Origin of the sequence: Marinomonas aquiplantarum, from assembly GCF_003314975.1 — a bacterium.
Lineage (GTDB): Bacteria > Pseudomonadota > Gammaproteobacteria > Pseudomonadales > Marinomonadaceae > Marinomonas > Marinomonas aquiplantarum.
The window spans coordinates 115,344-217,457 of sequence record NZ_QNRF01000006.1; the positions used below are offsets into that span (position 1 = coordinate 115,344).

The following is a 102,114-nucleotide window of genomic DNA, read 5'->3' on the forward strand; positions in this document are numbered from 1 at the left end:
TGGGGTACTTTTCCTAATGTCTTCAGCACCCAGTGCGTCCGCCAGTTATATTATGGTGAGAGCGATGAACGGTAATTCCACTCTTGCTGCGAACATCATTGTTATCACCACACTGGCTTCCTTGATTACCACCAGCATTGGCGTTACCTTGTTACGCAGTTTGGCACTTATCTAACGCGACGGACTGCAACCTAAGTAAGATGGGTGCTGGTAAAAATCACCGCCACAGTAAATAGAGCCTTTTCTTGATCGCATTATTTCAAAAGCACAGACTGTCGTTTGTCAGCCTAGGGCTGGCTAGCATGGCATTGCTGTTTTTCATCGTAAACAAGTTAGCCTATCAGGTTCTCATTATCGAAAAGCATAACGAAGGCCAAGATAGACTACTGGACTACGTCATTGAATTACGTAATGAGCTTAAAAACTATCAGATTCTCCCTTATGCCCTAGCGGATAATCCAACCCTGTTAGCTTTTATGCAAGACCCAAATGAACAAGCGATAAAGCAACAAATGCAGCGACAGCTTGAAGACTTAACACACGTCTCTAAAACCCAAGACTGGTTTATCCTATCCGCCAAAGGGGAGGAAATGCTGTCCAGTGAACAATCTCTTAACTTTGAGCTAGAAGACTATTTTAACCTTGCTGACCTAAGTGACACTCTTAAAGAATATCAGGGAGAATACCTGCTTATTTCGGGTTACAGCCCCACTGCGTTTCAGTCTGCGCATTTGGCCCTGTCACCGGTTTACAGTCAAACCGGCAAACTGTCCGGAGCCATTGCCGTCAAAATCAATGTCAATGATTTGATTGAACGCTGGAATCTACTGGATGACCTGGTGTTCATGACAGATCAAAACGATCTGGTGTTTGTCGCCAATAAACTTAACCGCGTCATCACCAGCGACTGGCTTAATAGCCCCAAAGCCATTCAATTTCTTGATCACACTAACGCCAAAACCTATCGCCTAAACGATCAGCACTACTTATTACAAGACGTGTTACTGGACGATTTAAAATGGCAAATTCATTATCTTTCGAGCTTAAACAACATACAAAAAACAGCGCATAACATGGCTTGGGTGAGCTTAGGCTTTTTCACTTTACTCTTTGTATTCTGGCTGTATCGACGAGAAAGATCACTGAAAATTGCGTCTAAGTTAGAAAACCAACATCTCATTGCCAACAGTGTCTTACAACAACGGGTGCTTATCGAAAACACCCACGTCGGCTTACTACTGCTCACCAACCAAGGTCACATTTCCTTTGTTAACCCAATGGGTAAACGTTACTTTGGTGAACACCACCCACTTATCTCACACAATCTAATGACTCTTTTACCAGAGCGCGCTGAGAACCAAACCGCGCGGCGCTTTCTAAGCGCGCTGAGTAGCGGCGACATTCATAACAACGAAGACCTGCTCGAACAAGAAGTGATTCTTCAAAAGCATGATGGCACTACTTTTCCGGCGCTGCTGTCTGTTTCTCCTTTGCAATGGGATCACTCATTAGGTTATCTGGTCACCCTACTCAATATCAGCAAACGTAAAAGAGCCGAACTCAGTTTGCTTGAAGCCAATGCCAGACTCGAAGATAGGGTGCTGGAACGAACTCAAGCCCTACAAGTCGCGCAAAAAGAACTTCTTAGAACGGAAAAATTGGCAGCGATCGGCCAAATGTCTACCGCCATTGCTCATGAGCTTAATCAACCCTTAACAGGCATTCGTACCCTCACCTACACCGCTGAATTGCTGTTAAAACGACAAGACTCCGAACAAGCGCTCAAGGTCATCTCGGACCTAGAGTCATTGGTGGTGAGAATGCAAAAGCTCACTAGCGAGTTAAAGGTCTTTGCTTATCGTCGACCAGAACAACTAGCACCGACCTCCATTCGCCAGTGCTTTCAAAAAGCACTCCACCATCTAGGCGAAGAAGCGCACGGCCTCACCCATCAGTTACACAGCCATGAAAATGACTTAGTCTTAGCTGAGCCAAGCCGTCTTGAACAGATTTTCACTAATTTAATCAGCAACAGTCTTCAAGCCTGTGCCGAGGTCAACATCACGCCCGCCATCGACATTTCATTAAGTTCCGATGACGGCTACATAGAGATGCAGTTTAAAGACAATGGCCCTGGTATTGAGAAAGACAAACTAGCACACATATTCGAACCTTTTTTCACCACCAAACCCATTGGCAAGGGCTTAGGCTTGGGGATGGCAATCAGCGCCAACCTAGCTAAAGACATGAATGGTAAGTTGCAAGCAAGTTATAATGATGCGGCAGAATTGGTTTTCCGATTACGTTTATTAAAGGCATAAAATGCAAAACGACATTTCTTCAATTGAAATATGGTTGCTCGATGACGACGAGATAGTACGCTCCACAACAGCTCAGTGGCTAAGACTCTCTGATTATGAGGTCAGAGAGTTCCACCAAGCGCAAACTTTGCTTGATCAATTTCAAGCTGATCAAGCTTGTATTGTGGTCAGCGACATTCGTATGTCACCAATGGATGGCCTGACGTTAATGAATCAATGTCTTGCACAAGATCCTTCATTACCCTTTATTTTAATCACTGGGCACGGAGATATTGATACGGCCGTCAATGCTCTGCGCGATGGGGCTTTTGACTTCCTCGAAAAACCATTCGACCCGAATCGCTTAATCCAGACCGTTGAAAAAGCCAAACAAGCTCGAAAAACACAGTTACAGATGGCTAATCAAAGCCAATACCTCGGTGATTTGCATGGCTTAGAAGAGTCTATTATTGGCCAAGACGAACAGATTGTGCGGGTACGACATCAAATTCAAACCTTTGCTAACATTGATGCCCATGTGATTGTCTATGGTAAAACCGGGTGCGGTAAAGAATTGGTCGCGAAAGCATTACACGATGCCAGCCCTCGCCGAGAAAAACCTTTTGTCGCCATTAACTGCGCCGCAATACCAGCCGATTTATTTGAAAGTGAACTCTTCGGTCATGAAGCGGGGGCTTTCACCAGTGCCCACAAACAACGCATTGGCAAACTGGAATTAGCCAGTGGCGGCACGCTCTTTCTTGATGAAATTGAAAGCATGCCCCTTGCGATGCAAATTAAACTGCTGCGCGTATTACAAGAGAACCAAGTCGAACGCATTGGCAGTAACCACACCATCAGCATTAACCTTCGAGTCGTAGCAGCAGCGAAACAAGATTTACAAAACACTGCCGACTTTCGACAAGACTTATTCTTTCGCTTAAATGTGTCGCAAATACACTTACCCGAACTCAGACATAGGGGCTCAGATATTCCCTTACTCTTCGAACATTTTTGCCGAGAGGCCATTGAACAAAGAGGCGGCGAATTTAGGCCTCTCAGCCCAATTGACCTGGAGACTTTGACACTTTATGGCTGGCCTGGAAACGTTCGAGAGTTGAGAAACGTTGCCCTACGCTATGCCCTTGAAGCCAATACCAGTATTGCTAAAATTTTGGCGGGTTACCAAGCACAAGAACAGATCGACACACAAACCCCATTACCCTTGAGCGTCAAAGTACAAGAATATGAGCGCAGTTTGATCGAAGCCAGCCTGAATCAACAAGAAGGCAATATCCAACAAGTATTAGAACAGCTGCAACTACCAAGACGAACCTTAAACCAAAAGATGCAAAAATACGGTCTTAACAGGGCAGATTATTTAAAATAACCTTCGCTTTTTAGGCTTTTTGGGCCAGTCATGGAGGAAAGATATCAGCCCCTGAAAATTTATATAAAATATTTAATGAGAATCACTTGCATTCATTTAAAAAAACCTCTTTAATGATAACCATTATCAAGTTAGAGGCGCAAAGAGATGCAAGTTCACATGCAAGATATTTACGACAACCAAGGACAGGTAAAAGAACCTGTTGCTGATGTCTTATCTGGGCATAAGCATCTATTGTCTTTGCTACCGAATTTAACCTTGTTGAATCACCACATACAGGCTCAACAAGACGTAACCTTGGAAGAAGAAGCTCAGGCTGGGTTGTACTTTTCATTTCTTGGAACGCAGGCCATTCGTACCGTTGAAGACATTCAATCCGTACAAATACGTTACCAAGCAAGCCCAATTAGCGGTCATTTCGAGATGGCAAAAGGCCAGCAGCAAAGTCTACTGCAAATTCGCATTAGCCCAAATTTATTGGCTTCTGTATTGGGTGAAACGGAAGATCAAATCATTCAGCATTTTTCTTCTATGCAAAAAGCCTTATCAGATAATGGCATGACGATCAGCCTTCCTATGACCACTAAAACAAAACAGATCATTGCACCTGTGTTGGCTCATAACGGTCACTCCATTAGCCTTGCGGGTCATATTTATTCGGTTATTTTCACCTTAATTGAGCAGTTACAAATGCTCAGTCATCTTTCTCGCTGTGAAGATTGTCAGAGTAAATTGTTCCATGCTCAAAACCTGATTGAAGCACCAGAACACGACAAGATTACGGTTCAAAAACTGGCAACGTTAACCGGTTTAAACACTGAAGCTTTGATGATTGGTTTCTATTTGGTTGTCGGGCAATCAATTGAAAGCTATTGCACTCAAAGCAAGATAAAATACGCTGCAGCGAGATTAAGACAAGATCCAACAGCGAAATCTCACATCGTGGCAGAAAGTGGCTTTTCTGAAGATCAATTTGAAGCGGCTTTTATTAAACATTTTGGCGTCAGTAGTCATCATTACGGCCAAATCCATTAAGAAATAGGAATAGATTACAAAATGGCTCAAGCATCAATAGCCCTGATTTACGGTACTGATACCAATAACACCGAAGAAGTCGGACACAAGATTGCAAAACAATGGGAAGAACTGGGTGAACAGGTTGATATCTTCAACATCAAAGACATTGAAGTCAGCCAGTTACAAGAATACGCCACTTTAATACTTGGCATCCCAACATGGGATTTTGGCGGTATCCAATCTGACTGGGAAGACATTGAAGATCAGCTTACTGAACTTTCTCTTGAGAACACTACCGTTGCCTTATACGGCTTAGGTGACCAATTTGGTTACGGAGATTATTTTGTGGATGCGATGGGCTGGTTGTATGAAAAACTATTGCCAACCAAAGCCACTTTCATTGGCCAATGGTCAACGGAAGGTTACGAGTTTGAAGCATCGCGAGCTTGTGTTGAAAATAAGGAAAGTTTCATTGGTCTCGCCATTGACGAAGACCAACAATTTGAACTCACTGACGAACGCATTGAGCAGTGGGTTATCCAGCTTTACGCTGAAAGAGCTGTGGAGGCCGCATAATAACCAACTGACTGGCCATTGATATTAAGTAAACGACTCAATTTGGATTCCCACACATTCGCTGCCCCGAATGCCCAAATTTTACTTAGTAGCAATGAGGTTATTATACGACTTGCTCTTCGTTGCGTAAAGAACGTGGCTACCTCTCCTTTCTCTCCTGCTTGGAGGTAGCCACGTATTTATTTCTCGGCTTGAATGACCGTAATAATATGTATACTTAAGCCTAACCTTAGTCTACATACATAAATAAATCAGACATCCCGTCAAATACACTCGCTCTCACCTTCTCCGATCAGCTCGTTCAAGCTTTTGGTTATCTTAATTCAATAATTTCGTTATCATGTTGAACACTTCTGATTTTAAGACCTCTATTATGAATCTGCAGCTAACCGACATCATCATCGTTCTTATATTCGCCAGCATGGTCTATGCTTGGTGGCGTAACATCGCCATTCGAGAACAAGCAACACTAGCGGTTAAACAACATTGCGAGTCCTATCACTTACAATTGCTAGACCAAAGCGTTGCCGGTATAAAATGGTGGCCTTGCTGGCATCAGGGTAATTTGATGATTAAGCGAGTGTATAAATTTGAATTCAGCTCATCCGGTATCGCCAGGTACACTGGTACCATTACCTTCATTGGCAAACAGCAAACTAAAATTTGGCTTAGCCCACACGATATTTAAGTAAACTTAAGCTATCGACAAAGCATAGTTTTTTTCTGCTAACCTCTTAATTCTCAAGGTAAAGCCATTGAAAATGGCTCACAGCGATTAAAATGCAATTTTCTTGCTTAAAAAGCGCTTAATATGATTGCATTCATGGTAAATCAAGCAATAATATACTTTAGTAACTTTTGTTTACATTTTCCTAATAGTGATCTGACCGAATCATGAGGTACAAAAACAAGCAAAAGTGAAGAAATGATCTAAACGATTATTTCATCAATAAATAATAATAAATGCAGGATTTCATATGTTGGCAAATCTAAGTTTTCGCACCAAGTTACTCTCTCTCTTGATAGCAGCAGTTCTTGGCTTTGTGGTAGTTACCGCCGTCGCATTGCAGGGATTAAATGTTCAAGAGACATCCTCATCACAATTTGACCGACTCACCACAGTCGATAAAGATCTCTCCTCCCTCACCATTACTTTAATGGAAGAATACGAATCACTTTCCAGCATTGATGATTCAAGCTTTGATGCGTTTATCGCAACACTTGATACAAATTACGAAAATTTCACCGTAATTCTGAACAAAGATCTTGAACTGCTTCAAGATGAAGGTGCCAAAGAAAACCTTACTCAAATTGCCGCCTCTTTGGATCTTTACAACACAGCGTTAAAACAGCTGGTCATTCAGAAACAAAAAGTAGGGTTTAATGGTACTTCTGGTTTAAAAGGTTCCATCTCCAGCTTAGGCGAGACAGTGACGGAAGAAATTTCATTCCTAAGCTTGGTTAAGCAAGAATTCCTACCTGTACGTGAAGCAGAAAAAAACTACATATTCGAACCAAATGCAGAAAACAAACAAGTTTTCATGGAACGATATGAGAAGTTCTTTAAACGTGTTACCAACTTTGGTCTTGAAGAACGCTTTGGCGAAGTCATCAATCAATACTTCACTGCCGTCGAAAATTTTGATACCGAAAACCAAACACTTAGCCAAATGCAAAATGCTTTCGGCACCGCTAAAAAGAACTTCAGCGAAACCCGTTTAGCAGCCGCTAATTATATGCAACAAGCGGTTACAGAAGCTCGTCAGCAAGCCTCAGCAAGCTCCCAGCAAGCCAGTATTAGCGTCATCATTGTAAGTATTGCTGTCGCGATTATTGCTGCATTAATGATGGCCAGCATTGGTAGCAACGTGAAAAAAACCCTAAACCAAATCATCTCAGATTTGGGCAAGGTGAAAAGCGGCGACTTAACAGCACGCTTAACAGTGAATAACAAACGTAATGATGAGTTTGATTCGTTGTGTAGCTCAGTGAATGAAATGACCACAGGTTTAGGGACCGTTATTGGCGATGTTGTCACGACGACTCGAGACGTCAGTGGCATGGTCACAGAACTGAACACCTCAGTGACAAGCATTGCTCAAAGCAACCGTTCTGTGAGCGAGCAGACCAACTCTCTTGCGGCTGCGACAGAAGAAATCTCAACGACGATTTCGAGCATTTCCCACACCACAGAGGATCTGAGCTCACAATCTCAAAATACGTATGAGTCAGCTAAATTAGGCGCTGAAACCATCAATGGCGCGATTTCTAATCTATCAACGACGATCCAAGTTGTGAACAAGACCAGCGAGCAGCTAAACGAACTTGGTCAATTGTCAAAAGACATTGATAATGTAATTGCGATGATCAACGACTTGGCTAACCAAACAAACTTGCTTGCCTTGAACGCTGCCATTGAAGCGGCTCGTGCGGGTGAAGCCGGCCGAGGTTTCTCGGTTGTTGCTGATGAAGTACGCTCATTGGCAGAGAAAACCGTCGATGCCACAGCCAAAATCACAGACATTGTTAGCACTATTCAGTCGTCTACTCAAAATGCCATTGAAACCATGAAGAATGGTCAAGAGAACCTGCATGCCATCGAAGACTTCAGTGAAAAAGCGGAACTGGCTATTCGTGAAATCGAGCAAAATGCGCAAACCAGCTCTTCTTCTTCTGTTGAAATGGCACGTTCTATCCAAGAGGTGGCTAAAACAGCCATTCATATGAGCGAAGAAATGGATAAGATTGCACAACAACTGCAACGTGATAATAACTTCATCAACAGCATTGAAGGCAACACCAGAGACATCCATAACCAGGTTTCTAGCCTAGACAGTAAGACAAGTGTTTTTACCACGAAATAATGCTGAGCTAACCTAACGCTCTCTATAGCAACAAAAAAACCGGCCAGTGGCCGGTTTTTTTATGTGCGCTTTAAGAGCAACAAGTAGAAGGCATTATCCTCTACTAATCCCCCTTATTAGAATACCTCTCTGATTACAGAGCAGCGAATTCTTTCTCCCAGCGCTTAGTTTCTTTCTTAGATGGTCCACCAAGTGCATTCACTGCTGTACGCATACGAGCTCGAGAAATGTCTGAACCCAAAATAGCCATGGCATCAAAAACCGATACCGACGCTGTCGTACCTGAAATAGCGACAAATAAAGGCGCAAAGAAATCTTTTGGCTTGATGTCCATAGCTTGCGCCAAAGACTTCATTTCGTTAAAGATGTTGTCTTTTTCCCACTTGTTTAGCGCTTCCAAGCGCCATAAAGCAAATTGCATGGCTTTACGCAGGTTTTCTTCTTCCATCTTGATGCTAGCAAAGTCTTCTTTGGTCAATGGCAGTAAACCTTTCAAGAAGAAGCCAGCCACATCGGCCACGTCCGAGAAAGTTTCTACTCGTGGCATCACCAAAGGTAAGATTTTCATCAAGTATTCAGGATTCAACGCCCATTCTACATACTTCTGCGCGAAGCTTTCTGGGGTTAGGTCTTCGCGAATCCACATGCCGTTCAACCAGCTTAGCTTTTCAACATCAAATACCGGACCGCCAAGGGAAACACGCTGAATGTCGAAATGCTCAATCATGTCATCCAACGAGAACTTTTCACGCTCATCCGGCATAGACCAACCCATACGACCTAGGTAGTTGATCACGGCTTCTGCCATGTAACCCATGCGTTGGTAGTACAAAATACTGGTCGGATTTTTACGCTTAGACAGCTTGGACTTATCAGGGTTACGCAACAACGGCATGTGGCATAAGGTTGGCATGTCCCAACCGAAGTATTGATACAGCAAAATGTGTTTAGGTGCTGAATTGATCCATTCCTCACCACGAATCACGTGAGTAATCTGCATCAAATGATCGTCTACAACATTCGCTAGGTGGTACGTTGGCATACCATCGGCTTTTAACAACACTTGCATGTCGACTTGAGCCCAGTCAATTTCAATGGTGCCGCGCAACATGTCTTGTACCACACACACGCCTTCTTCTGGTACTTTCATACGAATGACGTATGGCACACCAGCATCTAGCTTGGCTTGTACTTCTTCCTCAGACAGCAGCAATGCTCGACCATCGTACTTTTGCGGCAAGCCTTGTTCTTTTTGCTCAGCGCGCATTTGATCCAGCTCTTCCGGTGTTTCAAAAGCATAAAACGCATGGCCTTTTTCGACTAACTCACGTGCATATTGACCATAAATATCACCGCGCTCACTTTGACGATAAGGGCCGTATTCACCCCCAACGTCTGGACCTTCAGCCCAATCTAATCCCAACCAACGCAAAGCGTCGAGAATCATTTTTTCTGATTCAGGCGTACTACGAGTCTGGTCGGTGTCTTCAATACGCAAAATAAACTTACCGCCCATTTTGCGTGCAAACGCCATATTAAATAATGCAATATAAGCCGTACCAACATGAGGATCACCCGTTGGTGACGGGGCAATACGTGTTCTTACCTCAGACATAATGTTCTCAATTATCCGCTTTCTACAAAGATGGGCCTATTATAAGCATCTCGACTAGGATGAGTAAGGGGCTGCCGTCATCTTTTCCTCACTTGGCTGGATATTTCTCTTTGTGAAGCGGAAACGAACTGACCCAATGCTTCCAGCGTGCTCAAAATCGTCCCTACCGAATCAAACATGCACAAAAATCAAGCACACTTGTCTGCCTTCCCCACTCTTCCTGTTCGGCTGATCTCATTCGCTCAAAGTTCACAAATTGAGGCAAATTGACGCCTATTCATAAGATATTAGGGAGCAAATACGCATTCAAATTGCCCTAGCAATGCCTCTTTATGTTCCACGTAAGTATCGTATTGCGCACTAAATGAATTCACTTTCAGCCTTACTGGTCTGTTTATTGCTTTGATAAACACTCTATCATGACAATGAAGGACCAACATGCTACTGAAACCAGGAACCATACTCATAACGGCTCTCCCCTATTACGCACGTCTTATCATCATGTTTCTACTTGGTGCGCTTGCTATCTCAGCCCTGTATTGGTCATTTTTACAACCTCAAGCTCAGACAGTGATTTTAGTTAGCACCAGTCTGTTGGTGTACTTTGCCATGTCTGCCAGCCACTTAACTCAGCAGAGAATCAAAGAGCTTAACCGACATCTGCAAACACTCGACTCCAGCCACACCTTAGAACTGTCCCACAACGATAAAGAATTTAACCACCTTGCCAGCCAGATTAATAACCTACTGCGTCACCTTAATCGCAAACAACATTTACTCACCAGCTGCTCACAAGAAACCCAATACACCGCAAATGAATTACAAACCTCTTCTAACATGGTCGCTCAAGGGGCCGCTGAAGAGCATCAAGCGCTGGATACCTTAGTAAAAGAAAGTGCGGCGATGAGTATCGCCATTGATGATATTTTGGCTCGTATACAAACCACCTTAGACATGGCACACCAAACACACCATCATTCACAAAATGGACAGGTAGCACTGGCGAATCTCGGTCAACAAATCACCAGCATGCAAGCCACTGTGTCAGAAAACCAAGCACAAATGCAGGAACTCATTCAAACCACAGAGAAAATCAAAGGCTTCGTTGCCACCATAGAACAAATCACATCGAACATTAATTTATTGTCCCTTAATGCTGCCATTGAATCTGCTCGAGCTGGTGAAGCCGGTCGGGGCTTTGCCGTTGTCGCAAACGAAGTAAGAGAGCTGGCGTCCAACACCGAACTGGCAGCTCAAGATATTGGCTTAATGGTGAACTCCATTGCCACTCAAGTGCATGCTTCAGAACAAACCAGTTTAAAGTTAATTGACTTCGCTGACTTAGCTTCAAAAGGCTCCGGGGAAGCACACTCTGCTCTCTCTGCCATCTATGACGCCGCTCAATCAACCCAACGAGAAGTCAAACAATCAATGCAAGGCATTAGTGAATTCCAACAAACCAACAATAAGATGTCAGGTCGACTAAAAAGCATTAGCAGCGTTAGCGAACAACACAGCAAGGCCAGTCAAGACGCAAAGGACATGGTCAAATATCTGGAATGGCTTTCATCTCGCTTGGATCAAAAGGAAACCTTGTCATGAATGTAATCATCCTGCTCGGTATCACCAGCTTTACCATTATCACTCTGGCACTTATCAGACACCTTTACAGTGAAATTCATGCCAAAAAACACACAATAGAAGGCATCCAAGGTGTCCAATATTTTGTTGAACTCATCAAACTGACACAACAACATAGAGGAATGCACAGCGGCTTGTTAAATGGCAACCTAGATTTCAAAGACAAATTGACTCAGGTAGAAAAAGACATTCAAACTCAATACGATGCGATACTGTCTTTTGAAAAAAAACATGCCTATCCAGCACAACTCAGTATTCAATATGCTCATAAACAGTGGTTAAAGCTGCTACAAAACAACGCGATCCAAAGCAGTCAAAGCTTCCAGCTGCACACGGGCTTAATCAATCGCCAACTGGACGCTTTATGGGATCTCGCAGATGAGTTTGCCCTCACCACAAGCCGCCAGAAAACGGTGCGCCAGACGGCACAGCAACTGGTTAAAACGCTACCAGAGTTAGCCGAAGCTCTAGGCCAAATTCGCGCCCTAAGTGTACAAGTGGCTAGTAAGCAGGACTTGAGTTCAGATAAAAAGCTACAGCTTATTTTTACCTTAGAAAAAATCACTGAGCATCATGCGAAATTAAGTCAATTATTGCCGGCGAACAGCAATCAAGTTCTGCAACAATTCATTGGTGAAATAAAACGCAGTGTGGAACAAGATACACTGAGTCAGCGTGATCCAGATGGCCTATTTCAAGACGCGAGCCAGATCATCAACCAGTTGTTTGACGTGGTGAATAATCGTCTGACCGAACTTAAGCAAGCGTTTCGTTAAGCTTCACTTTTTGGTTGGTACTTGAGTTTCGATAAAGAAAAGCCCAATGACACATCTGTCTTTAACGACACTAAAGAGCGCGACAGCAAGCACTGTTCATAGCCACCAGCGAGGAGCTTTTGAATACGTTCAGGAAAATGCGACAGATTGGCATAAATGTCTTCAATGGTCGGGGCATCCGCAATGATGCTTAACGCCGTTTTCGGGCCAATGCCTTTTACCCCTGGAATACGATTAGTGGTGTCGCCTACTAAAGCCCAATAATCCATCAATTGCTCTGCCTGAACACCATATTTACCAGGCACCCAAGCTTTGTTGTAACCCAGCTTGGCAAAATAGTCATACTGGAGTATGCATTCATCACCTAATAATTGAGTAAATCCTTTATCGGTCGAGACAATATAAGACGTCACCTTGTGTTGGGACGCCTTAACCGCCAAAGTAGCAATCAAATCGTCCGCTTCCCAACCTTCCATACGAAGACAGGGAAAACGATTAAAACGAAACACCCTGGCAAAATCGTCTAACGACTCCAATAACGCATCGTCCATGGGAACGCGGCCCAATTTGTATTCAGGATAGACCTGATGGCGCCAAGTTTTACCGTTTGAATCAAACACCACGACCGCATAATCAGGCTCAAATTGTTGCGCTAATTTACTCAACGCATCAATCGCAATACTCTGTGTGCGTTCAACCCGACGAACAGCATCTTGCTCGGCTTCCAATGCCGCATAAAGTCGTCGAATCAAATTCAAACCGTCAATAATCAGTAATGTTTTATCCACACAAATGACCTATATTTCCAACTATATTTCGTTGCCATTAGGTTAACATGAGGAAGCAGATGGCACGATCATAAGATGTTAAAAACACGAGAAGGATTCTGAGTTATGCATAAATCACACGCTCAAACAATGACAGTTTTAGTACTAAGCGCTTTGTGTCAGCCCGTGCTGGCGACCCCAATTAAAGCGGTTATTGGCTTACAAAACAGCCAGATTGTCGAAGACAACAACACACTGACTTTACCCCCAGTCACGGGCAGTGTATTACCATTAGCCACCGACTTCAGACCAATTGAATACCTTGGCAATGATTCTGAACGACAATGGCTTAACCAAATTGACAGCAAAATTCGCGTCGAACATAAACACAGAGACCTCAACTACACCGGCTTACTCACTCAGGTCAATCAAGCTCAGCATACCTTTACTCTCAGCCTTAATAATCGCCCCGTCACCTTGCCAATGGGTGACTTTTATCTGATTCCACTCGAATCCCATAATGAACCAAAACAAAATACAAACAAACTGTCCATCAGCTACCAGACAGATTTGCTGTCCTGGACACCACAACTGAATCTCATTTTTAGTGACAACAAGGTAACCTTGACTCAGCAAGCCTTAATGACGAATCAGTCCAACCAAGCATTGGTGTTAGACTCTAGCTTGCTGCATTACTCTCACCAACAGCCCAGTCCACAGTTCAAAACCGAACGAGCCACTATGATGCTCGATTCAGCGGCACCACAAGTTAGCTATCAAGACAATGAAGTGGTATTCCCCTTAGCCGACCAGGTCGAATTGGCTTCTTATTCCAGCACCTTGTATGCTCTACCCAGTGATACCTTGAAGATACAAGAGCAACGTCACATAGCCACACAGTTCACTCATAGCGGACAGCTTGGCCGTATACCTCTGAACTTCCATAACCAACTCACTTTTACCTTAAAGCAAGACAGCATGCCGGGACGTTACAACACCTTCTGGCAGCAAGGTCCGCTATTAATTCCGGCCAACCAAGTCAGCCTAAATCAGATGCGAGCAGGTCAAACGCAAGAAGTGATCACCAATAAAAGCCAAGCCATCAGTGGGCACCTAACCTTAGTTAACGCCTCATCTAAACAATTGCCTAGTCGCCAAGTTTGGCAGCTGACAGTAAAAAATCATGATACAAAAATGGCGGAGTTTGCTTTGCAGCAGAACACCAATGGCATTGTCGATATTATTAAAGCCAATCACGTCACTAAAACCGCTGCCAATGGCTTACTGATCGCCGACAAACTGGCGCCGCAACAAGAAAAAGTCATCACTTATACAATTGAGGTGAAAAAATAAAATTTTATAAAGACAAGGAAGTCAGTGGCTTGCAATAAGTTTCCACATTAGAAGCCTATTCAAAACATTTCGTTATGATATGGTCAGTAGTCATAATAGATATAGCGAAAATGGCACTGCCACAAGACCAGAAGTTACGCTAGTATTATAACTAAATTTCATACTATGAGCCTACAGAAATCTATGAAAAAGCATATTATCTCATCTTTGATAACGGCTGCTGTTTTGAGCAGTACAGCGGTTCAAGCCGAAAGCATTTACGAAGTCTATAAACTGGCGAAACAAAATGATCCTGGCTTACGTGCTGCTGCCGCAACTTACCAAGCACAAAAAGAAGGTGTCACGGTAACTAAGGGTAATCTCTACCCACAAATTAGTTTCAGTGGTAGCTTGGGTTATACCGACGTAGACAGCCCTTCAGTTGAATACGACAACAATTCAAACTCCTTGGCCCTAGAACTGAATTACCCTATCTATTCTCCAGCCCTTGGCTACGCGGTTGATGCGGTCGAAATCAGCTCTGTCAGTGCGGGTGTCAGTTACGAAAACTCTGAAGAAGACTTGGCGCTGACCACACTGACTGAATACTTCAATTTATTGATTGCTCAGTCAACCTTACAAACCACTGAAGCCTTGGTAAAAAGTACTGCCAGCCAATTGGATCGTGCTAAGAAACAATACGAAGTGGGCTTAGCGTCCATTACAGATCTACAAGATGCTCAAGCCGAATACGATGCTGTTCGAGTGACCGAATTAAGTGCACGTTCAAGTGTGGCCTACGCGCAAAAAGCCTTGTACCAAAGAACAGGCCGTGTCATCAACAGCATTCCAACCCTATCGGCTGACTACCCTATTCGCCTTGACCCAAGCATGACGGTTGATGCTTTGATCGCAAAAGCACAAAAAGACAACAAAGAGCTGAAAATCTTAGACCTAGCCGTAGAAAGTGCGGAAAACAATATCAGCATTCAAAAAGCCAATGGCCGCACACCAACGGTTGCCATTACGGGTTCACTTTCTCGCACCGACAATGACTACAGCATAACATCCAGTTCTTTAGCCAGTGGCGCAACGAATACCACGGCGCTTTCCTTAGGTGTTAGCATTCCGCTGTACAGTGGTGGCGCGATTAACGCTTCTGTTCGCCAGGCCTCCGCTGAAGCGGAGTCAGCAATCGAACAAAAAGCCAGTTCATTACAATCTATCGAGTTAAATATTCGTAGCTTGTACCTTGACCTGCAAACGGCAGTGGCACAAATTGAAGCACAACAGCAGCTAATTCGCTCACGTAACAGTGCTTTAGAAGCCACCAAAGCCGGCTATGATGTGGGGACTCGTAACCTAGTTGAATTACTAGACGCGCAATCAAATTTATACGATGCGCAAAATACTTATGAGCAATACCGTTATAACTTCGTTCTAAAGCAACTTAGCTTGTTAGAAGCAACCGGTGACTTAACGGAAGATAAGATCAAACAACTTGATAAATGGTTGGTTGCTCAAAACTAACACTCTGTATTTGGCTCAAAAAAAAACCACCGCATAACAATGCGGTGGTTTTTTTTATGTTTACTGCCTGACACAAGGCTAATGACTCCTTCCGTCAGCTGTTTACAACAGGCATACTGAGTACGGTTTCCCTTAACGAGTCATCAATTTATCTCGTTTAGTAAAGCGCGCCAGCACCTTATACAAACCGAATGCATCATGACTACCAGCCAACTCACGAATCGAGTGCATACCAAAGGTTGGCAAACCTATGTCTATCGTTGGCACACCAATTTCTCCTGAGGTAATAGGTCCGATGGTACTGCCACACCCCATGTCACTGCGCACGACAAAGGTTTGTACATCGTAATTTTCTTGTGCTGCAACATCACGATAAATACTCGCTGTTTCACTGTTGGTCGCATAACGTTGATTCGCATTGACCTTAATTACCGCGCCTTTGTTAATCGCTGGCGCATGGTTGTTATCGTGACGATTGGCATAGTTCGGGTGCAAGGCATGAGCGTTATCCGCCGACACCAACATAGAACGCTGGATCGCTTGTACGAATTGCTCTGGGTTAGGCGATAAACGTCGTAATACATCGTCCAAGAACGGCCCATTGGCACCACACGCCGACAAACTGCCTATCTCTTCGTGATCGGTACAAATCAGCAAACTAGGACGCTCATTGCTGGAGCTTAACAAAGCTTGCAAGCCTACGTAACAGCTCAACAAGTTATCTAGCCTAGCGGAGCAAATGTACTCTTTATGCAAACCAACCAAGGCCGCTGGCTGAGTATCATAAAGGCTCAATTCAAAATCCAACACCTGTGCCACCGACAAATCAGGATGCTGTAGCCCGAGCTGAGCAATCAACAACTGATGAAGATCGAATTCGTTATCCGCACCACACAAAATAGGTAAAATTTCCTCTTGCGGGTTAACCGAAAAGCCTTCATTTACTTTGCGATTTAAATGAATCGCCAAATTCGGCACCACTGCAATCGGGTCTTTGAAATCCACCAGACGACTGACAATATCGCCAGCGTCAGTTTTAGCGGTGACACGACCGGCAATCGACAGATCACGATCCAGCCAAGTATGCAGCAGCACACCACCGTATACTTCAACGCCCAACTGATGGTAGCCAAAGCGATCCACATGCGCATTCGGCTTCAATTTCAAACATGGGCTATCCGTATGCGCCCCAATCATACGCCAACCAGTTTGACTCACGTCCAACACTGGCATCGTAAACGCAATCAAGGAAGACTCATTACGAGTAACAAAATACTTCCCACCTTCTTCAATAACCCAATTATCTTCTTCAATTAGCTCAACATAACCTTCTGCAAGCAGAGCCGAACGCATGCTGTCTGTCGCATGGAAAGGCGTGGGTGACGCTTGAAGAAAGGACAACAATGAATCATTAAATTGTGAATATTCCATATTTTTCCATAAGCAAAATGCTTTAAAAGTGACTTTTTAACACTTAGGCTAGCCTTAACGCCCTGTGTCTAATATGATTTTACCAATGATGTACAAAATAGACAGAGAGATACGACACCGGATGAACCTAAAACGCTTACTACTTTGCCTACTTACAGGCTATTCTTTTGCCGTCACCCCCGTATCCGCCTATCAGGAGTTACAACCTCCTCATGAGTACGATCAAGTTTCTAAAGAGTTAGTAGAAATGCTAGAAGGCATTCACTACAACAGACCTCAGATTGACGACACCATTTCGACAAAAGCATTCGACTATTATATCGATGCCATGGATCCAACCAAGAGTTTCTTTTTACAAAGTGATATTGATGCGCTAGAAAAGTATCGTTATGAATTCGATGACGCCCTTCGTAATGGTGATACCCAAGTGGCCTACACCATTTACAACCTCTACTTAAAGCGTTTCGAAGACCGTGTTAAAAGTCTCCAAGCCGACCTGCCAGACATGGTTAAATCCTTTGATTACACTATTGATGAGAGCCTAAACGCCGACCCAGACAATCAACATTGGGCCACCTCACAGGCTGAACTGGACGATTACTGGCGTAAGCGTTTGAAAAACCGTGCTTTGATTCTGAAAATGAATGGCGAAGACGAAGACAAAATTGTCTCCGTCCTAGAACGTCGTTATAAAAACCAACTAAAGCAAGTGGATCAAACCAACGCAGTTGATGTATTCCAAATTTTTGCCAATGCTGTAACCGCGGCATTAGACCCACACACGAGCTATTTCGCACCACGAGCTTCGGAAACCTTCAACATCAACATGAGCTTGTCACTAGAAGGCATTGGTGCTGTCTTACAGATGGACGATGATTACACCAAAGTAGTACGCCTAGTACCTGGTGGCCCAGCCGCCACACAAAGCGAACTAGCGCCGAACGATAGAATCATTGCCGTTGGTCAAGAAGATGGCCCTATGATTGACGTGGTCGGCATGCGTCTTGACGATGTCGTGGATATGATTCGTGGTGAACGCGACACTACTGTGCGACTGGAAATCACCCCAAGTAAAGGGGACACACAAACCAGTAAAGTCATCGACATCGTACGCAAGAAAGTCAAACTGGAAGATCAGTCTGCCAAAAAAGAAATCGTCGAAGTCGAACGCGGTGGTGAAACCTATAAAGTCGGTGTCATTTCGCTCCCCACTTTCTACTCGGATTTTGCCGCTATTCAAGCTGGCGAGAAAGACTACAAAAGCTCCACCCGAGACACCAAAAAGCTGATTGAAGAACTGCAAAAAGAAGACATTTCCGCACTGATTTTAGATCTGCGCAACAATGGTGGTGGTTCGTTACAAGAAGCCAACGCCTTGGCTGGGCTTTTCATCCCTTCTGGCCCAACCGTACAGATTCGCGACCAAAGCGGTCGTGTTACCCCATTAGGTGATTCGGACCCAAGCATCACCTACAGTGGGCCGATGGCAGTATTGGTTAACCGTATGAGTGCTTCCGCCTCCGAGATCGTCGCAGGCGCATTACAAGACTATGGTCGAGCGCTTATTCTGGGCGACCAGACCTTTGGCAAAGGCACAGTGCAAGTACTGCAAGAACTAGACAAGGGCCAGCTAAAAATCACCCAAGCTAAGTTTTACCGTGTGTCAGGGGAAAGTACGCAACACAAGGGCGTTATGCCAGACATTGCCTTCCCTTCTTTGATCGACAAAGAGTCTGTTGGTGAGAGCGCATTGGACAACCCTCTACCCTGGGACAAAATCCATGAAACACGCTACCCTGTTTATTGGAACATGCCTGCTTACTTGCCGATTTTGACCCCGCGTCATGAAGCAAGAATGGCAAAAGATCCCAACTTCATCGCCCTTAATGATCAAATTGACCATTTCAAGCAACAGGTGGAAAAATACAAAACCATCTCGCTTAATGAAAATACCCGTATTCATCAGCGCGAAGAAAACGAGCAACGTGACTTGGATCGTGAGAACACCCGTCTTAAAGCATTAGGGTTAGAGCCAGTGGCGTCTGTTGATGACATTGAAGCCAGTGAAGAAGACACTTACGCAAAAGAAGCGTCTGAGATTCTGCTTGATTTCATTGCCACCAATCAGATGGCACAAAAACAAGCCGAAAAACAAACGGCACAAAACTAAATTTAACGGGCACTGACCATAAGCATGTTGGTCAGCGCCCTTTCAAGATCCACTCGACATAACCGAAAACAACATGGCTAAAGCGTCCACCGACCGTAATACTATCGACCTGTTTGGCAAAGCCCCAGGCCGACCAAGAACCAGCACCTTAAACCGCAAAGACCAGCTAAAGCTGAATAAACGCGCACAACGTCAAAAAGAAAAGAAGTTGGGCTTAAAGCGATTAGAGCTTGTCATCGAACAAGAAGCCATCAACACACTCGATCAACTGTGTGAAATGAGCGGATTAAAACGCTCTGAATGGCTGCTCCAACAAATTCAAGACGGCGCCAAACAGCTAAAAAAACGTCCTCTAAAAAGCCCAACATAAACACCCCATAGAAAACCCGCCATTCATATTAGAGTTTTGCTATACTGTCCGGCCCATTTTATTCAATTGGCAACGACGCAGCGTTATATGGCAAAACTCTATTTTTATTATTCAGCGATGAATGCAGGAAAATCCACCGTACTGCTTCAATCTGCCCATAATTATCAAGAAAGAGGCATGCAGGTTTTATTATTAACCGCCTCCATTGACGACAGATTTGAAACCGGCAAGATCGCTTCACGCATTGGGATTTCCGCTCAAGCCAGTTTGTTTGATAATAAAACAAACATCACTGAACTGATTAAAAACGAAAGCGCCAAACAGCGTCTAAGTTGTATTCTAATTGATGAGGCTCAGTTTTTAACCAAACAACAAGTTTATGCTTTGTCCGAAGTGGTCGATAAAATGGGCATTCCGGTTTTAGCCTTCGGTATTCGCACTGATTTTCAAGGCGAGTTATTCCCAGGCAGCCAAGCTTTGTTAGCATGGTCTGATAAACTGATTGAATTAAAAACCGTGTGTCATTGTGGCAGCAAAGCCACTATGGTAATACGGGTTAATGAGCAAGGAATTCCTGTGAAAGAAGGGGCTCAGGTAGAAATTGGCGGCAATGATCGTTACTTATCTGTGTGCCGAAAACACTTTAAAGAAGCTGTGAGAGATTAACTATGTGGTTTAAAAATGCCCAAATATTCCAATTAAGTGACACGGAGTCACTGGATACCAATGAGCTAATTAAAAAAATACCAGAATTTCCGTTACAAGAATGCGGTTCGCAGGAAGAATTCTCTTTCGGCTGGTTACCACTGATTCGTAACAGTGAGCAATGGAGTCTAGCCAGTGATCGCTGCTTACTGTTCCGTGCAGGCAAAGAAGAAAAAGTTTTGCCATCGGCCGTGGTTCGTGAAGAACTGGAAGCCAAAGTTGCGGAAATCGAGTTAATCGAAGGTCGTAAAGTGGGTCGCAAAGAAAAAGCCGACATGAAAGACGAATTAGTCTTCACCCTGCGTCCAAAAGCCTTTTCAAAACGCTCTGACATTTGGGCTTATATCGATCTTAAAGCCAAGATCGTGGTGCTCAACAGCACCAATGCCAGCATGACAGAATTGCTTTTCAAGCACCTACAAACCACCTTAGGCAGCTTCCCAATGACACCGCTACAAGCGCAAGTGTCGCCTGCCAGCCTAATGACCGATTGGCTGACCAAAAACGAAGTACCAGCCAGCCTTGAAACCGGCGAAGAATGTGAAATCCAAGACAGCTCTGAAGACAAAGCCAGCATCCGCTTTAAAGCCTTAGAGCCACTTTCCGAAGACGTGACTCGTCACCTTGAACAAGGCATGTCAGTGAAAAATTTGGCATTACGCTGGACCGACAAAATGAGCTTTGTGCTACACGATGATCTGACTCTACGTAAGATCAAATTTGACGATGCCTTGAAAGAAGCTGCCTTTAACGATTCTCAAGGTGGTGGTTTGTCTGACATGGACGCTAATTTTTCCCTAATGTCACTGACCATGCGCGAGTTTTTCGAGTCGTTCTGTTTATGGTTCGAGATCAAGTAACCTCTGGCCTCCCTAGGCTTTTCCACAGATATCGTGGATAAGCTTGGGGAGAAAGCTCGCCAAGCCAGATAAGCTGGTATCGCACCTTAAATAGCACAATAACAACACAACCCATTGCCGCCTTAAAAACCATTTTTTCAAACCCTAGAGTGGATAAATGTCAAAACTCCTGCAAGAACAAAAGATAGCCAAAAAAGTGACTCTGGTTGGCGCGGTTTGGGATGCCTTATTGGGCTTAGCCAAAATCATTGCTGGCCACTTTTCCCAATCACAAGCCCTACTCGCAGACGGCATTCACTCTCTCTCCGACCTAGTCACCGATGTGTTTGTCTACGTTACCTCTGCCAACGCACGCCGTGGACCGGATGAAAACCACCCTTACGGCCACCTAAGGTTTGAAACACTGACCACAGTGTTGCTTGGCTTTGTCCTCATGTTAGTCGCCGTTGGCATTGCCTTAGACGCGATTACGAACGACAGCCATAATGCACAATTCACCTGGTACGGCTTGGCTGCTATCTTGTTGACCATTGTTGTGAAAGAGGCCATCTTCCATTACACCAAACACGCAGGCGAGCAGATTCAAAGTAAAATGCTGGTCGCTAATGCATGGCACAGTCGCAGTGATGCGCTCTCCTCTGTCGCGGTATTAGCTGGCTTGGTGGGAATATATTTAGGCTTGCCTTGGGCCGACATGGCCGCGTCCATTTTTGTCGCCTTATTAATCGGCAAAATGGCCATTGGCATGATCTGGGAAAACCTCGCTGAATTGGTCGACACCGCACCTGATCCTAAGTTGATGACACAAATCAAAGAGACGGCAAATGGTTTAAAAAATGTCATGGCACCGCACGATATGCGCGCTCGTTCTATGGCGGGAAAGATTTACCTCGATATGCACATCCATGTGCCCAGCCACGCTACAGTGAGTGAAGGCCATTATCTTGGTGATCTTGTCGCTTACACCATCAAACAAGCTCATCCTCAGGTAGCGGATGTAATGGTGCATGTGGACACGGACGATACCATCCAAACCGACAGTTTCCGTAAAGAAACCACAGGCAAACCGCCTCATTTAAAGTTGCCCTCAAGACAACAAATTCTCGCGGATTTTGGTTACTTATTAAGAGAGCACAAAGCTTACTTGGACATCGACAATACTCGTTTGCATTACCTAAACAAACAGCTCGATATTGAAATCATCGCTCTGGCCGACAAACTCACCTCACAAGAGCAAGCCGCGACCAGCCAGCAAATTTTATTTATCCTTAGCAACACCAGCTACATTCAACACGCCAGTGTGCATTGGATTTATTCGTCCAAGAAGGCGTAATCTAGTCCTCGTTGCGTGCCTCATCATCGGAACTTTCTAAGGCCTGATTGAGGTGCGCTTCCGGCAAGACTTTTGTGGTTTTCGCCCCCATCACCTTCAGTTTTTCCGCTCTGGCCAACAAATTCCCCCGACCTGTGCTTAATTTTTTCAATGCAGCATCATGACTGCGATTCACCGCATCCAATTTATTACCAATATCATCCATATCCTGAACAAAGCCAGAGAACTTGTCGTACATGGCACCCGCTTGGCGGGCAATCTCAATGGCATTTTGGCTTTGTTTTTCATTACGCCAAATGTTTTGCACCGTGCGCAAAGTCGCCAGCAAGTTAGACGGACCCACAATAATGATATTGTGTTCAAAGGCTTCACTAAATAAACCGTTATCCGCCTGCAATGCCAAACCAAACGCCGCTTCGATAGGGATGAACAAGAGCACAAAATCCAGCGATGACACACCGGGCAAATCTTGGTACGACTTGGCACTCAGCTCTTTCATATGACGACGTACCGCGTCCAAATGCTGTTTCAAGGCGCGTTGACGATCATCCTCTGTCTCGGCTTCCATGTAAGCCAGATAACTGACCAGCACCATTTTGGAATCCACCACGATTTGTTTATTATCAGGCAAATGAATCACCACATCAGGCTGTAACCGACGACCGTCTTCCGTCTGATAAGACGCCTGAACCTGATATTCTCGGCCTTTTTCCAACCCAGAGCGCTCCAAAATACGCTCTAAGATGACCTCACCCCAACCGCCTTGTAATTTATTCTGACCTTTCAAAGCATGGGTCAGATTCACCGCATCATCACTGATTTTCTGGTTGAGTTGTTGCAGGTTTTTAATTTCTTTCGCGAGAGAAAAACGCTCACGAGCTTCGGCTTCATAGCTTTTTTCCACTCGTTCCTGAAATTTCTGAATCTGAGTGCCCAGTGGCGTCAACAAAGAGCCCAACTGACGTTCGTTCTCTTTCGCTAATTTCATGCCTTGCTGACTCATAATATCTTGCGCCAGCTGCTTAAACTCCACCTCATTCTGCTTCTTCTGCTCCCGATAAAACGCCTCTTTTTCTTGCCATACTTGCTGCGCTGCCGCAAATTGTTGCTCCAAGGTAATGGACTCTTTTTCCAAATAATGCAATTGATCCTTGGATTGGCCTAAAAGTCGTTGTAATTCTTCATTTTGTTGCTGAATTTTTGCATGTGACTGCTGCCACTGACGGCGCATAGCCTGTACAATAAGCGCCGCAATAATGGACGCCAACAAGGTGCCTGTGAAAAAGCCTGAAAAAGCCCAAACGGATTGCCAAAGCCAATCTGTCATAAAAAAATAAACCTACTAATCAAAATAAAGACATTTGCACCATGTCATGGAGACGGCGAAGAGACTAGACTATCATTCATTGATGGGTCTTACCTTAATACCGTTTTTTATAGCGAAAACAACAAGCAAGCAAGTTTACATGGATTATTATCTCAGCCCAACACACAGACAACGCTTTGAATTGGAAATCAAAAACAGCCAATTTATCACCACTGTGTGTCGTACCCGAGGTCGCGATGCGGCGAAGCAATTTATTGCCGAGATTCGTAACGAGTTTCCGGATGCCAATCACAACTGTTGGGCTTTTGTTGCCGGTGCACCGAATAACGTTCACCTATGGGACCAAAGTGACGATGGTGAGCCAAAAGGTACGGCTGGAAAACCCATGTTAAACGTCTTGCAACACTCTGATTTTGGCGAAATTACCTTAGTGGTGACACGCTATTTTGGGGGCATCAAATTGGGTGCCGGTGGATTGGTCAGAGCATACAGCCAAGCGGTTCAAGAAGCCTTGACCCAAACCGAATATGAAAATATCTACCCACGTCGCCCTGTTCAGCTAAAAATCGCCTACCCTTTACTAGGCAAGGTCGAGTACTGGCTAGAACAAAGCGACATCGAAGTCACCGATAAAACATACAGTGACAGCATCATTCTCGATCTTGCTGTCATTGAACGAACTTGGCCAGAGCAACAAGCCGCCCTGACGGACCTCTGCCAAGGTAGCTTAACTTTAATAGAACCGGACAACGTATAACCATGTACCAAACTGGACAAAGATGGAGTAGCCGCAACGAGCCTGATCTCGGCGTTGGCATGATAGTCGAAAAACAAGCCAAATCTTTTACTCTGCACTTTCCTGATGCAGAAACAGACCGTCAATACTCACACGATCAAACCAGTCTTGTGCGACGCACACTGACAATTGGTGATCAACTTCACTTCCAAGATGACACCTTCACCGTGTTAGAAGTCGAAGAGATCGATGGCTTGATCGAATACCGCATTAGTGATCAAGATGACTGGTTAGAAGAGTCCATTATTCAATTCCCGCGTAATGATAAAAACGAAATTGACTCACTGCTCGCCTTATCCCCGGCGCGCCGTATGTGGTTTGACCTGCGTCGTCACACCTTAGAACATCAAGCGGCGAACGCGGCGTCTCCGGTACGCGGTTTAATGGGCCTAAAAGCCGAACTGTTACCGCACCAAATCTATCTTGCTCACGACATTGCCAATCGTCCAAAAGCGCGTGCTTTGCTGTGCGACGAAGTCGGCATGGGGAAAACCTTAGAAGCAGGCTTGATCCTACATCAACGCCTATTAAATGGTTTGTGCAAGCGCGCCTTAATTTTGACGCCAACCAATTTACAACACCAATGGTTAGTCGAAATGCTGCGTCGCTTCCACCAACCATTTTCCTTGATCAATGAGTCTGTCTACGAAGACTTCATGGAAGGTGATGACAACCCGTTTGAACAACAGCCGTTTGTCATTGCACCGATTGATTGGGCGAGCCAACACCCGAAAGCCGCACAACACATGCTCGATGCCGAATGGGACATGGTCATTGTCGATGAAGCTCATCACCTTGCTTGGCACCCTGAAACTCCGAGCATTGGCTATCAAGTCGTGTCGCGCTTAGCCGCCAATTCGGAATCCTTACTGCTGCTCAGCGCCACCCCAGAACAAACCGGTGAGCGCGAGCACTTCTCTCGTTTACAACTCATAGACCCAGATCATTACCACGACTTTGATCGCTACTTGGCGCAACAACAGGAATTCAAACAAGCGGCAGAATTAGCCGAAAGTTTGTTGCCTTATAGCCAAGAAAATCATGGCCTTACTGCCAAAGATTGGACGCAAGCATTTCATGCCTACTTAGACGAAGTGCAGAGCAAAGACTGGTTTATCCAACTGCAACAAAGCCAAGGCGACGCTCAGGTTGCCGCAGCACAAGATGCCATTAACTGGCTGATTGACCGCCATGGTACGGGCCGCGAAATGTTCCGTAACACCCGTGCTGCCGTGGGTGGGTTCCCAGATCGTTACCTGCATTCCTACCCATTGGAAAACAATGAGTTCTTTGCTTCCGCTTCCCATCACGTGCAACCAGAGCACGAAGTGGCTGATGGTCATTGGGAAAAAGACCCTCGTTGGATTTGGCTAAAAGAATTCCTTGAGTGCCAGGCGGACAAAGTCTTAGTCATCTGTCATAGCGCCGACATGGCACAATGGTTAAACGATCAACTGACCTTTGCTGGTTTCCAAAGTGCTGACTTCCACGAACAAATGCCACTGATCCATCGTGACCGTGCAGCGGCTTACTTCGCAGACGAAGACGGCGCGCAAATTCTCGTTTGTTCAGAAATTGGCAGTGAAGGTCGTAACTTCCAGTTCAGCCATCATTTGGTCATGTACGATCTGCCTGAGCACCCTGACCTACTGGAACAGCGCATTGGTCGTCTGGACCGTTTAGGGCAATTAAACGACGTTCAAATCCACGTGCCTTACCTAAAAGACAGCGTTCAAGAACGCTTGTTTAACTGGTATCACCACGCCCTCAATGCTTTCTGTCGTACCACGGGTTCCGGCGACAAGGTCGAAGAAGCCTTCCGCGACAGCTTGCACGCTTACTTACACGGACAAGACGACGACAGCGACTTGCTACAAGAAGCACGCGTTTATCACGAAGCCTTGCTCAAGCAAATGGACGAAGGCCGTAACCGCTTGTTGGAAATGAGTTCTTGCCGCCCAGAGCAAGCACGTCAGTTGATTGACCAAATCAACCACCAAGCCAGCAAAGGCTTGCATCACTACATTGAGCAAGTGACTCATGCCTTTAACATTTACGCAGATTGCCAAAATGACGATGCTGACACGGCCGCTTGGTTTATCCGCCCTTCTACCGACATGATGCTCGAAGCCCTACCTGGCATTGAAGAAGAAGGTAAAATGCTGATGTTGGATCGCCGCCAAGCCAGCCAACGAGAAAACGTTGCCTTTGCCACATGGGAACACCCGCTGATCACCATGTTAATGGACGAAGTCCAAGGCTTCGACTCAGGCAAACTGACGTCCGCAATCTTACCGATCGCCGCTCTTCCAGAAGGCACAGTGCTGATTGAAAGTATGTTCGTGATTGAAGCCACCGCGCACCCTCGCCTTAAACTGGCGCAGTCATTACCCATGACGCCAATGTGGCAATTGTCGGATTCCAACGGCAAATTCCTACACCAGCAGTTTACCGCGGATAAATGGGCAGAAAAATTGAAAGGCGTACCGAACCGTGTCGCCGAACAATGGGTTGCGGCATTACGTAAAGACTTGATCGAAGTACTACAAGCGCACCAGCTGAATGCCCAAGACCAAGCGCGTCCGATTGTGCACACTGCTAAAACCGCTTATCAGCATCGCTGTGAAAACGAAATCGACCGTCTGCGCGAACTCAAAGCCTACAACAGCTTGATTCGTGACGAAGACATCGAAGCGTTAGAGCGCAACATGCAAGAAGGCTTAGTACGAATTGATGAACACCAGATTCGCCTCGACGCGATTCGCATCATCTTAACCACTAAACCGGAATAACTCAGTGATCGAAAGCCAACCCCTGTTGGAGATACTGTACGAAGATGACTGGTTCGCCGTCATCAACAAACCTGCGAACTGCTTGTCTGTGCCCGGTCGTGGCCCAGACAAGCAGGACTCTATTTTGTATCGTGCCGAACAAGAATTTGGCGAAGCCTTTGCCATTCACCGACTGGACGAAGCCACTTCCGGCTTAATCTTAGTCGCCAAAACCCACGAATGCCAAAAGCGTATGTACGCACATTTTCGTGAACGAGAAGTGAAAAAAGAATACCGCGCCCTGCTGCGCGGCCACCTTCAAGGACAAAGCGGCGAAGTACGTAAACCATTGCGCTGTGATTGGCCCAACCGTCCCAGACAAATCGTCTGCACCGACGAATGGAGCAAAGACTCCATCACCTTTTGGCACATCCTCGATTATCAAGACAACACCACACGAGTTCGCTTAACCCCTCACACCGGCCGCTCACACCAACTGCGCGTCCACATGCAAAGCCTGGGACACAGCATCATAGGCGACGAATTCTACGACCCTGACTACTCCAGCGCGGATAAAAGATTATTACTGCACGCCTATCGACTGGAATTTCGCCATCCTTTTACGGGAGCGTGGGTAGCGTTTGTCGCGCCAATGCCGTTTTAGGGGATTCCCTAGCCCTTTTTGGGTTTTGTTTTGCCCGATATTTCGTGGGTTTCCTCTGAATGACTTTGGTTGGGGAGCATTTTTCCGCCCTGCTAGGCGGGTAACTTTTGCCAAACGATGCAAAACTCTCTTTCAATAGGAACGCAAAAAATCTTTTGAGTGCTTTCGCACATTCCATTACTGCATTAAAAAGCGTGTCGAGAGTTTTCACCAGTGGCTCGTTACCTCTTTTTACGTTTAAAAGCGTTTCACATCTGATGAAATCTAATGTCCCTTCCCCTTTTCAAGGGGAAGGCTAGGATGGGGTTAGCCAAGCAACCTCAGATAAATTCAGAGTAAACAGCAAAAAATTAGGTCTGATCCTGCCAAACCAAATCTAATGTCCCTTCCCCTTATGTCTTCAAGGGGAAGGCTAGGATGGGGTTAGCCCAGCAACCTCAGATAAATTCAGAGTAAACAGCGAAATAAAATTAGGTCTGATCCTGCCAAACCAAATCTCATGTTCCTTCCCCTTATGTTTTCAAGGGGAAGGCTAGGATGGGGTTAGTCCAGCAACCTCAGATAAATTGAGAACAAACAGCATAAAAAAGTAGGTCTGATCAACGAAACACCATCAAACATACCTTGTAAAAAGTCACCAAAAATCTGCCTCCCCATACAGTTTATTTTTAATCTCGCCAAGATATTGCTCGTTTTGTCTCATTCAATAGTCAAGAAAATGCGCGTTTGTACTGGCAAGAAGTGAAAAAGCGTTTTAGTATCAATAGGTAAGAATATCCATGTGCGAAATAACAGGCCGTGGAAAAATGGAATAACGCGCATGCTCGTTTTTCCAGTTATGGATTTTGTGAATAGCTTTATAAAAATACTAATTTTCAGTCACTTATAAAGGTATTGGAGAAGTTTTTGAATTGTCTAAATGCGCATGCGCACTATTAAAAATGTTATGTGCTTAAAAGGAGTTTTGCATGTCTGATGAACTTATAAAATGCTTCGAAGAATCCGAAAGGTTAAACAAACAACTTATATCTTTATCCAGTCAAATAGTAAAAGCTGGTGATGTATATCATATGGATATACTTACTATGGCTGTAGTTAATCGTGCTTTAGAATTATCCGAAGGCTTTAAAGATCTAATATTGTCCCAAAAGTTGTTATGTGCGGCGCCATTATTAAGACTCCAAATTGATAATCTACTACGTTATTCAGCGGCATGGTTAGTAGAAAGCCCAAGTGAATTTGTTAGCGAAGTAATGAAAGGAACACCGGTAAAAAAACTGAAAGATGCGTCAGGTAAAAAGATGGCTGACTTTTATTTAGTTGAAAAGTTAACTGAAGATATTCCTTGGGTTAAGTCTGTTTATGATAAAACTTGCGGGTATATTCATTTCTCAGAAAGTCATTTCCATAAAGTTATGTTATCGGCAGAAGATAACAGAGAATTTTCAATGGGTATAGGTTCACATGCGAAAGTAGTCCCTGAATCTAATTATATCGAAGCAGCTGAGGCATTTAATTCAGCAACCCAAGAAATCTCAAAGTATGTATATGGATGGTTAAAAACCAAAGATGGTAGTGTGGATTTGTCAGCACATAACAAGTCGTTAAAGCAGGACAAATAACAGTTTGCTTCTGCTCCTGCGTCGCTTATTTTAGCCAACATATTATTTGCCTCTTAACGAGGCGTTAAGAGTCAGAGTATTACTAAGGAGCATTGAGTGAAATTAGAAAATGTAAAATGGAATGAGCTGTCTTTTGGACATGTGATCAGGCTAGTTCGGGAAATTGCAGTAATTGTCGTTTTTTCCTACTTAGCAATACGTATTTTTAGCGGAGACCTTAGCTTGGATTTTACTAAGCTAACAGCTTCCGAACTTGTTTCTATCCTACTGGCGTTCTTTTCTATAGCGTTGTCTGCTTCATTTTTCTTTGCTGCAACAAGCGCTAGCAATCAATTTTACGACAATATAAGTAAGTTCAATAAGGATACTTCTGAACTTCTGGGGCGACTGGACGAACAAATTAAACATGTTAATTCAAGTCAGAAAGAGTTAGGTAATAGAATTGATAAACAATATCTGATACAGAACGGGGCTGATTCTGATGAACAAAGTGACGAAAATGAAGAGAAGATTAATGAAATCCAAGCTAAGTGGCAGGAGTCATTAAATAAAATATTAGACTCCGCAACAATAGAGCCAGGCGAAAAACAAAAGCTAGAGTCTGAACTTCGAGAAAAAGATAACGAGCTAAATGTTTTGCGTGAAGATCAGGCCAAAATCAAGGCAAAGAAAATATTTTCAATTAAACGATATCTCAAGAAGAAGATAGATGCTTTCGGGCTAGAAGAGGCATCAGCACTAAGTCCTGATGAGCTTTTGCTTATTATTACCCAAAAGAGTATTCCGCCATTTAGGCGAGATCTAGAGAAATATGGTTTCACTGACGTTGAACGTCCTGAGTCACGTCATGAAATCACAAAGGAAGGAAAAGAGTTAGTGTCTACCGTGGTTTCGTCAATGCTGGAAGATGACTCTTAACAAGTCAAAGCACGCGGACTTGGTAAAGCTGTCACTTTTTTTGTTACAAAAAATCCGCCAACTTCACCAAGCCGGTGTTTGCGGCGTTATGTACTTTTACGGAAAATCAGAAAGTTATGGATGAAAATACTGAAATTTGGCGTCAGTATTACGAAAAGGCACTCTCTCGCCCACGTTCAAAACGCACTGAATTTGCAGTGCAACTAAATGAATCAAACCTCAAAGTAGCTACTGACTGTGGCTGTGGAACAGGCTGTGATGTTGAATACCTAGAGCAACAGGGCTTTCAAGTTTATGGCTTCGATATTAATCCTGATTCACTTGCTATATGCAGAGACAGATTTGGGTCAAAGTCATTAGTGGATATTGCAGAGTCTTCGTTTGAGACGTTCGACTATCCAAAATCTGGTGTAATTATAGCAAATTCCAGTTTATTCTTTGCTGACCCAAAGCAATTTGAATCGACTTGGAGCAACATTAGATCTTCAATTGTAACCGGCGGGGTGTTTGCTGGTGACTTCATGGGGTTCAAAGACAGTTGGTCTCACAACTATCGTAGTCCTACAACACCGCTATCGGAATCAGAAGTAAAGGCTTTATTCTCAGATTTTGAAATAATCAGCTTCTTTGAACGTGATGAAAAAGCGAAAACTTCATTGGGTAGAATGAAGCATTGGCATACATATTCTGTGGTCGCGGTGAAACGTACATAACAAAGCGCTAAGGCTATTCAGTACTGTCCGTAGTGTCCGCCAATAGCAAAGATATAGACATACTGATCATCGTACTTATAAATTAATCGGTCTTTCTGGCTAAGACGCCGTGACCAAAGCCCAGATAAATTATGCTTCAGTGGTTCTGGCTTACCTGCTCCCTCAGCGGGGTTATCCCTTAACATTTCCTTTAATTGTCGGCACAAAACTTTATGTAGTTTCTTGTCCTTTTCTCGCAAGATTTCATACTCTTGCCAAGTGCCACCCTCAAAGACCAGTGATCTCACCCATCTCCTCCTTGTTCGGCTTGTATCCTTTATTTTCACCGTGGGTATTCAAAGAGTCAGCAATCTGCTTCATTAGGTTAGTATTTTGCAAAATGTATAATGTTTCTTGCTCTCGTTCCCAGTCCTCTGCGCTCATCACTATGAAGTCTTCACCAGAACGTCTAGTCACTTTTAATGGTTCGTGGTTTCCAACTATCTGTTCTACAAAGCTTTTCAAGTTATCTCTAAATTTATTAACACTTACACTGTTCATATCTATCACCACTTAAATGTACGGCATTTCAGTACATAATAGAATGGAAGCCTTAACAAGGCAATCACAGAGAAACAAGGAAAATGCTATAGCATAGAATTCCAAAAAATTATTAGGATCAGAGTAAGATTAAATACTATTCTACTCTGACCCTTTTAATTCCTATTAACGAAATTTCTGTCTTTGATTTTTTATCAAAACTTACCTTTTTATCAGTACTTACTTAAGGTAAGTATATTGTTTATTATGATACTTTGTTTTGAAACATGAACGATTAGAAGTGGAGCAAAGTATGAAAATTGCCATATTAGGTGCGACAGGGTTTGTTGGACGAGCAGTTTTACAGCAAGCAATTGATGAAGGCTATGAGGTCAACACCTTAGTAAGGAATCCGGCCAAGTTAACCATCACAAGTGACAAGCTTCATGTCATACAAGGCAGTTTAGAGGACGCTGAAAAAGTGGCGGAAACATTGTCAGGATGCAGCGCTGTTGTGAATGCGGCTGGCGGTGTGAAAGGCTCTGATCAATATGAAGCCTTTTTAAAGATTACCAAGATTTTAGTGAGCGCAATGAAGCTTGCTGGCGTGAAGAAATTGGTCAGTATTAATGGCTCAGGTACGATTCTGCCAAATGAGTATGTTGGCGTTAAGCGTCGCATTTTAAGCACTATTGTCGGCCTTTTTCTAAAACACATGAAGGACGCGAAAAAAGCTGAATTAGAAATATTGTTAACTGAAAAAGACATAGATTGGGTGAGCGTTCGTGCCAATTTAACTCTAAAAAAACCGGCTACAGGTCAGGTCCTTGCGGATAACCAAAAAATGCCAGGTGGTAAAATCACCTTACCTGATCTGGCTAAATTTATGCTTGATCAAGTACAAAGTGACGAATGGATTCACAAAGCGCCTTTTGTTGCTATTGCTTAATATTGCAGCGTGTCAAAGTAACCAAGTTCACACCATCTTGGTGGGCTTAGTTACTTTGACAATAAATTAGTTGCTTCGACAATAAATAAGTCGCTAAGTCACCCTATTCACTCAAACACCACTTGGTCAAAATGCGGGTTGTCGATAAGAATTTTGAGTTTGGCGATTGAGTCTAGGACAACCAATACTACTTGATGATCTTGCTCTATCTCGATGCACTCTTCTTTAACGCCGTTGCGTTTGGTGTCCAAAGCCTTGCCTGTGATTACTTCGCCAGTTTTCAAGGTCAAAGCCACAGGATAGTGGAACATGCAGACGATTTCGATGTAGTCGTAGTGTCCACAACTCAGCATGGTCATTTTCCCCTTTATTTTCCAGAATTACCTAGGCTTAACAAACCAAATTTTCACCACCCAAAGGGCCATTATCGTGACGCCTAAAAAGTAGATAAGCGTAAGATAACTCTTAATTTGAGTCAGCACGCTGGCGACAGTGACGAGGATGTCAGACAGATTAGGATATTGCAGCAACATGCACAAAATACCGATATTTTCTGCGTAGTCGCTTAGGCAAACCAAGAATGGCAGTAAGGCAATGGCCCACCAGAAACCCTTGATTAGCTGGCCTTTTGCCATCAACCAACGACTCAAAGCGAAGTAACAAAAAGCAAATAAAATCGGATAAACAGCGTCCAATACTAACTGCAAACTCAAGTATAAATGACGCCCTTCTGCGCCCAGCCTATCTAACAACATCAAGGCTTCTTGATAGGAATAACCTGTTGGTCGCATATCGAATAAGGGCAATAAATCAGTATACTCCATCACTTTGGGGATGCTATAAGTCAGCATGATGGCATACAAGGTGTTGGTTATTAGCAACAAAACCAATACGCTTTTCCCTGAAAACAGCCAATGTGTATTCTTCATACAGAAACTCCTTTTCTCATCATAAAATGACAACTTAGCTTACAGTATGAGTCATTTTAAGCTCATCCTAGAATTCAATTCAGGGTAATTTTTCACAAACTGTTTGAGTTCCGCCAGCGTTTTGATCACATACACGGGTTTGTCTGCTGAATAAGTCTGCAATTTGTCATGAAAGTCTTGGTTCCAAAACATTGGACAGCGTCTTAAGGTTTTATAACTTTGCCAGCTGCCTTTGATGATGGAACTGCCCTTCGGCCAACCTTCTGGCTTAACAAACAAACCTTTGAGCAAACGCTTGGTCACCAACCAATAGCTGGTTGGATACGCAAGATCCACATAGATTAAAACATCTGCCACCGCCAATCTTTGGTAAAACGTGCCAAGTGGCCCAAAGCCGTCGATGATCCAAGCGTCAGATGTGACGATGTCTGCGTGCGCTTGGTCATAGATTTCTCGTGGCACCAAATCGCCATTAGCTTGATAGACTAAATTGTCCAATTGATACAAAGGCAAGCCCGTTTTCTCGGCCAAGGCTTTGCTTAAGGTGGATTTCCCGCTACCGGGTTTGCCAAATACGGCGACTTTGTTCATAACGTCTCCTCAATTTGTTCTGTGAAAGTAACTTTGAGGCAGTTTTCAATGAGCATAAAAAAACCCACCTCAAAGGTGGGTTTTCGCAATTTTGCGCACATCAAATCCCACCATTCCTATGGAATGATGATAATTCGAGCGACTTGATGTGATCGTTTTGTCTTCATGGGATTATATTGCGTTAGTTCGCGTCTTTAAGTCAAACGCAATTTATGACTCTTTTTCGCTTCTTTATCTCAATAAAAAAGGGTTTTATGGTGTTTTATGTAGCTGTGTGTTTGCCAAATCTGGTGAGCCGCTTGGTGTAGTAAGCTGTGTCGCCAAGCCACTTGCTCTTCTTGTCGGTCGTAGCCGCCACCGATCACGCAAGCGGTTGGAATCCCCATGTCTAAACAGCTTTCAATAACGTACTTGTCTCTTGCTAACATACCTTGATCGCTGAGTTTCACATGCCCTAAGCGGTCATCTTGATGCACATCCGCACCCGCATCGTAAAACACAAAGTCCGCTTGATGCTGAGCCAAAATGTCCGGCAAGGTACGTTTAAGTATGTCTAAATAAGTTTGATCGTCAGCGCCTTTTGGAATGGCAATGTTCACTCCTGCGGTTTGCTTGATGTTGGGGTAGTTTTCTTCGCAATGCCAAGAGACCGGCACTATGTTGGCATGATCAGGAAAGAAAGCGATGGTGCCATCCCCTTGATGGACATCACAATCGAGTATAAGTACCTTTTTCGCTTTATGCGTATTAATCAGGTTCAACGCCGCGACCGCCAGATCATTAAAGATGCAAAAACCCGCGCCACGGTCAGGATGAGCATGATGTGTACCACCAGCTAAATGACAGGCCAAACCATGCTGCAAGGCTAATTGACTGGTCAATATGGTGCCGGAAACGGCTCTCAACGTTCGTTCAACCAACCATTCAGACCAAGGTAAACCAATGTCTTTTTCTTCTTTTGCCGTCAACTCACCGCGAATGAATCTGTGTACATACTGTTTATCATGAGCGGCCATAAGCACTGCCAATGACAAGGGTTCAGGGGTATGTTGGTTATCGTCCGTCAGAATGCCCTGCTCACGCAAGGTATCGGCCAGCAGACGAAATTTGTGCATGGGAAATCGATGGCCTGCAGGAAAGGGGATACTGTAATTGGGGTGGAAAACTAAGGGCAGCAAAGCGGGGTTCATAAGCGGCTAACAATCGAATCCTAACGGTAGAAGCACAACAAGATAAAGCGTCATCATATCAAGGATCCACAGAGGATGCAGGGTAGCGACACGCTTTATTTGCGCTTCGCTACTAGGACTTTACGGATCGCCGCATTGAAGGATTCAATAAGATGCTGCGGGAAACCTTTACCGCTTTCGAAGTTTACCGATTGTACAGCTCGCATGGCACTTTTGTTGTATTCGCTGCCAGACTTCCCCCACACACTATCAATGAACATAACGGCCATCGACAGAATGAACGCCCCTTGTGGTATTAAAGGACCCACTAAGCCTTCTGGGTAACCTGTACCATCAAATCGTTCTTTGTGCGCTTTCACCATGTCGACAGCATCTTCCCAGCCTTCATGCTTCGATAACAACTTTGCCCCAACCATCGGATGATTCATGGTGGCTTCTTGTTTCGCTACCTCATCGTCTTTGCAGTTCAAAATCAATGCCATGCCCATGTTATGCATGTAAGCCGCGGCACTCAGCTGACAAGGGTCAACTGGTGCTCTTAACTCAGCATTAATCAATTGGCAAAGTTTGAGAATGCGTTCGCTGCGCTCCGCTGAATACCCTAATAATCGATTTAATTTGTGACTAAATCCTGCGAACAAATCAATGTCTGTTTGTTGCTGATCTGTGTATTCAACCTTGATGATGAGAGAGGATGCATCGCGACCGTCCTCCTCTTCCTCTTCGATCACCTGATGGGAACATTGCTTGAGTAGCACGGCCGCCAATTTAGGACGTTCAGCATCGTCTTCTTCAGCATAAATACCGTCCAAACCTTGCTGTAAAATATCGCGTAGCTCACTTTCGGCTACATGAGATTGATAAATCTGTTGCAGCAAAGAGTAGACTTTTTCTATCACCACATTGATAAGGTTCCCTAAATGGTGGTGATATTGAATGTAACCGCCGCGCATACCATCAACGATTTCTTCTAACTTATGTAAAACACCCACCAGCGGATCCAAAAAACACACTGAGCAGTTGCCCTTCATACTGTGTAGAGAACGAAACAATTCGTCCAATTTATCAAAGGAAAATCCCTCACCTTCAATACTATTAATGATCTCTTCAATTTCTTGCTGTGCCTCGACATAGCACTCTAGCAAGTCATCCTTGAGATCTTTTTCTAAGGCAGAGAATTCTTTACAGGCAAAATGGCTCATCTTTCCCATCCATTATCATTAGCCAAAAGGGTTGAGGCTAATCATGGTATTGGCTAATTTAATAGCGTCAGACTTTTATTGTAGTTAGAATCTTTGTAAGCGTGAACAAAGAGAATGTTTCATTGTGCAAACGAAACGAGGTAACCATGCCGAATTACTGGCTAATGAAGTCTGAACCAGATGCCTTTTCCATCGACGATCTGTCTGCCATGAAAGTCTCGCCTTGGGATGGGGTGCGAAATTACCAAGCTAGAAATTTCATGAAACAGATGCAGCTTGGTGACCAAATTTTCTTCTACCACTCCAGTTGTAAACCAGCAGGCATTGTGGGCATTGCGGAAGTGGTCAAGGAAGCCTATCCAGACTACACTAGTTGGGACCCCAAAAGTGCCTACTTTGATGCTAAGTCGACGCCGACTCAACCCAGATGGTTTATGGTCGACGTGGCCTTTGTAACAAAGTTCTCGCGTCTAATTTCTTTAGCGGAACTTAAAGAAGATGCCGCATTAAGCGAGATGCCACTGACTCAAAAAGGCAGCCGTCTGTCGATTATGCCAATTCGTAACGAAGACTGGGATCGCATACAACAACATTTAAACTAATTGATAAGGAATTCAATATGCGGATAAGGGAAAACGCTTTCACTCACTGTCTCTCTCTTGTGGTTCATGAGTAAGTAACATGAACCAGTCGATAGCAAGGATTGCTATACTCGTCTGTTTTACTATTTTGTCCTTAGGCTGTGCCTCGGTTCACGCCACCTCCTTGTACCCCACTTCATTTAAAGCTCAGCTGCAAGACTCAGATCGTGACGGTGTGATTAACTTGCGGGACTTGTGTCCAAATACTCCGCATGGCAGCGCCATCGATAATAACGGCTGCGCTCTGACCAACACCCTGTATCACAACGTGCGCTTTCAAGCTCAGTTTGACACCAATCAATACCAACTCGATGAGTCCCTTCATAATCAACTGGCCGAACTTGCGGAGACACTTAAAACACACCCTAACAGCCTTATTTGCATAGAAGGCCACACCGACAGTCAGGGGTCACCTTACTATAATTTCCTCCTATCTAAGAAACGCGCCGACGCCCTAGCAGAACATTTGATTACTCGCTTTCATATAGCGCCTAAGCGCATTATTCGAATAGGATATGGTCAACAACGGCCCGCCATTACTCACACCGGATCCGCTGACACAAAACAGAATCGCCGTGTTGTTGCACGTATTTTAATGCCACCAAAAGATGACACTGGGACACCTTGGCGCATCCCTTTCAAGCTCAATCAATACCGTATCTCAGAACAACAAAAAACCTCATTACAACCAGTTGTATTAAGGCTCATTCAACAGCCAGAGAGCTTTGTATTAATAGCAGGACACACCGACGCCAGCGGTCAGTATCAACACAACATGAGGCTTTCTCAGCAACGCGCCGAACAAGTCGCGAAGTATCTAGAAAAGACGCATTCGATCAGTGAATATAGCATTATAACCCTAGGTTACGGCGCAACTCGACCGCTTGTTGAGAATGATACCGCATACCATCGTCAACTAAATCGTCGTGTAGAGGTTCGCCTCTTGGAACAGATGCAGGTCAGTCAACAAGTGATTTTGCCCAAATGGACCATTTGGAGTGTCGATGAGTTGGAGAATTCGCTCCAATCAAACTAATTGAAGCGTCGTTCTCGCTCTTGGAGCGGCACGGCATAATCAAAGTAATATTGGATAACAGCGCCAATGTAATCATACTTTTTCCCAGTTCGTACGATCACGCCAACACTGGCCATATCTTGATATTTTTCCGGCTGGTAATAACTTTCAAATCGCCAGCCCGTATCCAAATCATTGTATTTTTCACGATACAAAGAGAAACGTACATTCTCTGATTGATAATAGCTAAGCCCTAAACGCGAACTGGTAATGTTACTCAAGGTGGCTTGATTGGATTGCGTGTTGACAATTAAGGTCACCTCGTCAAAAAACACATCTCCTGTAAACTGCCCTATTACCTCACGCTCCCCTTTTACGTCCTCATCCATTGGTTCCAATTCACTGACGCCTAAACCAACACCAAGACGACCATATTGATTGCTGATAAACCAATTTGAGAAAAACTCTGACTGAGCAAAGCTGTCGTTGCTGGAACCGGTAATCAAGTAATTACTGTTTAGCAACACCTGAGTCGCGAGGTAATCATTGATTGGGATATTCACTTTGAAGTCGATGTTCAGTAAGGACTTACGTTCCAGCAATCCGTAGCCCAACCCCACTGCAAAATTAGGCTTTTGCTCTTCAGCATAAGCCACACTAGAAAAGGTGAGTAATATAATTAAACCGCGTAACAACACCCGTTTTTCGCCTCCGGCAAATAATTCATCCAATCGCTTCTACGCGGTATTGTGAATAGATTCCCCATTAAGTGCCAGCCAAACATGGAAATTGTTGTGATATTTGCATTAAAAATGGCGGGAATGAATGACAAGTCTGGGATTCGGAAGCAAAGCCAAATATAATAGGCGCAAAGTCGATATGACGAACTCTTTTTTAGGTTTATAGGTTACATGGCAAAAAAACTCTTTATCCAAACTCATGGCTGTCAGATGAACGAATACGATTCTTCTCGTATGGCCGACTTATTAGGCGAAAGTCATGAGATGGAGCTGACAGACAATGCAGACGAAGCAGATGTTTTGCTTCTTAACACGTGCTCGATCCGTGAAAAAGCGCAAGACAAGGTATTTCACCAACTTGGTCGCTGGAAGAAGCTCAAGCAAAAAAATCCTGATCTAGTGATCGGGGTTGGCGGTTGTGTGGCCAGTCAAGAAGGCGACAACATTCGTAAACGTGCGAAACACGTGGATATGATTTTTGGTCCACAAACTCTGCACAAGCTTCCAGAGATGGTGAATGCTGCCGCCACACACATTCCCATTACTGACGTCACCTTCCCGGAGATTGAGAAGTTTGACCACCTGCCTGCGCCACGCGTAGAAGGGGCCGAAGCCTTTGTATCCATCATGGAAGGTTGCAGCAAATACTGTACTTTCTGCGTTGTACCTTACACCCGTGGTGAAGAAGTCAGTCGTCCTTTTGACAGCATTCTACTAGAAGCGTCTCAGTTGGCTGAACAAGGTGTGCGTGAAATCCATTTACTGGGTCAAAACGTGAACGCCTACCGCGGCGAAACAGAAGAAGGTGATGAAGCCGATTTGGCCGACGTGATTCACGCTGTGGCGCGTATCGACGGCATTGAGCGTATTCGCTTTACCACTTCACACCCAGTGGAATTTACGGACAGTCTGATTGAAGCCTTTCGCACTGAGCCAAAGCTGGTCAGCCATTTACACTTACCAGTACAAAGTGGTGCCGATAACATTCTGAGTGCCATGAAACGTGGTCACGATCGTCAGTATTACATTGATAAAATCAACCGCATTAAAGACGCACGTCCTGGCATCAGCTTATCGTCCGACTTTATCATTGGCTTCCCTGGTGAAACCGATGAAGACTTTGTTGATACCATGAACCTGATCCAAGAAATTGGCTTTGATCATTCGTTCAGTTTTGTCTACAGTCAACGTCCTGGTACGCCAGCATCTGACCTTGAAGACGACACCCCTGAAGAGGTGAAGAAAGAACGTTTGGCGATTTTACAGCGCCGTATCAGCCAACAAGCGTTTGATATTAGCTTGGCCATGGTTGGCGAAGTAAAACGCATTTTGATCAGTGGCTACTCGCCGCGTGATCCAGGTCAACTTCAAGGCCGTACGGAAAACAATCGCATTGTAAACTTCCGTGCGTCTGATCCACAATTAATTGGTAAATTTGCCGACGTTGTCATTACAGACGCTTATCCTAATTCCCTATTGGGTGAATTGATCAGCTCTGAACTCGACAACGACTTTGTCATTCAATAAGCACAGGTAGCCCTTGGAAACCACACAGACAACTCAACAAATTCGCCTAACACCAGCCAATGTCGATGCCTTGGCTGGCATGTGCGGGCAACTCGATGAAAACATCAAATTGATCGAAAAACGCCTTGAGGTAGAGATTCGCTATCGAGGTGATTTATTCGACCTGTCTGGCGACAATGCTGAACACGTCATGGCCGCCAAAACCTTGTTGCAAAACCTTTATCGTGAAGCGTTAGCCAACCCACAAGTGTCGCCAGAAACGGTTCACCTGTATTTACAGGAATCAGCCATTGAATCCTTGACTCGCAACAAACGAAGTCACAGTGATCAAGTGGTGATTAAAACCCGTAAAGCCTTTATCAAACCTAAAGGCCAAAACCAGCAAAGCTACGTGACGCAAATTCGCAAACACGACATTAACTTTGGTATTGGACCGGCTGGTACAGGTAAAACCTACCTTGCCGTAGCTTGTGCGGTCGAAGCCTTAGAAGCGGATCGAGTTGAGCGTATTATGTTGGTTCGTCCTGCGGTGGAAGCTGGTGAAAAATTGGGTTTCTTACCTGGTGATTTGTCACAGAAAATTGACCCTTACTTACGTCCTTTGTACGATGCCTTGTACGAAATGCTGGGCTTTGAGTTGGTCGATAAACTGATTGAAAAAAACGTCATTGAAATCGCACCTTTGGCCTTCATGCGTGGTCGAACCTTAAATAATGCTTTTATCATTTTGGATGAAAGTCAGAACACCACGCGCGAACAAATGAAGATGTTTTTGACGCGAATTGGTTTTGGCTCAACGGCTGTCATTACTGGTGACCGTACTCAGGTGGATTTACCACGCGGCACGTCATCTGGTTTAGCACAAGCAATGCATGTATTAAAAGACGTCAAAGGTATCAGCATCACCACTTTCGGTTCATCCGACGTGGTCCGCCATCCGTTGGTGCAACGTATTGTTGAAGCTTATGACAAGTTCGATGAAGAAACCGAAGCTGAAAAGAAAGCTCGCAATGAAGCTCGAGCTGCCGAAAAAGCCCAAGTGGCAACGGCAGACAGTGCAAATGTGACAACAGAAACGAAAACCTAATGCCAGATTTAGAACTCGACTTACAAATTGCCACCGATAAGACAGATCAGCTTCCTAGTGAAGCTGACTTTCGCTTATGGGTTGAAAAAGCCTTACCCACCTCTGGTGATGAATACGAAGTGACCATTCGCATCGTAGACGAAGCAGAGAGCCAAGCACTGAATCACGAATACCGTGGCAAAGACAAACCCACCAATGTGCTGTCGTTTCCTTTTGAATCCCCACCTGGCATCGAATTACCTTTATTAGGTGATTTGGTTATCTGTCAGCAAGTGGTGGCAAAAGAAGCCATTGAGCAAGATAAAGCCCTGTTTGACCATTGGGCACACATGACGATTCACGGCATCTTGCATTTACGTGGTTATGACCATATAAATGACGATGACGCTGAAGAAATGGAAAACTTAGAAACCGAATTATTGGCTTCTTTGTCGATTTCCGACCCTTATTTGATAAAAGAGTGAGTTAATCCCCTAATGAGCGATGACCGATCGAGCTTAAACAACGATCAACATAAATCCTGGTTTGAACGTTTCCTTCAAGCCTTTAATGATGAACCGCGCAGCCGTGCTGACATCATTCAACTTCTGGAAACCGCTGTGCAGTCTGACGTTATAGACCGCGATGCCTTCACTATTGTCGAAGGCGCTCTCGAAGTGTCTGAAGTACAAGCCAGAGACATCATGATTCCACCATCGCAAATGGTGGTCATCAAATCTGAAGACGACCCAAAAACGTCCATTCGCAAAGTCATTGATTCTTCCCACTCACGCTTCCCTGTGGTGGGCGAAGATTCTGACGAAATTTTAGGGGTTTTACTCGCCAAAGACCTATTGCCGTTGCTGTTTAAAGATGGCGACATCACCAACGAAGACATTCTCGCTCGGTTGCGTCCTGCTAACTTCATTCCAGAAAGTAAGCGCCTAAACGTCTTACTTAATGACTTCCGTACCAAGCGTTACCATATGGCGCTGGTACTTGATGAATACGGCAGTGTGTCCGGACTCGTCACCATTGAAGATGTGTTAGAGCAAATTGTTGGTGAAATCGAAGACGAAACCGACAAACTCGAACATGAAGGCATTCAGGTCACCAGTGACGCTGGTGTCTATTTAGTGCCAGCACTTTGCACCATTGAAGACTTTAACGAGTTTTTCAAAGCCGACCTTAACGAAGAAGAGTTTGACACCGTTGGTGGTATTCTCGTGCAACAATTTGGTCACGTTCCGCTACGTGATGAAACCATCAGCTTTGATCATTTCGACTTCAGAGTCGTGAAATCCGATGGTCGTCGCGTGAAAACTATCCAAGTGTCAAAATCTGTTACCGAAGAGACGATAGACTAAGATGTCAGCCATTCGCCCCGATTCAACCGATACAATGGCGGGGCGAATTCCTCGCTTTTTCTCACGTTTACCTCTGACTGCCGCTTTGCTGATTGGCGTGATCGCTGGCGCAATCGGTGTGACCAGCTTCTCCCCTTTCCATTTTTGGCCTGGCTATTTTATTAGCCTATTTTTCTACGCCGTTTTGGTCATTACCAGCCCCACTGCCAAAACCGCATTATGGCGAGGCACGTCCGTTGCTTTCGGGGTCTTTGCCGCCAGTGTGTCGTGGGTCTTTGTCAGCATTGCTGAATATGGCCAAGTCGGTGATGTGATCGCCGTCCTGATCACCTTCTGTTTTATCGCTGTGTTAAGTGCCTTTTGGGCCTTTGCCGCTTGGTTGGGGTGGCGCTTACAAGATAAATTCAAAACCCTGCCTGCTAGCTTTTGGGTAATGTTCAGCCTGTTATTAGCAGAACTAGGACGCAGCGTCTTATTTACCGGCTTCCCTTGGCTGCTGCCCGGTTATGCGGTTGAAAACACTTGGCTTTTTGAGCTACTACCCATTGGTGGTATTTGGCTCACCAGTTTTGTCGTCGTTCTAACGGCCACTACCTTAGCCGGTCTGGTGCTAAAACAACGCAATCAAATCATGCTAATGACAATCCTGGCATTAAGTTGGGGTGGTGCTGCCTATTTGAACTACTTTCCAAGTCAGTGGGTCACGCAAACTGGCACCCTGAAAACCACCTTAGTGCAAGGCAATGTCAAACAAGATGAAAAGTGGTTGGCGCAAACCGCCGCTCGCTCCTTAAATTATTACCAACAAACCACTCTGGCGCATTTAGACAGTGATTTGATTGTCTGGCCCGAAACCGCCGTGACCTATTCCTATTCGCAAATCAAACCCTATTTTGCGGACTTCAGCCAACAACTGGCTGACACCAAAACTACTTTGATTACCGGTATTCCAGATGTACAAGGCGGTAAAGACTATTACAACGCCATTTGGGCAACCGGCGATGGTTTTGGTCTTTACTACAAAAAACATTTGGTGCCCTTTGGGGAATATCTCCCTTTAGCCAATTATATTGGCCCTATTTTGGACATCTTTGGCATGCCCATGTCCAATTTTCAATCTGGCGATGACAATCAACCCGTTTTACAAGTAGGTGAATGGGGCATCGCGCCTTTTATTTGCTATGAAATCGTTTACCCAGAACAAGTTCGTGAGATGGTACGCGACAGTGATCTATTGATCACCATTAGTAATGATGGCTGGTTTGGCACCTCTTTTGGCCCTTGGCAGCATCTGCAAATTGCGCAATTCCGAGCCAAAGAAACCGGACGCTATGTGATTCGCGGCACCAACACAGGCATTACCGCAGTGATCAATGAACAAGGTGAGATTGTAGCTCAAGCCCCACAATTCAAACAAACGAGCTTAACGACGAACGCCAAAGCCTTTGCGGGCAGTACGCCTTATGTCACCTGGGGCCCTTGGCCGACCCTAGCCTTAATCGGTTTAGCGGCGTTGTTCTGCTATCTCAACAACCTCTTTTCCAAAACAGCTTCGGCTCGTCAGACACAAAAAGAGCAAAGCGCATAAGCCCTTTGCTCTTAAAACGTCTAACCGTGTGAAGACATTAAACCGTAATGGCAAATTTCACAGGTTGGCAACGCTTGCGCTTGCGGCAGCTTATTCAAGTGACCACATGACATACAAGTATAAGTGCCGGCCTCTACTTGTGTGCCTGCGACATGACACTCTTCTAGAGGTACTGGGTTATTGTTCACATGATTAATAAGCCAGAGTAAAGCGGCATCTTCCTTTTCATCCAACTCCTCAACTAATTCGTGTCCACCGTCTAACACCAGATGCCAATTGGCATCTACCCAGGCTTCTGTGTAGCCCATCTTGTCGTGCCAATAAGCGGACATTAAGGCCATGTCTTCCAACAACCAATCCTTCGCACCTTGCAATGTTTTACGTGCTTCTTCGACTAAATTGGAATCCGAAGTGCTGTTTTGCAGATCTTTTTTCATAGATTTCATAACTCCTTCTCTATGCACCTTCTAATTAGCGCGCCATCTCTATAAAATAGCGGATATTTTCAGACTCTGTTGGCCTTTGCTCCCTAATCTTGAGCTAGGTCGTTATAATGCTGAACAATCACATATAAAGAGAATACAGGTCTACCAACCTCACGTCGATCATGGGAAAAACATACATCATGCAAGAGCAATATAATCCGCAGCAAATCGAACAAGCTGCACAATCTTTTTGGGACGAAAACAAAGTCTTCAAAGCCGTCGCTGATTCCAATAAAGAAAAATTCTACTGCCTCTCCATGTTCCCTTACCCAAGTGGTCGACTCCACATGGGCCATGTTCGTAACTACACCATTGGCGATGTGATTTCTCGCTACCAACGCATGCAAGGTAAGAACGTTCTACAACCTATGGGTTGGGACGCCTTTGGTTTGCCTGCAGAAAATGCGGCGATTAAGCACAAAACGGCACCAGCAAAATGGACAACCGAAAACGTTGCCTACATGAAAGGACAACTTAAAGAGCTAGGTTTTGCCTATGACTGGGATCGCGAAATCGCAACCTGCACACCAGAATACTACAAATGGGAACAGTGGTTCTTTACTCAGCTAATCGAAAAAGGCTTAGCTTACAAAAAAACCGCTGCGGTTAACTGGTGTCCTCATGACCAAACCGTTCTTGCTAATGAGCAAGTAGAAGATGGCGGCTGCTGGCGTTGTGGCACCACGGTAGAGAAAAAAGAAATCTCTCAATGGTTCATCCGCATTACCGATTACGCAGAAGAGTTACTGAATGACTTAGATCAGTTGGACGATTGGCCAGAAAAAGTAAAAGCCATGCAACGTAACTGGATCGGCCGCTCTGAAGGTCTTGAGTTCAGCTTCGAAGTAGAAGGCAAAGAAGACCGTTTGTCGGTTTACACCACACGCCCAGATACGGTTATGGGGGTGACCTATGTTGCTGTTGCCACACAACACCCATTGTCTTTAGAAGCCGCTGAAACCAATCCTGAATTGGCTAATTTCATTGCGGAAAGCAAGTTGATGTCGACCACTGAAGCTGACATGGCCACCGTGGATAAAAAAGGCATAGACACTGGATTTAAAGTCATTCACCCTATCACAGGTGAAGCTGTTCCCGTGTTTGCTGCTAATTTTGTGTTGATGGAATACGGTTCTGGTGCTGTTATGTCAGTTCCAGCTCACGATCAACGTGATTTCGAATTCGCGAAAAAGTACGACTTACCGATCAAACAAGTGATTCAACCTGTTGGCGACGACACGGCGGACATCGAAACAGAGGCTTACACCAACAAAGGCGTACTATGTAACTCAGGTGAGTTCGATGGTTTGACCTTTAAAGAAGCCTTCGATGCCATTGCCGCTTGGATGACTGAGCGCAATCTAGGTGAAGTAAAAGTTAATTACCGTCTACGCGACTGGGGCGTAAGCCGTCAACGTTACTGGGGGACACCAATCCCAACCATTAATTTAAAAGACGGCTCTGTTGTGCCTGTACCGGCTGATCAATTGCCAGTAGAACTGCCAACCGATGTGGTCATGGACGGTGTAAACTCGCCAATCAAGAACAACCCAGATTTCTCTGCCATTATGTTTAATGGAGAAGAAGCCGAACGCGAAACCGATACCTTTGATACCTTCATGGAATCTTCTTGGTATTTCGCTCGCTACTGTTGCCCAGATGCCACAGATGCCATGTTAACGGAAGAAGCCAATTACTGGTTGCCAGTTGACCAATATGTAGGCGGTGTAGAGCACGCGATTCTTCACCTACTTTACTCTCGCTTCTTCCATAAGTTGCTACGTGATGCAGGTCTTGTGAACTCTGACGAGCCATTCAAACGTCTATTAACGCAAGGTATGGTTAACAAAGACGGCACTAAGATGTCTAAGTCCAAAGGCAACACAGTTGATCCACAAGAAATGATCGAAAAATACGGTGCCGACACGGTGCGTTTATTCATCATGTTCAGTGCGCCACCAGAGCAGTCTCTAGAGTGGAATGACGCAGGCGTGGACGGTGCATCACGCTTCTTACGCCGTTTATGGGCCTTGTCACTTCGTCATGTTAACGCGGGCAAAGTCGGCGAATTGAACATCGAAGCTCTTAACGGTGCGCAAAAAGCCTTGCGCCGTAAGACTCATGAAACCATCCAAAAAGTCACCGATGACATCGAACGTCGTCAGACGTTTAACACGGCCATTGCCGCTGTGATGGAATTGTGCAACGAAATCAGTAAGTTCGAGGATACGTCTGAACTTGGTTTGGCCGTTGAACGTGAAGCCCTAGAAGCCACTATCTTATTGTTGTCTCCTATCGTGCCTCACATCGCTCACCAACTTTGGATGGACCTAGGCAACACGGACAACATCGTCGATACTCCTTGGCCTTCTCTAGACGAAGCCGCTTTGGTAAAAGACGAGTTGACGATTGTGGTTCAAGTATTGGGCAAAAAACGCGCAGAGTTAACCGTTTCAGCCAGTGCCGATAACAAAACCATTGAAGCAGAAGCCTTAGCACACCCTAATGTCACCAAATTCCTTGAAGGTAAAACGGTACGTAAAGTCATCGTAGTACCCGGTCGTTTGGTCAATATTGTGGCAAACTAAGCAATGCAACTGGGATGGCCAATGGCCGTCCCTATTTTCTTAACTCGCACAGAGATCATGGATATGACAGTCGCTTTCAAACACACTACTCGTCTCTTTTTACTTGCCTTCTTTGCTATGAGTCTAGTGGCCTGTGGTTTTCATCTCGTAGGATCCGTGCAACTTCCAGACAGACTCAAAGTGCTGACCTTGTCTTCTCAAAGTGGCTCAGAGGATTTTGATCGTGCATTGCGTCTGGTACTATCTCAACAGGGCGTTATTATCCTAGAGGCTTCTCAAGCCGATGCCGACACCCTAGAGCTAAAGGTCAATAAACTCAGTACTTCCGACACAGAATTAGCGCGCAACAGTTCCAACGACGTGTCTCAAGTACAACGTCGCCTTGCTGGTGCCTATTTCATTCGCCAAGCGGACGGCAAATCCTTATACGGTCCTCGTAACATCAGTACCGATAAAACGCTGGTAAACCAAGATGCGGAAGAAAGCGCCAAGCTATCTTACAACCAAGCACAAATGAAAGACATGTATGCCGATTTGGCAAAACAACTTATGTACGACCTAGGATACGCTCCGCTGTAACCAGCGAGACAGCAGACCAACCTTATGAAAGTTCGTGCCGATCAGCTTGCCGCTCAACTAAACAAAAACCTGGCTCCGATTTATATTATTTCAGGGGATGAGGTATTACTGTGCCAAGAGGCTGCTGACAGCATTCGCAAAGCCGCGCAACATCATCAAATCGAAGAACGCCTAAGGTTTGTCGCCGATGCACAGTTTGATTGGCAAGATGTCATTTTGGAAAGCCAAAGTTTATCTCTGTTTTCTTCCCGTCGTTTATTCGACATTCAAATCGACAAAATGGCAGAGAAACACAGCAAAGCGTTAGCCCAATTGGGCCAATCCCTAAGCGAAGACAATGTCATTTTGCTGACCTTGCCCAAAGTGGACGCACGCACTCAAAAAGCCAAATGGTTTAGCCAGCTTGAGTCACAGGGCGTATTTGTACAGATTTGGCCAATCGACGCTAACCGTCTACCGGCTTGGGTACAACAAAGAGCGCAAGCCATTGATTTATCCCTATCTCGCGATGCGGCGGCTATCATCTGTGAACGAGGTGAAGGTAACCTTTTAGCCTTGTCACAAGAGCTCGAAAAACTTGCCTTGATGCATGGTGCAGGCGCGAAAATTGATGCTGAGAAAGTCATCGATTCCGTCACAGACAGCAGTCGATACTCGATTTATGACTTGAGTGATCGTTTGCTTATGGGAAAAGCCAAAGACGCCTTACATTGTCTGAACCAGCTTTTAGCCGAAGGCATTGAAAGTAATATCATTCTTTGGCTAATTAACCGTGAAACCAATACTTTGGTCAGTCTATTGCAAGCCATGGCATCAAGCAGTTTACGTCAAGCCTGTCAAAATCAAAGAATTTGGGATAAACGCATTCCGTTTTATGAAAGTGCCATGTCACGACACAATCAAGTCACCCTGCCTTACATGCAAAACTACCTTGCTTTGATGGATAAAAGCGTCAAAGGATTGGATGGCCCAGACCTTGAAATCGGCCTTAGAAACCTAGTCATGATGTTTTGCGGCTACAAGCCCACCATGACGGAATTAGACTTACCCCCTCAGTTTTAACCTACGCGAACTAAAGTGCAATCTATCAATAATGGTACAAAGACATAAGATAATAGAACAACCGCCGCTTCCTTTATTTTGTTAGCCTGATATGATGCCCAGCATTCACCTTTGCATAAGACACGAACCAATGAATTCCGCCGACTTTTCAATAGAGCCCATCGCTGAACACAGTATCGAACAACTGGATGTCTGGACAACGCCGCTGTTTGTTACGCAAATGCCAGATCATGAATTTCTGAAAGACGACTTGATGGCACTGATTTATCAGCAAAAAGCACAGCAACAGACCGCCATCGATAGTTTAGTGGCGCCTTCTGCAAAACACGCATTGCACGAGAGTCAATTGGATTTCCTTGATCAGCAGGATGCCACCTTGATGGAAACAAAGCGTCAACTTGAAGAGTTAATATTAGAGGTAGCAAGTGGCTTAAACCAAGCCCATTGGCCTGAGGATGCGCAAGCGGATGCTCATATTATTGAATCTTGGTATCACGTAACAGGCAAAGGCGGCTACCATGATGCCCATTCACACCCAAACTGTTCTTGGTGTGGCATCTATTACGTCGACCCAGGTGACGCGGCTCAGTCGAATGTGGGCGGTGTTAATCGTTTTTATGACCCTCGTGTTAATGCCGAACATTATGCGGACCCTGGTACTGCGTATTTAGGTCAACATGGCGTTTGGGATTTCACTCCAGTAGCAGGCCAGATTGTATTGTTCCCTTCTTACTTAAAACATTCCGCCCTACCTTACTTTGGTGACAAAGACCGAGTCGTCATTGCGTTTAACAGTATTATTGAATTGTATTAACTCTCCTTCCTCATCCACTTTCCCCATCAAGCAACCAACATTTGACGGGGAAAGCCATAAAGATTTTTGTTAAGTTTTTATGCAACGATTCACAAGCAATGGGGTTTTGTAGTAATTTAACAAAATACCATTCACCATCTTGGGGAGCGTTATGCATTATCCGTTTGATCAACTTAGTGGCACGGAACGTTACCACCTGATCACCCAAACTGTGATACCCAGACCCATTGCTTGGATCATGACCAAGAATGAAGACAGCTCTTTTAACCTCGCCCCATTTTCGTATTTCACTTCTCTCTCTTCTGATCCGGCTTTATTGGTTGTCTCCATTGGCAACAAAAACCCAGAAACCTTAAAAGATACCAAGCGAAATTTACTCCGCGAAAAGGAATGTGTTTTGCATATTCCCAGTGGCGAACTAGTAAACCAAGTCAATGACAGCGCTGCCAGCCTGACTTACGGTGAGTCTGAAGTGTCGAAAACAGGTTTAGAACTGACCGACTTTGCACCGAATTTACCCCGTATAAAAGCGGCGAAAGTGGCTTTTCACTGCCGTCTGTTTGATGTTCATAGCTTAGCAGGAACCCGTTTTGAAGCCATCTACCTGGAAATTCTGAACCTGTACGTTGAGGATGAACTTATTCAGCAAAAAGGCGAACGTACCTATGTGAATAGTAAGTCGCTCAACCCACTCGCTCGATTGGGTGGCAACGATTATGCCTTGTTAGGTGAGACCATGACGATTAAACGTCCTGATTAGGGCAATACTGATTAGAGGTAATAATAATGGACGTGACAAAACAATTAAGTGCTTTTCCATTCATGGCCGATTTAACCCCGGAACTGCATTCATCTCTTGTGGATTTGGCCAATATCAGAAGCTTAAAGGCCGGTGAGGTCTTAGCCAAACAGTTCGAAATCGGACAAAATATTTATTTTCTATTATCAGGTGAAGTGGCCATTTCTGTGCCCTTACAAGACTCTGGCAAGTCCTATAACGTTGGCACCATCAGCCAACAGCTGTCACCTATTGGCTGGTCTGCGTTTCGTCATCCATCTCGATACGCCACCACCTTTACGGCGACTAAGTCCTCTAAACTCTTGGTCTGGCCTTTAGTCAAATTACAAAAGCTTTTAGACAGCAACCTAGGGTTTGCCAATGCCTTCTTGCAGTTTGTCTATCAAGAATCGTTACCGGTATTAACCAATATTCAAAACCAGACTCGCCCTTTCTTTTCCAATGAGTCCCTTGCGTTTGAAGAAACCCGTCCGTTGGTTCAAGCTGAAACACAAACTCACGCCCTAAAAGACGCAATTAGCCTGCTGAACTACGCACCATTTTGTGACACTTTCACTCAAGCTGATATTCATGCCTTGGCTAAAAAATCCACTATCTTGCTCGCTCACCAAGGGGATATCTTGTGCCAGCAAGACCAACCATCAGATGGCCTCTACTTTTTGATCAAGGGTAAGGTGGTGGTGAGTTATCAAACGGATTCTGGTGAGATCATTACCACGCGCTCTATTTCCAGAGCAGGCACCGTATTAGCTTGGTCAACACCAAACGCTCAATTGAAAAATCGTACTTCCATTATTTCATCTCGAGACAGCAGTATTTTATACATCAAACAGGATGATTTAATGACTCTGTTCAAAGAGAACGAAAAGTTCTCAGTGAAATACATGTATCGTTTAATCTGGCTAGTCGGTGCTCATTTACTAGCGGCTCGAATGCGCTATTTATCACAGATTGCCAACGATGAAGTACTGGCGGTTAGTAATGTTATTGAACAAAATGCGGCACTTTTACCGGTCAGTTCACCGCTTTACAAAGTCAGTGAACTGTTAAAAAGTGCCATTACCACAGACGAAGCATTTGGCATCATGTACAAATGCCTGCATTTTGGCAGTGTCTTAGAAAGAACCATCTCCGGCATGTGTTTGGACATTTTAAAAGATTTACAACGAGAGAATGCCTTCTATCGCCAGTTGCAAACAGCCTATGACGGCATCAACAGCTTACCTATGGACACCCCAGCTCTGGACGCCAGACGTTTTGGCACAGAGTATTTTAAGCAAGCTTTCCAGCAAGTCCCTTACGTGATTAAAGGTCTGGAAAATCTGCCTAAAAAAGCCGGTTCTATTTTCATCTACAATCATTTACTTGGCTCCCCAACCAACCGTCTACCAAATGGCTTTCGTTTTTCCATGGACGCTCAGTTCATTGGTTCTATGGTCATTGACAATGAGTATGGTATTTCAGGTCAACGCGTCGTTCGCCGCAGTAAAGACAGCGAATTTTGGCGAGATGACTTTTATGAAAAATTCGGCAATATCTTTATCAGCAGTTGGGAAGGTTTAACTCGTGAGACACCAGAGTACGATGAGTTTATTCAAGCGTCTCAAACCACGCTAAAACAAAATTTCCCATTGATGATTTCACCAGAAGGGCAAAGTTTTAATACCCATCATTCTCCTGGAGCCTTCTTACCTCATGCATTTGAAATTGCGGGTTCCATGGGGGAAGAGGAACCTTGGATCGTGCCTATTGCCGTGGCAAACTTTGATAAACGCGCCGACCACAATATTTATACTGTGGTTATCAAACCGGCATTCAAACTGTCGAGCCGAGTAGACTATACCGACAAAGCGGCATTGAATGCTTTCTTGATCGAGTATCAGCAAGAATACAAAGGCTATGTAAACGAAGCGATTGAGTTATCTCAGGAAATCCGACAATACCCAATTTTCAGTGCAAAAAGCGGCTACCGCTCCAATGTTATGAGCTTGAATCAAATTGATGTGGAATTTGAATCAGACGTTCGTCAGCTGGAATTCCATCTTTCTCATCAAGAGTATAAAGAACAGCCGGTAGCCTTCTATGGCTCATCCACAATGCGTTTATGGCATGAATTTGAAGAGCAGTTTCGTGATAAAGATGGCATCAATCTCGGCTTTGGTGGCGCGACGTTAGAAGCGTGTGTGTATTACTTTGAACGTATTGTTTTACCTCACAAACCACGTTCATTGGTCATCTACGCTGGTGACAACGACATCGGCAACCATTGTGACAGCAACCGAGTGGTTGAGCTCTATATCGAGCTATTACAAAAAGTGGATCGCTATATGGCGGGCATTCCTGTGACACTGATTAGTATAAAATGCAGTCCGACTCGTGAAAAAATGCGCGATGTGATTGAACAAACCAACCGCCAAATTGAACGTTTAGCGCAAACCCGTCCAAATACGCAATACGTGGATTTATTCTCCACTTTGTTGGATAAGAAAAACCAGATAAGAGAAAACTTGTTTGAAGGGGATCGCCTGCATCTTGCCCCAAAAGCCTATGACTTATGGAGCAAAAAGCTGCTAGAGAATGCGGACTTTATTTTCCAGAATAAATAACTCATTCCACTTGGTAAAAACGCTCAGTCATCGGTTGATGAACTGAGCGTTTATGCTGATTACAATACAGCGTTATCATCTAACAGTCGCTTAGAAAATGCCGGATACAACTTTGGCACCTAACAAAATCAATAAACTGCCCATACCACGATCAACCCAGACAATATGACGCTTTAACCAAGCCAGTACAGGGCCACCAGCCAATAACAACGCCACAATCACATACCAAACGCTGTCAATAAACACCACTGTAGACCAAAGCTGAAACTTGATCATGCCTGTCATTTCGTGAGGAATCACTTGGCTAAATAACGCGAGGAAAAACAGCGCTGCTTTCGGGTTCATTAAGGCTATTAATAAGCCATCTCGGGCCGCTTCAAAATAGGACGAAGACACAGCTTCAATACGGTCATCATTGGACATACCGGCATAGCGCCAAGCCTTGATTCCCAACCAAGCAAGGTACAATCCCCCCAGAACCGTTAATACAGAGAATACTTCTTGATAGCGCTGCATCAACACCGCCAAACCTTGTAAGGTCAAAAAGGCCCAAAAGCCAATACCTAAGCCATGAGTAATCGCCGCCAATGCGCCGTGCCAAGCAGATTGAGAAACCGAAATACGAAGAATAACGGCCAAACTTGGGCCAGGAGATAAGGCCCCCATGACACAAATCACCACCAAAGATAACCAGCTGGCTAAATCCATTTTTTCACCTTTTACATCGATTGTTATTTTAAAGCGGTATTCTAACCAAGCCATGGTTAAAAAACGACGTTCATTTTAAATTCAAAAATTAAAAAAATCGTGTTGACCTTTTTCTCAAAAAACGTCAGGATAAAATGACTTTTTACAAAGCGATCTATTTTATATTATGAACTTAACTGTCTTGAATAAACGCAACGGCGATAAACGTAAAGCCTACAAGCTTTGCGATGCTGACGTGCGTATTTAAGATTTCATTATTACCCGGCAGCATTCTCGCTGACGGTATCTCCCCTCGCTCAAGCAGCAAATACTCTCAGCAAGAATGCCAACCGACACAAACGAGGCAAAAACATGTTTCACGGTGCGATTACGGCTTTAATTACTCCATTTCGTGATGGTCAACTAGACGAAGACGCGTTACGAAAAATTGTTCGCTGGCAAATAGACCAAGGTATCAATGGCTTAGTGCCAGTAGGTACGACAGGTGAATCCCCTACGTTAAGCGAACACGAACACAAGCGTGTTATTGAAATCACCGTGCAAGAAGCCAACAAAGCGGTTCCTGTCTTAGCGGGTGCAGGCTCTAACAACCCAGTCGAAGCCGTTACCTACTCTGAATACGCACATCAAGCTGGTGCAGATGCAACACTACATGTGGCGGGTTACTACAACCGTCCGAATCAAGCAGGGCTTTATGAACACTTCAAATACGTTCATGACAACAGCCAACTTCCTATTATTCTCTATAACATTCCACCACGCTCAATCGTCGGTCTGGATGTAGACACCATGGCAAAACTGGCAGAGCTGCCTAGAATCATCGGTGTAAAAGATGCCACAGGCGATCTAACCCGTCCGATTCGTGAACGTGCGCTGATTAATAAACCTTTCAGCTACCTAAGTGGCGATGACGTTACCAGTGTGGCGTACAATATTGGTGGCGGTAATGGCTGCATTTCCGTCACCGCGAACATTGCCCCTAAATTGATGACAGAACTGCACGCTCTATGCAGCCAAGGTCAATTTGTCGAAGCCGCACGATTACAAGACAAACTGTTCGCATTACACAGTGCGTTATTCATTGAGCCAAACCCAGCTGGCCCAAAATACGCCATGTCTTTACTTGGTTTATGTACTGAAGAATGCCGCCTACCGATTGTGGCATTACAAGACAGTACTAAAGCCACAATCAAAGCGGCGATGGAAGCGATCAACTTAATTTAAGCTCGCCAAGTCGACGGGATACAACAAGCATCCAGAAACACAAAAGCCTGCAATTTGCAGGCTTTTTCATATCATCTACTCGTTGGCGGCGCCAACTGACAGCAGCTCGCTTATTCTTGGACGTCCATGTATTTGTTCGCCCAAACACGGTTTTCATCCAAGGTGGAGTAACGAGTAGAAAGCTCAGAAGCATTCAATTTGCCTTCCGCTATGCCACGTTGCTCACGAAGACAATCATAAGTCGCTTTAATGGCGGCAAAATAGGCCGCATGACCATTCACTACGATACGAACACCATTGGCAGCAAGACGATCGCGATCGGCTAGCTCAGGGTTTCCGTATGCGACTAACATCACAGGAATATCAATGTGCTGAGTAATCTCTTCAAGGTGCGCAAAGTCACGAATCCCCACCATACAGATGCCATCTACACCAACCGCTTGATACGCTTTCACACGTTCAATGGTTTGCTCTGTTGTTAACTGGCCTGCGTTAGTACGAGCAATGATGCTCATCGCTGGATCAATTCGAGCATCTAATGCCGCTTTCAATTTGCCCACGGCTTCTTCGACTGGGATCAAATCCGTTGATTTATGACCGTATTTGGCTGGTAACAAGGTATCTTCAATGGTCAATGCCGCGACACCAGCACGTTCCAGTTCAACAATCGTACGCATCACGTTTAATGCATTACCGTAACCATGGTCGGCATCCGCAATGATTGGCAAACGTGCGACACGACCAATACGTGTCGCCTGTTCCGTGAACTCACTCAAAGTAATCAAAGCAAAATCAGGCGCGGCCAATACTTGTAATGAGGCTACCGAACCACCGAGGATACCCACTTCAAAACCCAAGTCTTCTGCAATACGCGCTGACATAGGATCAAACGTAGAAGCGGTATAATAACATTTGCCACTTTGTAGTAGCTTACGAAAATCATTACGCAAATCATGCTGCGAAGGTGTTGCCATTAGAGTTACTCCTAAAAACGGTCACAAAGTGATATTGCGCCATATTATACAGAGCTTCTGAATTTGCTTCACCTCTAACCAACCATTTGGTTAGGTTTTGAAAGTAAATTACTACATTTTTGCCTAAATCCGCACTTAATTAGATCAAGATCAGTTTTTAAGCAGTGAATGTCGTGACACGACTGATCCCAAGGGCTAACATAACCAGCCTAGCATTCCTCTATGCGTCTATTCTTGTCTTCAAAACTATTGATAAAAATAAGGTTCTCAAATGAACGCTTGGTATCTCATTTGTTTTCTTTCGGCTTTAGCGGTTTTTATCGCTTTTACGAACCAATATGTCTTAAAAATGCAAACCACCATTGCCATCACAACTGGCTCAGTGGTTATTTCACTACTTTTGATCCTTGCGGTAAAAATGCTTGGCGATCAAACCGCCTTGTTTATTACCCAAGTGGTGGCGGGGATAGATTTTAATCAACTGCTTCTCAAAGGCATGTTAGGGTTTCTGCTGTTTGCAGGGGCATTAGAAATTGACCTCACGGCGCTGCGTAAACAACGCTGGGAAATCACCATTCTAGTACTCTTTTCAACCTTGGTTTCCACCTTGATTGTTGGTTACCTGAGCTTCTATATTTTTGGCCTATTGGGCTTCCCTGTGCCGTTAATTTATTGCTTGCTATTCGGCGCACTGATCAGTCCAACGGACCCGATTGCCGTCCTTGCCATCATCAAACAAATGAGTGCGCCACAAGGCATTTCCATTCAAGTAGAAGGCGAGTCACTGTTTAATGATGGGGTTGGCTTGGTGATCTTTACCACCATTTTTTCGGTCGCCTTTTATGGTACCGAAGCGCACTTTGCGGATGTGGCAGAACTGTTTCTCGTCGACGCGATTGGCGGCATTGTGTTTGGCTTAGCCATTGCAGTGGTTGGTCACTTTGTCATCATTAACTGTAAAGACATTAATATCCGCCTACTGGTGACTTTAACCATTCCATCCGCAGGCTTTGCCTTAGCAAATATTTGGGAAATTTCAGGCGCACTGGCGATGGTAACCAGTGGTATTTTACTGGGCAACATTACCCGTCAGAAAGCCATTAAACGTCGTGGTCCAGATGGCACCCGCTATGTGAAAGACTTCTGGCACGCCACGGACAGTTTTTTAAACGCCTTGCTGTTCCTCATCATCGGCATGCTTATCGTCACCATGCCGTTTTCGTGGGAAGTCATTGGGCTTGGATTAATCATGATCCCTGTGGTTTTGTTAGCACGCTTTATCAGTGTGGGCAGCCCTTATTTAGTCTTCAAACGATTCCGTCATTACGATAAACACTCGGTTAAGATTCTAACCTGGGGCGGACTTCGCGGAGGTCTTGCCTTAGCCATGGCAGCGGCGATCCCTTCGGAAGAAATCATGATCGAAGGCTTTGACCTTCATGACTTAATTGTCATCATCACCTATGTGGTGGTCATTTTCTCTATCATAGTACAAGGTCTAACCATTTCGCCTTTAATTCAAAGAAGCATTGAAGCGGCTAAGCAGACTTCTGACAACTAAGGAAGGTACGAATAAAAAAGACCGAAAGGTCTTTTTTATTGGCCAAATAAACAATATGACGAATACGGCTGGTTAAGTGTATTAGAATAACGTTATATTAGGATTGATCTCAAACTATAACAATTTATGACTAAGAAGGATCTTACGCTGTGTCGGGTAACCATAAGATGATTCTTGATCAAGCAGAAATAACTAAACGCAATAACGTTAAAATTCTGGGTGAAGGCCAAAAGATCATGATAATGGCTCACGGTTTTGGCTGTAATCAAACCATGTGGCGCTTTCTCCTCCCTCAGTTAACACCACATTATAAAATCGTGTTATTTGATTATGTGGGTTGTGGCTCCTCTGATTGCCAAGCGTACCGAGAAGAGCGTTACAATTGCCTAGATGGTTATGCTCAGGACATTATTGAAATTTGCGATGCTTTTGACCTTCAAGACTGCATCTTTGTTGGCCACTCCATCAGTGCAACCATTGGTTGGATTATTAACCAACAACGCCCGGAGCTAATTTCTCATCATATCATGGTGTGTCCATCGCCCTGTTTTATCAACATAGATGACAACTATTCTGGCGGTTTTGATATGCAAGACCTAGAAGGCTTGATTGGTTTGATGAGTCAAGATTATCTCGGTTGGGGACAATATCTCGCGCCGATCGTTATGGGCAGTGAGTTACCGGATGATGCTTCCCAGGCAGATGAGAAAGAATCCATGGTTTGGGAGCTTCTAAACAGTTTCTGTGCAATGGATGTAACCTTTTCCTTACCCTTTGCCAAAGCCTGTTTTTACTCTGACAACCGCCACTTGTTAAAACACATCAATCGCCCCAGCTTAATCTTACAGAGCTCAGACGACTTATTAGTGAACTTAAACGTCGCAGAATTCATGGCAAACGAGATCCCTGATAACCAATTAGACATCATAGAAAGCAAAGGACACTGCCTACACATGACCAACCCTGCTAATGTCATGGAAAGCATGAAACGCTTTCTAGCCACTCAGTCACCTTCGCTCTGACATGACACTTGGTGACTGATGACGCTCGTTTGGAAATTGTCTTTATTTGAAGGCGGTATGGTATGAAGACGGCTTCAACACGACCATCACTCTCGATGAACAGCAAACAAGGTGCCGTCTTTATAATGACCGAGTAACTCTCGAATACTCATTTGAGTAACTTGGTTATTGTAATAAGACGCGTTCGCAGCTGCTCCCTGTTTCAGATCTTTGCGCACGCCTCGTTTGCCATCGTAAGCATGAGAACTACTTTTGAGAAGAACCTGATTGTCTTCTACGGTGACTACCATCATGGTGCCGTACTTGTATATCGGATCTTCATTCTGAAAAATTTTCGAAAAATCGACCGAGTAAATGTCATTCACCCGCGGCGTTTCAAGATACGCTAATGTTTTGTGTGCTTGTTCTTGCTGAAAGTAGTCATTCGCCAAAAACACACAAGGTACGATAACCGCCCAAACTTCGACAGGAAGAAATAGAAAGGTATGAGCGGGAGGACGAGTTTTCTTGCCGGTTTCCGAATGCACTCGCCATATTCGATCTCGCAGATTAAGCCACAAGCCAATAGCCGCGACGAGCAACGCCACCGCCACCACAGAAAAGAGTTTCACCCAACGATTTTGTTGGTAAAAATCCTCCCCCATCACGCCATCCACAAGCATTTGAACGTCCACAAAGGCGGTAATAAAAATGGCCGGAGCAAGCCAACCTAGTCCTTTCCAGATAGGTAACATTTTATCTTCCTTCAAAACGCCTTTGGTTCTTTATTAAATTTTAATTTCAATACAATTACAAGGAAGGTTTTTATCATGATCACATCACAGATTAACTATTGATAAGTTATAAAATCCGTCTAAAATCGCCACATATTCAACTGTAGACTAGGATTTTTTATGACAAACATTACCATTTTAGATGGTGGCATGGGCCGTGAACTCGCGCGTCTTGGCGCTCCTTTTAAACAACCAGAATGGTCTGCCCTCGCGTTAATGGAAGCCCCTGAAACTGTGAAGGCCATCCACCAGTCTTTTATTAACAGCGGTTCTCAGGTGATCACCACCAACAGTTATTCACTGGTGCCTTTTCACATAGGCGAAGACGTATTTAAACAACGTGTCCGTGAACTGACGCATTTATCTGGCAAACTCGCTCGTGACGCTGCAGATGAAGCGGACCATAAAGTACAAGTAGCGGCTTCCGTGGCACCCTTATTTGGCTCGTACCGTGCCGACCTTTACCAAGCCGATCGCGTTACTGAGATTGCCACCCCCATCATCGAAGAACTGGCACCGTTTGCGGATCTATGGCTATTAGAAACCCAATGCCTGATCGACGAGTCCAGCCGTGTTATTGCTTTAATCGAACAAATCGACACGGCCAAAAAGCCTATTTGGGTATCCTTCACTCTAGAAGATTCAGAGCAAACGGCAGAGCCTTTGCTGCGTTCAGGTGAAACCGTTGTCGACGCAGTGAAAGCGATGCAAAAACTGGGCGTAGATGCCATTCTGTTTAATTGCAGCCAGCCAGAAATCATTGGTGAAGCCATTGCATTGACGCAGTCGCTGTTGAGTGAACTGGGCGCAAATGATATTGAGATCGGCGCTTACGCCAACGCCTTCCCACCCACGCCAAAAGATGCCACGGCGAATGACGGTTTAGATGAGTTGCGTGAAGATCTTACTCCGCCCGCTTACTTAACTTGGGTTAAACAATGGCAGAACAAAGGCGCAAGCTTGATTGGCGGTTGTTGCGGCATTGGACCTGAGCACATTCTAGCCATTAAAGAATACACTCAAAAACACGAGTCTTGAGTCAGTACAGTAGGCTAAATCACGTGATTTAGCCTACTTTTTTGAAGAGGCTACGGCGTGTTAAGCGCTTCGGCAATCTGTTTTGCCATCGGCTCCACAATCTGATTAATCCAGTTACTGGCGAGGGTCTGAGTTAAGGCTGAATAACCGTCAGAACGAAGGTAATCCGTCACATCAAACACCTGGGTTTTCAAAATTTCTCCTTCCGCAGACCTCAATTGCCAGCGTCCCGTAATGTTCACGCCCCCCTGTAAATCCGCATAGAAACGATCCACTTCAATGTTTAATTGAGCAATAGCATAACTTGGCAAACGCTGTCTGGCATACCAAGCAATATTCTTTAGGCTTTTCTCCAGACGCTGTTGGGTTAATCGCGTTAATTGAGGAGCTAAAGGTTCCGCCCAAAGATGGCTTTGCGAACGATGCACTGCCCCTGTTTTTGAGACCAATACAATCTCGTTTCCAGACAAATAATTTGCCACCTCGACCGGCATCATTTGGATCTGCATTGGCGCCGTTGCTATGGCACTTACTTTATCACTAGAACTGTCGACTAAAAGGTATTCATAACTGGGTGGTGTCGGGCTAGCACAGCCCACCAATACACTGGTAATCAAACTCAAGACCATCATTCTTACAAACATAAATCGCTTTAACCTTTTAACTATTGCGCCGCTCTGGGCTGTATTTCTACTTTAGGTTTACTATCAAAAATCAATCGATTCGGGTTTTCTCTCAGTTGTCGTAACAAAGGTTGCAACTCATTTAACGCCCTATCTAACGACACCAGATTTTGGCGTAATGGTTGTCCAATCAAACCGTCTGCTTGGTAGGTTTCCAACGTTTGATTCAAGGTTCGAATAGCCGCCGATAAATCTCCGGGGATTTGTTGTGTCTCAGACTGATCCATCAACTTTCTCACACTGTCACTGACTTGCTGTAAGCGCTGTAGGGTCGTGTCGACTTCTGACATGGTGTTCCCCAATTGCTCGAAAGTTTTTTGCAAGGGAACTTGCGCTAGGTTATCGAGCATCAAGCTAATTTTAGACTCTATGTTCGCAAGAGCGTTAGGGGCCGTCGGAAACACATCATAGCCTTCAAATTCACGCCAGCGAATGGGCGAAGGCGTGTCCATAAAGTCCAAACTAATGACCCTGGCAGCATTCAAATAATTACCAATCACCAAAGACGCCCGTAAGCCTTTGTCCATACGATCTTCTAACATATCGTCCCATTGTGACAATGACATCACATCGGGCATGTCAGGGGTGTTTAAGCGCTGCGGCTCGATGCGTGCCAACACAGGTATTACAGGAGTATCCAGCTTGGATAAGGAGGTCATAGAGATGCCACTAAAAGGCACTTCCATGACCGTACCGATACGAACCCCTCGAAACTCCACAGCCGCGCCAGGGTATAAGCCACTCAGGTTAGCATCAAACAAAAACACATATTCTATGTACTCGTCATAAACCTGATTATCGGCAGTTTCTTTCGAATCAAATAATTGAAATTCAGACAGATCAGCCACCGCCTCACCAGCAGGTCGTCCGTCTGGCAAAGCAAAAGAAATACCGCCTGATAAGAAGGTTTCTAACGAATCCAAACTGAATTCGAAGCCACTGGCGGAACTCTTAAACGATACCCCAGGCGTTACCCAAAATTGCACCGCTGAGTTGACCAAAGCATCATAAGGCGAGCGAATGACCAATTGATAGGTAATGGCTTTGCGGCTAGTATCAAAGTCCACTTTCTCGATGTAGCCCACTTCATAGCCACGAAAATGCACCGGCGCACCCACATCGAGTGTGGCACCTTTTTCGCTCACCAACTTAACTCGAATGCCTTCATTCTCCGTAGCCAAAGGCGGCTGATCTAAAATCGTAAAGCGAGTTTGAATTTGCCCGCTTTCGCCCGGTGTCATGTCAATGTAAGCTCCGGATAATAAGGTGCCTAACCCACTCACCCCTTCTTTGCCGATGCGTGGTTTCACCACCCAAAACTGCGCATCTTGCTTAAGCATTTGATCCGTCCCTTGGTTCATTCGAACCTGAATCACGGCATTTTCATAATCATCACTTAAGCGAATATCAATGACCCGACCCACATCCACATTACGGGATTTAAGCTTGGTTTTACCCACTTCTAAACCGTCTGCGTTAGCAGCCACCAAGGTAATCAAAGGCCCCTGACTGGACCAATTTTGATACAACATCCAAGCCGCCACCATCAAAGCAATCAGTGGCACCAGCCAAATTGAATTAAAACGTACCTTGCGCATATTCTCGACTGGATTCAGATCATCGCTCACGCTTTGCTCCCTTGTTATATATATCACTTGCGTACCTGTCTCTGTCCCACAGCAACCTTGGGTCAAACGACATGGCCGCTAACATCGTTAGTATGACCACAGAGGTAAAAGACAATACCGCTGGGCCTGGGTAAATGGCCATTAAATTTCCCATTTGCACCATACTGGTTAAAACCGCCACCACAAACACATCAATCATCGACCAGCGACCAACCAATTCTGTCAATCTATACAGTTTCACTTTCTGTTTGGTTAAATGACGACTAGGGAAATAACATTGCCAAATTAACCAAGATAATGCCGCAATTTTGGCTAATGGAATCACCACACTTGCTATCAAAATCACCAATGCAACTGGGTATGACTCCAGTGACCAGAGCAGAAACACTCCCCCCATGATGGTGGAAGGCTCAGTATTACCAAGAAAGGTGGTTTGCATGATAGGAAACACATTAGCAGGAATATACATGACCAAAGCAGCGATCAATAACGCCAAGGTGGTGGATAAGCTACGTGGTCGTCGAGTGTAAATTGAATGACCACAACGCTGACAGTGTCGATGTTCATCGGACAATACCGCCCCACAAAAATGGCAACCAATCAGCCCTTGAGACTGAGCGTTACCTTGCTCAACACTATGATTCCTCGCTGCACCAGCCACCTGATGCCACAACCAACGCTTATCCACCAAAGAAACGGTTTTTAACAATAACAACACGTAGCCACAGAACGCCCAAAATGACAGACCTAACTTAATATCCGCTAAGCTATTCACCTTCACCAGAGCCACGAGAATACCCACTAAGAAGACATCCACCATCAACCACGGCTGCACCACCAGCAGCCATCGCACAGAGTAACGCTGTGCTTTATTCAACACATTAGAATGATGGAAACTCCACACCAAAAACAAAATAGAGCCTAAATACACCAAAGGAAAAACAAACAGTGCCAAACTAATCACTGCCCCTAAAAGCAGGTAACCTTGCCCTAGTAACACCGTCAGAGTGTCCACCAATGTCACGCTTCTTTCGACCCCATTGGTGGCAAAGCTCAAAAAAGGAAAACTTATGGCCAAGAACAACATCAATAAGCAAGACAGGCCAAAAGCCAAAATTCGACGGGTAGCATAAGCGTGAACACTCACCAATATATGGTCACAATGGGTACAACGAAGACGTTCGCCACTCTGCAAGTCAGGCATTGGATTCACCTGATCACATTGCTCACAAACCGTGACCTGTTCAGAAAACATTCTTTGACTCATACAAGGCAAACATAAAAATAGTGCGACAACTCTCCACATTCAAATAAGTGTTCAAAGGATAAAAAAGGGGTATCAAACACGATACCCCATCCATAACGCAAGCTATCTAAGATATACCAAAATAGCTAACTCATTCATATTCTATATAAACCCAAGTACAAAGAGTTAATTAACAGGCTCTAAACGAGACAAGCTCGCCGGTACGATCTTTTTATGAACGGGCGCAACAAAAAACATATACACCTTGCCCAAACGATTCTTCACATGCACGACCGTCGTCACATACAGTTTAAGCAGATCGCCTTCTGTCTCTAAAAACAAAGACAGCTTCACATCCAAATGTTTGTCTTTATCTTCCAAAATCACTTCCTGTTCTTGGCTGGACAAGACCTTAAAGATGCCCACTTGATCGCCCACTAGATAATCACACGCTTGTTTCGCTGGTATGACATTACCGATTAAGCCTAAATTTTTTAGCCCAAACAGCACCACCACTCGATTGCGAACCCACATCAATCGCTCTACCCATCGAGGGGTGTTATTCACCATGTCTAACCACACCTGCATAGCTGATTGCCCTTTATTCAGAGTGTGGTAAGTAAAACAATCGGTAAAGTAAGCATTTGCCATGAATTGGTTAATTGCCGCTTCGCTCGGTACTTTCTGCATTTTTTCGTCCCTAAAAATAATGTCGTTAATGAGTTGATTTCAACTCGCTGCTATTGACCATACTAGTCAATTTTTCTCTGAAAACCTGTAGTAAACTGTAATAATACGTCTGAATTTATTGCGTTTTTATGGCCGGAAGATACTGACTTAGGGTCGCAGGTAAATGAGACACGATAAAACGTCGAGATGCTTGCCAATAAACCGATAACAACAACAATATGCTCCCCATCACCATGCCCGTCATGGCAATACTGTCCGCCACATTACCAAAGTTAGCAAACAGTTCCTGCAACGCATAAATCACATAAAACAAAGAAGACACCATGAAAGCACGGCGATCTACCGTAATAGAAATGAGCGTCATTAGTAGATATAAGAGCACAATAAACACCATATTAGGAATGCTCTCATTACCGTCTAGAATCCCCAGTGTGGAAAAAACAGGATGAATAATCAAAGGCGCTGACAACATATGCAGCCAAAACGCCACATCGGACTTTCGAGTAATGCGTTGCGTGTCCTGTGCGTCCCAATACATAGCAAAAGCAAAACACAAAACCCCAAACACAAACAAAGTCGACATCACCATCAGACCATCTTCAGGGAGAAAAGCGATAATTGCCGAAGCGACTATGGCCATACCAGCTGCGGTCGCTACGGCAATGGTCATCGGCACATTAAAACGTCGCCAATGTCCATAAGCCGCAACCAGTGCCACCGTCGTAGAGATGACTTCAGCGAACAGCTGACCAGCAAAAATAGATTGGCTCAACATGAAACTGCCGCCAACAAAACTGAGTAATAGAAAAATGGCTGGCAAAGCCATTTTGCGTTTCAAAATAAAGACGTCTCCTAGCCACCAAGCAAGGATGACAAACACCAAATGAGCCACAATTGGGTTCACCAATTGCAACACCCATAAAGACGAGAAGAGCAATAAAGCGCAGGCAATCACCACAAAAATATCGTTAAACCCACCCAATAAACGAAAGTTCTCTTCATCGACCACTGAGGTCTTGCGTGAGTTGGCAATAAAGTCACGAAATGCTGTCACGGATTGCGGCGATAAAACACCCTGTTTAACCGCAGAATCAAGATCTTCATCTGTATACATATAACTGTCCCTATTATTTAAGGATGGTACGAAGCTGATAGCGTCGAAATAAAACCAAAAAGAGTAATGCTAAGCAGCCTATATTCACAGCAAAAGGGAACAAGGCTGTGGCGATTGAATATTCTTCTAAAGCCAATAATACAAGGGTATTGCGTAGGATAAATAAAACAAAAAACGTCGCATTTTCCTGGTCAGGAAACACGTAGGCTTTGCGTAACGTTGGTCCAAAACCTAACATATCGACGGTGGTTAATAAAATCACCGCCCACATGGGATCTGACATAACATACCAAAATGGCAGAGAAGATAAAGCGGCTAAGAAAAACACCCAATCAATTGGGTGAATACTGGCATCAGCCTGTTTACAGTAAGCCGCAATGGCCACCAAGATGGTAATTCCCCCTGACACACCAATCGGCCAAGCCCCCCAACCAGCTTGCGCCTCATACTGAGCAAAGAACACGATCAAGGTGGTCAGCCCCCAGATCACCCAAGTAAACACATGAGGCCGAGTTTGTCCTCGGATAATCGAAAATAAATAGGGTAAAAAGGCCACTAAAGTCAGCACGATCGCCATGCTGCTAAACACAAACTTTATGTTCCATTCCATAACGCAAACGCTTCCCGAATCAATGCTTCTTACTATCTAAACAAATTGACCAAGACAAAAAAAGAACACCTTAGTGTTCTTTTCATTATTACCTATGCGCCGCTGGACTGCCGCCAATGCGACCTGGGTCAGCGCCACCATAATTAGGGCCTGTATTTGGGCCTCCTGGCGGCATAAACACACAAGCGGATAACGTCATTAATACACTCACAAAAAAGAGACCGCGCAATGCTGTTTTCATCTGAACCTCACCGGTGAAAACCTCATCTTAAATAACGCTGATAGCACAGACAAACCTCTCACCTCAACAACCATGAAGAATCCATAGTTGGCGAGAAAAATGAGGATTAAGGCCAGATTAAGGACACCAAAGGTTACCGATCTAACAGATCAATCAGGGCATGAACAAAAGCAAATGAAACCTAACGAGCGCCTTTACCACGCACAGGACGCTTACCTGTAGGTTTACCATTAGGGTTTGATTTGCTCTGCGGCTTATTCGGTTGCGCTTTATTACCGCTTGGCTTACGTCCCTTAACTGGCTTATTAGGATCACCAAACGGTCGCTTATCTTTACCTTTACCTGAAGGACCGGGCTTCTTACCGTCACCGCGAGGATGTTTGGTATTCGGTTTTGAGGAATAAGGCGTTTTGGCTGTGTTTTTCTTAGCCGTTTGGTTAGCAGAGCCTTTTTTATTACCCGGACGAGAACGCTTCGTCGATGGATTGGCTTCGGAAGAGGACGTCTCTATGGCTTTCAATAAAACTGACAGCTCTTTCTGGGTTAAATCACGCCACTCACCCACTGGCAAGCCCTTTAAATTGACGTTCATAATGCGAGTACGTTCTAGCTTGGTCACTTCATAGCCAAAGTGCTCACACATACGACGAATTTGTCGATTTAGCCCCTGAACAAGGGTGATGTTAAACACATTCGGAGCCACTTTAACCACAGGGCACTTTTTGGTCATGGTGCCTAAAATAGGCACGCCACCAGCCAAGCCAGAAATAAAGCTCTCTGTAATGGGTTTATTCACCGTCACCAAATATTCTTTCTCGTGATTATTACCAGCTCGTAATACCTTATTGACCAAATCGCCATTATTGGTCAGAAAGATCAAGCCTTGTGAGTCTTTGTCCAAACGACCAATGGGAAAAATACGCACGCCATGACTAACAAAGTCGACAATGTTATTGCGTTCACTGCTCTCCGTAGTACTGACAATGCCCACGGGTTTATTCAACACAATAAAGACAAAATCCTCGGCATCTTGTGGCTCAATCACTTGACCATTCACACGTACCGTATCACCCGCCGCGACCTGATCCCCAACCTTGGCACGCTTACCATTGATAAACACGTTGCCTTGCTCAATAAAGCGGTCTGCTTCACGACGCGAGCACATACCACTATCACTGATGTATTTATTTAACCGAATTGAGGAATTGAACATAAAAAATCGCTGTCATTCTTGGGGGTAACTTATAGGAACTGGCTATTATACACTGAAGTCACTCTGACATAAGACGAATCTGAACCTGAAGGCAAATTACGCCTTTCCCTTTAGGTTCAGATAGCACCACACAAGCAAACAAACTCAGAAATAGCTTTAGGTATAGCAAGACAGATCGATGCAGAAGCTTAAGTTAAGACACTAAAGCTTTGACTCTAATGCCCCTTTAATCCAATACAGGGGCATCAAAATCCTCTGGCTCATCCGTATAAATACACACATTCCAATCGGCAGCTAAGCCATCTTCAGCCTGACAATAAGTAGCAAAGAAATCGCTAATTTCCTGACGCTGGCAATGAGCTTCAAAACTCGCCATGTCCTGCCAGACTTCATTAAAGGCAATCGGAAAACTCTTACCCTCAGCAAACGGGCTGGTCATGTGGCGCGTCACTCGATACGCAATACAACCATCCTCACGCAATGTATTGGGTTCAAGAGACTGCAAAACCTTAAACAAGGCTTTCTCCTGACCAGGTTTGGGTAAAAACTGTGCAATACAATAGACTTTCTTAGACATACCTTTCCTTAACTTCTATTTAGAGCGGATTTGAGTAAACCTAACCCCGCCAAAGCAAACATGCTAGCCGTTGCGCGCTCTACCCAACGACGACACTTTTGATACGTTTCCATAATACCTTGAATCGAAAACACCAGCGAATACAGAATGTTGACCAAATACCCTACCAACATGCAAGTCAACAACGCCAACGTCAGCGACATCAAATCGTTATGGCCCTGCATGCCCATAGACAAGGCCGCCATCCAAGCCACCACGGTTTTTGGATTGGAAGAGTTCAATATAAAGCCGCGCATAAACCACTTGCGATAACTAGTGGCTTGCATGTGCGCCAAATTTTGTTGCTCTTCTACAACCAAAGAGGCCTTAAAAGACACATATGCCAAGCGTAATAAATACAATCCGCCTAACACTTTAAGCACCATCAGAACATACACAGAACTTTGCAGAATGGCCCCCATCCCACTGACCGCCACCAGCCCCCATAAGAACATGCCAGACGACAAACCAAAACCATACACCAACGCCACTGTACGCCCTCTGCTCATAGCAATAGTGGCATTAGAGAGCGTCGCAGGGCCTGGGGAAACCGCCACCACAAAAAACGCAAAGCCAATGGTTAGTAATGACAACAAATCGATCACGATCCCTCTCCTATTACATAAGAAATGTTAATTTAATGTCTAAAAAGTCGTTTTCTTCCTGTGATTCAACGGACCTTACATCTTGGCCACACTATTGTCTGACTTTATCTCATGACGATCTAAGGTCAATTATCACAGCCACATCAGGACGCCATGTTTGAAAGTAATCAATACGAGTATCTGATCACACTAGATGACGTTATATCTAAACAACCTAATAAGACTGTGTAAAGGCCATAAGATTCACTAGCCCCAGATGGTAATGAGCTTTATTATCATCTAGCAAACTGAAATGGATTCGCTACTAAGGCGAGATGATAAGGGAGAAGAAGATGAACAAAATCAATATTAATGATCAATTTACCCAACTCAAAGAAGAGTGGGCACCAAAGGTCATCGCGCAATCTAACGATCAAGCGATCAGAGTCATCAAAGGCAGTGGTGAACTGGGTTGGCACAAACATGACAATGAAGAAAAGATTGTCATTGTCTACAAAGGCCAACTGACATTAAAGCTCAATACCGGAGAAATTGTACTGGAAGCTGGTGAAATGTATGTGGTGCCTAAAGGTTTAGAGCATTGTCCTGTGGCCACTCCAGACACTCATTTTATGATGATAGAACCGGCTCAATAGCACACTAAAAGCTTGTCGGCTGAGCCGACAAGCTACACAAACCTATTCTCTACGCACAATAAACAGATTAAATAGTAAAAAGCCTCAACCTTATTAATACGAACAAGTTGTTTACCCGCTTATAACCCCATCCCTGCGTTACAGAGAAGCGAGACAATTAAACTAACTTCTAAAATCTAACTTAATATTTAATCATGAAAGTTTTCCGTGTAATAAAACCATCATTACAATGATAAAATCCCCCACCCAACCGACACAAAGAAACGAGACAGTTAAACTAACTTCTAAAATCTAACTTAATATTTATTCAAGAAAGTTTCCTGCATAAAAACACCACCATTCAACGGATAAAATGATAGAAAAATTAGTCATTTAAACGGTGACTTTTTTCTTAAAACACATCAAACATAGAGCAGACCTATAGACAGCCACTTGCTCTTAAAAAAACGAAAAAAAGCACCGAAACATCAAAAAAAGCGATAAAAAACCCTAGAAAAAAGCACTCGAAATAAAATTAATTCCTTTATTTTCAACAATTTAATCATTCGAAACCCAAGATATAAAGAGTATCTTTATTAGATATGAATTAAGCTAAAATTAAGTAAAAAATGTGCAGAAATGAGATTGTATAAAACCAAAAGCATACATAATATAAATAGTGAAATTGCTCAAATTTCCAAATTCAAATAAAAAAAATAATAGGTTTTATCATTATGAAAAAAAGCACTCTGTATACAGCAGTCTTCAGTAGTTTATTATCTGTAGGAGCGATTGCTGCCCCTTCATTTGATGCTAACTTTGAGATTAATACCGATGTGATCGATAAAGAAATAGGTGATACCACCTATTTACAGACAGGTCGTGTCGAGTTGAATACTCATGGCAAACACACTTCAGGCGATAACTTTGTTGAAGGCAAAGGTACGATTGAATTGAAAGTAAATGGCACTTCCGGCATTGCCGATGCTTACCTTAAAATTGGTAACTCAGACATTGATGTTCAATTAGGTCGTTTTGAAGCCACTAATCTCTTCCCTAAAGGCAAAGACGTTGTCGTTGAGAACGCAGGTGGTGTAACCGTTTACGAAGCCAACAAAGCTCGTGGACGTACCAGCGACAATGGCGGTCAAATCGCCTTGCATCTGAACGCCAGTGACGCTGTGACATTTGAGCTTGCAACCATCTATGGTGCTGGTGATGCGGATAATGCCACTGGTGATAACACCACAAGCATTGCAGGTATTCGTCCTGTCGTTACGTTCAAAGCGGGTGCAGCGACCATTACCGCAGGCTACGAAAGCCTAGACTACGAGCTAACGAACGGATCAAATGTGAGTCAATCAGGCTTTGCATTAGCAGCCAATTTTGATGTGTCTGGTGCCAATGTCAATCTTGCCGTCACTCAAATGGAAGATGACAACACAGACGAAGAAGTGAGCTCGATGACAGCCAACATGACCTACAATAATTTTGGTCTTGGCATCATTACTTCTAATGTTGATGATGGCGCTAACGACCCTTCCGTTACCACCCTGTACACAGCCTATACCATGCCGGTATTTGATATCGATAATGCTTCAATGACATTAGCGGCATCTTATTCAACCGCAGACGATGTAGCGACAGGAGTGAACGACAAAGTCTTGGCCACTCGTCTACGCTTTAATTACACTTTCTAATTATTAACCTTCTAGCAATAGAAACCTAAGAACAACGCCCTTTATTATCCCCTTTTAAAGTGCGTTGTTCTTTCCTTCGTTCCGCCTTTCAAAACCATTAAATAGCCTTATAAAGCGCGAAGTTACTCGCCAATATGCCAGCCATTGGTAATTGGATAGCGACGATCACGACCAAAGCCACGGGCAGTAATGCGCACACCTGTTGGCGCTTGGCGACGCTTATATTCATTGACGTCCACCAAGCGTAAAACACGATACACTGTCTCTCGATCAAACTGATTCGTTGCTAAGATGGCTTCCGCACTCATGTCTTGCTCAATGTACATATGCAAAATTTGATCAAGAATGTCGTAGCTTGGTAAGGAATCTTCATCCTTCTGATCCGGTGCTAATTCAGCGGACGGCGGACGCGTAATGACACGCTCTGGAATCACATAACCCAAGGTGTTTCGGTAGCGACAAAGTTTAAATACTAGGGTTTTAAAGACGTCTTTTAACACCGAATAACCGCCCACCATGTCACCGTATAAAGTGGCGTAACCTACCGCCATTTCACTCTTGTTGCCGGTGGTCAAAACCATGTAACCCTTTTTATTAGAAATCGCCATCAGGGTCACTCCGCGAGTACGCGCTTGCAGGTTTTCCTCTGTGGTGTCTTTACCATACCCTTCAAATTCAGGCGCTAAGACATCATTAAAGGCCGACACCATGGACTCAATGGGTAACACACTGTATTTCACCCCCAACAGGTTGGTTTCTTCTTCCGCATCTTCAAGACTAATAGAAGACGTGTAGGTGTATGGCATCATCACCGCTTGTACACGATCTGCGCCAATGGCATCCACCGCTACCGCCAAGGACAAAGCAGAATCAATGCCGCCACTCAAACCCAACACGATGCCTTTAAAACGGTTCTTTTCGATGTAATCACGAAGACCCAGCACCATCGCCTGATACACACTGGCCTCTTCACTCAAAGCTGGAGCAATGGCCGCGGACACTGGCTCAACCTTATGGCTTTGGCCGTCATTCACGATGAAGTCTGCACAGTACAATCCAGATTCAAACCAAGGCGCTTGCATGACTTTTTCGCCTTTCGCATTGACCACAAAGGAGCCACCTTCGTAGACCAATTCATCCTGTGCGCCCATGTAGTTTACGTACACAATTGGCAAGGTCGTTTCCGTGGCTCGCTTATGCAATAAGGTTTCTCGCTCACCCATTTTTTCAATGTGATAAGGCGATGCATTCAAATTCAGGATCAATTCCGCACCAGCCGCTTTGGCTTGTGCTATGGGCTCTGGATGCCAGATGTCCTCACAAATGCTCAGTCCCACCTTAACGCCTTTAATGTCGACCAATCCTGCGTCACGGCCTTCGCTAAAGTAACGCTTGTCATCGAACACGAGGAAATTCGGCAACTTTTGCTTGGCGTACTCAACCAACATCTGGCCTTGATAAATAACCCCCGCGCAGTTAAACAGCTCGCCATCAATGCGTCTTGGGTAACCTAATACGAGATGAATGCCAGTGACCTCAGCTTGAATTTTCGCTAAGGCCGATTCTATACGCGGTTCTAAACTTGGGCGCAGTAATAAGTCTTCTGGGGGATAGCCCGTCAGAGTTAATTCTGGAAAAACCACGACATCAGCCTGCTCTTGATCACGCGCTTTGAGGGCCGCATCAATCACAGATTGGGTGTTTTTGGTAATATCGCCGACCAACATATCCAGTTGGGCCATTGCAATTCTTAATGTCATACCGTTGCTATCTCATCAACTCTGTTAGAATATGCCCTTTATTGTCTGGAATTAGCCAACTTAGGTAAAGTATATGATCGTCCGTTTGATCGTTTTTGTTGCGATTTTCTTTATTGGCTGGTGGTTATATCGCCAATTTGTCATTTTGAAAGGAAAAAAAGCACCGACTAAGCACAAAAAGTCGTCATCAGAGTCACCATCCGCAGAACAAGAAAGCATGGTTCAGTGCCAACAGTGTCAGACCTATGTTCCGCGTTCTCATGCGATACATGACCAAGAAGCACGTGCTTTTTGCTGTGCGGAACATCTAAAAGCGTTCAATCAAGCAGAGTAAGCCAACCTTGGTGTCGTAAGATTCGATTTTGCCACCACCAGCAATGGTAACTCTGTTGATTCATGGAAGCACAAAGACGATGGTATTCCGTGCCATCGTCTAATTCATGTCGATGCCATTGATACCAAAGAACCTGGCCGTCAGCACGCCATTCCGTTTGCGCCAAGCTAGCTTTGTCTTGTTGCAATGGACAAAAGCCGAGACAGTGAGACTCATTTGCTTGCGAAAACTCAGGGGCATCTACCAGCACGCGTTTAAAGTCTTGCCAGGCAGCTCGTTCGTCTACTACCGCTTGCAATTGGCTACGCCACTGATATTGCGCCAGTAATCTGTCTTGGAACGCCACCGACATACTGGCGACAAACAACAGCAATATCAGTACAGGTAAGCCTAACCAGCCAGCTAAGGTTTGCTGACTCAAAGCCTGATGATTCACAGAGACATTCCCTGTAAATCAATAATCTGATTGCCCACCTGCTGACAAGGAGGATGATATTGCCACTCCTCTCCTCGCATAGAAAGGTAACTCAGAGGCACGGTTTCAGTCAGGTCTAAATGGCAATCCCCAAGACGATATTGATATTCCACCCACAAGGCACGGACCTGCTGCAAAGCATAATGGCCGTAACGGGTATCTAACGTGTCGACAAAGCCGTTTTGATCCTGATCCAACAAGGGCAGAATCGATAAACGCTCGATGCCATTCCATAACTCCAACGCATTACCACTGACTTCTGGAGAGCGCCATAACGCACTTTGCCCCGTTTTCCCTGCGGCCAAATACCAATAAAAACCGTCTTCACTGGCAATGACACCAGACTGACCAATCAGGTTCTCTGCGGCAAAAGCGACTTGCGCACCTTGGCTCGAAATCCCCTCAACTTGTCCTAAAACACTCCTATCACAACTACTGAACCGCACTGGATCACCGACTTTCCAATGGCAATCCAGCGCCACCGTCAATGGATTTTCTGTCACCTCTAGCGAACCACGACACAAACCATGATCCCTCGCCAGTAACCAATCTGAACCAGCGACCAAAGCACGGGCAGACAAACGCTCTGGTGCATTCGCGGTGCTTTGAATAGTAAGAAACACCTCGCTGTTCAACTGACATTGCGCAGGCCGTAAACGTTGCCACTGAGAACGAAAATGCGCATCAATGGCGGACTGAAGACTTTGCCCTTGCTGATAGGCATGGCGCTTCAATTGCTCGTCTTGACTATCCCGCAAGGCGTTCATCATAAAAGGTAAACAGAAGCCCAACACAGCACAGGCGATGAGCAACTCAAATAAAATCCCACCCATTAACCTTATACGAGAAACCATTACTCGGCTAACTCCAATAAAGGTGTAACAGGCGACAAGCTGGCCTTAAACCATTGATGAAGGTTCTGCTGAGTACAAACCTGACAATCTGGATAATCAAAACGCTGCTCAGCTTCCCCCACTTCATCAACTAAAAACGCCATATCCTGACCTAACAAATACGTCATCCGTTCCGCTTTTTGACGGTTTTGTTCAGCCTTAATTTGCGCTTCACTCAAAGACAGACTGTGCCATTGAGCGTCTGTTTGCTGCATGATGACCCACAAAATGACGCCGATGACAACCAAACAAAGTGTCACTTCCAACAATACCCAGCCATCTTGATGAGCCAGCAATGGTCTAATTTGTAATGACTTTTTCATACGCAGTCTCCCACACTCAAGGACGCTGACTGTGATTGCAAAGACGACACATAAAATCGACCACTTTGATTAAGTACTAAGGCCATTTTCCAACGCCCTAAGCAAAAGACAAAGGTGCCGTTTTGGTAGCCTGATAAGCCATTAAGCCGATACTCAATTTGCGTTTTCTGAGCAGGAAAACCTCGCCAAGCGACCAATAAGCCGGAGGCGAATGGCATGCTGGCAAAGGTTTTCTCAGTCTCACCTGACTCAGTGTGTTGGTACACACGAAAGCCATCTGACCAATCCCCAGTACAATGTCGAATGCCGCCGCAAAGGTAACTGAGTCGGCCACTGGCCACCGCCAATTGACGCGCTTGAGTTAAGCCATTTGCTAAACCTGCGACTTCTGTTTTGAGTGTTCGTTGATCGTCTAAATCTTGATTAACAGAAAGGAAATGAGACGAGCCAAGGTGTGCCAGCAAACTTAGAATCGCCAACACGCACAACAGCTCCAATAAGGAATAACCACATTGCTGGGTCATAGAACGCCTCCTTGTTCTATTGTTTTATGGGTGAGCTTCCTGCTCACCAATCTATCCTAGCGTAAGCTTAGGGCGAGGCAAACCACTTATTCAAATGCTTGGCAATCTGCCTCGGCTTTTGAAAGGGCAATGAGTGATCACAAGCACTCATCACTGTATGTTGCCATGCGGCATTGCGCTCGCTCAATAACTCATAATGCTGTTTCAATGCCTCATGACTCAATTCACCAGAGAACAAGAAGACTTCCGGTGACGCTTCTATCATGGCATGACGAACATGTGGATTATGGGCCGCCTGCTCAACAAAGTCGGTGACCGCATCCAATGCATAAGCAAAACCAAAAGGCCGATGCGCCAAACGAGATTGAGTGGTGGCCTCCGCCACAGGATGCTTACGACGATTAGGTGAAACACCGTCCATAAAGCAAGCAACGCCCAGCTCCACATCCCCCGTTTCACGAATTAATTGCGAGGCATGACGATACTTTTGACGCACCTCTTTTAAATGACTCAAATCTTCCCGATCCAAAGAAGCCGGTTCTAACAAGGCCATCCGCACAGGCGGTTGGCCCGCTTGCTGTCGCTGATAATTTAAATTCAACGCCACCAAACCGCCAAGGGAATAAGCCACCAGATCAAATTGAGTCCAGTTTACATGGTCCAACAGCGCCATCACTTCCGCGGTCAAATCCGCAACCGATACAGCCTTTTCTTGCCCATCAGCATGGAAAGAATCCCCCATTCCCTTTAAATCAGGAATCAGCATCCAACGCCAAGGCGTCAAATAAGGCAACATAGGAGAAAAAGTAATATCGCCAGCCACTCCCGCACCATGCAGCATTAAACACGCGGCATCCGAAGTGGCATTAGGGTTTTCGTGTAAGCGATACGCAATACGTGCATTGGGCAAAGAAAGAAAAAAAACGTCAGACACTTGTAATTAACCTGTGAGGACCCTTATTAAAGGAATACAATATTCGCTATTCCATCTGCGGTAACATTTTACTAGGTAATAAGACAAAATGTCAGAAATCAAACGGATAAATCTTCCTTATCAGTCCAATTTACTTGCTTTTTACGCCGCCGTACGGGATTTGCCTTACCCAGCCTTACTAGACAGTAACCACGAACATTTCAGCGACACACGGTTTGATATTCTGGTGGCCAATCCCATTGCCCGCATTCATGGCAATCATCAACAAGCGGATCAAAGTGACGTTATCCAGTGGACCGGCACCCCTTTGTACACCTTGTCCGAGCAACAAAACCCGATGGCATTACTAAATGAATTAATGTCACGTATTTGCCAAGAAAGTTGGGCACAATCGGCACCAAAAGACTTACCCTTTACGGGAGGACTATTGGGCTATTACGGTTACGAAAGTGGTCATTATGTCGAGCAGCTGCCAGACAGCGTCAACCATGACATCCAGCTCGACACATTCAACATGGGGCTTTACGGCTGGGCCGTTGTTACTCATCATCAAACGCAAAAAACTGAGCTAATTTACACACCTTGGTGTCACGAAGACGAAGTCAGTCAATTGATCAACCGTTTTACCAGTGCATCGGACGATGTCTTAGTACATCATGATTTATTAGAAAAGCACGCCTTCCAACTGACCTCTGGCTTTACCTCCAACATGACCGCCGAGGACTACGCGAATAAGTTTGCCAAGGTACAGGACTACATCCAAGCCGGTGACTGTTATCAAGTCAATTTAGCACAACGCTTTACCGCTCAGTACCAAGGTGACACTTTCACCGCTTATCAAGCACTTCGCCAAGTCTGCCCAACCCCTTTCTCCGCCTACTTGGAATTATCTGCGCAACAGAGCGTACTGAGTCATTCACCGGAACGCTTTCTTTTATGCGATCAAGGTCGAGTCGAGTCCAAACCCATTAAAGGCACTATTGCGCGTGGGGAAACACCGGAAGAGGATAAAACCAACGCTGAAACACTCTTGTCGTCAGAAAAAGATCGTGCCGAAAACCTGATGATAGTCGACTTGCTGCGCAATGATTTAGGCCGCACCTGTTTAACTGGCAGCATCAAAGTACCTAAGTTATTCGCCTTGGAAAGTTATGCCAATGTGCATCATCTGGTGTCCACCGTAGAAGGCCGCATCGACAAAGCCGAACAAAGTATTCATGTGTTCCAGCAAAGTTTTCCTGGCGGCTCCATCACTGGCGCTCCGAAAATTCGTGCGATGGAAGTCATTGATGAACTGGAACCTCATCAACGTTCCGCTTATTGTGGTTCCATTGTTTACTTCAGCAGCAATGGTCAAATGGACTCCAGTATCACCATTCGCACCTTGGTGGCCGATCAGGGTAAATTACATTGTTGGGCTGGCGGCGGTTTGGTTGCCGATTCAAAATCTGAAGAAGAGTACCAAGAAACCTTTACCAAAGTAGGCAAATTAACCCATACTCTAGAAAGAGATTTTTTGAAGTAGGTCTTACCATGTCAGACATAGAGCAGTTTTTGAATGCTCCCCCAATTGACCTTAGTTTAGATGACATTCGTGCCGCCTTAGACAAAACACCTTATCGGCAGAGTATCCATAACCCAGACGAAGAGATGTTTCCGCAGGGTTATGAATTAGATTACCGTTCCGCGGCCGTATTGATTCCGATCTGGCAAGCACCAGAAGACGGCGAACTGTATGTGCTGCTAACTCAACGCGCCCTTCACATGCGCAACCACCCAGGTCAGATCGCATTTCCAGGCGGTAAACACGACCCAGATGACGCCAGTATCCAGTACACAGCACTGCGAGAAACCTTGGAAGAAGTTGGCTTAGCGCCAGATTGCTTCGATTTACTGGGAGAACTTGGGGAGTATTGTACTTTATCAGGTTTCTGCATTAAGCCGATTGTGGCTGAGATGACACGCCGAAGTGAACTGAGCTTATGTGAAGAAGAGGTCAAATCCGTCCACTGGGTTCCGTTACGTCACTTACTGACGCCGCAAAACTATGCGTTCAAACAGCGTAAACTGGATTCCATATCGCGTGGCTATTTTGAAGTCTATTACCAAGACATCCGAATTTGGGGAGTGACAGCAGGTATTTTATACGGCCTTTACCAAACCCTATCGCGACACCTTAGCCACCTTCCTTAAGTAAGTGCTTGTTAGTGGGCGTGTTCGGCCACTCTTTCCCACGAGGTCATAAAGTCACGATAACAGCCTTCTAGTTGGTCTATGTGTTTGAGTAACACTTTACCTGCTTGGGTCAGTTCAATTCGACGCCCATGACGGATCAACAACGACTCCCCCAGTTCTTTTTCTAGCTTTTGAATGTGCTGACTGATCGCCGGTTGCGTCAAACCCAATTGCTTAGCAGTGAGCGTAAAGCTTCCTGTCTCCACCAAGGCTTTGTATGTCATTAAGTGTTGAGTATTAAGCATAAAGATTCCTTATAATAAGCTCCATTATGCCCAAGGCTTTTTTAACGAACATTGACCTATATCGTGTTTTCATGAAAGATTGAGGTTTCTTTACCTTGATAGATAAAAAACATGACAGTGGCAAACGATGAGATGTTACCTTGGCAAGAAAGACAATCTGGCCATAAAGAATCCCGCGACAACGACTATCGAACCCCATACCAAAGAGACAGAGCGCGCATCATTCACAGTGCGGCGTTTCGTCGTTTGCAATCAAAAACCCAAATTCTGGCGATACGTCAAAATGACTACAGCCGCACTCGCCTTACTCATTCGTTAGAAGTGGCGCAAATTGGTAATGGTATTGTTCATCACCTCAAATTTAGCTCCGCTGCCGATGCCGACTTTCAGCCTTGGTTAGCGGACGACGCGCTGATCGAAACCGTTTGCCTAAGTCACGACATTGGCCACCCACCCTTTGGTCATGGAGGCGAAATTGCCCTCAATTATATGATGCTGGAGCATGGTGGTTTTGAAGGCAATGCGCAGTCATTACGCATCCTTGGTAAACGCGGCTCCTACTCAGAAAATTACGGCATGGACGTGACCCGTCGTGCTTTACTCGGCATATTGAAATACCCAGTACGACACAACCAAGTGGTTGGTCAATACCCAGACAAACCAAACAATTTCCGCCAATTCAAAGCAGCAAATTGGGCGCCACCAAAATGCGTTTATGAAGATGAAAAAGCGCTGTTAGATTGGATTATCGCCCCCTTCAGCGAAGCCGACAAAACCGCCTTGCAGGATGTTCATCGCAGTTCACCAGAAGCGCATGGGAAAGCCTCACACGCTAGCTTTGACACCAGCATAATGGACTTAGCCGACGACATCGCTTACGGCGTACACGACCTAGAAGACGCCATTGTGCTCGGTATGGTCACCAAGGAAATGTGGCAAGAGCACTTGGAGCCAAAACTGTCAGCGCTCGCCTCACCTTTCTTGAAAGACCACCTCAACACCTTGCGAACTCAGCTGTTTAGCCGTCAAAGCCATTTACGCAAAGAAGCCATTGGCAATTTGGTCAGCTGGTTTATTACCTCTTGTCAGGTAGTGGAAAACCCAAATTTCGAACACCCGTTATTACGCTATCAAGTAGGCTTACCTGAAGGTCAGCGACAAGCCTTGGCCCTACTCAAGCAGTTTGAAATGCAGCACATTATTCAGCGCCCAGAAGTACAAATGCTGGTTTACAAAGGCCAACAGATGCTATTGGAAATGTTTGAAGCTTATAGTGCCGATCCGGCCAGATTATTGCCCAGAGAAATCGCTCGCGAATGGCAAAAAAGTTGTGATCAAGGGGAAAGTGGTCTGCGCATCATTTGCGACTACATGGCATCCATGACCGACGACTACGCCAGCCGCATGTACAATAAACTGTTCGTGCCAAGTTTAGGGTCAGTATTCGAACCCATGTAAAAGCTTGCTAGGATTCTGCCGCCAGCCATGCCTCGGCGACTGCTTTTTCAGCCAATGGGAAAGCCTTAATGTCGAGGCCAGGAATCAACAGCCCTTCAATCTCGCTGACTTTCTGTAGCCACTTTTCATCCGTCAGTACCGCGGCCTTACGAAACTTACCAACCAAACTAAACAGAGTTGGCAACTTCGATATTTTAATACCAATGGCACTAAACGATGGCATATGAAAGGCGACAATTTCATACAACATAGTGCCCTGCTCAATGCCTTGCGCCAGTAAAATAAACTCATTTAGCGCGACTTCCATTTGCTCTGAATCCATCTGACCATCAAGCTCAATGTGCAAGTGGTTGTCACCTTGTTTTTCAATGCGGAACATAATCCTCTCCTTTGCTTTCAGCGAACAAAATGAAATGAACTTCCCATCTATCAACAAAGATAACGTTAGCCCTTTTCCGTGCTACTGTCATTTTTTACTTGATCACAACACACGACCATCTTGATTGCCATTTTGCCCTAACGAGAGCGGATATCAGTTCACAGGCTCCCGCGACATTGTCATTATGTCGCCAGATTTGTGTATGATAGACGTGCGTTTGAAGCAGAAGATAAGCGATAATAAGCCCCATTTTAGTCGTCAGCAGTAGAAACCAGAATGAACGAAATCTCTATTTTACTTACATTAGCCCTAGTACATTTTGTCGCCTTAATCAGCCCTGGCCCAGACTTCGCTCTGGTGGTACAAAACGCTTCGCGCTATGGTCGTCAAACCGGCTTTTACATTGCTCTTGGCCTATCACTGGGCATTTTGACTCACGCCGTATTGAGTATCACAGGCATCAGTTTATTGGTTCACCAGCAGCCCACCCTATTTCGCTTTTTGCAATGTTTAGGTGGCGCTTATCTTTTGTATCTGGGTGGCGGCGCGTTAATCAGCAGTTACCAAAACTGGCAGCGAGCAAGCAACTTGGTTCAGACGCAGAACAAAGCCTTGTTAAATCAAAAGCATCAGGCTTTTTCTAAGGGGTTATTGACCAACCTATTCAACCCAAAAGCATTAGTGTTTTTCATCAGCTTGATGTCCAGCTTAATCCCTGCCAGCATGTCTTGGACAGGTAAAGGCACGGCGTTGCTGATTATTGGGGGATTGTCACTCGGCTGGTTCAGTGCCTTGGCTTGGCTGCTCACCAAGCCAACCAGTCAGGTCCTATTAGGACGGCTCAGTCGATACATAGATTTACTGTGCGGTGTGCTCTTTTGCCTCTTAGGAACAGGCATTCTGTATGGCGTGTTGTTGGATTAGCAGGCGTTTTGAACTTTTATGATGAGTGCTTTGGTCACTAGAGACATACTTCAAGAGAATTGAATCGCCATGATGTATTTATTCTGCGCCTCTCCCTCTCCTACGACTTGAAAACCATGCTTTTGGTAGAGTGCAACATTATGCTCTAAACACCTTAAATATAAGGATGGCAATTGCATGGTTTTTGCCACATAGAGTGCAAACTCAATCAAGCCTTTTGCCACACCTTTTCCTCTATGATCGGGCGGTACATAAATACCATCCAACCAATAATGACAACCAACATATTCAGGCAATGCTCGCTGTTTTATCTCACCAGCTCCAACAAGCTTATTTTCCAGATGCGATACAAAGGCCAAAGGCAAGGACGCTTTGTTTAGGCTTAATGACAATTTTTGAATAACACTTTCCAATGTGGCATCTTCGTCCACATGAGCCCATTCATCGAAGTACCACTTTGCAACAACAGGTACTTCATTGGGAAAATCAACCAAAAACGAAACCGTCATAAACCCTCGTAACAGACTAACATGGCGTAAAACTCAAGCTGCGTAATCATGTCAACCTTAACCAGTGTTGGAATGGCAAGTTCCAGCTCTTTTTCATGAGAACAAACCTTCTTTTAAAACGCGAAAAATCGCTTTTTCATTAAAAAGCGATCACCTATAGGACTCAAAAAAACAATAGATAACGGCTTACTTGTCAGTCTAATTTGCTCTTATTAAGCATTTGAAGGTATCGCATCTCGCCATGATCCACCATGAATGCCACTAAGAACATAAAAAAGTGCCTTTCTGAAAACATGAATAACCCTCTATGTAAAAGAAGACTGTCATGCATTCAACAAAGCCAATGGTTATATGAAAACCAAAAGGCTGAAATAAGCCAAAAGAAGGTTTCTTTATAGGTTCTTATTTGGCCTGTTCACCATAAAACGTCAGGCTTCAATTAGGGCATATTTTTGTTGATGCTCTAAGTAAAGAGCTTGCAACTCATCAATGCCCCTTAGGTTGCCCATTTCATCACGATAACTCAGAGTGTGATCAATCACCCCTCCTTGCCATTCGTTTTCAATTTTCAAGCGCTGAGGCGTTTGTTTGAATTCCTCTATAAAGTCATTGATGGCTTTTAATAAGTGATAAGAAGAAGGTTCGGCTGAGACCACCGCAGAATAGTAAAACGGCTCAGGCAAGATGCTGTCAATCACCTCTATCTTGTTATGCCAAGGACTGGCTGGGTTGACCGACGCCCAATGAAATATAGGATGATCGGATGCGAAAGCATCAATCGAACCATCGGCTAAAGCATCATGAATCCTTGATATGTCCCCATAAGCAATGAGATTCGACAATCTTATCTTGCCACCAGGTTTGTGCTCATTTTCTGCCCAGCGAAAACCCTGTTCTTCCAAAGTGGTTAAGGCTGCCGGATCATTGATCACCCCCAGTACCTTGCCTTCTAAATCAGACAGATGTTTGATTGAGGTGTCATTGGCTTGTCGACATAAAACAAACTTGAGATAGGTGTAAGTGTCTGAAAAGGCAATGCCTTGATAAAAATCACTGGGTGGTATCGCGCACCACACCACATCCACATTTGGTTGGCCTTTTTCTTTTCCTGCGAATAACAATTCGGTTAGTAGATCCCAAGGATGTTCTATGAATTCACATTTGACCCCCAACCAATCCGCAAAGGCTCTGGCATACTCGGCATCCATACCTTGAATAGCACCATTAGGAGAACGACGAAATGTCACCCCTACCAACGCAGGATCAACGGCAACGTAAATGACGCCACGCTTTTTAATTTCCGCTAATTTATCAAAGGAAGGCGTATTGTAAACATGATTGGCTTTTAAAAATTGGTTAATGCCATCTTCTATCAAGTCACCCTCAAGGGTAAGGTATGAGTCTAGAGATTGGGTTATATCAGAAGCCCACCCCACCTTATTAATGGTTCGGTTTGACGATTCTTTACTGGCTTCGAGTAATTCAAATACCACTGAATTGTGCCCACTGATGGTTTCTAGACGATCAGACATTTGAGTAAAACGCGTTTGAATGTCAGATAGGGAAGACGCAATTTCCACATCCAGAGTTTTGAGTTCCTGATCAACTGTGTTCATCGTTTGTTGGAGTGACTGAGTCATACTGGATAAGTCGATCAGTTTGACGGCTTCATTGGTTTGTGCCATGGTTTTTTTGGCAAGTTCACCAACCTCTTTCGCAACGACCGCAAACCCTCGTCCATGATCGCCTGCACGTGCGGCTTCAATGGTCGCATTGAGAGCAAGCAGTTGAATGCCTTTCCCTATGTCTTCGATATTGTTCAAAACTTTTGTCGCGCCTTCGGCTTTGGCGTCCAATTCATTACTAATGCGAGCCAGTTCATTGCTGATGGCAAGGGTTCTTTGCTCAACCGACTGTCGAGTATTCTCTTTAATTTGGCTAGCACTCTTGGTGCTGGCTTCAATTTCTTGACGTGTTTGACTCAACCCAGTGCGTAAATTATGAGAACGAACGTCTATTTCCCGCATTAAACTGTCTTGGGCTTCCCCTGCTGTGCTGGCAAACCTGAGTAAATTTTGCAGAAAATTTAGTGCGCTAGAAACGCCGTGAGAAAAATTCTCAAGAGGATTATTCTGTTGAGTCGTTGCAGAATATTGATCTTCTGAGATGTCATTTAGGCGACTATCGTCAATAGCGAAATGAGGTGTTTTCTGTTTTTTAAATAATCTATTTAACATGTTATGACCTCTACAGCGGATGATGAACATACGATTGAGTAACTCAAGTAACTCATTAACCTAACGCAATATTCATGCCCATTCTGATGGAGAGAGGTTAGAAAAGTAGCCATCAAACATCACATGGTTTGCTGGCGTTATTCATAGGATAGAAGCTTATTAAACATGCATGCTAGATCACCAAAAAAGTGGCGTTGTGATTCTTCTTAGTGCGTTTTTGGCTCCAACATGGGGTGGCCGTCGATCCAAGTCTGGGTGACATAATAGTCTTGGTTAAGCGCAACCAAGCTGGCTTGGTAGCCGACTTTAATACGACCAAGTTGATGGTCGAGACCTAAAAACTGCGCGGGTCGTAAGGAGGCCATTTGGAAAGCTTCTTGAGGGGTTCGTTTAATCAATTGTATGGTATTTCTAACGGCACTGGCCATGTCCAGATCTGACCCAGCTAAGGTGCCGTCGGCGGTGGTCACCTTACCATTTTTACGATGTATTTTTTGACCTAAAAATGGCAGTTCGGACTTGCTGGAACCAACGCTTTGTATGGCATCTGTGACCAGCATTATGTGTTCACAGCCTTTGGCTTGCATAGCGATATTCATGGTCGCAGGGTGCACATGATGTCCGTCGGCAATCAGTCCGCACCAAGTCTTATATTGGTTTTGCAAGGCAGCACCTACCACCCCAGGCTCTCTGCTTGTCAGGGGCGTCATGGCATTAAAGAGATGCGTAAAGCCACGTGCACCACAATGGACTGCCCTGATCGCTTCATCGTAGGTAGCGGCGGAGTGCCCAATGCAAACAATGGCGTGTTGTTTAACCAGTTTTTCAATAAAGCCATCGGGGACTTGCTCTGGCGCTAAGGTGACCATGAGTTTGCCATGGTTCGCGACATCGAGTATTTTGAACAGCTTTTCTTCGTTTGGCATACGAAGCTTGTCTTCGTTATGCACGCCTTTTCGAATCGGGTTCAGATAAGGCCCTTCATAATGTAAACCAATTATACCCGCCAAACCCTGTTGTAATGCCTCGCACACAGCGTCATGAGCTTGTGACATGACGTCATAGTCATCGGAAATTAACGTTGGCATCATGGCGACCGTGCCAAATTGAGCATGGTTTTTGACGATCACCTTTAAAGCATCCAGAGTGGGCGTATGGTTAAACAGAACGTCCCCGCCGCCGTTCACATGGACATCAATAAACCCTGGGGCCAGTATGTCAATGAGTTGCGTTGCTAACTGGGGATAATCAATGGGGGTAATATCCTGAATTTTACCGTTTTCTATCGTAACTTGCTGGTGGTTAAGCCATTGTTCACCATCAAATAGACGCTTCACCTTCAGTACTGTCATAAAGACGTTCTCCCAATCTGTTCTTTTGCCATTTTAATGGCACCATCCATAGCGTCGCCTTGTGGTGGACGTAAATAGGCTTGTATGTCATCGGGCAAATAAGGCGCTATTGCCTCAGAGACGCCCCCCACTAAGGCAATGTTCTGTGCGCCTTTGTGGATTAAGCAGGTTAGGTATTGGCTTATCCATTGCGCTTGTTCTGAGATAATTCGTAAAGCGATTGGGTCACCAGATTCGGCAAAATCAAAGACTTTAATGGCGAATGTACCGAACTCTTTAGGCAAGGGAGAGTGGTTTTGAAATTGCACATATTGTTCAGGGCGGTGACCAAAGTCGCGATTAATGGATTGGGTGAGAGCCGACTCAGGCAAGACACCACTCAAGGCCGCAAGAGAGTACTCTAATGCACTCAAGCCAATTCGTGCGCCACTGCCCTGATCCGAAAGAGGAAACCCCCATCCCCCAACAATATCGAATTTCTTGTCAATATAAACAACACCACAGCTGCCCGTGCCGACGATCATCAAACCGCCGTTTTCGCCATCAAACGCCCCTAAACAGGCCGCATGCGCATCGGTCAGTAGGAAACAACGGCCAAACGGAGAATGTTGAGATAAGATGAGCTCTTGCTCTAATGCTTGATTGACTCCAGCCAACCCCAGACCAATCGAAATGTTTGGATAATCTTCTATGTCAATGTGCCCTTGCTTGCACGCTTCAAAGCAGGCTTCAAGAATATTTTGCCAAGCGCTTTCTATCCCGGTTCTTGGATTGCCAGAGCCTCCCACCGCCTCTCCTAAGACCTGTCCATTGTGGTCGACCAGACGGGCTCGACAGAACGTCCCGCCCCCATCCACGCCCAGATAAAACTGTTTCATTTGCATCTCCTTATGTCAGCTCCTGACGTTGTTTCTCACACCAGACATAATAATCTTTTAATGACAATTGAGCGGCGGCATCTTGATCGAGTACCAAGCAAGCCTTGGCGTGTTGCTGTAATGCACTGGCTGGACACATGGCGGTGAGTGGGCCTTCTACCATGGCTTTTACAGCAGCGGCTTTTTTATGACCTGTCGCCAGCAATAAGACGTGTTTGCTTTCTAGAATGGTTTCAATGCCCATGGTTAAAGCGAGGTGGGGTTGATATTCACCATCGGCAAAGAAGCGCTTATTGGCTTCGATGGTGGATTCCGACAAAGATTTAATTCGGGTGCGAGAACGCAGACTGGAAGTGGGCTCATTAAAACCGATGTGGCCATTTTCGCCAATCCCAAGCAGTTGTAAATCAATCCCGCCAGCCTCTTGAATGGCGTTTTCGTAATCTTGAGCGTTTTCCACTAATCGCGTTTCATCAAGTGACGCCGCCATAGGAAGGTGGGTGTTGGCTAAGTCGATATCAATATGATTGAAAAGGTAATGCTTCATAAAATGACGATAGCTTTGCGGATGAGTGTCATCAATACCAATGTATTCATCCAAATTGAAGGTGGTGGTGTTTTTAAAGGAAGCCTGACCTGCTTGAACGGCATTAATGACCTGCTGATAGGTGCTAATGGGGGTAGAACCTGTGGCCAACCCTAAAACAGGTCGGCTTTTTTTGCGCACCGTCTCTAATAGAAGGTCAGCGGCATACTGAGCCACCTGATTGGCAGTATCAAGAATGATAACTCGCATAAGTCAATTCCGAAAAATAAAACCAATTTAATACCAAAAAAACCAAAAGTGCAAAACGAAATGCATCATATGATTATTTTGGTTTGACATTTGCCCATTATTGGCGATATCTTGAAAAAATAACAATACCTAAGAAATACCAATGACGAAAATGACACTAAGAGAACAACAAAACACAATCGGAGAGTTATCATGCGAAAAGTATGTTCCGCTTTACCTAGTTACAAGCTAGCCTGTTTTGCCACATTATTGTTGGCTGGCATGGCCCAAGCTTCGGACACCTTATATGTCGAAAGCTGGAGAACTGACGACGCAAATATATGGTCTGATACCATTATTCCCGCTTTTAACAAGCACCATCCAGACATCAAGATACAGTTTTCCCCCACCCCACCGACCGACTACAATTCCGCCTTACAGGCAAAGCTCCAAGCAGGCTCAGCTGGCGACATCATTACTTGCCGCCCCTTCGACGCTTCGTTGCAGCTTTTTGACTCTGGTTACCTTGAAAAGCTAAATGGCTTAAAGGGTTTGGAAGACTTTTCTGATGTGGCGAAAAGTGCTTGGGTAACAGACGATGGTCGTGAGCAATTCTGCTTGCCAATGGCGTCCGTGATCCACGGTTTTATTTATAACAAAGAGATTTTTGAAGAACTCAATCTGACGGTGCCAAAAACACAAGACGAGTTTTTTAAAGTGTTGGCCAAAATCAAATCAGAAAGCCGTTATACCCCGTTGGATATGGGCACCGCCGATCAATGGGAAGCGGCGACAATGGGCTTTCAAAACATTGGACCTAATTACTGGAAAGGAGAAGCCGGTCGTAAAGGTCTGATTGATGGCACCGCTAAGCTAACGGACCAAGCGTATGTGGATACTTGGAAAGAGTTAGCAAAATGGAAACCTTATTTGGGGCGCGGTTTTGAAGCCCAGAAATATTCAGACTCACAGAACTTATTTACGCTAGGTCGGGCCGCCATTTACCCTGCGGGGTCTTGGGATATTCAAACCTTTAATAATCAGGCGGACTTTGAATTTGGTGCCTTTCCACCTCCCGTCCTAAAACAAGGTGACACCTGTTATATCAGTGACCACACAGACATTGGCATGGGCATTAATGCGGCTTCGAAGCATAAGGAAGCGGCCAAAATTTTCTTGAATTGGATGGCTTCCGCCGAGTTTGGGGAATTGTTTGCGAATGCAGTGCCTGGCTTCTTCCCACTGTCAAATCACAGTGTTGCGATAAAAGACCCTGCGGCACAAACCTTTATCAGTTGGCGCCAACAGTGCGAATCCACGATTCGTAACTCGTATCAGATTCTTTCTCGCGGTACACCAAATCTGGAAAACCAACTGTGGAACGTCAGTGCTCAGGTTATTAATGGCACCATGACACCAGAGCAAGCGGCCACTGAAACTCAACAAGGATTGGAACAGTGGTACGGACCTCAGCAGTAACATGAATCCTTGATAGAAAGATCGCTGATAGAAAGATGACAGAAAGATGGCTGAATCAGCCGCTGTTCTGTGAAATGACAAGGAGACGACCAATGACGTCGCCTCCTTGTCATTTATTGATGAGAGTGAATCATGATGTTTTCCAAACGTACTAAAGAACACAAACCTTTTCCATGGCACCTATGGGTGTTTCTTGGGCCAGGTTTACTCATTTACCTTACCTTTAGCGTTTACCCTCTTCTCGACACCCTGATTCTCAGTCTTTATGAGGAACAGGCAGGGCAAAGCGAGTTTGTTGGTTTAAAGAATTTTATCACCTTGGTAACGGATGAAAATTGGTCCTCTGCTTTTTGGAATGCATTGTCCAATAATCTTCAGTTTTTTGCCTTTCATATGCTGCTACAGAATCCGATTGGACTGTTATTAGCCGTGTTGCTGAGTTCCCCTAAGTTAAGACTGGCCAGCAGTTATCGAACCCTGATTTTTATGCCAACCATGCTGTCTGTGGTGATCATTGGTTTTGTTTGGCAACTGATACTCAGCCCCATTTGGGGAATTTCGGAAGAGTTTTTATACAGCATAGGTTTAGGCCAATACTTTGATGCCTGGCTGGGCAAAGAAGGCAGTGCGCTGGTGACCTTAAGCTTTATTTCCGTTTGGCAATTTGTTGGCATTCCGATGATGCTGATTTACGCCACCTTGTTGAATATTCCAGATGACATTATTGACGCCAGTACCGTGGATGGCGCCAGCCCCATGCAAACCTTTTTCCACATAAAATTGCCGTTGATTTTACCGACCATTGCGATGGTGTCGATTTTAACCTTTGTGGCCAATTTTAATGCCTTTGAACTGATTTATGCGGTAAAGGGAGCTCTCGCAGGGCCGAACTTTTCGACCGACCTGTTGGGGACCTTTTTCTACCGAACCTTCTTCGGGTTTCAGTTGCAACAAGGTAGCAGCACAATGGGCGCGGCGGTGGCGACCTTGATGTTCCTAATTATCTTGGTGGGTGTGATGCTGTTCTTGTTTTTTATTCAGCGTCGTATTCAACGCTTCCAGTTTTAAAAGGGCCCAATCATGAAATTAATGCAGGTTTTTTTACCTAAAAACACCTCGGCAGGCCAGATGTCTAAGAGTGTGACCATTCATGGGATCTTACTCGCCTATACTGTCATTGCCTTGTTTCCTATCTTGATTGTCATTATGAATGCCTTCAAAGACCGTAAGGGGATTTTTCGTGATCCATTGGCCCTGCCAACCAGTGAGACATTTTCACTGGTTGGATTTGAACAGGTGCTGTTGCGTTCTGACTTTGGCTTGTTTGCTTGGAACAGCTTGCTGGTAACCGTTTTGGCGGTGGGCTTGGTGATTTTGTTGGGCGCCATGGCTGCTTGGGCACTCACTGAGTACCGTTTTCGGATGAATTTGCTGATTACCTTTTTGTTTGCGATGGGCATCATGATTCCGATTCGCCTCGGTACCGTCAGCATTTTGCGACTGATAGTCGAACTTAATCTAGTCAACACATTAACGTCATTGGTGCTGGTGTACATAGCGCAGGGCTTACCCTTGGCGGTCTACATTCTGTCTGAATTTGTCCGCACGATTCCAAAAGAGCTAGTGGAAGCCGCACGATGTGATGCGGTCAGCGAATACCGTATCTTTTTTAGCATCATCTTGCCCCTGCTGAAACCTGCAATGGCAACGGTGGCCGTGTTCACCATGATCCCGATCTGGAATGACCTTTGGTTCCCCTTAATTCTCGCCCCGAGTGAAGAAACAAGGACGATTACCCTAGGGGTTCAACAGTTCGTGGGCCAATATGTGACCAACTGGACATCGGTATTAGCGGCGCTGACGATGGCCATTGTTCCGGTTCTGATTCTCTATACCATTTTTTCTAGGCAGTTAATCCGTGGTCTGACCAGCGGCGCGGTGAAGTAGTCGCTTGATTGCGACTAGAAGGATTTAATATGGCAAATTTACAACTGAAAAATATTCAAAAACGCTTTGAAGATGTTGAAGTTCTTCATGGCATTGATCTTGAAGTCAAAGAAGGGGAATTCGTTGTTTTAATTGGCGAATCCGGATGTGGAAAATCCACCCTGCTGAGGCTGTTATCAGGGTTGGAAGAGATCTCTGAAGGCGATTTGATGATTGATGGTCAGCGAGTCAACACCAACCCCCCTGCTAAGCGTGGCGTGGCAATGGTGTTTCAGTCTTACGCCTTATACCCTCATATGAATGTGTATAAGAACATGGCGTTTGGTCTCAAAATCGCAGGTCAAAATAAAGCCTTTATTAAGAACAAGGTGTTGGAAGCGGCCAAAAAACTCAAAATCGATCACCTTTTAGAGCGTTTACCGCGTGAATTATCCGGTGGTCAGCGTCAACGTGTGGCAATTGGTCGGGCGATTGTTCGAGAACCTAAAGTATTTTTATTTGATGAGCCTTTATCTAATCTGGATGCGTCTTTACGGGTACAAACACGAGTAGAGTTGGGTAAGTTGCATCAAGAGTTACAGGCCACGGTGATCTACGTCACACATGACCAAACAGAGGCCATGACTCTGGGCGACAAAATTGTGGTGATGAACAAGGGACGCATTGAACAGGTCGGCGCCCCACTTGAACTGTATCATCAACCAAAAACACAGTTTGTGGCGGGTTTTATTGGTTCGCCTAAGATGAACTTTTTAACGGGGAAAATCCATCAACAAGGTCCTGAGTCGACGCAAGTCATGTTAGAATCCGGTCGCATTATTAGCGCATCGGTTAACAGCTCAGAGTTGCATCAAGGGCAAATGGTGACCATAGGTTTGCGTCCCGAGCACTGTACTCAAGCCTCTCTGGACAATCCTTTGACAGGCTCTGTTTCTCTCGTTGAACATCTTGGTGAAGTCTCTTATGTCTATATGGATTTGGGAGACGAAGGCGAGCTGGTAACAAAAGTAGACGGGGATCAGGCTTTTCAAGCGGGAGACACCGTCTCCTTTGGTATAGAGCCTCACAAAGTATACGTTTTTGATGAAAATGGTGTCACCTTGGACAGAGTGACGAATGAATAAAGTCACCTAGAAACGGGGGACTCGGTCATGAATTTAACAGTGGCATGGAGTGTCGATTCAGGAAATACATTATGACGATACATAGAGTGAACGACCTTTTTGGTCCATCTGATGCCCTTAAAAAGAAGGGCATCCCACTGTATATTCAGGTAAAAAATGCCATTCAAACGGCCATTGCAGAAGAAAGATTAGGGAATGGTGACGTATTACCGCCCGAAAGAGATTTGGCGAAATATCTGGATGTGTCCCGAGTGACGATTCGTAAGGCCATTGATGAACTGGTAAAAGAAGACGTTCTGACACAACGTCAAGGCGCCGGAACCTTTGTCAGTGAGCGAGTGGAACAACCGTTAAATCATTTGCGCAGCTTTACCGAAGTGATGCGCGACAGAGGCAAAGAAACCACCGCCAAATGGCTTGATCGGTCCCTTGGTGTGCCCCATGACGATGAGCGCCATGCCTTGCAATTGTCACCCGAAGAAGAAGTCGTCCGTTTTTATCGCCTGCGCTATGTGGATGGCAAGCCAATGGCGCTGGAACTGGCAACCGTGCCCAGTCATTATCTGGATAACCCCTTTGCCATTGAAGGCTCTCTGTATGAGATTCTAGAAGCACAAGGCCGACGTCCCGTCAGAGCATTTCAGCGCATTCGAGCCATTACACTGGACGATAACCGCGCCCAGTTATTGGATATTTCTGAACAGGCTGCGGTGCTGTATATTGAACGAACCGGTGTCGATAAAGAAGGCACACCGGTCGAATTTACCCGTTCTTGGTTCCCAGGAGACAGCTACGACTTCGTGGCGGAAATTCATGACACTCATTGATAGGTCAAAGGCATAAGCCAAACAGATATGATGTGGATTCTGAGTCACTGAGAATGTATGAATCTGAGTATCTTTTCGTTCTTAGACTCTATATAGGTGCTGGAATCAAACTGTCCCCCCACAGATTCAATCATGGCTCTTGATGCTAAATTGCTTTCATAACAATGGACATGTACTTCAGAAATGTCCATTTTGTAGGCCTTCACTAAGGTTAAATCTAATATTTTCCGACCATAACCTTTGCCACACATAGACGGTCGTACACCCACTCCTATATGACCACCAGCAAAGCGAAGTGAATCATTTAAAACGTGTCGTAAATGAGAGCAAGCGACCATCTCATTATTTTCAATCAGCCAGAAAGTGGTATTCGGCACAAGGGAATCCGGTAACGCTTTGCCTTCAGAATAATGCTGTAACAGAGTCACATAGCGAGCAAAATCAGAATAATCAAACGTCAGCGGATAGGGATAAGGGTCTTCATCAGCAAGCTCTTTAACATAGCGATAAAAACTCTCTTCATACTTTAAACTGGGCGTGACTAACATACACCATCCTTGTCGTTAAATTAACGCATGTTACCAGTGAATTTTGAGTGGCAATTGAGGGCGAAAATCTTTCCATTTCCCACACACTCCCTCGCCTAATGTCATTTCGACGAGATGCTCATCGCCTCTTTCAACGCTTAACCTATCAACCGATGACAAGCTATCTAAGGTGTCAGAGAAGGCTTATGCGGGAACCAAGAGTGTCACTTCAGCAAGGGTTCGCAACGGATTTGCATCTATACTGCGTTCTACTGGTGCCATAAAAGGCACATACACGCACAAAGGCTCGTGCAGACGATTTGAATTATCCCCTACATGGAACGCATTCGGCGCGGGAAAATAATCGGCTTGATAAGACCACCCCTTAAAAGGCCTAACCGATTCCGACCCACTGGTTCGAGTCAGAACCACACCAAAAGGTGACGCCTCAGGCTGTGCCACTCGCTCCGCTAAACACATCTCCTTAGCTGGGCCATTTCTGGCTTCCTCCACATCTCGCAGATACAAGATCTCCAACATGCCATTAGCAAACTCAAAACGACGATTCGAAGTTCCCTGCCCCTTGTGATCCCGGCGAAAGCTTTCTTGCAGACCAAACGCCACCAACAAATCTCCCGCTTGCTCAGGCTGATCAGTCAATATAAAGAAATGATCCAACTCGAATCTCATATAAGGTACCGATTCCTTAGTGAATGCATGATTGGTCCATGTAATCAGGCCGTAAAAGCCGTCCAACTGTTTGATTTATAAACAACTAGCTTATGATATCAACAGCTTAGCTCTTTCTTATCTTCAACATTCTCGCTTTGAGACTTGTGAACCACTCGTTGAATCAAAACGCTCTTCAGACAGGCATTTACGTTTGAGAATGAAATATGAAAAAAAACCGCTAACCTTGCAGCCTTCTTGCCCAGTTTCCATCATGAGACTGGTCACAATTTTCTTCCGTATCGTACGACACATGCCTTTGGATATTTTTCACCTTAATGTCCAAGTCATTAAATTCAGCATGAATTTGTTGCTCAAGTTGTCCACTCAATGAAGACGCTTTAAACGCCTCAAGATGCTCATTGGTATCAAACACACAAACCACCTTCAGACTCTCAGGAAAGCGATCATAATTCACACTGTGGGTTAACCACTCAAAGCCATTAAGGCTTTTTAAGGCGGATTCACACACACACGTCAGGGCTAAACGGATTTGATTATCGAGTTTTTTATCGGATTTACGCATAATACTTTGGGATCAAGGGGCCGTTAAATTAAGTTAGCGGAATACCCTATTATTAAAGAACCACCTGTGCCTTTGAAGTTAGCATTTAATTTTACTCTAACCCTGAGGATTAATATAACGATAGGCTCAAAAATACAGAAAACAGAAATTTTGGACAATAAAGGGCGATGATTTAAATACCTAATGGCCACGAAAAATACCTTATAATATAGGCACTCATTAACGCTAGGACAAACAATGAAGCCTGCTGCCGCACCTAAAAATATCGTCGATAAGAACATGTTAGGTGTGTTTCGCTACAGTCGTCGAGCTATTGAATTAGTGTGGCAAACCTCTCCAGCGCTAACCATTGGTTTGGCAATAGCCACCTTAATTGCGGGTACTGTCCCTGCCGCTATGGCCTATGTGGGGCAATTAATTGTCGATGCGGTGGTCGCCGCCATGGCAATGTACCAGCAAGACCAAATTCTGCATTATCAAACCGCACTTAACTATGTTGTCGTTGAAGGCATTTTGGTTTTAATCATTGCCGCTGCCCAACGCTCGATCACTGCCCAACAGGCCATATTGCAAGGTTTACTAGGGCACAAGGTCAACATGTTAATTCTGGAAAAAGCCCAGACATTAACACTTTCACACTTTGAGAATTCCGAATTTTACGACAAGCTGGTTCGCGCCCGTCGCGAAGCGTCTAGTCGTCCACTCGCGCTGGTCAAAAAAACTTTCGCTCTGATCCAAAACGCCATCTCCCTTACAAGCTTTGCCATTTTATTATGGCAATTCTCCCCTTGGGCCCTGGGGTTATTGGTGCTCGGCGCATTACCCGCTTTTGTGGCTGAAGCCAAATTTTCAGGGGATGCCTTCATCATGTTCCGCTGGCGCTCCCCAGAGGTTCGTCAGCAAAATTATCTGGAAACCCTGTTATCTAGGGAAGACAACATCAAAGAAGTACGTCTCTATCAATTAGGCGAGCGTTTCTTACAGCGTTACACGGAAATTTTTCTCAAGCTATTCAAAGAAAGTAAGCGTTTAATTCTACGCCGTGAAAGCTGGGGATTTACGCTAGGCATCATCAGCACTCTGGTGTTCTATGGTGCTTACGGCTGGATCGTCAGTGATACTATTATAGGTGCCATTACATTAGGCCAGATGACCATGTATCTGTTGCTATTCAAACAAGGGCAAGGCTCGGTATCCGCTTCGTTAACCTCGATTAGCGGCATGTACGAAGACAATCTTTACCTATCTAACTTGTATGAATATTTAGAACAAGAAACGCCATCATCACAACAAGGCTTACTGGTCGGCCCAAAGCCCAACGATGGCATTCGCTTCGAGAATGTCAGCTTTCAATACCCAGGTAGTACAAAACCCGCCCTATCAGCAATCAACCTGCATATTAGACCCGGACATAGCCTCGCCATTGTCGGCGAAAATGGGTCAGGGAAAACCACCTTAATTAAGCTACTTACTCGCCTTTATAACCCAACTGAAGGGCGAATTTTGCTCGATGGCTTAGATTTGCTTGAATGGGATGAAACGACCCTATTAAAACGGGTTGGTGTGATATTCCAAGACTTCGTACGCTATCAATTCATTGTCGGTGAAAACATAGGAGCAGGCGACAATGACCGTTTCAACGATCTAACAGGCTGGCAAAAAGCCGCTGAACTTGGCAAAGCCACCGACTTTATCGACCAATTAGAAAGTGGCTATCACACGCAGCTAGGCCGCTGGTTTAAAGATGGACAAGAACTGTCTGGTGGCCAATGGCAAAAAATCGCCCTAGCTCGCGCCTTTATGCGCAAAGAAGCCGATATACTGGTTCTCGATGAACCCACAGCGGCCATGGATGCCCAAGCAGAGGCCAGTATCTTCCAGCACTTCCAACAACACACCAAAGACAAGATGGCGATTTTAATATCCCATCGTTTCTCCACGGTTCGCCTCGCCCACGAGATCATCGTCATGGGTCAAGGTCAAATCAAAGAACGCGGAACCCATGACGCTCTACTTGCCCAACAAGGTCAATATGCTCACTTATTTTCGTTACAAGCACAGGGCTATCGCTAAAGGAAATGCAAAAAACATCAAGAGACCAATTTAAGGGGTTAGGATTTTGGAGATTAAAGGGTCAGAGTAAAAATATATTTAATTTTACTCTGACCCTTTTAGTTTTTTGCTCTTAGTCTGACTCTTCATTTGCTAATTATTCTTGGAAAACCACGCATGCACAAAACCCGCTTGATAAAATGGCACGGGAGAATGGAAACCACCCTGCTCGATAATTGACACCACCTCATCTGGCGGCAAAATGGCCACGTCTTTTGCCCATGTTTTATGTACTTTTTCTATGGCGCCAGCGGGAACGTTTGCAGCATGCAGCATATTGACCCAAACCTTGAGCAAAGCGTCATATTCCGCTGAACCAACAGATGAGGATAAGTCCGCGCTAACCAAGATAGCTTGGCTTTTTAATCGTTCTGATATGGCACGGAAAAATTGCGCACGGGCTTTCTTATCAAGAATAAACTGAGACACCATAAAACAAGTCGCCGCATCATGAAGTTCCATATCGGGTAATGTTTCCACATAACCTTCATGAAACGTACAGCGAGAAATAAAGCCTTCTTGTTCGGCTCTTTGGCGACATACATCCAACATGGCAGCGGATGGCTCAACAGCGGTAAAGCGCCAATTAGGAAATCGGCTTGCTAAATAAGAAAGCTCAACACCAGCGCCTAAACCAACGCAGAGTATTTGAGCAGACTCAGGTAAATCCGACAAAATCCACTCAAGCTGAAAGTAAAGCCCCTCGTGAACGGGTCCCAACTTCTTTTGCTGTTCTTCATAAACACTCGCCTGCTTGTCAAAAACGGCGTTTAGCTCTTCTTGATTCATGTTACATGGACTCCAAAACCGTATCACGACCACAGCACACGCGGATTATATTCGAGGCAAAACCATTAAAGGCACCAGAGCCCCCAATTATTTTGTTAGCTTACTTTGCGAACACAATTTGTCTGAATAAACATATATCACTTAACATTTGGGTTCTACGTTTAATACCATATTCTCGAACTATGCTAATTAACTCTTGTCTTGTAGGGTTCTCAGAAGTTGATTCACAAGCAGGATTCCAGCGCCCTTTGATGTTCACATTACAAGTTTTACAAGATATGGCGATATTATCATTAATATCCTCGCCGCCTTTAGATAAAGGAATAATATGATCTTTTTACCACTCTTTATAATTTTCAACAGAAACTAATAAATCTTTATCGCAATACTCACATTTAAATCCGGCTCTAATTCCGAGGATTACATCATTCTCACCCCACTGACCAGTATTAACTAATGCTTCAATAATTTTATTCATGCAAATTCCTTTTGTAAGCTAACGCCGCGCTCTGCGGAGAGTGAGCGCAGCGAACGATTCCGACAAGAGCGCTTTGTTATGTGTTGCTTTCAATTTGAACCTGCCTCAAATAGAGAAATAATGGCAACCCAAGAGAAACACCAACACTTAATGTAGCTAGAGCTGGAAGCCATAATTTTTCCATTTGTAGACGCTTACCTTCAGCAAAAATGAAAACAAATAAAACCACGGCAGACACGATCACGTCCATGCCAAAGAAACCCCCAATTTTTGTTGAGAATAGTTCTTTAAAGAAGAGTTGAAAATCAAGTCCGTTTTCAATTAGCCACGGCATAAGCTGAGATAGAGGTAATAAAGTACCTAATACGCATAATAATAAAAAAGTCGTTTTTAGATTCATTATTGGTACTCTTCTTTTTCACACATAACGCCCCGCTTAGGGGCAAAAATACGCAGGCTAAAATTAGGAGCGAAGCGACTGGGGCCTGCGTGTTTTTGTCCCAGTGAGCGCCAGCGAACGACTACAGCGGATTGTTATATTTTTTGCTGATACTAACTGTTATCTTGCTAGAAACATATTCGACTGCTACCACGTTTAAAAGGTATTGATTCTCCCCTAGAGTAAATTGGAATTGGTCGCCTGGGTAAACTCTTTTGGCTTCTGTTTTACCATTAACTGAAAATCTAATGTCTCCTGCACCAGTTACGGTTAGGTTTTCAACGCCAAAAACAACAACGCCATCAAAACCATTCCAGCTTCTACCTAATGGTATATCTTCCTTTTCAACAATGTACTTTGAAGTGTAAGTTGCCAGTCTCTTTTCCAATTCCAGATTAGATTTCTTTAATTTCGCAAAATCTTCTACTAAATTTTCTGAAACTGTATTTTGGCTAATACTTTTGAGCTCTGTTACTAAGCTAATAAGCTTCTCGTTCTCCTCAGATAGCTCTTTATTCTGCGCAGTTAGATCTTCAACTTCTTTTTTGTCTTTGAATGGTTTGTATGAAAGCTGAACTTTAAGAACGTTGATTTGATCATTTATCGACTTGATTCTTTCTTCTTTGACATTTATCAGTTGTTCTTTGCTATGCAATTGAGTGTCTTTCTCCACCAAAATAAAGTTTTGATACATTACACTCATTGCGATCACTCCAAGAATAAACGACGTTAATCTTCCGGAAATGTCATTCTTGATAAATTGAATAAACTTCTCAACTACTTCCACATTAATACCTTGCTAGAAAATCCCATAAATATAACGCCACTGTAATGGGCATTTTTTGTGTAGTGGAGTTTTGCGGTAAAGTGGCGAAGCCACCGCAAAATGGAGCGAAGCAAAAAATGTCCGATTGACAGTTTTGTTAGGTTTTTTCACTATTTTGCCCTATTCTCCAAAGGATACCGCTTGGATCAATGAGCACAAAATCTCTCATTCCCCATGGTTGGTCTTGAGGAGGAACCGTTTTAATGCTGTATTTCTCAGCGATATTTTTTTCGAAAATGTGTTTCCACCAACTATCCAAATCCTCAACTAGTAAATGCATCATAAAATTATCAGCTAGCTCTTGGACGTAATAATTTTGTAGAAGAAAGCTTGTATTACCTGTATGAAAATAGGCTAGTTCATCTGATGACCAAGGCATTTCAAAACCTAAGTCATGGTAAAAGGACTTTGACAGCTCAAAATCCTTTGAGGGTACGAATGCTTTTAACTCTACAGTTTTAAGATTAGTCATTTTCAACTCTTGATAAGCCTAACGCCCGATTAACGGGTAAAAAATTGCGGGCTAAAATTGAGCGAAGCGAATAGCCCACAAGTTTTTTATCCCTGTTTAATTGCTTGTTAGAGCTACTAGCCACCAAAGCCTAATAAAACGCCCCCACCAGACATAGAATTTCCTGAAAAGGAACCGTTTGGCATATTCATGTTATTAGCATCACCATAAAGATTTAAGCCTATCGGCCTCAGATCCATATTTTCCACAACAGCTTCTCTATTTGATACATTCCGAACTTTCAATACTTGCTTACCTTGGATGGTGATAATTATTGAGCCTTCAATTTCTTTAACCTCGACAGCAGGAAACTTTGAAACTGAATTTTCAACGACTGAAACAAACTCCATTTTTTCAGGATTACTGAACGCTTGTAGCCAAACTTGTGGTTTTTCCCCGTAACCAATAATTAAAGGTAATGCTCCTGCTAATTCAACCAAGTGCCCACCACCAATTAATGAGTTACTACAGATAGTTAGCTTTTCGTATGGCTGATATGAAGATGGGAGATTATTTCTTGTATAAGTCATTCGTTTTCTCCCGATACAACTTATCTTTGTTTTGGAGCCGTATTGAAGTGTTCTTTGATCTCTTTCATTACTCGTTTTCTGTCGTTTGGCAGAGCCAAACCTACTATATATAGAATGATGGAAATAGCGACACCTGCACCTAATGCAATCCACTCTCCAATGTAAATCTGTTGTTCTACTCCAGCTAAAGTTGTTGCACCTTTACCCAAGATGTTAAATCCAAAACCCACAGTAGCCAACAAAATGCTATTAGCCCAATTAAATGTTACAGGTTTACCATTTTTGATATGCTCAAAATCCAAAGCTGTCAATGGATAGTCTGCCTGCCACGTACCTATGCTAGCTCCAGATATCAATCCGTGAACTGGTATCGTTTCACTTATTTGTTGATTCTCGATTCGACTACTCATTCATAATTCCATGCCGATATAGTTTATGTAGCTCTAACGCCGCCAGCAGGGGTGACAAAACCAAGCAAAGCGGCGGTTTTGGCATCCCTCTGGCTGGCCTTGTTAATTGTTTATAATCTTGAATGCTTGTTTAAAGAAAACCTCAAATACTGCTGTTTGTAAGAGCAGAGAGAAGATTATATAGACGGCCATATTGAACTTTTTCGATGCGAGAATTGCCAAAACGCCCTGCATGAAGTTTAAAACTGCTAATAGGAAACCGCTTAGGCAGATTACAATGCCGAGAACAACCTCAGAATAGGGAACTGATAGCAAAGAGCTTATCGGTTCGCCTTTCGCGATTATTACTCCTAATGCAAATACTAGTGCTGATAGCCCAATGTTTCTGATGTTATCGAAAACAAACTTTAATGTGACATCCTTTTCTTGTACGCGGATGAACTGAGGATAGTTATCCGGGTTGAAATCCTTCATTTTTACTCCTTGTTTGGTTGTAGTGGTCAAGTAAAACTGGCCACGGTTATATTTCAGTACAGTTCTTCCGCTCTATTAGGTGACATCATGTTGTTGTACTGATGCGGCCTTATTGGACAGAAGTAGCCGACTATATAATCTGTGAT

Annotated in this window: 104 protein-coding genes (1 of these 104 cut by a window edge); 53 read left to right on the forward strand and 51 right to left on the reverse strand. The window is 44.6% G+C overall.

From position 1 onward, the window contains the following. The 7 genes from DFP76_RS12405 to DFP76_RS12435 form a co-directional block, all read left to right on the forward strand. Positions 1-175: the final stretch of an AEC family transporter gene (locus DFP76_RS12405; RefSeq protein ID WP_113874953.1), read on the forward strand. The gene continues 776 nt to the left of window position 1, outside the view; only the last 175 of its 951 coding nucleotides appear in the window; its start codon lies beyond the left edge, outside the window; it ends in the stop codon at positions 173-175. Positions 176-245: 70 nt separating this feature from the next. Beyond that, the gene (locus tag DFP76_RS12410) at positions 246-2,321 is read left to right on the forward strand and encodes an ATP-binding protein (RefSeq protein ID WP_245931932.1); all 2,076 of its coding nucleotides are present in this window, start codon (positions 246-248) and stop codon (positions 2,319-2,321) included. Position 2,322: 1 nt separating this feature from the next. After that, the gene (locus DFP76_RS12415; RefSeq protein ID WP_113874954.1) at positions 2,323-3,690 is read left to right on the forward strand and encodes a sigma-54-dependent transcriptional regulator; all 1,368 of its coding nucleotides are present in this window, start codon (positions 2,323-2,325) and stop codon (positions 3,688-3,690) included. A 147-nt stretch (positions 3,691-3,837) separates the two neighbouring features. After that, a complete protein-coding gene (locus DFP76_RS12420) occupies positions 3,838-4,725 on the forward strand; it encodes a helix-turn-helix transcriptional regulator (protein ID WP_113874955.1) in 888 nt (295 codons plus the stop codon). Positions 4,726-4,746: 21 nt separating this feature from the next. Further along, complete coding sequence (locus DFP76_RS12425) at positions 4,747-5,283, forward strand: flavodoxin (RefSeq protein WP_113874956.1); 537 nt, start codon at positions 4,747-4,749, stop codon at positions 5,281-5,283. 373 nt (positions 5,284-5,656) lie between these two features. Continuing rightward, a complete protein-coding gene (locus tag DFP76_RS12430) occupies positions 5,657-5,971 on the forward strand; it encodes a DUF3301 domain-containing protein (protein ID WP_113874957.1) in 315 nt (104 codons plus the stop codon). Positions 5,972-6,260: 289 nt separating this feature from the next. Next, entirely contained in the window at positions 6,261-8,147 is a 1,887-nt protein-coding gene (locus tag DFP76_RS12435; protein WP_113874958.1) for a methyl-accepting chemotaxis protein, read from the forward strand. Between the two features lie 133 nt (positions 8,148-8,280). Here DFP76_RS12435 and gltX read toward each other — a convergent pair whose 3' ends face one another. Continuing rightward, complete coding sequence (gene gltX / locus DFP76_RS12440; protein ID WP_113874959.1) at positions 8,281-9,762, reverse strand: glutamate--tRNA ligase; 1,482 nt, start codon at positions 9,760-9,762, stop codon at positions 8,281-8,283. Between the two features lie 438 nt (positions 9,763-10,200). Here gltX and DFP76_RS18135 point away from each other — a divergent pair, with 438 nt between their 5' ends. Beyond that, positions 10,201-11,364, forward strand: a complete 1,164-nt coding sequence (locus tag DFP76_RS18135; protein WP_113874960.1) for a methyl-accepting chemotaxis protein — start codon at positions 10,201-10,203, stop codon at positions 11,362-11,364. Then, positions 11,361-12,179, forward strand: a complete 819-nt coding sequence (locus DFP76_RS12450) for a nitrate- and nitrite sensing domain-containing protein (RefSeq protein WP_113874961.1) — start codon at positions 11,361-11,363, stop codon at positions 12,177-12,179. The genes DFP76_RS18135 and DFP76_RS12450 overlap by 4 nt, the downstream gene beginning before the upstream one ends. On the opposite strand, the gene DFP76_RS12455 is transcribed toward DFP76_RS12450, so the two are convergent. Next, on the reverse strand, positions 12,176-12,967 hold the full coding sequence (locus DFP76_RS12455; protein ID WP_113874962.1) for a 5'-3' exonuclease H3TH domain-containing protein: 792 nt from the start codon (positions 12,965-12,967) through the stop codon (positions 12,176-12,178). The genes DFP76_RS12450 and DFP76_RS12455 overlap by 4 nt on opposite strands. Positions 12,968-13,072: 105 nt before the next feature. On the opposite strand from DFP76_RS12455, the gene DFP76_RS12460 reads away from it, so the two are divergent. Further along, positions 13,073-14,299: a hypothetical protein gene (locus tag DFP76_RS12460; protein ID WP_113874963.1), complete on the forward strand. Its 1,227-nt coding sequence runs from the start codon at positions 13,073-13,075 to the stop codon at positions 14,297-14,299. 183 nt (positions 14,300-14,482) lie between these two features. Next, on the forward strand, positions 14,483-15,808 hold the full coding sequence (locus DFP76_RS12465) for a TolC family outer membrane protein (RefSeq protein ID WP_113874964.1): 1,326 nt from the start codon (positions 14,483-14,485) through the stop codon (positions 15,806-15,808). Positions 15,809-15,940: 132 nt separating this feature from the next. On the opposite strand, the gene DFP76_RS12470 is transcribed toward DFP76_RS12465, so the two are convergent. Beyond that, positions 15,941-17,239 (reverse strand): M18 family aminopeptidase, encoded by a 1,299-nt coding sequence (locus tag DFP76_RS12470; RefSeq protein ID WP_113874965.1) that lies wholly within the window; start codon positions 17,237-17,239, stop codon positions 15,941-15,943. Positions 17,240-17,324: 85 nt separating this feature from the next. On the opposite strand from DFP76_RS12470, the gene DFP76_RS12475 reads away from it, so the two are divergent. The 5 genes from DFP76_RS12475 to DFP76_RS12495 all read left to right on the forward strand — a co-directional run bounded on the left by DFP76_RS12475 (position 17,325) and on the right by DFP76_RS12495 (position 22,677). Next, positions 17,325-19,409, forward strand: a complete 2,085-nt coding sequence (locus DFP76_RS12475; RefSeq protein WP_245931933.1) for a carboxy terminal-processing peptidase — start codon at positions 17,325-17,327, stop codon at positions 19,407-19,409. Between the two features lie 73 nt (positions 19,410-19,482). Continuing rightward, positions 19,483-19,779, forward strand: coding sequence for a LexA regulated protein (gene ybfE, locus DFP76_RS12480; protein ID WP_113874967.1), 297 nt, complete (start codon positions 19,483-19,485; stop codon positions 19,777-19,779). An 87-nt stretch (positions 19,780-19,866) separates the two neighbouring features. Then, on the forward strand, positions 19,867-20,445 hold the full coding sequence (locus tag DFP76_RS12485; RefSeq protein WP_113874968.1) for a thymidine kinase: 579 nt from the start codon (positions 19,867-19,869) through the stop codon (positions 20,443-20,445). A 2-nt stretch (positions 20,446-20,447) separates the two neighbouring features. Then, a complete protein-coding gene (locus DFP76_RS12490; RefSeq protein ID WP_063331834.1) occupies positions 20,448-21,344 on the forward strand; it encodes a recombination-associated protein RdgC in 897 nt (298 codons plus the stop codon). 157 nt (positions 21,345-21,501) lie between these two features. Then, entirely contained in the window at positions 21,502-22,677 is a 1,176-nt protein-coding gene (locus DFP76_RS12495) for a cation diffusion facilitator family transporter (RefSeq protein WP_113874969.1), read from the forward strand. Between the two features lies 1 nt (position 22,678). On the opposite strand, the gene DFP76_RS12500 is transcribed toward DFP76_RS12495, so the two are convergent. Next, on the reverse strand, positions 22,679-24,004 hold the full coding sequence (locus tag DFP76_RS12500; RefSeq protein ID WP_113874970.1) for a DNA recombination protein RmuC: 1,326 nt from the start codon (positions 24,002-24,004) through the stop codon (positions 22,679-22,681). 139 nt (positions 24,005-24,143) lie between these two features. On the opposite strand from DFP76_RS12500, the gene DFP76_RS12505 reads away from it, so the two are divergent. The 6 genes from DFP76_RS12505 to DFP76_RS12530 all read left to right on the forward strand — a co-directional run bounded on the left by DFP76_RS12505 (position 24,144) and on the right by DFP76_RS12530 (position 31,488). Next, a complete protein-coding gene (locus tag DFP76_RS12505; protein WP_113875053.1) occupies positions 24,144-24,761 on the forward strand; it encodes a YigZ family protein in 618 nt (205 codons plus the stop codon). A gap of 2 nt (positions 24,762-24,763) precedes the next feature. Continuing rightward, the gene (gene rapA, locus DFP76_RS12510; RefSeq protein WP_113874971.1) at positions 24,764-27,592 is read left to right on the forward strand and encodes an RNA polymerase-associated protein RapA; all 2,829 of its coding nucleotides are present in this window, start codon (positions 24,764-24,766) and stop codon (positions 27,590-27,592) included. A 4-nt stretch (positions 27,593-27,596) separates the two neighbouring features. Then, positions 27,597-28,235, forward strand: a complete 639-nt coding sequence (locus DFP76_RS12515; RefSeq protein ID WP_113874972.1) for an RluA family pseudouridine synthase — start codon at positions 27,597-27,599, stop codon at positions 28,233-28,235. A gap of 968 nt (positions 28,236-29,203) precedes the next feature. Then, positions 29,204-29,857 carry a hypothetical protein gene (locus tag DFP76_RS12520; RefSeq protein ID WP_113874973.1) on the forward strand — a complete coding sequence of 218 codons (654 nt, stop codon included), beginning with the start codon at positions 29,204-29,206 and terminating at the stop codon, positions 29,855-29,857. A gap of 96 nt (positions 29,858-29,953) precedes the next feature. Next, positions 29,954-30,775, forward strand: a complete 822-nt coding sequence (locus DFP76_RS12525) for a hypothetical protein (protein WP_113874974.1) — start codon at positions 29,954-29,956, stop codon at positions 30,773-30,775. Positions 30,776-30,891: 116 nt separating this feature from the next. Continuing rightward, positions 30,892-31,488 (forward strand): class I SAM-dependent methyltransferase, encoded by a 597-nt coding sequence (locus DFP76_RS12530; protein WP_113874975.1) that lies wholly within the window; start codon positions 30,892-30,894, stop codon positions 31,486-31,488. Positions 31,489-31,505: 17 nt separating this feature from the next. Here DFP76_RS12530 and DFP76_RS12535 read toward each other — a convergent pair whose 3' ends face one another. Beyond that, positions 31,506-31,775, reverse strand: coding sequence for a Txe/YoeB family addiction module toxin (locus DFP76_RS12535; RefSeq protein WP_113874976.1), 270 nt, complete (start codon positions 31,773-31,775; stop codon positions 31,506-31,508). Continuing rightward, positions 31,756-32,028: a type II toxin-antitoxin system Phd/YefM family antitoxin gene (locus DFP76_RS12540; protein WP_113874977.1), complete on the reverse strand. Its 273-nt coding sequence runs from the start codon at positions 32,026-32,028 to the stop codon at positions 31,756-31,758. The genes DFP76_RS12535 and DFP76_RS12540 overlap by 20 nt, the downstream gene beginning before the upstream one ends. A gap of 292 nt (positions 32,029-32,320) precedes the next feature. Here DFP76_RS12540 and DFP76_RS12545 point away from each other — a divergent pair, with 292 nt between their 5' ends. After that, a complete protein-coding gene (locus DFP76_RS12545) occupies positions 32,321-32,956 on the forward strand; it encodes an NAD(P)-dependent oxidoreductase (RefSeq protein WP_113874978.1) in 636 nt (211 codons plus the stop codon). A 107-nt stretch (positions 32,957-33,063) separates the two neighbouring features. On the opposite strand, the gene DFP76_RS12550 is transcribed toward DFP76_RS12545, so the two are convergent. From DFP76_RS12550 to DFP76_RS12570, 5 genes are all read right to left on the reverse strand, one after another. Beyond that, entirely contained in the window at positions 33,064-33,315 is a 252-nt protein-coding gene (locus DFP76_RS12550) for a Rho-binding antiterminator (RefSeq protein WP_245931935.1), read from the reverse strand. 21 nt (positions 33,316-33,336) lie between these two features. After that, a complete protein-coding gene (locus tag DFP76_RS12555; protein ID WP_113874979.1) occupies positions 33,337-33,885 on the reverse strand; it encodes a hypothetical protein in 549 nt (182 codons plus the stop codon). A 51-nt stretch (positions 33,886-33,936) separates the two neighbouring features. Next, the gene (locus DFP76_RS12560) at positions 33,937-34,476 is read right to left on the reverse strand and encodes a P-loop NTPase family protein (protein ID WP_113874980.1); all 540 of its coding nucleotides are present in this window, start codon (positions 34,474-34,476) and stop codon (positions 33,937-33,939) included. A gap of 236 nt (positions 34,477-34,712) precedes the next feature. Then, complete coding sequence (locus DFP76_RS12565; protein ID WP_245931936.1) at positions 34,713-35,591, reverse strand: histone deacetylase family protein; 879 nt, start codon at positions 35,589-35,591, stop codon at positions 34,713-34,715. A 170-nt stretch (positions 35,592-35,761) separates the two neighbouring features. After that, positions 35,762-36,868: an HD-GYP domain-containing protein gene (locus DFP76_RS12570; protein WP_113874982.1), complete on the reverse strand. Its 1,107-nt coding sequence runs from the start codon at positions 36,866-36,868 to the stop codon at positions 35,762-35,764. Between the two features lie 146 nt (positions 36,869-37,014). Between DFP76_RS12570 and DFP76_RS12575 the strand changes: the two genes are divergently transcribed. Both DFP76_RS12575 and DFP76_RS12580 read left to right on the forward strand, forming a co-directional pair. Next, positions 37,015-37,470: an EVE domain-containing protein gene (locus DFP76_RS12575; RefSeq protein ID WP_113874983.1), complete on the forward strand. Its 456-nt coding sequence runs from the start codon at positions 37,015-37,017 to the stop codon at positions 37,468-37,470. A gap of 79 nt (positions 37,471-37,549) precedes the next feature. Beyond that, a complete protein-coding gene (locus DFP76_RS12580) occupies positions 37,550-38,545 on the forward strand; it encodes an OmpA family protein (protein ID WP_113874984.1) in 996 nt (331 codons plus the stop codon). On the opposite strand, the gene DFP76_RS12585 is transcribed toward DFP76_RS12580, so the two are convergent. Next, on the reverse strand, positions 38,542-39,255 hold the full coding sequence (locus DFP76_RS12585) for a hypothetical protein (RefSeq protein ID WP_245931937.1): 714 nt from the start codon (positions 39,253-39,255) through the stop codon (positions 38,542-38,544). The two genes, DFP76_RS12580 and DFP76_RS12585, sit on opposite strands and share 4 nt — an antisense overlap. Before the next feature lie 180 nt (positions 39,256-39,435). On the opposite strand from DFP76_RS12585, the gene miaB reads away from it, so the two are divergent. Genes miaB through lnt form a run of 5 tightly spaced genes read left to right on the forward strand, consistent with a single transcriptional unit; the run spans position 39,436 to position 44,812 of the window. Then, the gene (gene miaB, locus DFP76_RS12590) at positions 39,436-40,791 is read left to right on the forward strand and encodes a tRNA (N6-isopentenyl adenosine(37)-C2)-methylthiotransferase MiaB (protein ID WP_113874985.1); all 1,356 of its coding nucleotides are present in this window, start codon (positions 39,436-39,438) and stop codon (positions 40,789-40,791) included. Positions 40,792-40,804: 13 nt separating this feature from the next. Then, positions 40,805-41,878: a PhoH family protein gene (locus tag DFP76_RS12595; RefSeq protein WP_113874986.1), complete on the forward strand. Its 1,074-nt coding sequence runs from the start codon at positions 40,805-40,807 to the stop codon at positions 41,876-41,878. Then, positions 41,878-42,342: an rRNA maturation RNase YbeY gene (gene ybeY / locus DFP76_RS12600; protein ID WP_113874987.1), complete on the forward strand. Its 465-nt coding sequence runs from the start codon at positions 41,878-41,880 to the stop codon at positions 42,340-42,342. Before DFP76_RS12595 ends, ybeY begins: the two co-directional genes overlap by 1 nt. A gap of 12 nt (positions 42,343-42,354) precedes the next feature. Further along, the gene (locus tag DFP76_RS12605; protein WP_113874988.1) at positions 42,355-43,224 is read left to right on the forward strand and encodes a CorC family transporter; all 870 of its coding nucleotides are present in this window, start codon (positions 42,355-42,357) and stop codon (positions 43,222-43,224) included. 1 nt (position 43,225) lies between these two features. Beyond that, positions 43,226-44,812, forward strand: coding sequence for an apolipoprotein N-acyltransferase (gene lnt / locus DFP76_RS12610; protein WP_113874989.1), 1,587 nt, complete (start codon positions 43,226-43,228; stop codon positions 44,810-44,812). Between the two features lie 20 nt (positions 44,813-44,832). Here lnt and DFP76_RS12615 read toward each other — a convergent pair whose 3' ends face one another. Further along, positions 44,833-45,249, reverse strand: a complete 417-nt coding sequence (locus DFP76_RS12615) for a zinc ribbon-containing protein (protein WP_113874990.1) — start codon at positions 45,247-45,249, stop codon at positions 44,833-44,835. A gap of 188 nt (positions 45,250-45,437) precedes the next feature. On the opposite strand from DFP76_RS12615, the gene leuS reads away from it, so the two are divergent. The 6 genes from leuS to DFP76_RS12645 all read left to right on the forward strand — a co-directional run bounded on the left by leuS (position 45,438) and on the right by DFP76_RS12645 (position 53,745). Further along, positions 45,438-47,885, forward strand: coding sequence for a leucine--tRNA ligase (leuS, locus tag DFP76_RS12620; protein ID WP_113875056.1), 2,448 nt, complete (start codon positions 45,438-45,440; stop codon positions 47,883-47,885). A 3-nt stretch (positions 47,886-47,888) separates the two neighbouring features. Next, on the forward strand, positions 47,889-48,464 hold the full coding sequence (locus tag DFP76_RS12625; protein ID WP_245931938.1) for an LPS-assembly lipoprotein LptE: 576 nt from the start codon (positions 47,889-47,891) through the stop codon (positions 48,462-48,464). Positions 48,465-48,488: 24 nt separating this feature from the next. Next, positions 48,489-49,526 carry a DNA polymerase III subunit delta gene (gene holA, locus DFP76_RS12630; protein WP_113874991.1) on the forward strand — a complete coding sequence of 346 codons (1,038 nt, stop codon included), beginning with the start codon at positions 48,489-48,491 and terminating at the stop codon, positions 49,524-49,526. Positions 49,527-49,656: 130 nt separating this feature from the next. Continuing rightward, a complete protein-coding gene (locus DFP76_RS12635; RefSeq protein ID WP_113874992.1) occupies positions 49,657-50,340 on the forward strand; it encodes a TIGR02466 family protein in 684 nt (227 codons plus the stop codon). Between the two features lie 151 nt (positions 50,341-50,491). Continuing rightward, the gene (locus DFP76_RS12640; protein WP_113874993.1) at positions 50,492-51,100 is read left to right on the forward strand and encodes a flavin reductase family protein; all 609 of its coding nucleotides are present in this window, start codon (positions 50,492-50,494) and stop codon (positions 51,098-51,100) included. A 26-nt stretch (positions 51,101-51,126) separates the two neighbouring features. Continuing rightward, entirely contained in the window at positions 51,127-53,745 is a 2,619-nt protein-coding gene (locus tag DFP76_RS12645) for a cyclic nucleotide-binding domain-containing protein (protein WP_113874994.1), read from the forward strand. Between the two features lie 90 nt (positions 53,746-53,835). On the opposite strand, the gene DFP76_RS12650 is transcribed toward DFP76_RS12645, so the two are convergent. After that, positions 53,836-54,453, reverse strand: a complete 618-nt coding sequence (locus tag DFP76_RS12650) for a LysE family translocator (protein ID WP_113875058.1) — start codon at positions 54,451-54,453, stop codon at positions 53,836-53,838. Positions 54,454-54,804: 351 nt separating this feature from the next. Here DFP76_RS12650 and dapA point away from each other — a divergent pair, with 351 nt between their 5' ends. After that, on the forward strand, positions 54,805-55,677 hold the full coding sequence (gene dapA, locus DFP76_RS12655) for a 4-hydroxy-tetrahydrodipicolinate synthase (protein ID WP_113874995.1): 873 nt from the start codon (positions 54,805-54,807) through the stop codon (positions 55,675-55,677). A 110-nt stretch (positions 55,678-55,787) separates the two neighbouring features. Here dapA and DFP76_RS12660 read toward each other — a convergent pair whose 3' ends face one another. Next, positions 55,788-56,651 (reverse strand): isocitrate lyase/PEP mutase family protein, encoded by an 864-nt coding sequence (locus DFP76_RS12660; protein ID WP_113874996.1) that lies wholly within the window; start codon positions 56,649-56,651, stop codon positions 55,788-55,790. Positions 56,652-56,922: 271 nt separating this feature from the next. On the opposite strand from DFP76_RS12660, the gene DFP76_RS12665 reads away from it, so the two are divergent. Together DFP76_RS12665 and DFP76_RS12670 are read left to right on the forward strand one after the other, a co-directional pair. Next, positions 56,923-58,212 (forward strand): cation:proton antiporter, encoded by a 1,290-nt coding sequence (locus DFP76_RS12665; protein WP_113874997.1) that lies wholly within the window; start codon positions 56,923-56,925, stop codon positions 58,210-58,212. Between the two features lie 149 nt (positions 58,213-58,361). Next, positions 58,362-59,234, forward strand: a complete 873-nt coding sequence (locus tag DFP76_RS12670; RefSeq protein ID WP_245931939.1) for an alpha/beta fold hydrolase — start codon at positions 58,362-58,364, stop codon at positions 59,232-59,234. Between the two features lie 86 nt (positions 59,235-59,320). On the opposite strand, the gene DFP76_RS12675 is transcribed toward DFP76_RS12670, so the two are convergent. After that, positions 59,321-59,968 (reverse strand): hypothetical protein, encoded by a 648-nt coding sequence (locus DFP76_RS12675; protein ID WP_113874999.1) that lies wholly within the window; start codon positions 59,966-59,968, stop codon positions 59,321-59,323. 159 nt (positions 59,969-60,127) lie between these two features. On the opposite strand from DFP76_RS12675, the gene DFP76_RS12680 reads away from it, so the two are divergent. Then, positions 60,128-61,045: a homocysteine S-methyltransferase family protein gene (locus DFP76_RS12680; protein ID WP_181799846.1), complete on the forward strand. Its 918-nt coding sequence runs from the start codon at positions 60,128-60,130 to the stop codon at positions 61,043-61,045. A 50-nt stretch (positions 61,046-61,095) separates the two neighbouring features. Here DFP76_RS12680 and DFP76_RS12685 read toward each other — a convergent pair whose 3' ends face one another. The 10 genes from DFP76_RS12685 to DFP76_RS12725 all read right to left on the reverse strand — a co-directional run bounded on the left by DFP76_RS12685 (position 61,096) and on the right by DFP76_RS12725 (position 69,691). Next, on the reverse strand, positions 61,096-61,689 hold the full coding sequence (locus tag DFP76_RS12685; RefSeq protein WP_113875000.1) for a PqiC family protein: 594 nt from the start codon (positions 61,687-61,689) through the stop codon (positions 61,096-61,098). A gap of 20 nt (positions 61,690-61,709) precedes the next feature. Further along, a complete protein-coding gene (pqiB, locus tag DFP76_RS12690; protein WP_113875001.1) occupies positions 61,710-63,356 on the reverse strand; it encodes an intermembrane transport protein PqiB in 1,647 nt (548 codons plus the stop codon). Continuing rightward, positions 63,346-64,611 carry a paraquat-inducible protein A gene (locus tag DFP76_RS12695; protein ID WP_113875002.1) on the reverse strand — a complete coding sequence of 422 codons (1,266 nt, stop codon included), beginning with the start codon at positions 64,609-64,611 and terminating at the stop codon, positions 63,346-63,348. Before DFP76_RS12695 ends, pqiB begins: the two co-directional genes overlap by 11 nt. Before the next feature lie 177 nt (positions 64,612-64,788). Further along, on the reverse strand, positions 64,789-65,292 hold the full coding sequence (locus tag DFP76_RS12700) for a DUF2867 domain-containing protein (protein WP_113875003.1): 504 nt from the start codon (positions 65,290-65,292) through the stop codon (positions 64,789-64,791). Between the two features lie 115 nt (positions 65,293-65,407). Beyond that, the gene (locus DFP76_RS12705) at positions 65,408-66,406 is read right to left on the reverse strand and encodes a hypothetical protein (RefSeq protein ID WP_113875004.1); all 999 of its coding nucleotides are present in this window, start codon (positions 66,404-66,406) and stop codon (positions 65,408-65,410) included. Positions 66,407-66,419: 13 nt separating this feature from the next. Continuing rightward, the gene (locus DFP76_RS12710) at positions 66,420-67,016 is read right to left on the reverse strand and encodes a hypothetical protein (protein ID WP_113875005.1); all 597 of its coding nucleotides are present in this window, start codon (positions 67,014-67,016) and stop codon (positions 66,420-66,422) included. An 88-nt stretch (positions 67,017-67,104) separates the two neighbouring features. After that, positions 67,105-67,257 (reverse strand): hypothetical protein, encoded by a 153-nt coding sequence (locus DFP76_RS18140; RefSeq protein ID WP_181799847.1) that lies wholly within the window; start codon positions 67,255-67,257, stop codon positions 67,105-67,107. 181 nt (positions 67,258-67,438) lie between these two features. Further along, complete coding sequence (gene rluF / locus DFP76_RS12715) at positions 67,439-68,470, reverse strand: 23S rRNA pseudouridine(2604) synthase RluF (protein ID WP_113875006.1); 1,032 nt, start codon at positions 68,468-68,470, stop codon at positions 67,439-67,441. 226 nt (positions 68,471-68,696) lie between these two features. Then, positions 68,697-69,047, reverse strand: coding sequence for a putative quinol monooxygenase (locus tag DFP76_RS12720; protein ID WP_113875007.1), 351 nt, complete (start codon positions 69,045-69,047; stop codon positions 68,697-68,699). A gap of 8 nt (positions 69,048-69,055) precedes the next feature. Then, on the reverse strand, positions 69,056-69,691 hold the full coding sequence (locus tag DFP76_RS12725) for a LysE family translocator (protein ID WP_113875008.1): 636 nt from the start codon (positions 69,689-69,691) through the stop codon (positions 69,056-69,058). Between the two features lie 332 nt (positions 69,692-70,023). Here DFP76_RS12725 and DFP76_RS12730 point away from each other — a divergent pair, with 332 nt between their 5' ends. Both DFP76_RS12730 and DFP76_RS12735 read left to right on the forward strand, forming a co-directional pair. Beyond that, positions 70,024-70,326 (forward strand): cupin domain-containing protein, encoded by a 303-nt coding sequence (locus tag DFP76_RS12730; protein WP_113875009.1) that lies wholly within the window; start codon positions 70,024-70,026, stop codon positions 70,324-70,326. A gap of 713 nt (positions 70,327-71,039) precedes the next feature. Then, positions 71,040-72,005 (forward strand): carbohydrate porin, encoded by a 966-nt coding sequence (locus DFP76_RS12735; protein ID WP_113875010.1) that lies wholly within the window; start codon positions 71,040-71,042, stop codon positions 72,003-72,005. A gap of 122 nt (positions 72,006-72,127) precedes the next feature. Here the strand turns inward: DFP76_RS12735 and DFP76_RS12740 are convergent, their stop codons facing one another. After that, a complete protein-coding gene (locus tag DFP76_RS12740) occupies positions 72,128-73,765 on the reverse strand; it encodes an NAD+ synthase (protein ID WP_113875011.1) in 1,638 nt (545 codons plus the stop codon). A gap of 73 nt (positions 73,766-73,838) precedes the next feature. Between DFP76_RS12740 and DFP76_RS12745 the strand changes: the two genes are divergently transcribed. Continuing rightward, entirely contained in the window at positions 73,839-74,099 is a 261-nt protein-coding gene (locus DFP76_RS12745; protein ID WP_113875012.1) for a PP0621 family protein, read from the forward strand. On the opposite strand, the gene DFP76_RS12750 is transcribed toward DFP76_RS12745, so the two are convergent. The 5 genes from DFP76_RS12750 to DFP76_RS12770 form a co-directional block, all read right to left on the reverse strand. Next, on the reverse strand, positions 74,083-74,535 hold the full coding sequence (locus DFP76_RS12750) for a hypothetical protein (RefSeq protein ID WP_113875013.1): 453 nt from the start codon (positions 74,533-74,535) through the stop codon (positions 74,083-74,085). The two genes, DFP76_RS12745 and DFP76_RS12750, sit on opposite strands and share 17 nt — an antisense overlap. Further along, positions 74,532-75,428 carry a hypothetical protein gene (locus DFP76_RS12755; protein WP_113875014.1) on the reverse strand — a complete coding sequence of 299 codons (897 nt, stop codon included), beginning with the start codon at positions 75,426-75,428 and terminating at the stop codon, positions 74,532-74,534. The genes DFP76_RS12750 and DFP76_RS12755 overlap by 4 nt, the downstream gene beginning before the upstream one ends. Beyond that, entirely contained in the window at positions 75,428-75,790 is a 363-nt protein-coding gene (locus DFP76_RS12760; RefSeq protein WP_113875015.1) for a hypothetical protein, read from the reverse strand. Before DFP76_RS12760 ends, DFP76_RS12755 begins: the two co-directional genes overlap by 1 nt. Further along, positions 75,787-76,314: a GspH/FimT family pseudopilin gene (locus DFP76_RS12765; protein WP_113875016.1), complete on the reverse strand. Its 528-nt coding sequence runs from the start codon at positions 76,312-76,314 to the stop codon at positions 75,787-75,789. The genes DFP76_RS12760 and DFP76_RS12765 overlap by 4 nt, the downstream gene beginning before the upstream one ends. A 67-nt stretch (positions 76,315-76,381) precedes the next feature. Further along, entirely contained in the window at positions 76,382-77,248 is an 867-nt protein-coding gene (locus DFP76_RS12770; protein ID WP_113875017.1) for an alpha/beta fold hydrolase, read from the reverse strand. Between the two features lie 88 nt (positions 77,249-77,336). Here DFP76_RS12770 and pabB point away from each other — a divergent pair, with 88 nt between their 5' ends. Both pabB and DFP76_RS12780 read left to right on the forward strand, forming a co-directional pair. Then, positions 77,337-78,773, forward strand: a complete 1,437-nt coding sequence (gene pabB / locus DFP76_RS12775) for an aminodeoxychorismate synthase component I (RefSeq protein ID WP_113875018.1) — start codon at positions 77,337-77,339, stop codon at positions 78,771-78,773. 8 nt (positions 78,774-78,781) lie between these two features. Beyond that, positions 78,782-79,441, forward strand: coding sequence for an NUDIX hydrolase (locus DFP76_RS12780; RefSeq protein WP_113875019.1), 660 nt, complete (start codon positions 78,782-78,784; stop codon positions 79,439-79,441). An 11-nt stretch (positions 79,442-79,452) separates the two neighbouring features. Here DFP76_RS12780 and DFP76_RS12785 read toward each other — a convergent pair whose 3' ends face one another. Further along, positions 79,453-79,728 (reverse strand): LysR family transcriptional regulator, encoded by a 276-nt coding sequence (locus DFP76_RS12785; protein WP_113875020.1) that lies wholly within the window; start codon positions 79,726-79,728, stop codon positions 79,453-79,455. A gap of 111 nt (positions 79,729-79,839) precedes the next feature. Here DFP76_RS12785 and DFP76_RS12790 point away from each other — a divergent pair, with 111 nt between their 5' ends. Further along, entirely contained in the window at positions 79,840-81,186 is a 1,347-nt protein-coding gene (locus DFP76_RS12790; RefSeq protein ID WP_181799848.1) for an anti-phage deoxyguanosine triphosphatase, read from the forward strand. Between the two features lie 7 nt (positions 81,187-81,193). On the opposite strand, the gene DFP76_RS12795 is transcribed toward DFP76_RS12790, so the two are convergent. Further along, on the reverse strand, positions 81,194-81,565 hold the full coding sequence (locus tag DFP76_RS12795; RefSeq protein WP_113875021.1) for a SpoIIAA family protein: 372 nt from the start codon (positions 81,563-81,565) through the stop codon (positions 81,194-81,196). A 276-nt stretch (positions 81,566-81,841) separates the two neighbouring features. On the opposite strand from DFP76_RS12795, the gene DFP76_RS12800 reads away from it, so the two are divergent. Continuing rightward, positions 81,842-82,489: a LysE family translocator gene (locus DFP76_RS12800; RefSeq protein ID WP_113875022.1), complete on the forward strand. Its 648-nt coding sequence runs from the start codon at positions 81,842-81,844 to the stop codon at positions 82,487-82,489. Between the two features lie 50 nt (positions 82,490-82,539). On the opposite strand, the gene DFP76_RS12805 is transcribed toward DFP76_RS12800, so the two are convergent. The 5 genes from DFP76_RS12805 to nagB form a co-directional block, all read right to left on the reverse strand. Then, a complete protein-coding gene (locus tag DFP76_RS12805; protein WP_113875023.1) occupies positions 82,540-82,998 on the reverse strand; it encodes a GNAT family N-acetyltransferase in 459 nt (152 codons plus the stop codon). Positions 82,999-83,426: 428 nt separating this feature from the next. After that, positions 83,427-85,235 (reverse strand): methyl-accepting chemotaxis protein, encoded by a 1,809-nt coding sequence (locus tag DFP76_RS12810; protein WP_113875024.1) that lies wholly within the window; start codon positions 85,233-85,235, stop codon positions 83,427-83,429. Between the two features lie 206 nt (positions 85,236-85,441). After that, positions 85,442-86,587 (reverse strand): N-acetylglucosamine-6-phosphate deacetylase, encoded by a 1,146-nt coding sequence (gene nagA, locus DFP76_RS12815; RefSeq protein WP_013795629.1) that lies wholly within the window; start codon positions 86,585-86,587, stop codon positions 85,442-85,444. Then, positions 86,584-87,465, reverse strand: a complete 882-nt coding sequence (locus DFP76_RS12820) for a glucosamine kinase nucleotide-binding domain-containing protein (protein WP_113875025.1) — start codon at positions 87,463-87,465, stop codon at positions 86,584-86,586. The genes nagA and DFP76_RS12820 overlap by 4 nt, the downstream gene beginning before the upstream one ends. Positions 87,466-87,475: 10 nt before the next feature. Next, the gene (gene nagB / locus DFP76_RS12825) at positions 87,476-88,261 is read right to left on the reverse strand and encodes a glucosamine-6-phosphate deaminase (protein ID WP_113875026.1); all 786 of its coding nucleotides are present in this window, start codon (positions 88,259-88,261) and stop codon (positions 87,476-87,478) included. 192 nt (positions 88,262-88,453) lie between these two features. On the opposite strand from nagB, the gene DFP76_RS12830 reads away from it, so the two are divergent. The 5 genes from DFP76_RS12830 to DFP76_RS12850 all read left to right on the forward strand — a co-directional run bounded on the left by DFP76_RS12830 (position 88,454) and on the right by DFP76_RS12850 (position 93,617). Next, a complete protein-coding gene (locus tag DFP76_RS12830; protein ID WP_113875027.1) occupies positions 88,454-89,719 on the forward strand; it encodes an ABC transporter substrate-binding protein in 1,266 nt (421 codons plus the stop codon). Between the two features lie 132 nt (positions 89,720-89,851). Continuing rightward, on the forward strand, positions 89,852-90,787 hold the full coding sequence (locus tag DFP76_RS12835; RefSeq protein ID WP_113875028.1) for a carbohydrate ABC transporter permease: 936 nt from the start codon (positions 89,852-89,854) through the stop codon (positions 90,785-90,787). Between the two features lie 12 nt (positions 90,788-90,799). After that, a complete protein-coding gene (locus DFP76_RS12840; RefSeq protein WP_113875029.1) occupies positions 90,800-91,666 on the forward strand; it encodes a carbohydrate ABC transporter permease in 867 nt (288 codons plus the stop codon). Positions 91,667-91,695: 29 nt separating this feature from the next. Beyond that, on the forward strand, positions 91,696-92,790 hold the full coding sequence (locus tag DFP76_RS12845; RefSeq protein WP_113875030.1) for an ABC transporter ATP-binding protein: 1,095 nt from the start codon (positions 91,696-91,698) through the stop codon (positions 92,788-92,790). A 71-nt stretch (positions 92,791-92,861) separates the two neighbouring features. Then, the gene (locus DFP76_RS12850) at positions 92,862-93,617 is read left to right on the forward strand and encodes a GntR family transcriptional regulator (protein WP_013795622.1); all 756 of its coding nucleotides are present in this window, start codon (positions 92,862-92,864) and stop codon (positions 93,615-93,617) included. 44 nt (positions 93,618-93,661) lie between these two features. Here the strand turns inward: DFP76_RS12850 and DFP76_RS12855 are convergent, their stop codons facing one another. The 3 genes from DFP76_RS12855 to DFP76_RS12865 all read right to left on the reverse strand — a co-directional run bounded on the left by DFP76_RS12855 (position 93,662) and on the right by DFP76_RS12865 (position 95,399). Then, entirely contained in the window at positions 93,662-94,165 is a 504-nt protein-coding gene (locus DFP76_RS12855) for a GNAT family N-acetyltransferase (RefSeq protein WP_113875031.1), read from the reverse strand. A 183-nt stretch (positions 94,166-94,348) separates the two neighbouring features. Then, positions 94,349-94,834: a hypothetical protein gene (locus DFP76_RS12860; RefSeq protein WP_220150996.1), complete on the reverse strand. Its 486-nt coding sequence runs from the start codon at positions 94,832-94,834 to the stop codon at positions 94,349-94,351. Between the two features lie 220 nt (positions 94,835-95,054). Continuing rightward, entirely contained in the window at positions 95,055-95,399 is a 345-nt protein-coding gene (locus DFP76_RS12865; RefSeq protein WP_113875032.1) for a Fis family transcriptional regulator, read from the reverse strand. Between the two features lie 237 nt (positions 95,400-95,636). On the opposite strand from DFP76_RS12865, the gene DFP76_RS12870 reads away from it, so the two are divergent. Beyond that, complete coding sequence (locus tag DFP76_RS12870; protein ID WP_113875033.1) at positions 95,637-97,472, forward strand: ABC transporter ATP-binding protein; 1,836 nt, start codon at positions 95,637-95,639, stop codon at positions 97,470-97,472. 132 nt (positions 97,473-97,604) lie between these two features. On the opposite strand, the gene DFP76_RS12875 is transcribed toward DFP76_RS12870, so the two are convergent. The 9 genes from DFP76_RS12875 to DFP76_RS12910 form a co-directional block, all read right to left on the reverse strand. Then, positions 97,605-98,300, reverse strand: a complete 696-nt coding sequence (locus DFP76_RS12875) for a class I SAM-dependent methyltransferase (RefSeq protein ID WP_113875034.1) — start codon at positions 98,298-98,300, stop codon at positions 97,605-97,607. Positions 98,301-98,400: 100 nt separating this feature from the next. After that, on the reverse strand, positions 98,401-98,628 hold the full coding sequence (locus tag DFP76_RS18400) for an HNH endonuclease (RefSeq protein ID WP_113875035.1): 228 nt from the start codon (positions 98,626-98,628) through the stop codon (positions 98,401-98,403). 9 nt (positions 98,629-98,637) lie between these two features. After that, positions 98,638-98,778, reverse strand: a complete 141-nt coding sequence (locus tag DFP76_RS18145) for a hypothetical protein (RefSeq protein WP_181799849.1) — start codon at positions 98,776-98,778, stop codon at positions 98,638-98,640. A gap of 76 nt (positions 98,779-98,854) precedes the next feature. Next, the gene (locus DFP76_RS12885) at positions 98,855-99,178 is read right to left on the reverse strand and encodes a DUF2834 domain-containing protein (RefSeq protein WP_113875036.1); all 324 of its coding nucleotides are present in this window, start codon (positions 99,176-99,178) and stop codon (positions 98,855-98,857) included. A 121-nt stretch (positions 99,179-99,299) separates the two neighbouring features. Beyond that, positions 99,300-100,004: a hypothetical protein gene (locus DFP76_RS12890; protein ID WP_113875037.1), complete on the reverse strand. Its 705-nt coding sequence runs from the start codon at positions 100,002-100,004 to the stop codon at positions 99,300-99,302. Between the two features lie 136 nt (positions 100,005-100,140). Further along, entirely contained in the window at positions 100,141-100,515 is a 375-nt protein-coding gene (locus tag DFP76_RS12895) for a VOC family protein (protein WP_113875038.1), read from the reverse strand. Positions 100,516-100,631: 116 nt separating this feature from the next. Continuing rightward, complete coding sequence (locus tag DFP76_RS12900) at positions 100,632-101,084, reverse strand: hypothetical protein (protein ID WP_113875039.1); 453 nt, start codon at positions 101,082-101,084, stop codon at positions 100,632-100,634. A 20-nt stretch (positions 101,085-101,104) separates the two neighbouring features. After that, entirely contained in the window at positions 101,105-101,494 is a 390-nt protein-coding gene (locus DFP76_RS12905; RefSeq protein WP_113875040.1) for a hypothetical protein, read from the reverse strand. A 102-nt stretch (positions 101,495-101,596) separates the two neighbouring features. Further along, on the reverse strand, positions 101,597-101,968 hold the full coding sequence (locus DFP76_RS12910; RefSeq protein WP_113875041.1) for a hypothetical protein: 372 nt from the start codon (positions 101,966-101,968) through the stop codon (positions 101,597-101,599). Between the last annotated feature and the right edge of the window lie 146 nt (positions 101,969-102,114).

Coding starts and splice junctions, on each gene's coding strand:
- DFP76_RS12415 (WP_113874954.1), top strand. CDS start 2,323: ATGCAAAACGACATTTCTTCAATTGAAATATGGTTGCTCGATGACGAC.
- DFP76_RS12420 (WP_113874955.1), top strand. CDS start 3,838: ATGCAAGTTCACATGCAAGATATTTACGACAACCAAGGACAGGTAAAA.
- DFP76_RS12425 (WP_113874956.1), top strand. CDS start 4,747: ATGGCTCAAGCATCAATAGCCCTGATTTACGGTACTGATACCAATAAC.
- DFP76_RS12430 (WP_113874957.1), top strand. CDS start 5,657: ATGAATCTGCAGCTAACCGACATCATCATCGTTCTTATATTCGCCAGC.
- DFP76_RS12435 (WP_113874958.1), top strand. CDS start 6,261: ATGTTGGCAAATCTAAGTTTTCGCACCAAGTTACTCTCTCTCTTGATA.
- gltX (WP_113874959.1), bottom strand. CDS start 9,762: ATGTCTGAGGTAAGAACACGTATTGCCCCGTCACCAACGGGTGATCCT.
- DFP76_RS18135 (WP_113874960.1), top strand. CDS start 10,201: ATGCTACTGAAACCAGGAACCATACTCATAACGGCTCTCCCCTATTAC.
- DFP76_RS12450 (WP_113874961.1), top strand. CDS start 11,361: ATGAATGTAATCATCCTGCTCGGTATCACCAGCTTTACCATTATCACT.
- DFP76_RS12460 (WP_113874963.1), top strand. CDS start 13,073: ATGCATAAATCACACGCTCAAACAATGACAGTTTTAGTACTAAGCGCT.
- DFP76_RS12465 (WP_113874964.1), top strand. CDS start 14,483: ATGAAAAAGCATATTATCTCATCTTTGATAACGGCTGCTGTTTTGAGC.
- DFP76_RS12470 (WP_113874965.1), bottom strand. CDS start 17,239: ATGGAATATTCACAATTTAATGATTCATTGTTGTCCTTTCTTCAAGCG.
- DFP76_RS12475 (WP_245931933.1), top strand. CDS start 17,325: ATGATGTACAAAATAGACAGAGAGATACGACACCGGATGAACCTAAAA.
- ybfE (WP_113874967.1), top strand. CDS start 19,483: ATGGCTAAAGCGTCCACCGACCGTAATACTATCGACCTGTTTGGCAAA.
- DFP76_RS12485 (WP_113874968.1), top strand. CDS start 19,867: ATGGCAAAACTCTATTTTTATTATTCAGCGATGAATGCAGGAAAATCC.
- DFP76_RS12490 (WP_063331834.1), top strand. CDS start 20,448: ATGTGGTTTAAAAATGCCCAAATATTCCAATTAAGTGACACGGAGTCA.
- DFP76_RS12495 (WP_113874969.1), top strand. CDS start 21,502: ATGTCAAAACTCCTGCAAGAACAAAAGATAGCCAAAAAAGTGACTCTG.
- DFP76_RS12500 (WP_113874970.1), bottom strand. CDS start 24,004: ATGACAGATTGGCTTTGGCAATCCGTTTGGGCTTTTTCAGGCTTTTTC.
- DFP76_RS12505 (WP_113875053.1), top strand. CDS start 24,144: ATGGATTATTATCTCAGCCCAACACACAGACAACGCTTTGAATTGGAA.
- rapA (WP_113874971.1), top strand. CDS start 24,764: ATGTACCAAACTGGACAAAGATGGAGTAGCCGCAACGAGCCTGATCTC.
- DFP76_RS12520 (WP_113874973.1), top strand. CDS start 29,204: ATGTCTGATGAACTTATAAAATGCTTCGAAGAATCCGAAAGGTTAAAC.
- DFP76_RS12530 (WP_113874975.1), top strand. CDS start 30,892: ATGGATGAAAATACTGAAATTTGGCGTCAGTATTACGAAAAGGCACTC.
- DFP76_RS12540 (WP_113874977.1), bottom strand. CDS start 32,028: ATGAACAGTGTAAGTGTTAATAAATTTAGAGATAACTTGAAAAGCTTT.
- DFP76_RS12545 (WP_113874978.1), top strand. CDS start 32,321: ATGAAAATTGCCATATTAGGTGCGACAGGGTTTGTTGGACGAGCAGTT.
- DFP76_RS12550 (WP_245931935.1), bottom strand. CDS start 33,315: ATGACCATGCTGAGTTGTGGACACTACGACTACATCGAAATCGTCTGC.
- DFP76_RS12555 (WP_113874979.1), bottom strand. CDS start 33,885: ATGAAGAATACACATTGGCTGTTTTCAGGGAAAAGCGTATTGGTTTTG.
- DFP76_RS12560 (WP_113874980.1), bottom strand. CDS start 34,476: ATGAACAAAGTCGCCGTATTTGGCAAACCCGGTAGCGGGAAATCCACC.
- DFP76_RS12565 (WP_245931936.1), bottom strand. CDS start 35,591: ATGCACAAATTTCGTCTGCTGGCCGATACCTTGCGTGAGCAGGGCATT.
- DFP76_RS12570 (WP_113874982.1), bottom strand. CDS start 36,868: ATGAGCCATTTTGCCTGTAAAGAATTCTCTGCCTTAGAAAAAGATCTC.
- DFP76_RS12575 (WP_113874983.1), top strand. CDS start 37,015: ATGCCGAATTACTGGCTAATGAAGTCTGAACCAGATGCCTTTTCCATC.
- DFP76_RS12580 (WP_113874984.1), top strand. CDS start 37,550: ATGAACCAGTCGATAGCAAGGATTGCTATACTCGTCTGTTTTACTATT.
- miaB (WP_113874985.1), top strand. CDS start 39,436: ATGGCAAAAAAACTCTTTATCCAAACTCATGGCTGTCAGATGAACGAA.
- ybeY (WP_113874987.1), top strand. CDS start 41,878: ATGCCAGATTTAGAACTCGACTTACAAATTGCCACCGATAAGACAGAT.
- DFP76_RS12605 (WP_113874988.1), top strand. CDS start 42,355: ATGAGCGATGACCGATCGAGCTTAAACAACGATCAACATAAATCCTGG.
- lnt (WP_113874989.1), top strand. CDS start 43,226: ATGTCAGCCATTCGCCCCGATTCAACCGATACAATGGCGGGGCGAATT.
- DFP76_RS12615 (WP_113874990.1), bottom strand. CDS start 45,249: ATGAAAAAAGATCTGCAAAACAGCACTTCGGATTCCAATTTAGTCGAA.
- leuS (WP_113875056.1), top strand. CDS start 45,438: ATGCAAGAGCAATATAATCCGCAGCAAATCGAACAAGCTGCACAATCT.
- DFP76_RS12625 (WP_245931938.1), top strand. CDS start 47,889: ATGCAACTGGGATGGCCAATGGCCGTCCCTATTTTCTTAACTCGCACA.
- holA (WP_113874991.1), top strand. CDS start 48,489: ATGAAAGTTCGTGCCGATCAGCTTGCCGCTCAACTAAACAAAAACCTG.
- DFP76_RS12635 (WP_113874992.1), top strand. CDS start 49,657: ATGAATTCCGCCGACTTTTCAATAGAGCCCATCGCTGAACACAGTATC.
- DFP76_RS12640 (WP_113874993.1), top strand. CDS start 50,492: ATGCATTATCCGTTTGATCAACTTAGTGGCACGGAACGTTACCACCTG.
- DFP76_RS12645 (WP_113874994.1), top strand. CDS start 51,127: ATGGACGTGACAAAACAATTAAGTGCTTTTCCATTCATGGCCGATTTA.
- DFP76_RS12650 (WP_113875058.1), bottom strand. CDS start 54,453: ATGGATTTAGCCAGCTGGTTATCTTTGGTGGTGATTTGTGTCATGGGG.
- dapA (WP_113874995.1), top strand. CDS start 54,805: ATGTTTCACGGTGCGATTACGGCTTTAATTACTCCATTTCGTGATGGT.
- DFP76_RS12660 (WP_113874996.1), bottom strand. CDS start 56,651: ATGGCAACACCTTCGCAGCATGATTTGCGTAATGATTTTCGTAAGCTA.
- DFP76_RS12665 (WP_113874997.1), top strand. CDS start 56,923: ATGAACGCTTGGTATCTCATTTGTTTTCTTTCGGCTTTAGCGGTTTTT.
- DFP76_RS12675 (WP_113874999.1), bottom strand. CDS start 59,968: ATGTTACCTATCTGGAAAGGACTAGGTTGGCTTGCTCCGGCCATTTTT.
- DFP76_RS12680 (WP_181799846.1), top strand. CDS start 60,128: ATGACAAACATTACCATTTTAGATGGTGGCATGGGCCGTGAACTCGCG.
- DFP76_RS12685 (WP_113875000.1), bottom strand. CDS start 61,689: ATGTTTGTAAGAATGATGGTCTTGAGTTTGATTACCAGTGTATTGGTG.
- DFP76_RS12695 (WP_113875002.1), bottom strand. CDS start 64,611: ATGTTTTCTGAACAGGTCACGGTTTGTGAGCAATGTGATCAGGTGAAT.
- DFP76_RS12700 (WP_113875003.1), bottom strand. CDS start 65,292: ATGCAGAAAGTACCGAGCGAAGCGGCAATTAACCAATTCATGGCAAAT.
- DFP76_RS12705 (WP_113875004.1), bottom strand. CDS start 66,406: ATGTATACAGATGAAGATCTTGATTCTGCGGTTAAACAGGGTGTTTTA.
- DFP76_RS12710 (WP_113875005.1), bottom strand. CDS start 67,016: ATGGAATGGAACATAAAGTTTGTGTTTAGCAGCATGGCGATCGTGCTG.
- DFP76_RS18140 (WP_181799847.1), bottom strand. CDS start 67,257: ATGAAAACAGCATTGCGCGGTCTCTTTTTTGTGAGTGTATTAATGACG.
- rluF (WP_113875006.1), bottom strand. CDS start 68,470: ATGTTCAATTCCTCAATTCGGTTAAATAAATACATCAGTGATAGTGGT.
- DFP76_RS12720 (WP_113875007.1), bottom strand. CDS start 69,047: ATGTCTAAGAAAGTCTATTGTATTGCACAGTTTTTACCCAAACCTGGT.
- DFP76_RS12730 (WP_113875009.1), top strand. CDS start 70,024: ATGAACAAAATCAATATTAATGATCAATTTACCCAACTCAAAGAAGAG.
- DFP76_RS12735 (WP_113875010.1), top strand. CDS start 71,040: ATGAAAAAAAGCACTCTGTATACAGCAGTCTTCAGTAGTTTATTATCT.
- DFP76_RS12740 (WP_113875011.1), bottom strand. CDS start 73,765: ATGACATTAAGAATTGCAATGGCCCAACTGGATATGTTGGTCGGCGAT.
- DFP76_RS12745 (WP_113875012.1), top strand. CDS start 73,839: ATGATCGTCCGTTTGATCGTTTTTGTTGCGATTTTCTTTATTGGCTGG.
- DFP76_RS12755 (WP_113875014.1), bottom strand. CDS start 75,428: ATGGTTTCTCGTATAAGGTTAATGGGTGGGATTTTATTTGAGTTGCTC.
- DFP76_RS12760 (WP_113875015.1), bottom strand. CDS start 75,790: ATGAAAAAGTCATTACAAATTAGACCATTGCTGGCTCATCAAGATGGC.
- DFP76_RS12765 (WP_113875016.1), bottom strand. CDS start 76,314: ATGACCCAGCAATGTGGTTATTCCTTATTGGAGCTGTTGTGCGTGTTG.
- pabB (WP_113875018.1), top strand. CDS start 77,337: ATGTCAGAAATCAAACGGATAAATCTTCCTTATCAGTCCAATTTACTT.
- DFP76_RS12780 (WP_113875019.1), top strand. CDS start 78,782: ATGTCAGACATAGAGCAGTTTTTGAATGCTCCCCCAATTGACCTTAGT.
- DFP76_RS12785 (WP_113875020.1), bottom strand. CDS start 79,728: ATGCTTAATACTCAACACTTAATGACATACAAAGCCTTGGTGGAGACA.
- DFP76_RS12790 (WP_181799848.1), top strand. CDS start 79,840: ATGACAGTGGCAAACGATGAGATGTTACCTTGGCAAGAAAGACAATCT.
- DFP76_RS12795 (WP_113875021.1), bottom strand. CDS start 81,565: ATGTTCCGCATTGAAAAACAAGGTGACAACCACTTGCACATTGAGCTT.
- DFP76_RS12800 (WP_113875022.1), top strand. CDS start 81,842: ATGAACGAAATCTCTATTTTACTTACATTAGCCCTAGTACATTTTGTC.
- DFP76_RS12805 (WP_113875023.1), bottom strand. CDS start 82,998: ATGACGGTTTCGTTTTTGGTTGATTTTCCCAATGAAGTACCTGTTGTT.
- DFP76_RS12810 (WP_113875024.1), bottom strand. CDS start 85,235: ATGTTAAATAGATTATTTAAAAAACAGAAAACACCTCATTTCGCTATT.
- nagA (WP_013795629.1), bottom strand. CDS start 86,587: ATGACAGTACTGAAGGTGAAGCGTCTATTTGATGGTGAACAATGGCTT.
- DFP76_RS12820 (WP_113875025.1), bottom strand. CDS start 87,465: ATGAAACAGTTTTATCTGGGCGTGGATGGGGGCGGGACGTTCTGTCGA.
- nagB (WP_113875026.1), bottom strand. CDS start 88,261: ATGCGAGTTATCATTCTTGATACTGCCAATCAGGTGGCTCAGTATGCC.
- DFP76_RS12830 (WP_113875027.1), top strand. CDS start 88,454: ATGCGAAAAGTATGTTCCGCTTTACCTAGTTACAAGCTAGCCTGTTTT.
- DFP76_RS12835 (WP_113875028.1), top strand. CDS start 89,852: ATGATGTTTTCCAAACGTACTAAAGAACACAAACCTTTTCCATGGCAC.
- DFP76_RS12840 (WP_113875029.1), top strand. CDS start 90,800: ATGAAATTAATGCAGGTTTTTTTACCTAAAAACACCTCGGCAGGCCAG.
- DFP76_RS12845 (WP_113875030.1), top strand. CDS start 91,696: ATGGCAAATTTACAACTGAAAAATATTCAAAAACGCTTTGAAGATGTT.
- DFP76_RS12850 (WP_013795622.1), top strand. CDS start 92,862: ATGACGATACATAGAGTGAACGACCTTTTTGGTCCATCTGATGCCCTT.
- DFP76_RS12855 (WP_113875031.1), bottom strand. CDS start 94,165: ATGTTAGTCACGCCCAGTTTAAAGTATGAAGAGAGTTTTTATCGCTAT.
- DFP76_RS12860 (WP_220150996.1), bottom strand. CDS start 94,834: ATGAGATTCGAGTTGGATCATTTCTTTATATTGACTGATCAGCCTGAG.
- DFP76_RS12865 (WP_113875032.1), bottom strand. CDS start 95,399: ATGCGTAAATCCGATAAAAAACTCGATAATCAAATCCGTTTAGCCCTG.
- DFP76_RS12870 (WP_113875033.1), top strand. CDS start 95,637: ATGAAGCCTGCTGCCGCACCTAAAAATATCGTCGATAAGAACATGTTA.
- DFP76_RS12875 (WP_113875034.1), bottom strand. CDS start 98,300: ATGAATCAAGAAGAGCTAAACGCCGTTTTTGACAAGCAGGCGAGTGTT.
- DFP76_RS18145 (WP_181799849.1), bottom strand. CDS start 98,778: ATGAATAAAATTATTGAAGCATTAGTTAATACTGGTCAGTGGGGTGAG.
- DFP76_RS12885 (WP_113875036.1), bottom strand. CDS start 99,178: ATGAATCTAAAAACGACTTTTTTATTATTATGCGTATTAGGTACTTTA.
- DFP76_RS12895 (WP_113875038.1), bottom strand. CDS start 100,515: ATGACTAATCTTAAAACTGTAGAGTTAAAAGCATTCGTACCCTCAAAG.
- DFP76_RS12900 (WP_113875039.1), bottom strand. CDS start 101,084: ATGACTTATACAAGAAATAATCTCCCATCTTCATATCAGCCATACGAA.
- DFP76_RS12905 (WP_113875040.1), bottom strand. CDS start 101,494: ATGAGTAGTCGAATCGAGAATCAACAAATAAGTGAAACGATACCAGTT.
- DFP76_RS12910 (WP_113875041.1), bottom strand. CDS start 101,968: ATGAAGGATTTCAACCCGGATAACTATCCTCAGTTCATCCGCGTACAA.